At 60.9% G+C, this 113,075-nt stretch carries 108 protein-coding genes and 1 pseudogene (1 of these 109 running past the window's edge); 58 read left to right on the top strand and 51 right to left on the bottom strand.

The genetic code is table 11. From position 1 onward, the window contains the following. A protein-coding gene (locus HU742_RS24220; RefSeq protein WP_186635405.1) for an imelysin family protein crosses the window boundary here: on the top strand, window positions 1–1,004 show its 3' portion. 340 nt of this gene lie to the left of the window's left edge; 1,004 of the gene's 1,344 nt are visible here — the last part of the coding sequence; the start codon falls outside the window, past its left edge; it ends in the stop codon at window positions 1,002–1,004. Between the two features lie 90 nt (window positions 1,005–1,094). On the opposite strand, the gene HU742_RS24215 is transcribed toward HU742_RS24220, so the two are convergent. The 3 genes from HU742_RS24215 to HU742_RS24205 form a co-directional block, all read right to left on the bottom strand. Further along, window positions 1,095–2,330, bottom strand: coding sequence for an RNA polymerase sigma factor (locus tag HU742_RS24215; RefSeq protein ID WP_186644806.1), 1,236 nt, complete (start codon window positions 2,328–2,330; stop codon window positions 1,095–1,097). Window positions 2,331–2,434: 104 nt separating this feature from the next. Then, on the bottom strand, window positions 2,435–2,779 hold the full coding sequence (locus tag HU742_RS24210) for a YciI family protein (protein ID WP_186635399.1): 345 nt from the start codon (window positions 2,777–2,779) through the stop codon (window positions 2,435–2,437). 56 nt (window positions 2,780–2,835) lie between these two features. After that, a complete protein-coding gene (locus tag HU742_RS24205) occupies window positions 2,836–3,270 on the bottom strand; it encodes a YybH family protein (protein ID WP_186635396.1) in 435 nt (144 codons plus the stop codon). A gap of 141 nt (window positions 3,271–3,411) precedes the next feature. Between HU742_RS24205 and HU742_RS24200 the strand changes: the two genes are divergently transcribed. After that, complete coding sequence (locus tag HU742_RS24200; RefSeq protein WP_186635393.1) at window positions 3,412–3,927, top strand: GNAT family N-acetyltransferase; 516 nt, start codon at window positions 3,412–3,414, stop codon at window positions 3,925–3,927. Here the strand turns inward: HU742_RS24200 and HU742_RS24195 are convergent. Together HU742_RS24195 and HU742_RS24190 are read right to left on the bottom strand one after the other, a co-directional pair. Then, entirely contained in the window at window positions 3,914–4,402 is a 489-nt protein-coding gene (locus HU742_RS24195; protein WP_186644805.1) for a GyrI-like domain-containing protein, read from the bottom strand. The genes HU742_RS24200 and HU742_RS24195 overlap by 14 nt on opposite strands. 79 nt (window positions 4,403–4,481) lie before the next feature. Then, complete coding sequence (locus HU742_RS24190) at window positions 4,482–5,144, bottom strand: LysE family translocator (protein WP_186635387.1); 663 nt, start codon at window positions 5,142–5,144, stop codon at window positions 4,482–4,484. Window positions 5,145–5,351: 207 nt separating this feature from the next. Between HU742_RS24190 and alaC the strand changes: the two genes are divergently transcribed. Beyond that, window positions 5,352–6,566, top strand: a complete 1,215-nt coding sequence (gene alaC, locus HU742_RS24185) for an alanine transaminase (protein ID WP_186635384.1) — start codon at window positions 5,352–5,354, stop codon at window positions 6,564–6,566. 66 nt (window positions 6,567–6,632) lie between these two features. On the opposite strand, the gene HU742_RS24180 is transcribed toward alaC, so the two are convergent. Continuing rightward, a complete protein-coding gene (locus HU742_RS24180; RefSeq protein ID WP_186635381.1) occupies window positions 6,633–7,985 on the bottom strand; it encodes a GntP family permease in 1,353 nt (450 codons plus the stop codon). Between the two features lie 92 nt (window positions 7,986–8,077). Further along, window positions 8,078–8,611: a gluconokinase gene (locus HU742_RS24175; protein WP_186635378.1), complete on the bottom strand. Its 534-nt coding sequence runs from the start codon at window positions 8,609–8,611 to the stop codon at window positions 8,078–8,080. 215 nt (window positions 8,612–8,826) lie between these two features. Here HU742_RS24175 and gntR point away from each other — a divergent pair, with 215 nt between their 5' ends. Both gntR and HU742_RS24165 read left to right on the top strand, forming a co-directional pair. Next, entirely contained in the window at window positions 8,827–9,858 is a 1,032-nt protein-coding gene (gntR, locus tag HU742_RS24170) for an HTH-type transcriptional regulator GntR (RefSeq protein ID WP_186635375.1), read from the top strand. Between the two features lie 315 nt (window positions 9,859–10,173). Next, window positions 10,174–10,593 (top strand): GNAT family N-acetyltransferase, encoded by a 420-nt coding sequence (locus tag HU742_RS24165; protein WP_186635374.1) that lies wholly within the window; start codon window positions 10,174–10,176, stop codon window positions 10,591–10,593. A 3-nt stretch (window positions 10,594–10,596) separates the two neighbouring features. Here HU742_RS24165 and def read toward each other — a convergent pair whose 3' ends face one another. The 3 genes from def to HU742_RS24150 form a co-directional block, all read right to left on the bottom strand. Further along, window positions 10,597–11,136 carry a peptide deformylase gene (gene def, locus HU742_RS24160; RefSeq protein WP_186613547.1) on the bottom strand — a complete coding sequence of 180 codons (540 nt, stop codon included), beginning with the start codon at window positions 11,134–11,136 and terminating at the stop codon, window positions 10,597–10,599. Continuing rightward, window positions 11,133–12,086, bottom strand: coding sequence for a YihY/virulence factor BrkB family protein (locus tag HU742_RS24155; protein ID WP_186635371.1), 954 nt, complete (start codon window positions 12,084–12,086; stop codon window positions 11,133–11,135). Before HU742_RS24155 ends, def begins: the two co-directional genes overlap by 4 nt. A gap of 175 nt (window positions 12,087–12,261) precedes the next feature. Beyond that, window positions 12,262–12,453: a CsbD family protein gene (locus tag HU742_RS24150; RefSeq protein WP_186635368.1), complete on the bottom strand. Its 192-nt coding sequence runs from the start codon at window positions 12,451–12,453 to the stop codon at window positions 12,262–12,264. Between the two features lie 194 nt (window positions 12,454–12,647). Here HU742_RS24150 and HU742_RS24145 point away from each other — a divergent pair, with 194 nt between their 5' ends. Further along, window positions 12,648–13,025: a hypothetical protein gene (locus HU742_RS24145; RefSeq protein WP_186613553.1), complete on the top strand. Its 378-nt coding sequence runs from the start codon at window positions 12,648–12,650 to the stop codon at window positions 13,023–13,025. A gap of 84 nt (window positions 13,026–13,109) precedes the next feature. On the opposite strand, the gene fadD1 is transcribed toward HU742_RS24145, so the two are convergent. Both fadD1 and fadD2 read right to left on the bottom strand, forming a co-directional pair. Continuing rightward, window positions 13,110–14,801 (bottom strand): long-chain-fatty-acid--CoA ligase FadD1, encoded by a 1,692-nt coding sequence (gene fadD1, locus HU742_RS24140; protein ID WP_186635365.1) that lies wholly within the window; start codon window positions 14,799–14,801, stop codon window positions 13,110–13,112. Between the two features lie 303 nt (window positions 14,802–15,104). Next, window positions 15,105–16,793: a long-chain-fatty-acid--CoA ligase FadD2 gene (gene fadD2 / locus HU742_RS24135; RefSeq protein ID WP_186635362.1), complete on the bottom strand. Its 1,689-nt coding sequence runs from the start codon at window positions 16,791–16,793 to the stop codon at window positions 15,105–15,107. Between the two features lie 224 nt (window positions 16,794–17,017). Between fadD2 and HU742_RS24130 the strand changes: the two genes are divergently transcribed. Beyond that, complete coding sequence (locus HU742_RS24130) at window positions 17,018–17,962, top strand: alpha/beta hydrolase (RefSeq protein WP_186635359.1); 945 nt, start codon at window positions 17,018–17,020, stop codon at window positions 17,960–17,962. Window positions 17,963–18,000: 38 nt separating this feature from the next. Next, complete coding sequence (locus HU742_RS24125) at window positions 18,001–18,471, top strand: MaoC family dehydratase (RefSeq protein WP_186635354.1); 471 nt, start codon at window positions 18,001–18,003, stop codon at window positions 18,469–18,471. Window positions 18,472–18,655: 184 nt separating this feature from the next. Here HU742_RS24125 and HU742_RS24120 read toward each other — a convergent pair whose 3' ends face one another. The 4 genes from HU742_RS24120 to HU742_RS24105 all read right to left on the bottom strand — a co-directional run bounded on the left by HU742_RS24120 (window position 18,656) and on the right by HU742_RS24105 (window position 22,387). After that, a complete protein-coding gene (locus HU742_RS24120; protein WP_186644804.1) occupies window positions 18,656–19,519 on the bottom strand; it encodes an efflux RND transporter periplasmic adaptor subunit in 864 nt (287 codons plus the stop codon). Window positions 19,520–19,529: 10 nt separating this feature from the next. Then, window positions 19,530–19,736 (bottom strand): DUF1656 domain-containing protein, encoded by a 207-nt coding sequence (locus HU742_RS24115; RefSeq protein ID WP_024781186.1) that lies wholly within the window; start codon window positions 19,734–19,736, stop codon window positions 19,530–19,532. Next, window positions 19,723–21,723, bottom strand: coding sequence for an FUSC family protein (locus HU742_RS24110; RefSeq protein WP_186635345.1), 2,001 nt, complete (start codon window positions 21,721–21,723; stop codon window positions 19,723–19,725). The genes HU742_RS24115 and HU742_RS24110 overlap by 14 nt, the downstream gene beginning before the upstream one ends. A 196-nt stretch (window positions 21,724–21,919) precedes the next feature. After that, window positions 21,920–22,387 carry a PA2169 family four-helix-bundle protein gene (locus tag HU742_RS24105; RefSeq protein WP_186644803.1) on the bottom strand — a complete coding sequence of 156 codons (468 nt, stop codon included), beginning with the start codon at window positions 22,385–22,387 and terminating at the stop codon, window positions 21,920–21,922. Window positions 22,388–22,592: 205 nt separating this feature from the next. On the opposite strand from HU742_RS24105, the gene HU742_RS24100 reads away from it, so the two are divergent. Together HU742_RS24100 and HU742_RS24095 are read left to right on the top strand one after the other, a co-directional pair. Beyond that, window positions 22,593–22,829, top strand: coding sequence for a DUF3820 family protein (locus HU742_RS24100; protein WP_053119117.1), 237 nt, complete (start codon window positions 22,593–22,595; stop codon window positions 22,827–22,829). A 28-nt stretch (window positions 22,830–22,857) separates the two neighbouring features. Beyond that, window positions 22,858–24,045 (top strand): aminotransferase class V-fold PLP-dependent enzyme, encoded by a 1,188-nt coding sequence (locus HU742_RS24095; protein WP_186644802.1) that lies wholly within the window; start codon window positions 22,858–22,860, stop codon window positions 24,043–24,045. An 88-nt stretch (window positions 24,046–24,133) separates the two neighbouring features. Here HU742_RS24095 and HU742_RS24090 read toward each other — a convergent pair whose 3' ends face one another. Genes HU742_RS24090 through zwf form a run of 3 tightly spaced genes read right to left on the bottom strand, consistent with a single transcriptional unit; the run spans window position 24,134 to window position 26,989 of the window. Continuing rightward, complete coding sequence (locus HU742_RS24090; RefSeq protein WP_186635338.1) at window positions 24,134–24,799, bottom strand: bifunctional 4-hydroxy-2-oxoglutarate aldolase/2-dehydro-3-deoxy-phosphogluconate aldolase; 666 nt, start codon at window positions 24,797–24,799, stop codon at window positions 24,134–24,136. A 17-nt stretch (window positions 24,800–24,816) separates the two neighbouring features. Beyond that, complete coding sequence (gene pgl, locus HU742_RS24085) at window positions 24,817–25,530, bottom strand: 6-phosphogluconolactonase (protein ID WP_186644800.1); 714 nt, start codon at window positions 25,528–25,530, stop codon at window positions 24,817–24,819. After that, window positions 25,517–26,989 carry a glucose-6-phosphate dehydrogenase gene (zwf, locus tag HU742_RS24080; protein WP_186613573.1) on the bottom strand — a complete coding sequence of 491 codons (1,473 nt, stop codon included), beginning with the start codon at window positions 26,987–26,989 and terminating at the stop codon, window positions 25,517–25,519. The genes pgl and zwf overlap by 14 nt, the downstream gene beginning before the upstream one ends. A 196-nt stretch (window positions 26,990–27,185) precedes the next feature. On the opposite strand from zwf, the gene HU742_RS24075 reads away from it, so the two are divergent. After that, complete coding sequence (locus tag HU742_RS24075) at window positions 27,186–28,046, top strand: MurR/RpiR family transcriptional regulator (protein ID WP_171061416.1); 861 nt, start codon at window positions 27,186–27,188, stop codon at window positions 28,044–28,046. A 46-nt stretch (window positions 28,047–28,092) separates the two neighbouring features. Here HU742_RS24075 and HU742_RS24070 read toward each other — a convergent pair whose 3' ends face one another. The 11 genes from HU742_RS24070 to edd form a co-directional block, all read right to left on the bottom strand. Continuing rightward, window positions 28,093–28,947 carry a D-hexose-6-phosphate mutarotase gene (locus tag HU742_RS24070; protein ID WP_186635332.1) on the bottom strand — a complete coding sequence of 285 codons (855 nt, stop codon included), beginning with the start codon at window positions 28,945–28,947 and terminating at the stop codon, window positions 28,093–28,095. 282 nt (window positions 28,948–29,229) lie between these two features. Continuing rightward, complete coding sequence (locus tag HU742_RS24065) at window positions 29,230–30,576, bottom strand: carbohydrate porin (protein ID WP_186635330.1); 1,347 nt, start codon at window positions 30,574–30,576, stop codon at window positions 29,230–29,232. A 130-nt stretch (window positions 30,577–30,706) separates the two neighbouring features. After that, window positions 30,707–31,867 (bottom strand): ABC transporter ATP-binding protein, encoded by a 1,161-nt coding sequence (locus HU742_RS24060; RefSeq protein WP_186644799.1) that lies wholly within the window; start codon window positions 31,865–31,867, stop codon window positions 30,707–30,709. A 2-nt stretch (window positions 31,868–31,869) separates the two neighbouring features. Next, a complete protein-coding gene (locus HU742_RS24055; protein ID WP_186635327.1) occupies window positions 31,870–32,715 on the bottom strand; it encodes a carbohydrate ABC transporter permease in 846 nt (281 codons plus the stop codon). Then, window positions 32,708–33,616: a carbohydrate ABC transporter permease gene (locus tag HU742_RS24050; protein ID WP_186644798.1), complete on the bottom strand. Its 909-nt coding sequence runs from the start codon at window positions 33,614–33,616 to the stop codon at window positions 32,708–32,710. Before HU742_RS24050 ends, HU742_RS24055 begins: the two co-directional genes overlap by 8 nt. Before the next feature lie 93 nt (window positions 33,617–33,709). Next, window positions 33,710–35,011 carry an ABC transporter substrate-binding protein gene (locus tag HU742_RS24045; RefSeq protein ID WP_186635324.1) on the bottom strand — a complete coding sequence of 434 codons (1,302 nt, stop codon included), beginning with the start codon at window positions 35,009–35,011 and terminating at the stop codon, window positions 33,710–33,712. Window positions 35,012–35,127: 116 nt separating this feature from the next. Further along, on the bottom strand, window positions 35,128–36,387 hold the full coding sequence (locus HU742_RS24040; RefSeq protein WP_186644797.1) for a D-mannose isomerase: 1,260 nt from the start codon (window positions 36,385–36,387) through the stop codon (window positions 35,128–35,130). 153 nt (window positions 36,388–36,540) lie between these two features. Further along, window positions 36,541–38,010, bottom strand: coding sequence for an ATP-binding protein (locus HU742_RS24035; RefSeq protein WP_186613585.1), 1,470 nt, complete (start codon window positions 38,008–38,010; stop codon window positions 36,541–36,543). Then, entirely contained in the window at window positions 38,000–38,731 is a 732-nt protein-coding gene (locus HU742_RS24030; RefSeq protein ID WP_186635317.1) for a response regulator, read from the bottom strand. Before HU742_RS24030 ends, HU742_RS24035 begins: the two co-directional genes overlap by 11 nt. Window positions 38,732–38,840: 109 nt before the next feature. Beyond that, window positions 38,841–39,806, bottom strand: coding sequence for a glucokinase (locus tag HU742_RS24025; RefSeq protein WP_186635314.1), 966 nt, complete (start codon window positions 39,804–39,806; stop codon window positions 38,841–38,843). Beyond that, window positions 39,803–41,629, bottom strand: coding sequence for a phosphogluconate dehydratase (gene edd / locus HU742_RS24020; RefSeq protein WP_186635312.1), 1,827 nt, complete (start codon window positions 41,627–41,629; stop codon window positions 39,803–39,805). Before edd ends, HU742_RS24025 begins: the two co-directional genes overlap by 4 nt. A gap of 230 nt (window positions 41,630–41,859) precedes the next feature. Between edd and gap the strand changes: the two genes are divergently transcribed. From gap to HU742_RS23960, 12 genes and pseudogenes are all read left to right on the top strand, one after another. After that, on the top strand, window positions 41,860–42,861 hold the full coding sequence (gene gap, locus HU742_RS24015; protein WP_186635309.1) for a type I glyceraldehyde-3-phosphate dehydrogenase: 1,002 nt from the start codon (window positions 41,860–41,862) through the stop codon (window positions 42,859–42,861). A 132-nt stretch (window positions 42,862–42,993) separates the two neighbouring features. Then, window positions 42,994–43,512 carry an RNA polymerase sigma factor gene (locus tag HU742_RS24010; protein WP_186644796.1) on the top strand — a complete coding sequence of 173 codons (519 nt, stop codon included), beginning with the start codon at window positions 42,994–42,996 and terminating at the stop codon, window positions 43,510–43,512. Window positions 43,513–43,627: 115 nt separating this feature from the next. Beyond that, a complete protein-coding gene (locus HU742_RS24005; protein ID WP_186644795.1) occupies window positions 43,628–44,590 on the top strand; it encodes a FecR family protein in 963 nt (320 codons plus the stop codon). A 119-nt stretch (window positions 44,591–44,709) separates the two neighbouring features. Further along, window positions 44,710–47,301, top strand: coding sequence for a TonB-dependent receptor (locus HU742_RS24000; protein WP_186644794.1), 2,592 nt, complete (start codon window positions 44,710–44,712; stop codon window positions 47,299–47,301). A gap of 172 nt (window positions 47,302–47,473) precedes the next feature. Further along, complete coding sequence (locus tag HU742_RS23995; protein ID WP_186635298.1) at window positions 47,474–48,064, top strand: biliverdin-producing heme oxygenase; 591 nt, start codon at window positions 47,474–47,476, stop codon at window positions 48,062–48,064. A 102-nt stretch (window positions 48,065–48,166) separates the two neighbouring features. Beyond that, window positions 48,167–49,513: a CoA transferase gene (locus tag HU742_RS23990; protein WP_186644793.1), complete on the top strand. Its 1,347-nt coding sequence runs from the start codon at window positions 48,167–48,169 to the stop codon at window positions 49,511–49,513. Between the two features lie 118 nt (window positions 49,514–49,631). Further along, a pseudogene (arcD, locus tag HU742_RS23985) lies at window positions 49,632–51,060 on the top strand (arginine-ornithine antiporter). 24 nt (window positions 51,061–51,084) lie between these two features. Then, entirely contained in the window at window positions 51,085–52,341 is a 1,257-nt protein-coding gene (arcA, locus tag HU742_RS23980) for an arginine deiminase (protein ID WP_186635290.1), read from the top strand. A 69-nt stretch (window positions 52,342–52,410) separates the two neighbouring features. Then, on the top strand, window positions 52,411–53,421 hold the full coding sequence (locus HU742_RS23975) for an ornithine carbamoyltransferase (RefSeq protein ID WP_186635287.1): 1,011 nt from the start codon (window positions 52,411–52,413) through the stop codon (window positions 53,419–53,421). A gap of 36 nt (window positions 53,422–53,457) precedes the next feature. Continuing rightward, window positions 53,458–54,387 (top strand): carbamate kinase, encoded by a 930-nt coding sequence (gene arcC / locus HU742_RS23970; RefSeq protein WP_186644791.1) that lies wholly within the window; start codon window positions 53,458–53,460, stop codon window positions 54,385–54,387. Window positions 54,388–54,451: 64 nt separating this feature from the next. Beyond that, window positions 54,452–54,811 (top strand): DUF5064 family protein, encoded by a 360-nt coding sequence (locus HU742_RS23965; RefSeq protein ID WP_186635282.1) that lies wholly within the window; start codon window positions 54,452–54,454, stop codon window positions 54,809–54,811. Between the two features lie 200 nt (window positions 54,812–55,011). Then, complete coding sequence (locus tag HU742_RS23960; RefSeq protein ID WP_186613605.1) at window positions 55,012–55,188, top strand: hypothetical protein; 177 nt, start codon at window positions 55,012–55,014, stop codon at window positions 55,186–55,188. 7 nt (window positions 55,189–55,195) lie between these two features. On the opposite strand, the gene HU742_RS23955 is transcribed toward HU742_RS23960, so the two are convergent. Then, on the bottom strand, window positions 55,196–56,089 hold the full coding sequence (locus tag HU742_RS23955) for a helix-turn-helix domain-containing protein (RefSeq protein WP_186635279.1): 894 nt from the start codon (window positions 56,087–56,089) through the stop codon (window positions 55,196–55,198). A 172-nt stretch (window positions 56,090–56,261) separates the two neighbouring features. Between HU742_RS23955 and pobA the strand changes: the two genes are divergently transcribed. After that, window positions 56,262–57,452 (top strand): 4-hydroxybenzoate 3-monooxygenase, encoded by a 1,191-nt coding sequence (gene pobA, locus HU742_RS23950; RefSeq protein ID WP_186635276.1) that lies wholly within the window; start codon window positions 56,262–56,264, stop codon window positions 57,450–57,452. A 69-nt stretch (window positions 57,453–57,521) separates the two neighbouring features. Then, a complete protein-coding gene (locus HU742_RS23945) occupies window positions 57,522–59,039 on the top strand; it encodes an MDR family MFS transporter (protein ID WP_186644789.1) in 1,518 nt (505 codons plus the stop codon). Window positions 59,040–59,191: 152 nt separating this feature from the next. Here the strand turns inward: HU742_RS23945 and HU742_RS23940 are convergent, their stop codons facing one another. Beyond that, entirely contained in the window at window positions 59,192–60,541 is a 1,350-nt protein-coding gene (locus HU742_RS23940; RefSeq protein ID WP_186635270.1) for a spinster family MFS transporter, read from the bottom strand. Window positions 60,542–60,900: 359 nt separating this feature from the next. Between HU742_RS23940 and HU742_RS23935 the strand changes: the two genes are divergently transcribed. Continuing rightward, window positions 60,901–63,075, top strand: coding sequence for a hypothetical protein (locus tag HU742_RS23935; RefSeq protein WP_186635267.1), 2,175 nt, complete (start codon window positions 60,901–60,903; stop codon window positions 63,073–63,075). 163 nt (window positions 63,076–63,238) lie between these two features. Here HU742_RS23935 and HU742_RS23930 read toward each other — a convergent pair whose 3' ends face one another. Beyond that, the gene (locus HU742_RS23930; RefSeq protein WP_186644787.1) at window positions 63,239–63,544 is read right to left on the bottom strand and encodes a DUF2288 domain-containing protein; all 306 of its coding nucleotides are present in this window, start codon (window positions 63,542–63,544) and stop codon (window positions 63,239–63,241) included. Window positions 63,545–63,576: 32 nt separating this feature from the next. Between HU742_RS23930 and HU742_RS23925 the strand changes: the two genes are divergently transcribed. The 6 genes from HU742_RS23925 (at window position 63,577) to HU742_RS23900 (ending at window position 68,886) form a co-directional block, all read left to right on the top strand. Further along, window positions 63,577–63,825 (top strand): hypothetical protein, encoded by a 249-nt coding sequence (locus tag HU742_RS23925; protein WP_186644785.1) that lies wholly within the window; start codon window positions 63,577–63,579, stop codon window positions 63,823–63,825. A 60-nt stretch (window positions 63,826–63,885) separates the two neighbouring features. Next, a complete protein-coding gene (locus HU742_RS23920; protein WP_186635258.1) occupies window positions 63,886–65,013 on the top strand; it encodes a branched-chain amino acid ABC transporter substrate-binding protein in 1,128 nt (375 codons plus the stop codon). Between the two features lie 230 nt (window positions 65,014–65,243). Beyond that, the gene (gene livH, locus HU742_RS23915; protein ID WP_186613624.1) at window positions 65,244–66,167 is read left to right on the top strand and encodes a high-affinity branched-chain amino acid ABC transporter permease LivH; all 924 of its coding nucleotides are present in this window, start codon (window positions 65,244–65,246) and stop codon (window positions 66,165–66,167) included. Further along, on the top strand, window positions 66,164–67,420 hold the full coding sequence (locus tag HU742_RS23910; RefSeq protein WP_186613626.1) for a high-affinity branched-chain amino acid ABC transporter permease LivM: 1,257 nt from the start codon (window positions 66,164–66,166) through the stop codon (window positions 67,418–67,420). Before livH ends, HU742_RS23910 begins: the two co-directional genes overlap by 4 nt. Further along, window positions 67,417–68,184, top strand: coding sequence for a high-affinity branched-chain amino acid ABC transporter ATP-binding protein LivG (gene livG / locus HU742_RS23905; RefSeq protein WP_060738896.1), 768 nt, complete (start codon window positions 67,417–67,419; stop codon window positions 68,182–68,184). Before HU742_RS23910 ends, livG begins: the two co-directional genes overlap by 4 nt. After that, window positions 68,185–68,886 carry an ABC transporter ATP-binding protein gene (locus HU742_RS23900; protein WP_186613630.1) on the top strand — a complete coding sequence of 234 codons (702 nt, stop codon included), beginning with the start codon at window positions 68,185–68,187 and terminating at the stop codon, window positions 68,884–68,886. 175 nt (window positions 68,887–69,061) lie between these two features. Here HU742_RS23900 and HU742_RS23895 read toward each other — a convergent pair whose 3' ends face one another. Then, window positions 69,062–69,970, bottom strand: coding sequence for a LysR family transcriptional regulator (locus HU742_RS23895; RefSeq protein ID WP_186635255.1), 909 nt, complete (start codon window positions 69,968–69,970; stop codon window positions 69,062–69,064). A 104-nt stretch (window positions 69,971–70,074) separates the two neighbouring features. Here HU742_RS23895 and HU742_RS23890 point away from each other — a divergent pair, with 104 nt between their 5' ends. Further along, on the top strand, window positions 70,075–70,674 hold the full coding sequence (locus HU742_RS23890; protein ID WP_186644783.1) for a short chain dehydrogenase: 600 nt from the start codon (window positions 70,075–70,077) through the stop codon (window positions 70,672–70,674). Between the two features lie 32 nt (window positions 70,675–70,706). Here HU742_RS23890 and HU742_RS23885 read toward each other — a convergent pair whose 3' ends face one another. Next, window positions 70,707–71,075: a hypothetical protein gene (locus HU742_RS23885; protein WP_186644781.1), complete on the bottom strand. Its 369-nt coding sequence runs from the start codon at window positions 71,073–71,075 to the stop codon at window positions 70,707–70,709. Between the two features lie 174 nt (window positions 71,076–71,249). On the opposite strand from HU742_RS23885, the gene HU742_RS23880 reads away from it, so the two are divergent. Beyond that, window positions 71,250–71,924: a COG3650 family protein gene (locus HU742_RS23880; RefSeq protein WP_186644825.1), complete on the top strand. Its 675-nt coding sequence runs from the start codon at window positions 71,250–71,252 to the stop codon at window positions 71,922–71,924. A gap of 73 nt (window positions 71,925–71,997) precedes the next feature. Further along, complete coding sequence (locus HU742_RS23875) at window positions 71,998–73,611, top strand: NAD(P)/FAD-dependent oxidoreductase (protein ID WP_186644779.1); 1,614 nt, start codon at window positions 71,998–72,000, stop codon at window positions 73,609–73,611. Between the two features lie 58 nt (window positions 73,612–73,669). Here HU742_RS23875 and HU742_RS23870 read toward each other — a convergent pair whose 3' ends face one another. Continuing rightward, window positions 73,670–74,764: a PLP-dependent cysteine synthase family protein gene (locus HU742_RS23870; RefSeq protein WP_186635244.1), complete on the bottom strand. Its 1,095-nt coding sequence runs from the start codon at window positions 74,762–74,764 to the stop codon at window positions 73,670–73,672. Between the two features lie 267 nt (window positions 74,765–75,031). On the opposite strand from HU742_RS23870, the gene nhaA reads away from it, so the two are divergent. Further along, window positions 75,032–76,219 carry a Na+/H+ antiporter NhaA gene (nhaA, locus tag HU742_RS23865; protein ID WP_186635241.1) on the top strand — a complete coding sequence of 396 codons (1,188 nt, stop codon included), beginning with the start codon at window positions 75,032–75,034 and terminating at the stop codon, window positions 76,217–76,219. A gap of 285 nt (window positions 76,220–76,504) precedes the next feature. Here the strand turns inward: nhaA and HU742_RS23860 are convergent, their stop codons facing one another. Continuing rightward, entirely contained in the window at window positions 76,505–76,969 is a 465-nt protein-coding gene (locus tag HU742_RS23860; RefSeq protein WP_186615330.1) for an outer membrane lipoprotein, read from the bottom strand. A 170-nt stretch (window positions 76,970–77,139) separates the two neighbouring features. On the opposite strand from HU742_RS23860, the gene HU742_RS23855 reads away from it, so the two are divergent. Further along, window positions 77,140–77,424 (top strand): hypothetical protein, encoded by a 285-nt coding sequence (locus HU742_RS23855; RefSeq protein WP_186635238.1) that lies wholly within the window; start codon window positions 77,140–77,142, stop codon window positions 77,422–77,424. Here HU742_RS23855 and pdxH read toward each other — a convergent pair. The 4 genes from pdxH to dinG all read right to left on the bottom strand — a co-directional run bounded on the left by pdxH (window position 77,372) and on the right by dinG (window position 82,675). Beyond that, a complete protein-coding gene (gene pdxH, locus HU742_RS23850) occupies window positions 77,372–78,019 on the bottom strand; it encodes a pyridoxamine 5'-phosphate oxidase (RefSeq protein WP_186635235.1) in 648 nt (215 codons plus the stop codon). The genes HU742_RS23855 and pdxH overlap by 53 nt on opposite strands. 24 nt (window positions 78,020–78,043) lie before the next feature. After that, entirely contained in the window at window positions 78,044–79,171 is a 1,128-nt protein-coding gene (locus tag HU742_RS23845) for an OmpA family protein (RefSeq protein ID WP_186644777.1), read from the bottom strand. A 118-nt stretch (window positions 79,172–79,289) separates the two neighbouring features. Further along, entirely contained in the window at window positions 79,290–80,435 is a 1,146-nt protein-coding gene (locus HU742_RS23840) for a serine hydrolase domain-containing protein (RefSeq protein ID WP_186644776.1), read from the bottom strand. 95 nt (window positions 80,436–80,530) lie between these two features. Further along, a complete protein-coding gene (gene dinG, locus HU742_RS23835) occupies window positions 80,531–82,675 on the bottom strand; it encodes an ATP-dependent DNA helicase DinG (protein WP_186635226.1) in 2,145 nt (714 codons plus the stop codon). A gap of 99 nt (window positions 82,676–82,774) precedes the next feature. Between dinG and HU742_RS23830 the strand changes: the two genes are divergently transcribed. Further along, on the top strand, window positions 82,775–83,239 hold the full coding sequence (locus tag HU742_RS23830; RefSeq protein WP_186644774.1) for a CopD family protein: 465 nt from the start codon (window positions 82,775–82,777) through the stop codon (window positions 83,237–83,239). A 52-nt stretch (window positions 83,240–83,291) separates the two neighbouring features. Here HU742_RS23830 and HU742_RS23825 read toward each other — a convergent pair whose 3' ends face one another. From HU742_RS23825 to HU742_RS23810, 4 genes are all read right to left on the bottom strand, one after another. After that, window positions 83,292–84,050 carry a collagen-like protein gene (locus HU742_RS23825; RefSeq protein ID WP_186635220.1) on the bottom strand — a complete coding sequence of 253 codons (759 nt, stop codon included), beginning with the start codon at window positions 84,048–84,050 and terminating at the stop codon, window positions 83,292–83,294. Further along, complete coding sequence (locus HU742_RS23820; RefSeq protein ID WP_186635217.1) at window positions 84,043–84,315, bottom strand: DUF1145 domain-containing protein; 273 nt, start codon at window positions 84,313–84,315, stop codon at window positions 84,043–84,045. The genes HU742_RS23825 and HU742_RS23820 overlap by 8 nt, the downstream gene beginning before the upstream one ends. A gap of 144 nt (window positions 84,316–84,459) precedes the next feature. Then, complete coding sequence (locus HU742_RS23815) at window positions 84,460–85,185, bottom strand: PA1041 family peptidoglycan-binding anchor lipoprotein (RefSeq protein ID WP_186644772.1); 726 nt, start codon at window positions 85,183–85,185, stop codon at window positions 84,460–84,462. A 90-nt stretch (window positions 85,186–85,275) separates the two neighbouring features. Beyond that, entirely contained in the window at window positions 85,276–85,971 is a 696-nt protein-coding gene (locus tag HU742_RS23810; protein WP_186635211.1) for a PA1041 family peptidoglycan-binding anchor lipoprotein, read from the bottom strand. A gap of 191 nt (window positions 85,972–86,162) precedes the next feature. Between HU742_RS23810 and HU742_RS23805 the strand changes: the two genes are divergently transcribed. The 4 genes from HU742_RS23805 (at window position 86,163) to HU742_RS23790 (ending at window position 87,920) form a co-directional block, all read left to right on the top strand. Continuing rightward, complete coding sequence (locus tag HU742_RS23805) at window positions 86,163–86,660, top strand: DUF6231 family protein (protein WP_186635210.1); 498 nt, start codon at window positions 86,163–86,165, stop codon at window positions 86,658–86,660. A 14-nt stretch (window positions 86,661–86,674) separates the two neighbouring features. Next, window positions 86,675–87,151: a YchJ family protein gene (locus HU742_RS23800; RefSeq protein WP_186635207.1), complete on the top strand. Its 477-nt coding sequence runs from the start codon at window positions 86,675–86,677 to the stop codon at window positions 87,149–87,151. A gap of 68 nt (window positions 87,152–87,219) precedes the next feature. Then, entirely contained in the window at window positions 87,220–87,705 is a 486-nt protein-coding gene (locus HU742_RS23795) for an LEA/WHy family protein (protein ID WP_186635204.1), read from the top strand. Window positions 87,706–87,710: 5 nt separating this feature from the next. Beyond that, on the top strand, window positions 87,711–87,920 hold the full coding sequence (locus tag HU742_RS23790) for an SEC-C metal-binding domain-containing protein (RefSeq protein WP_186644770.1): 210 nt from the start codon (window positions 87,711–87,713) through the stop codon (window positions 87,918–87,920). Window positions 87,921–88,006: 86 nt separating this feature from the next. Here HU742_RS23790 and HU742_RS23785 read toward each other — a convergent pair whose 3' ends face one another. Next, entirely contained in the window at window positions 88,007–88,564 is a 558-nt protein-coding gene (locus HU742_RS23785; RefSeq protein WP_186644824.1) for a cysteine hydrolase family protein, read from the bottom strand. A 204-nt stretch (window positions 88,565–88,768) separates the two neighbouring features. Between HU742_RS23785 and HU742_RS23780 the strand changes: the two genes are divergently transcribed. The 9 genes from HU742_RS23780 to HU742_RS23740 all read left to right on the top strand — a co-directional run bounded on the left by HU742_RS23780 (window position 88,769) and on the right by HU742_RS23740 (window position 100,148). Beyond that, on the top strand, window positions 88,769–91,219 hold the full coding sequence (locus HU742_RS23780; protein WP_186644768.1) for a penicillin acylase family protein: 2,451 nt from the start codon (window positions 88,769–88,771) through the stop codon (window positions 91,217–91,219). A 143-nt stretch (window positions 91,220–91,362) separates the two neighbouring features. After that, complete coding sequence (locus HU742_RS23775; RefSeq protein WP_186644766.1) at window positions 91,363–92,394, top strand: ligase-associated DNA damage response exonuclease; 1,032 nt, start codon at window positions 91,363–91,365, stop codon at window positions 92,392–92,394. Beyond that, the gene (locus HU742_RS23770; RefSeq protein WP_186644764.1) at window positions 92,391–94,079 is read left to right on the top strand and encodes an ATP-dependent DNA ligase; all 1,689 of its coding nucleotides are present in this window, start codon (window positions 92,391–92,393) and stop codon (window positions 94,077–94,079) included. Before HU742_RS23775 ends, HU742_RS23770 begins: the two co-directional genes overlap by 4 nt. A 462-nt stretch (window positions 94,080–94,541) precedes the next feature. Continuing rightward, window positions 94,542–95,699, top strand: a complete 1,158-nt coding sequence (locus HU742_RS23765) for an acyltransferase family protein (RefSeq protein ID WP_186644762.1) — start codon at window positions 94,542–94,544, stop codon at window positions 95,697–95,699. 248 nt (window positions 95,700–95,947) lie between these two features. Beyond that, window positions 95,948–96,730, top strand: coding sequence for a transporter substrate-binding domain-containing protein (locus HU742_RS23760; RefSeq protein ID WP_186615295.1), 783 nt, complete (start codon window positions 95,948–95,950; stop codon window positions 96,728–96,730). 57 nt (window positions 96,731–96,787) lie between these two features. Next, window positions 96,788–97,516, top strand: coding sequence for an ABC transporter permease (locus HU742_RS23755; RefSeq protein ID WP_186635190.1), 729 nt, complete (start codon window positions 96,788–96,790; stop codon window positions 97,514–97,516). Beyond that, window positions 97,513–98,223, top strand: a complete 711-nt coding sequence (locus HU742_RS23750; RefSeq protein WP_186635187.1) for an ABC transporter permease — start codon at window positions 97,513–97,515, stop codon at window positions 98,221–98,223. Before HU742_RS23755 ends, HU742_RS23750 begins: the two co-directional genes overlap by 4 nt. Window positions 98,224–98,251: 28 nt before the next feature. After that, window positions 98,252–99,370 (top strand): succinylglutamate desuccinylase/aspartoacylase family protein, encoded by a 1,119-nt coding sequence (locus HU742_RS23745; RefSeq protein ID WP_186644760.1) that lies wholly within the window; start codon window positions 98,252–98,254, stop codon window positions 99,368–99,370. Between the two features lie 13 nt (window positions 99,371–99,383). Further along, entirely contained in the window at window positions 99,384–100,148 is a 765-nt protein-coding gene (locus HU742_RS23740) for an ABC transporter ATP-binding protein (RefSeq protein ID WP_186615287.1), read from the top strand. A 70-nt stretch (window positions 100,149–100,218) separates the two neighbouring features. Here the strand turns inward: HU742_RS23740 and HU742_RS23735 are convergent, their stop codons facing one another. After that, on the bottom strand, window positions 100,219–100,590 hold the full coding sequence (locus HU742_RS23735; RefSeq protein WP_186635181.1) for a hypothetical protein: 372 nt from the start codon (window positions 100,588–100,590) through the stop codon (window positions 100,219–100,221). Between the two features lie 333 nt (window positions 100,591–100,923). Here HU742_RS23735 and HU742_RS23730 point away from each other — a divergent pair, with 333 nt between their 5' ends. Together HU742_RS23730 and pdeM are read left to right on the top strand one after the other, a co-directional pair. Further along, complete coding sequence (locus tag HU742_RS23730) at window positions 100,924–103,410, top strand: ligase-associated DNA damage response DEXH box helicase (RefSeq protein ID WP_186644758.1); 2,487 nt, start codon at window positions 100,924–100,926, stop codon at window positions 103,408–103,410. Then, complete coding sequence (gene pdeM / locus HU742_RS23725; RefSeq protein ID WP_186644757.1) at window positions 103,410–104,066, top strand: ligase-associated DNA damage response endonuclease PdeM; 657 nt, start codon at window positions 103,410–103,412, stop codon at window positions 104,064–104,066. The genes HU742_RS23730 and pdeM overlap by 1 nt, the downstream gene beginning before the upstream one ends. 98 nt (window positions 104,067–104,164) lie before the next feature. Here pdeM and HU742_RS23720 read toward each other — a convergent pair whose 3' ends face one another. Next, window positions 104,165–104,371, bottom strand: coding sequence for a hypothetical protein (locus tag HU742_RS23720; protein WP_186615279.1), 207 nt, complete (start codon window positions 104,369–104,371; stop codon window positions 104,165–104,167). A 103-nt stretch (window positions 104,372–104,474) separates the two neighbouring features. Then, window positions 104,475–105,041 (bottom strand): dCTP deaminase, encoded by a 567-nt coding sequence (dcd, locus tag HU742_RS23715; protein ID WP_186615277.1) that lies wholly within the window; start codon window positions 105,039–105,041, stop codon window positions 104,475–104,477. A 351-nt stretch (window positions 105,042–105,392) separates the two neighbouring features. On the opposite strand from dcd, the gene HU742_RS23710 reads away from it, so the two are divergent. Continuing rightward, complete coding sequence (locus tag HU742_RS23710) at window positions 105,393–105,602, top strand: cold-shock protein (RefSeq protein WP_002554837.1); 210 nt, start codon at window positions 105,393–105,395, stop codon at window positions 105,600–105,602. A gap of 124 nt (window positions 105,603–105,726) precedes the next feature. Here HU742_RS23710 and HU742_RS23705 read toward each other — a convergent pair whose 3' ends face one another. Beyond that, window positions 105,727–106,734 carry a DUF481 domain-containing protein gene (locus HU742_RS23705; RefSeq protein ID WP_186635169.1) on the bottom strand — a complete coding sequence of 336 codons (1,008 nt, stop codon included), beginning with the start codon at window positions 106,732–106,734 and terminating at the stop codon, window positions 105,727–105,729. Between the two features lie 156 nt (window positions 106,735–106,890). Between HU742_RS23705 and HU742_RS23700 the strand changes: the two genes are divergently transcribed. The 4 genes from HU742_RS23700 to HU742_RS23685 all read left to right on the top strand — a co-directional run bounded on the left by HU742_RS23700 (window position 106,891) and on the right by HU742_RS23685 (window position 111,665). Continuing rightward, entirely contained in the window at window positions 106,891–107,244 is a 354-nt protein-coding gene (locus HU742_RS23700) for an MGMT family protein (RefSeq protein ID WP_186615273.1), read from the top strand. 44 nt (window positions 107,245–107,288) lie between these two features. After that, window positions 107,289–108,848, top strand: coding sequence for an AmpG family muropeptide MFS transporter (locus HU742_RS23695; protein ID WP_186635166.1), 1,560 nt, complete (start codon window positions 107,289–107,291; stop codon window positions 108,846–108,848). A gap of 130 nt (window positions 108,849–108,978) precedes the next feature. Then, a complete protein-coding gene (locus tag HU742_RS23690; RefSeq protein WP_186635163.1) occupies window positions 108,979–110,694 on the top strand; it encodes a proline--tRNA ligase in 1,716 nt (571 codons plus the stop codon). Between the two features lie 17 nt (window positions 110,695–110,711). Then, window positions 110,712–111,665, top strand: a complete 954-nt coding sequence (locus HU742_RS23685) for a YceB family lipoprotein (protein ID WP_186635161.1) — start codon at window positions 110,712–110,714, stop codon at window positions 111,663–111,665. 49 nt (window positions 111,666–111,714) lie between these two features. Here the strand turns inward: HU742_RS23685 and dinB are convergent, their stop codons facing one another. Further along, on the bottom strand, window positions 111,715–112,776 hold the full coding sequence (gene dinB, locus HU742_RS23680) for a DNA polymerase IV (protein ID WP_186635158.1): 1,062 nt from the start codon (window positions 112,774–112,776) through the stop codon (window positions 111,715–111,717). Window positions 112,777–113,075: the final 299 nt, after the last annotated feature.

Genomic DNA, 113,075 nt, shown 5'->3' with positions numbered 1-113,075 from the left:
AGAGCGAAGTGTTCCGCTTCGGCAACACCATCATCGACGACTGGGAAGGCCAAGTGAACGCATGGCCCCTGGACGAGGGCCTGATCGACTATGTCGACAAGTCCTACGAGCATGCCCTGGGTAACCCGGGCGCCACCGCCAACATCATCGCCAATACCGAAGTTCAGGTCGGCGAAGACAAGGTCGATGTCAAGGACATTACCCCGGAAAAACTCGCCAGCCTGAACGAGCTGGGCGGTTCCGAGGCGAACGTCGCAACGGGCTACCACGCCATCGAATTCCTCCTGTGGGGCCAGGACCTCAACGGCACCGGCCCTGGTGCTGGCAATCGCCCAGCTTCGGATTACCTGGAAGGCGCAGGCGCCACCGGTGGCCACAACGACCGTCGACGTGCCTATCTGAAGTCCGTGACCCAGCTGCTGGTCAACGACCTGCAGGAAATGGTCGGTAACTGGAAGCCGAACGTGGCCGACAACTACCGCGCCACCCTGGAAGCCGAGCCGGCCGAAACCGGCCTGCGCAAAATGCTGTTCGGCATGGGCAGCCTGTCCCTGGGCGAACTGGCGGGCGAGCGCATGAAGGTGTCCCTGGAAGCCAACTCGCCAGAAGACGAGCAGGACTGCTTCAGCGACAACACCCACTACTCGCATTTCTACGATGCCAAGGGTGTCCGTAACGTTTACCTGGGCGAATACTCCCGCGTAGACGGCACCAAGATGACCGGCGCCAGCCTGTCGTCGCTGGTAGCCAAGGCCGATCCGGCCGCTGACACCGCGCTCAAGGCCGACCTCGCCGACACCGAAGCCAAGATCCAGGTCATGGTCGATCACGCCAACAAGGGTGAGCACTACGATCAGTTGATCGCCGCCGGCAACACCGCGGGCAACCAGATCGTGCGCGACGCCATCGCCGCCCTGGTCAAGCAGACCGGTTCGATCGAACAAGCCGCAGGCAAGCTGGGCATCAGCGACCTGAACCCGGACAGCGCTGATCACGAGTTCTGATCAACGTTGGGCGAATGAGAAAGGCGACCTTCGGGTCGCCTTTTTTGTTGAAGTCGGCCGGAAATGGAATGCCAGCGAGCCTTTGGACTATTAATCCAACCCGGCCAACCTGGCTTCGATAAACCGTCGCTCCGGCAATTGCTGCGTCAGTTCAAGCGCCCGTCCATAAGCCGCCCTCGCCTCCTCCACCCGCCCCAACTGCCGACAGAATTCCGCCCGCGCCGAATGGGCCAGGTGATAGTCGAGCAACTCACCCCTTGCGAGTATCCCCTCGACCAGACTTAACCCTGCCTGCGGCCCATCGCGCTTGGCCAGGGCAGCCGCGCGGTTGAGCTCGATGACTGGCGATGGCATCGCGCGCAACAACACATCGTAGAGGCCAACGATCTGCGGCCAGTCGGTTTCTTGCGCGGTGGGCGCTTCAGCGTGCACGGCGGCAATCGCTGCTTGCAGACAATAGGGTCCGAACCGCCGGGTGTTGAGCGCGGCCTCCACCATGGCACAGCCTTCGGCGATCATCCCTTGATCCCACAGGGATCGGTCCTGCTCGTCCAGCAGAATCAGTTCACCCGTCACCGAGCTTCGTGCCCGGCGTCGCGATTCGTGCAACAGCATCAGCGCCAACAACCCCATGACTTCAGCTTCCGGCAACAACTCCATCAGCAAACGCGCGAGGCGTATGGCTTCGCGGGTGAGATCTTCACGGGTCAATTCGGCGCCCATCGAGGCCGAATACCCCTCGTTGAACACCAGGTAAATCACCCGTAACACACTGTCGAGTCGTTCCGGGAGTTCGGTGCGCGATGGCACTTGATAGGGAATCTTCGCGTCGCGAATCTTCGCCTTGGCCCGAACGATGCGCTGGGCGATGGCCGCCGGCGCGGCGAGAAAGGCACGGGCAATTTCTTCGGTGGTCAAGTCGCACACTTCACGCAGCGTCAACGGCACCTGGGCATCAGCCGCCAGGGCCGGATGGCAACAGGTAAAAATCAGCCGAAGGCGATCGTCTTCCACGTCCTCACCACTCCAATCGGCCTGCTCCAGCTCTTCGAGCTGTGCAACCAGCATCGGCTGGGACGCCGCGAAGCGCGCCCGACGGCGCAGGCTGTCAATCGCCTTGAAACGTCCGGCGGACACGAGCCACGCCCGCGGATTGTCCGGCACACCGTCGCGCTCCCAGCGCTCGACCGCAATGAAGAACGCTTCGTGCAGGGCTTCTTCGGCAAGATCAAAGTCGCCCAGCAAGCGAATCAGCGTTGCCAGGATCCGCCGCGAGTCCTGCCGATAAACCTGCTCGACCCGCGCCTTGACCGCCTCGCCCGGCATCAGTCGGGCATGCCTTGGGCTATCAGCATTTCGAGCCGGCCGACGGCCCACTCCAAAGATGCGGGTTTGAGACTCATGGACACAGTCCTGTTCGTGGTTGCTGTTCAGGGATTGAGTTGACGGACCGGCCGGACTTCAACGCAGCCGACCCGGGCCGCCGGTATGTTGCCGGCGACCTGGATGGCCTCGTTGAGGTCCTTGGCATCGATCAGGTAGAAGCCCGCCAGTTGCTCCTTGGTTTCGGCGAACGGGCCGTCGGTGATCGACAGCTTGCCGCCGCGCATGCGCACCGTGGTGGCGGTCTGCACCGACTCCAGGGCTTCGGCGGCAACCATCCGGCCGCTGCCCTGGATCGACTCGGCATAAGCCATGCACTCTGCGTCCTCAGGGCTGTCGGGCGAGTTGTGCAGGGCCTGTTCGTTGCTATACACCAGGCATAAATACTTCATGGAAAGCTCCGTGATCGAACCGATCGACAAAGGTGGCAGGAGGAAACCGTAGCCGATCAGGGCTGCGAGTCGAATATCGCCGTACCCGCCATCGGGTCGAATGGCGCCGACCAATGTTCATGGACGATCTTCCACGCGCCGGCCGTACGCTTGTAGCAAGCTGTCACGCGCATCCAGCATGCCTGCTCTTCGCCTTTGTCGTTGGTGCCGCCGCAATAGGCCAGCCAATGGGCGAACGCGATGTTCTCGGCCGGCGTGATCTGGACCTGATGGAAATCGAACTTGTGCGGGCCGGGGCACATTTCCATGCACGCCTCCCAATGGGCCCGGTAGGCGACCTTGCCCTTGAATTGCAGGGCCTGGATGGCGTCGAACGAGACGATGTTGTCGTCATAGAGTGCCATGACCTTTTCCACGTCCTTGGCCATGACCGCCTGGCGATAGGTGTCGATCAGCGTCTGGATTTCGCTTTCGGTAGCTTGGGTATTCATGATGATTCTCCGCAGGTTTTTGTTAGAGACATCCTTAGTCGTCTGGAGAAACGGTGAATCGACAGCCAAACAAAAATAAACCAAAGAAAAATTTTCGCTAGAATCCGAGACCCATTCTCTCGGCAAACAACGGACGTTTTCGTGACCGCTCAGCTCGTACCCTATGAAGACCTGACCCCGACGCAACAGCAACAGGTCGAAGCCATCGAAATCCACCCTGACCAGATCAAGTTTTCCGGCGATATCCACGGTGCACTGCATACGCTGCTGTCCAGGCCCGGGCCGGGTGTAAAGGGTTTCGCATTGCTGGCTGGCGATGTGCCCGTCGCGTTCTTGCTGCTCAAGCGCCCGCCCGTGCTGCCCGCGTGGGCCGATGAACACAGCGCCACCCTGCATGCCTTGCAGGTCGACTTCCGAGCCCAGGGCAAGGGATACGGCAAGGCCTGCTTGCAGGCATTGCCGACGGTGGCGCGCTCGGCGTGGCCGGAAATAAATGGACTGGAGCTGTCAGTCGACGCCGACAATGAAGCAGCGATTGGCCTGTACACGCGACTGGGCTGGGTCGACAGCGGCGAGGCCTATAAAGGCCGTATCGGTTATGAACGGCGGATGCGGCTGGTGTTTGACCAGACGGATCCATCGCTCAGCTCGGTTTGAGGGGTATCCAGATTTCCAGGGTGCCTTCACCGGTCCTGGGATTGAAATCCTCGCTGTAGCGCTCGAACTCAGGCTCATCCGCCGCTTGGTGGCCGGACGTTGGCAGCCATTCTTTCCAAATGTATTGGAAGGTGTCCGGAAGGCTTTTCAGCGGCCCTTTGTGCTGGAACACAGCATAGGGCCCGGGCTGGATTTCGATCCAGCGGTATTGCTCCGGCAGGTCGTCGAGCCGACTGATTTCCACGCCGGCGATGTATTCGAAGCCACCCTGGCCGTCCGGGTTGCAACACACTCCATAGGTCACTTCGTCTTTCTGACCTGGCACCTTACCGAGCCAAGGCAGGAATTTTTCCCAGAGCAGCGGGATGTCCTGGGCGGTGTCCTGGGTAAAACGCGCGCCGAAACCGGCGATGAGCTGAAAGCGTCCCTGTTCAAAGCGCGGCTCGATTGCGTTAACGCGTTTTTGTGTTTCCATTGTTTCAACACTCCGGAAAACTTGAAGTCGGGCTTGGCAGTATAGAAGCCAAACCGTGATTACCAGACCGTTTCGCTTGTCAAAGTCCAGGCAGGACGACTGCGGCGGTTTTTCCTACAAACTCGTTGTAACCAGAAACGATCACATAGACCGCGAAATAGCAGAAGATCGCCGCGGATGCCCAATAGGAGTAGCGCAGCAACTTGTCGCCCAACAATTTGCCACCTTGGGTCGCCGCCAGGCACAAGCCCGCGCTCCACAGCAGCCCGGCGCAGAGAAATCCGCCCAGGAACAGCGCCGAACTGAGCATCGTTCCACCCCCGGAGCGGGCGATGAGCGTCCCGCCCACCGCGGCAAACCAGAGGATGGCGCTGGGGGATGACATGGCCAGGAAGATCCCGCGGAAAAACTCCTGGCGTGGCGAGTTGCCCCGGACCTCGCCGGCCTCGGCCAGCAACGCGTTGTGATAGATCGCCGAATGCACCATTTTCGCGGCGAAATACAACAGCAGCACCGAGCCGCCGATCCACAGGACCCAGCGCACCGTTTCGTATTGCAGCAGCACGGTCATGCCCGCCAATGCCAGGACCGCGTAGACCAGATCCCCCACGCAGGTGCCCAGGCCCAGGGCAAACCCCTGGAAATAGCCGCGCTGCATCGCCAGGGTGATCATCGCGATATTGGCGACGCCGATGTCCAGGCACAGCGAAAGACTCAGCAGGAAGCCGCTGGAAAATTCCATGATTCGTTCCATCAGGATTGGGTATGACGTGTTCAACGGCCGACGGGACGCCTCGATGGCGCCACAGCAGCGCCACAGTGTCGTCGAAAATAGTTCGGCGCCGCTACTGGACAATCTGACACTGGCCCTATTATCTTGCGCCGCAGGCCACCGCAGTGGCCGACGTCGCTCGGACGGTTCCGGGCGCTCACGTATTTCGAGGCAACAATGGCCGAACAAGGTTCGCCGCGCCGCTTTGCGCGCATCGATCGACTCCCCCCGTATGTATTCAATATCACTGCCGAGCTGAAGATGGCTGCGCGTCGGCGCGGCGAAGACATCATCGACTTGAGCATGGGTAACCCCGACGGCGCCACGCCCCCGCACATCGTGGAAAAACTGGTCACGGTCGCCCAGCGTGAAGACACCCACGGCTACTCCACCTCCAAAGGCATCCCGCGCCTGCGCCGCGCCATTTCGCGCTGGTACAAGGACCGCTACGAGGTGGACATCGACCCGGAAACCGAAGCCATCGTCACCATCGGTTCCAAGGAAGGCTTGGCGCACTTGATGCTGGCGACCCTGGACCAGGGCGACACGGTGCTGGTGCCCAACCCCAGTTATCCGATCCACATCTACGGCGCAGTGATCGCCGGCGCCCAGGTGCGTTCGGTGCCGCTGGTGCCTGGCGTGGATTTCTTCGACGAACTGGAGCGGGCCATTCGCGGCTCGATTCCCAAGCCGAAGATGATGATCCTGGGCTTCCCATCCAACCCGACCGCGCAGTGCGTGGAGCTGGATTTCTTCGAGCGGGTCATCGCCCTGGCCAAGCAATACGACGTGCTGGTGATCCACGACCTGGCCTACGCCGACATCGTCTATGACGGCTGGAAAGCCCCTTCGATCATGCAGGTGCCGGGTGCGAAAGACATTGCGGTGGAGTTCTTCACCCTGTCCAAGAGCTACAACATGGCCGGCTGGCGCATCGGCTTCATGGTCGGCAACCCGGAACTGGTCAACGCCCTGGCTCGGATCAAGAGTTACCACGACTACGGCACCTTCACCCCGCTTCAAGTTGCCGCCATCGCCGCCCTTGAAGGTGATCAGCAATGCGTGCGCGACATCGCCGAGCAGTACCGCCAGCGCCGTAATGTGCTGGTCAAGGGCCTGCATGAGCTGGGCTGGATGGTGGAAATCCCCAAGGCGTCGATGTACGTCTGGGCCAAGATCCCCGAGGCCTATGCCCACCTCGGCTCGCTGGAATTCGCCAAGAAGCTGTTGGCCGAGGCCAAGGTTTGCGTCTCGCCGGGGGTGGGGTTCGGGGAATATGGGGATGATCACGTGCGCTTTGCGCTGATCGAAAACCAGGACCGGATTCGCCAGGCGGTGCGCGGGATCCGTGGGATGTTCCGGGCGGATGGCTTGGCTGGCAAACAAGCCTGACAGCCAATCACAACCGCTGATGTGGCGAGGGAGCAAGCTCCCTCGCCACAGATTGTCAGTCGCTGCTTAGATCACCAGCGACAACAGCAGGATAAAGATCAGCGCCACCACGGACAGGATGGTTTCCATCGCGGTCCAGGTCTTGAAGGTTTCGGCCACGGTCATATTGAAGTACTGCTTGACGAGCCAGAAGCCTGCGTCGTTGACGTGAGACAGGATCAACGAGCCGGCACCGGTCGCCAGCACCAGCAGCTCACGGTTCACACCCGGCATCATCCCCACCACCGGCACGACGATCCCGGCACCGGTAATGGTTGCCACCGTCGCCGAACCCGTCGCAATTCGAATCACCGCCGCCACCAGCCAGGCCAGCAGGATCGGCGAGATCTGCGCGCTGACCGCCATATGGCCGATCACATCGCCCACGCCGCTGGTCACGAGCATCTGCTTGAAGCCGCCACCGGCACCGATGATCAGGATGATCGCGGCCGTCGGAGCCAGGCTTGCGTCCAGCCATTTGAGCATCTGGCTGGAGCCGATGCCCTGCTTGTAGCCGAAGGTGTACAACGACAGCAGCAACGCCAGCAGCAACGCCGAGATCGGGTGGCCAATCATGTCCATCCAGACGCGGAACAGGTTGCCGTCCGGCAGCGCCACGTCAGCGAAGGTCTTGAGCAACATCAGGAACACCGGCGACAACACGGTGATCAAGGTGATGCTGAAGCTTGGCAGCTCGGCGGCGTTCGTCTCGCGCGCCAGTTGATCCACCAGTTCCTGGTTCGGATGACCGGGGATGTGCTTGGCAATGAAGGTACCGAAGATCGGCCCGGCAATGATGGCGGTCGGCAGCGCGACGATCAGGCCATAGAGAATGGTCTTGCCGATGTCAGCGCCAAAGATGCCGATCGCCAGCAGCGGGCCCGGGTGCGGTGGCACCAGGCCGTGGACGGCGGAAAGGCCGGCCAGCAGCGGGATACCGATCTTGATGATCGACACGCCGGTGCGGCGCGCCACGATGAACACCAGCGGGATCAGCAACACGAAGCCGATCTCGAAGAACAGCGGGATGCCCACCAGGAACGCAGCGAACATCATGGCCCACTGCACCTTGTCCTTGCCGAAGGCGCGGATCAGGGTCTGGGCGATCTGATCGGCCCCGCCCGACTCGGCCATCATCTTGCCGAGCATCGTGCCCAGCGCGAGGATGATGCCGACAAAACCAAGCACGCCACCGAAGCCGTCCTGGAACGCCTTGATGATGGTGCCGGTCGGCATGCCCGACGTCAGGCCGAGGAACGCGGCGGCGATGGTCAGTGCGATGAACGGGTGGAATTTGAACTTGGTGATAAGGACGATGAGTCCGATCACCGTGACCACTGCATCAAGCAGTAGGAACGTCTCGTGGGACATGCCGAACATGGGAGGTGTCTCCTGATTTGTTGTTGTTATTGAAGCAGTTATTTTCAAGCCGTCGGGACAGCGCTATCTTTCTGACGCAAATTTTCTGAAGCTCAGCCGGCAAGCTTCAAACCGTGGGCCAACCACCAGACGTAAGCCTGGCGGGCCAGTTCATCAACGCTGTGGCTGGACGCATCCAGAGCCAGGGTCAGGGGCTCGCCGACAGGGGATTCAAGAGTGGCGAACTGGCTGTCAATCAGGGTCGACGGCATGAAATGGCCGGGACGATGGGAAACCCGATCAGCGGCCACTTCTGGAGTCAATTCAAGGAATACGAAGCCCAGGCCTGGCAAGGCGCTGCGCAGACGCTCGCGATAACTGTGCTTGAGGGCCGAGCAGGTCAGCACTGGGCGCTCGCCCGTGGCGTCGACACGGCGCAACTCGTCGCACAGGCTGTCGAGCCAGCCGGCACGGTCGTCATCGTTCAAGGGAATACCGGCGCTCATCTTCTGGATGTTGGCCGCAGGGTGGAACGTGTCGCCTTCAATGGCGGTGGCGTCGCTCAGTTGGCACAGGGCCTGGCTGACGCAAGTTTTGCCGCAACCGGCAACGCCCATGATGACCAGGGCGGTGATTGGATTATTCATGTAACACCTCAGCGCGCAGACAGCGCTACCTTTGCCAGTTATGACACCGCAGCAAAAGCAGAAGTTGCCGACGCCTTCTTGTCATTTTTGTGGTTGCAGCATGTACGTCCACGACACTTGCGCACAGGGATCAGGCAAACCCTGCTCGCGCATTTGCAGCCGCGCCGAGACAGCGCTACCTTAGTGCCTTGATTTTTGTTTGGCAAGCCACCCTGATGACCGCCCCTAAAAACGATAAGAATACTCGCACCACCGGTCGCCCCACGCTCAACGAAGTCGCACGCCTGGCCGGTGTCAGTCCGATCACCGCCTCCCGTGCCCTGCGTGGCGTCAGCACCGTGGCCGCCGAATTGGTGGACAAGGTCCGCCAGGCCGCCCTGGAACTCAACTACGTCGTCAACCCCGCCGCCCGCGCACTGGCCTCGGCCCAGAGCCATTCGGTGGTGGTGCTGGTGCCGTCGTTGTCCAACCTCCTGTTCATTGACACCCTGGAAGCCATTCATCGCGTGCTGCGGCCCAAAGGCTTCGAAGTGGTGATTGGCAACTACCACTATTCCCGGGATGAAGAAGAAGACCTGCTGCGCAATTACATGGCGTACCAGCCTCGAGGCTTGCTGCTGACCGGATTCGACCGTACCGAAAGCGCCCGGCGCATGATCGAGGCCAGCAATATTCCTTGCGTGTACATGATGGAATTGGACCCAGGCGCCGGCCTGAACTGCGTCGGTTTTTCCCAGCTCAAGGCCGGCGAGACCGCCGCCGAGCATCTGATTTCCCGAGGTCGCAAGCGCCTGGCCTATATCGGCGCCCAGCTGGACCAACGCACGCTGCTGCGCGGCGAGGGTTTCCGCCGTGCGCTGCAGAAAGCCGAACTCTACGACCCGGACCTGGAAATACTGACGCCGCGTCCGTCGTCGGTGGGCTTGGGCGCAGAACTGTTCCTGCAATTGCTCGCCAGCCACCCGGACGTCGATGCGATTTTCTTCGGTAACGACGATCTGGCCCACGGCGCCCTGCTCGAGGCGTTGCGCTGTGGCATCAAGGTCCCCGAACAGGTATCGATCCTGGGCTTCAACGATCTGCCCGCCTCGGCCCATATGGTGCCGCGCTTGAGCAGCATCAGCACTCCAAGGGAAGCGATTGGCCGCCGCGCCGCTGAACAGATGCTCACCTTGATGGCTGGCAATCGTATTACCCAGCCGGTGGTTGACCTGGGATTCGAACTCAAGGTTCGCGAAAGTACCTGAGCGGTTCCGACATGAAGCGGTCGATCCATGCCGACGAACCGCGAGTGTGAAGCTGGGGCTACAGCCCCAGCTCCTCCCGAGGCAAAGCCAGGCGTTGCCGGTTCAATGGCCGAACAGGTTGACCTTCTTGGTTTTTTTGTCGGCGCGCTTTTCATCGGCGGTCTTCGCCGGTTTTTTCTTTGCCGCTTTTTTTGAATCCATGCCTTTGGCCATGATACGTACTCCAGTCATACGGGATGTAAGCCAGGTATACACCTATCGCTGCACCGGCGTTCTTTTATAATCGCCCTCCTCTCATCGCCAACGTCCCCTGCCATGCCACAAATCCATTACACACAGCTCGAAGAACCGCTGTGGCCGCTGATGAACAAGTTCTATCGTGCCCACCAATCTTCGATGAAAGCCGTGCGTGACGCGCAGCTCTGGGTGGCGCGCCGCGATGAGATCATCGCGGCGTTGTGCCTGCGACCGGTGTCTGGTGGGCATTGGCTGACGGGGTTGTTCGTTGACCCGGCGTACCGCGCGCAGGGCATCGCGGCGCGGTTGATCAGAGAGGCGGTGAACGGCATGGACGAGCCAGTGTGGTTATTCTGCCATCCGGATCTGCGCGGCTTTTATGAGCGGCGCGGGTTCCGCTTCAACCCCGAACTGCCTTACGCAATGGCTGAGCGTTTGAGCCGATACGCGCGCAGCAAGCCGATGATTGCAATGGGGTTGGAACCTGCAAAACCCTGACGATCAATCGTCGGCCGCTGGGTCAAGGTCCGGGAACATCACTTCAGTAAATCCGAACTTGCTGAAATCGGTGATGCGCGATGGGTACAAGCGACCTATCAGGTGATCGCATTCGTGCTGGACCACCCGGGCGTGGAAACCTGAAGCCGTGCGCACGATGGCTTCGCCCTTGGGGTCGAAACCTTCGTAGCGGATGTGCTGGTAGCGATCCACCGCACCGCGCAGGCCCGGTACCGACAGGCAGCCTTCGTAACCCTCTTCCATCAGCGGACTCAGCGGCGTGATCAGCGGGTTGATCAAGATAGTCTGCGGCACGGCCTCGGCGTCGGGATAACGCTCGCTGTGCTCGAAGCCGAAGATCACCAATTGCAGGTCGACACCGATTTGCGGCGCCGCCAGGCCTACGCCCCCAACGCTCTCCATGGTCTGGAACATGTCATCGATCAGTTGCCACAACTCGGGCGTGTCGAACATCTCCTCCGGCACCGGCGGCGCGATGCGCAGCAGGCGTTCATCGCCCATCTTCAGGATTTCGCGGATCATGGTCGGGCTTCGTCAGTATGAGTGAGAGGGATGGAATGGTCGCGACCAAGACCGGACACATGCTGTTTTTCGCTATGCTCGTCTGGGTGTTTTTCGCCTTTGTCCTTGCCCTCGGCGGACATGTGCTCGATCACTGCATTCATCTCCGCACCGAGTAACAGCACCGCTGAAGAAATATAGAAATACAGCAACAAGACGATGATCGCGCCGATACTGCCATACATGGCGTTGTAGTCGGCGAAGGTCTTGACGTAGAACGCGAAGCCCAGGGAAGCGATGATCCAGACCACCACGGCCAACACCGAGCCTGGCGTGATGAAGCGAAACTCCTGCTTGACGTCGGGCATCACGTAATAGATCAGCGCCACGGCCACCATCAGCAGAAAGACGATGATCGGCCAGCGCACGAGGGTCCAGACGGTGACGATAAACTCCTCCAGCCCGACCTGGGCGGCAATCCAGCCCATCACCTGCGGCCCCAGCACCATCAGTGCCGCGGCGGCCAGCAACATGCCCGCGATGCCGATGGTGTAGAAAATCGACAGCGGGAAGCGCTTCCAGGCCGGACGCCCCTCGACCACATCGTAGGCTGCGTTCATCGCGCTCATCATCAGCCGCACACCGGCCGAGGCAGTCCACAACGCGATCACGATACCGATCGAAAGCAATCCGCCCTTGGATTGCTGGAGCTGGTCGATCACCGGATTGACCTGTTCCAGGGCCTGGGGCGGAAGCACCAGCTCCGATTGCAGGCGCAACCAGGAGAAGAAGTCCGGCAGGTGCAGGAAACCGATCAGCGCGATCAGAAACAGAATGAAGGGGAACAGCGAAAACAGCATCTGGTAAGCCAGAGCGGAGGCGTACGTCGACATCTCGTCGTCGAGAAATTCATTCACCGTGCGTATCATCACGCGGTGCAGGGGTAAGCCTTTCAAGGCCGAGAACATCATGTGCGTCTCCTTTCGCCGCAAAAAAGGAAGGTCGCCTGGCGACTCACGGAGTTGCTATCCAAGACAAAAGTAACCTGTTTGGCGACTTTGGAACAATTTTCCCCGGTGCAAGTTCGAGCCGACATGATAACGGCCACCCGCGGATGGCCGTTCCAATCGTTTTTTAACAGGCCGGTTACGCCTCGTTAACGCCTTTCTTGACCGCATCCTTGGCCTTGCCCACGGTTTGCTGGGCCTCACCTTTTTTCTCCTGGACCACGCCCTCGGCGCGCATACGGTCATTGTCTGTGGCCTTGCCGACGCCTTGCTTGATGTTGCCGACGGCTTCGTTGGCAACGCCCTTCACTTTATCGCTCGTGCTACCCATGATTCTCTCCTGTGAATAACTGTACGAAAAGTCATTACATATGGGTTGACCGGGGCCGTTTGCAGGGAGTTTCATTTTTTCAGCGGCGCATTTCATCGTCAGATGCAGGTTGCGCTTTATGTTTGTCGATCCACCCCCGAGAATGCTCCACGTATTCAGGCTGCGGCCCGAAGCTCCAATCCCGTAGGAACGTTATGAAACTCGATAAAAAGCAGGCCATCGCCCGCAGGAATCAAGAACTGGGCGGCGCCGTCCTAGGCGTCAATAACTGCCATTTCAGCGAACTGAACCGCAACCGCAACATCTTCTGGTTCGACATTCCAGTGGCCCGGCTGGCCATTGGGCAATACGAATGGATTCACCTGCTGCTGCACACGCCGGCCACCGACGAGTTGTTGCATCTGAAGGTACCGACCGTGTTCCTTCGCGAAAAAATGGAAAACCTCGAAGTGCGCAACCAAGGCAAACGCAAGGCAGCCCTGAGCCTGGAACTCAGTGCCGACAAGGATTCCTACCTCCAAGACATGCGCCCGGGTGGCACCAACCTGGATTTTGCGCAATTTCGGTTGTAACCCAAGGCCAGGGGCGCCTGGCTGTAGAAATTTTCCCGCAATAAAAAGCCCCGCACTTGGCGGGGCGTTTTGTTGGCGGCGGTCTTACTTCTTCAACCCCAACTTCCTCAACTCTTCATCCCGCAATTCGCGACGCAGGATCTTGCCCACGTTGGTGGTAGGCAACGCATCGCGGAATTCCACGGTCTTGGGCACTTTGTAACCCGTGACGTTGGCGCGCATGTGCTCCATCACCTGCTCCTTGGTCAGGGTGACACCCGGGCGCGCGACGATGAATATCTTGATCGCCTCGCCGGATTTCTCATCCGGCACCCCGATGGCCGCGCATTGCAGCACACCCGGCAGGGTCGCCAACACATCTTCCAATTCGTTGGGGTACACGTTGAAGCCGGAGATCAGGATCATGTCTTTCTTGCGATCGACAATGCGCATGTAGCCGTCCGGCTGGATCACCGCGATGTCGCCGGTCTTGAGCCAGCCATCGCTGTCGAGCATCTCGTCGGTGGCGTCCTGGCGCTGCCAATAGCCCTTCATGACCTGTGGACCTTTCACACACAACTCGCCGATTTCACCCAATGGCAGCTCGACGCCCGCGTCATTGATGACCTTGCACAGCGTCGACGGCACCGGAATACCGATCGTGCCAACCTGGATGTGCTGGATCGGGTTGACTGTGGCGACCGGGCTCGTCTCGGTCATGCCGTAGCCTTCGCAGATCGGGCAACCGGTGACCGCTTTCCAACGCTCCGCCGCGGCCAATTGCAAGGCCATGCCGCCAGACAAAGTCACCTTCAGCGCCGAGAAGTCCAGCTTGCGGAAAGCTTCGTTGTTGCACAGCGCCACGAACAACGTGTTGAGGCCAACGAAACCGCTGAACTTCCACTTCGACAGTTCCTTGACCATCGCCGACAGGTCGCGCGGGTTGCTGATCAGGATGTTGTGGTTGCCGATCAGCATCATCGCCATGCAATGGAAGGTGAATGCGTAGATGTGATAAAGCGGCAGCGGCGTGATTAGCACTTCGCAGCCTTCATTGAGGTTGGAGCCCATCAGCGCCTTGCACTGCAGCATGTTCGCCACCAGGTTGCGGTGGGTAAGCATCGCGCCCTTCGCCACGCCAGTGGTGCCGCCGGTGTATTGCAGCACGGCCACTTCATCGCTGGCAGGGTTGGCTTCGGTCACGGGCTGGCCATGGCCCTTGCTCAGCACATCGTTGAACTTGATGGCCTTGGGCAAGTGATAAGCCGGGACCATCTTCTTGACGTACTTGATGACGCTGTTGATCAGCATACGCTTGAGCGGCGGCAGAAGATCGGCGACTTCGGTCACGATGACGTGCTTGACGCCCGTCTTGGGCACCACGTGCTCGGCCAGGTGCGCCATGTTTGCCAGGCACACCAGCGCCTTGGCACCGGAATCATTGAATTGATGTTCCATTTCCCGCGCGGTGTAGAGCGGGTTGGTATTGACCACGATCAGCCCGGCACGAATCGCACCGAACACGGCCACTGGGTATTGGAGGACGTTGGGAAGTTGCACGGCGATTCGATCGCCCGGCTGCAAATCGGTATGCTGTTGCAAGTAAGCGGCAAAGGCACCGGACAACTCGTACAGCTCACCGTAGGTGATCGTCTTGCCAAGGTTGCTGAATGCCGGCTTGTCGGCGAAGCGTTGGCAGGATTGCTTCAACACCGCCTGAATATTCGGATACTCATCTGGATTGATGTCGGCAGCAATCCCAGCTGGGTATTTATCCTTCCAAAAGTCTTCGATCATGGAAGCCCCACTCCTCAGCAACGCGAATTCTCACCGCATTTGATGCGATTATTATTGGTGTGTGTCTGTTGGTGAATCTGGCTGGATAAAGGCCGAGAAGTCACAAAAGCGCGCCGAGAGTAGCAGCTTTGCCAAGGGTCGCCTAGAGCCAAAAACGGCCCCTACGGTCACGAATCTGACTCAAGAATATGCAATAGTCATTTTTAGAGTAAAAATTCTAAGCCCTGTGTAATTACCTCAAATACATAAAGCACTGTGGGAGCACGCGTGCTCCCACAGGGTTTTTACTGGACCTCTCTGGCTTCAGGCGATGTCGCGCAGCTCCCGTCGCAAGATCTTGCCCACCGGCGTCATTGGCAGCGACTCTCGTAGCACGATGTGCTTGGGTATCTTGTACCCCGTGAAGTTCTCCTTGCAGTACGCCTTGAGCTCTTCAAGGCTGACGCCCGACTCACGCGCCACCACGAACAGTTTCACCGCCTCCCCCGAACGTTCGTCCGGCACGCCGATGACGGCGCAGCTGGCGACTTTCGGGTGCGCCATCACCACGTCCTCGATCTCGTTGGGGTACACGTTGAAACCCGAGACGATGATCATGTCCTTCTTGCGGTCGACGATACGCACAAATCCATCGGGGTCGATCACCGCGATATCGCCGGACTTGAACCAGCCTTCGCTGTCCAGCACCTCAGCGGTAGCTTCAGGCTTGTTCCAGTAGCCCTTCATGATCTGCGGGCCCTTGATGCACAGTTCTCCGCGCTCACCAAGAGGCAGCTCGATACCGTCATCGCTGATGACTTTCATCAGCGTCCCCGGCACCGGCAAACCCACCGTACCCAGGCGCGACTTGCCGCCGTAAGGGTTGGCACTGGCCACTGGCGAGGTTTCGGTCAGCCCGTACCCTTCGGTAATACTGCAACCGGTGAGCTGTTTCCAACGCTCGGCGGTGGCCTTGACCAACGCGGTACCGCCTGAGTTGGTGACCTTGAGATTGGAGAAATCCAGCGTCTTGAAATCCGGGTGATCCATCAGCGCCACGAACAACGTGTTGAGCCCCAACAACAGGGAAAACCGCCAGTTCTTCAGCTCCTTGATGAAGCCGCCGATGTCTCGTGGATTGGTGATCAACACGTTGTGGTTGCCCGTGACCATCATGCACATGCAGTTCGCCGTGAATGCATAGATGTGGTACAGCGGCAGCGGCGCGATCATGACTTCCTGGCCTTCGCGCAACAACGGCTGGCCGTCGTCGCCGATCTGCCCCAGGCAGGCCCGGGCCTGTTGCATGTTGGCGACCAGGTTGCCGTGGGTCAGCATCGCGCCTTTCGCCAGCCCGGTAGTGCCGCCGGTGTATTGCAACACGGCGATGTCGGCGAGGCTCACGTTCAACGGCTTGATGCCTTGGCCACGCCCCAGGCGCAGGGCGGTCTTGAAAGAAACGGCTTGGGGCAGCGAATAGTCCGGGACCATTTTCTTGACCTTGCTCACCACCGTATTCACCAACCAGCCCTTGGCGGTGGGCATCAGGTCGCCCATCTTCGCCTCGATCAGGTATTGCAGGTCGGTGTCAGGCAGCACTTCCTGGACTTTCTGGCCGAACATATTCAGGTACACCAACGCCCGGGCGCCGGAGTCCTTGAACTGGTGGCGCATTTCCCGCGGGGTATACAACGGGTTGGTGTTGACCACCACCAGTCCGGCGCGCAGCGCACCGAAAACGGCGATCGGGTATTGCAGGACGTTGGGCATCTGTACCGCGATGCGATCGCCCGGTGCCAGGTCGGTATGGGCCTGCAGGTAACCGGCAAAGGCCGCGCTGTAGCGCTCGAGCTCGGCGTAAGTGAGCGTCACCCCCATGTTGCTGAACGCCGGACGGTCGGCAAATTTCTTGCAGGAACGCTCGAACACCTCAACGACCGACTTGTAGACACCGTGTTCGATGTCCGAAGGCACGCCGGCCGGGCGTTTGTCATTCCAGAAATCAGGCTGCATTGTTTTTATCCTCTTTACCTGAACGTATCCGGGACCGCTTGCGTATCGCTTTCACAGGCGGAGCTCATGGGACACTAGCAGCTATGGCCAATCAGGCAAATATGGCAACTTGCGTCATAGATTATGTGAATCTTCCTGCCTCGCCGAGAGCTGATCAGGCGAGACGCAGCGGATGCGCTATACAATGCAGCAACGCTGCGTCTGATTTGTGCAAAGGAACCGCCATGATCCACCAAACGTTCTGGCTGACCGCGACCGACCACAACCGCCTGTTCGTCAATCAGTGGTTGCCCGAAACCGCCCCATCGGCGGTCATCATGCTGGCCCACGGCATGGCCGAACACAGCGCCCGCTATGGGCGCCTGGCGCAAGCGCTGTGCGCCGAAGGTTATGGCGTCTATGCGCTGGACCTGCGTGGCCACGGCAAGACGGGTGAAGAAGCCATCCTCGGTCATTTCGCGAACGAGGACGGCTGGGCCAAGGTCGTCGGCGACCTGGCGAGCCTTAACCACCACATCGGCCAGCAGCATCCGGATATCCCCATACTGCTGCTGGGCCACAGCATGGGCAGCTACATCGCCCAAGCTTACCTGCTGCACCACAGCGCCAGCCTGCACGGGGCGATTCTCAGCGGTTCGAACTTCCAACCCGTGGCGCTTTACCGTGCGGCGCGCCTGATCGCCCGCTTCGAGCGTCGACGTCAGGGAGCAACGGGGCGTAGCGCGCTGATCGAGTGGTTGTCATTCGGCAGCTTCAACAAAAAATTCAAACCCGTGCGTACGCCTTTCGACTGGCTCAGCCGCGACCCGGCCGAGGTGGACAAATACGTCCGAGACCCGCTATGCGGCTTTCGTTGCACCAATCAGCTGTGGGTCGACCTGCTGGGTGGGTTGCAGCAGATCAGCAAAGCGTCCAATCTCGCGCAGATCGATCCAGGCCTGCCGCTGCTGGTAATTGGCGGCGAATGTGATCCGGTGAGCGAGGGCAAGCGTCTGAAGGATCTGGCCGACGCCTTGCGCGACGCCGGCAACCAACATATGCAATTGACGATTTACCCGCAGGCCCGGCACGAACTGTTCAATGAAACCAACCGCGATGAAGTGACCGCCGATGTGCTGGCCTGGATTGCCCAGGCCTTGAGTCACAAGCGGCCGCCACGCAGCGAGTAGCTTTGCCGCGTTTTCCTTTACCCGTCCAGGATCCAGACATGACCCAGGTTACCAACATCCCTTACGAAGCCCTCGAAGTCGGTCAGACTGCCAGCTACAGCAAGACCGTCGAAGAGCGCGACATCCAGTTGTTCGCCGCGATGTCGGGCGATCACAACCCGGTGCACCTGGACGCCGAATTTGCCGCAGCCAGCATGTTCAAGGAGCGCATCGCCCATGGCATGTTCAGCGGTGCACTGATCAGCGCGGCGGTCGCGTGCGAGTTGCCTGGGCCGGGCACCATTTATATTGGCCAGCAGATGAGTTTCCAGAAACCGGTAAAGATCGGCGACACCTTGACCGTGCGCCTGGAGATCCTGGAGAAGCTGCCAAAATTTCGCGTGCGCATCGCCACCCGCGTGTTCAACCAGCGTGATGAACTGGTGGTGGACGGCGAGGCCGAGATTCTCGCCCCGCGTAAACAGCAGACCGTGACATTGCCGACGTTGCCGCCGATTACTGTTGGCTGACTACCGCGATCTATGGGAATGAAATGTGGCGAGGGGATTTATCCCCGCTGGGGCGCGAAGCGCCCCCAATACCTCAAGACCACTGCGGTGTGCCAGCCTGGGCACAGGGGGCTGCTGCGCAGCCCAGCGGGGCGGTGCGACGTTTCGCTAAATCCCCTCGCCACAAATGACTGCAGTGTTGCGGCTATTGCTGGGCTTCCCGCACCTGCACACTCGCCGTCATCCCCGCGCTCAGGCTCGCCCCTTCCGGCACCTTGTCCAGCTTGATCCGTACCGGAATCCGCTGGGCCAGGCGCACCCAGTTGAATGTCGGCTCGACCTCGGCCAGCAGTTGCGCATCGGGGTTGGTATTGCGGTCGGTGATGCCTCGGCTGATGCTTTCCACATGACCTTCGAGCGCATGACCGGCGCTCATCAACCAGATTTTGACCGGATCGCCGACGCGGATCCTCGGCAGTTTGGTTTCTTCGAAATAGGCCTGCACGTAGAACGTTGAGTCATCCACCAGCGCCATGACCGGCTGCCCGGCGTTCACATAGTTGCCTTCGGCCAGGCGCAGGTTGGTGATGTGACCGCTACGTGGGGCCAGGACCTGGCTGCGCGCCAGGTTCAGCTCGGCAACCTTGGCCTCGGCCTGGGCCTCGCGCAGTTCACCACGGGCAATCCCTGCGTTGATCTGGGCGTTTTCGCGCAACTCGGCGCTGATGGCCTGTGGACCCAATGCGGCGCGGCGACTGGCTTCGTGTTCGCGCAGGCTCAGTTGCTGCTGGCGAGTCTGGACCACCGCCCTGGCTTTCTCCACTGCGGCCTCGAAACGCTCGCGATCGATATTGAGCAATACGTCGCCGGCCTTGACCTGCTGGTTATCCACGGCCTTGAGCTCGCGCACCCAACCCGATACGTCGGGAGCGATCACCACCACGTCGGCACGGATCCGCGCATCCCGGGTCCAGGGCGTGAGCATGTAGTACTGCCACAAATGAAACCCGGCGAAGATCGCCACGGCCACCACACTCAGCGTGACGGCAACACGTACGGAAGTACGCATGTTCAACTCCTTATAACGGTCCGAGGACCAGGGTAATGACAGTCAGGACACAGACATACAGGGCGCAGTCGAACAACGCCTCATGCCAGATCCAGCGCCCGGCCGGCACCAGGCTGAGCAACAGGCGCAGCGCCCCCGTCACCAGCAAGGCCAGCACCACATAAATCAGGAACGGGCTGAGCAAGACCCCGCCGATCGACCACTCACGCAAGCCCATGGCTATGCTCCCCACGCTGAGATTCGTGCTGACGGCACCAGGCGCGCCAGCTGTTCTGCAACTGCACGACCGCGCCTTGCGCCAACTTCAGCGCATCGCTGGAGGGCTGCTGCGACAGCACCTGCAGATACTCGTCGCTCGCCTGGGCCAATGCCTCGGCCTGGCCGCCGGACGGACCGCGTTCCAGCGCCTGCTCCAGGGTTTCGAAATAGCGGCGCTGGGCCGGGGCCTCGGGCACTTGGGCGACGGCCAGGCTCAAGCGCAGGTGCAGCAACTCATCGCCAATGTCCAGGCCCAACAAACCGTCATCCCAACGACTGCGCGCCGGCACCGGCAGTTCGGGATAATGCCGCGCCAGTTGCAACAAACGGTCGGCCATGCGTCCGCCGAACCAGCTCTCGGCCCCGCGCAGGTTGCGATGGGTCAGGCGCACCAGATCGTCCAGCGTCGCGGCCAGCAGCCGACGGCTGTGCCAGGCCGGGTTGCGCAGAATCAACAGCTTGAACGCCAACACCGCCGCACCTACGCCAATCATTATGGCCTGGGCGTTATTGAAGAAAGTCGAGACGTCATATTTCATGGCGTTGAGCGGCGACACCAACACCACAAAGTGCAGGCAGAACGAAGTGGCCGTGGCGTAGAGCGGCGGCTTGGCCATGCCCAGCGCCCCGAAGAACAACGGCACGCCCATGGCCATGCAAAGCATCGCGAAACTGCTCCATTGCGGCAGGAGGATTTCACCGATCACAAACGCTGTCGGCACCGCCAACAGAATGCCGCGCAAAAAGCTCATGCCGATCTGCGCGCCATTTTCGCGACTGGCGAACAGGCTGCAGACCACGCAGGTGAGCAGCAGTGCACCCGACGCGGCGGGCCAGGCCGTCGCCAACCAGAAACACGACACCGTCAGGAACGCCAAGGCGCTACGGGCGCCGAATACCATGGCCAAGGACACATCCCGGTGCGGCGCCAGGGTTCGCGGCGGGTCCGCCGCCTCCCTGCCCTCCTGCACTGCCGACAGCGCAGCGCAAGCGGCCAGGGCAGTGTCGAGCAACAAGGCCAAACGAGCCAGGCAGTAACTTTGCGCCGAGCTGATGCGTGGATCGTGAGACGCGTCCAGAACCCGGGGGCGCAACGCCTGTAGCGTCGCGCTGTCCGCGTCCAAGGCCTGCTGCACCTCCGTCATCCAGGGCTGGAGCACTTCAGCTTCCGCTGGCTCAAGCTGTTTCCACTGCCGACGCACCGAACGGGCTATACGCAGCAGCATCAACAACTTCTGGCTCAAACCGCTGATGGCCCGGGCGCGCTGGCGACCCAGGCTGCCTTCGAACCAAGCGTGTTCACGCTGGGCGTCCACCGCGACGATCTTGCCAAGAATCTCCAGCAAACCTTTGCGGGCCTGGGCATCGCCGGCCAATGTCGCACGGGCCGCCTGCATGCCGCTCTGCCAGGCAGCGCGAGCCTGATCCGCCAGTTGCCGTTCGACCCGCAACGGCCAGAGCAACGCACTGGCGGCCGTGGCGCAGGTGATGCCCAGGCTGATCTCGGTGCAACGGGCCACGGCCTGATCGAACACGCCAAGCGGATGGGAAATGGCCGGCAAGGCGATGATCGCCACCGTGTAGCCGGCCAGCACGAAAGAATACGACCAGGCGCTGCGCAACAGCGTCGAACAGGCTGTGCACACGCCGAGCCACAACGCCAGCGCCAGCAAAAACAACCACGGTGCCTGGGCAAATAGCCCCATGAACACGACCGACATGATCGTTCCCACCAAAGTCCCGACCAACCGCGCCAAGCCCTTTTGCACTACCATTCCGGACAGCGGCTGGGCGACGATGAACGCCGTCATCAAAGCCCAGGACGGCTGCTCCAAACCCCAGCGCAACGCCAGCCACAGCGCCAGGCCACCACCGAGGACGGTTTTGATGGCGAACTGCACAGCGAGGCGGTCGGGAGCGAACAGGGCCTGGAAGGTGATGGGCACGCGGAAAACTCTTTTTCTGAGGACGTTGTAACAATAGATTGCGTTAGAAGTGATGCAATTATTAGCTAGCTATCTAACTGAGTCCAGAGTTGTTTGTTGACGAATTCGACAAACAATATTGCGCGTATTTCCGCTGATCGCCTCCCATAAAAAAACGCCAGGCAGGCTGGCGTTCTTATCGGCGTTGACAGCGTGTTTAGCTCTGGGCACGCGCCTGGTTACGCAGGGCCTTGACTTGGTCATGGTTGCGTTGCACGCCGTGGTACTGGCGTTCCACCAGATCACGAATGCCCACCAGGTTGTGCTTGTTGATCTTCTCGATGGCTTCCTTGTAGGCCGTCAGTGCGTGATCCTCGCCGCGTTCGGCTTCGTTGAGCACCGCTTCTTCGTCCTTGCCAGTGAACATGGCTTTCACGTCCACCCAGCGACGATGCAGATCACCGGCAACGCTGGTAGACGTTTCCGGATCACCACCCAGGGAACGAACAGCGGCTTGCAGCTCGGCCGCTGCGGTCGCGCAATCGGCAGCGCGCTTGACGAACAGCGCCTTGAGTTCTGGATGCTTGATGTCTTCAGCGCAGGTCTTGAATCCTTCCTGGCCATCCTTGCTGGTCTCGATCAGGTCGTTCAAGACAGAGATGGATTCTTTATTGATGTCAGTCATTTTTCAGTTCCTTTGCTTGGTGAATAAAAACCTGCAAGGAATATTGCATCGGTCGTGCCAGCCTTTGCTTGTAGAAAAATACATTTAAATTCAATGAGTTATATACGAACAAAGAATCTGTATCCGCGTTATTTGCATGATCTGTCATTTGGCCTGCATGCAGAATGCCTGTATTTTGCCGATGGTCCTGAACAAGACAATTGCCATGAATCCGGAAAAACTCGAACTGCTGGTAACGCGCCAAATGCCCTTCGGTAAATACAAGGGTCGAATCCTTGCCGACCTGCCGGGCCAGTACTTGAACTGGTTCGCCCGGGAGGGTTTCCCCAAGGGGGAACTGGGCGGTTTGCTGGCACTGATGCAGGAGATCGACCACAACGGTTTGTCAGACCTGCTGGACCCACTGCGGGCTAAACATGGCTTGCCTAAACCTCGCCACTGACCGCTGCCATTGATTGATTGAGCCCGCCATGCCCGAAAATACGCTACGCGCCCACGATGAACGCTTCTGGGAAACCTTTGTCGATCGGTACGATGTCGATGCCGGCGGGCCGCTCAATCTTGAAAATGGCTACTTCGGGCGGATGTCGCGCACCGTGGTCGAGGAGTACCAACGCAACATCGAATTCGTCAACCGCGGCAACTCGTTGTACGTGCGCCAGCATTTTGATCGGGAACATGGCGAGGCGATTCGTCTACAAGTGGCGAAACTGATCCATGTCCCCCCGTCTACCGTGGCGCTGGCCACCAGCGCCGTGGACGCCTTGCAAACGCTGATTCGTAATTACAACGGTCTCAAGCCTGGCGACCAGGTCTTGATAAGCGATGTCGAATACGAGTCGGTCAAGAGTGCGATGCGCTGGCTGGCCCGCCAACGCGGGGCAGAGGTCGTTGAGCTGGTCCACCCGCACCCCGCCAGTTTCGACAGCCTGGTCGGCACGTATCGAGAAACCTTCATTCGTTATCCCCGCCTCAAGTTGATGCCACTGACCTATGTCAACCACCTGACCGGCTTGGTGATGCCGGTCCAGGCCATTGCCGCGGCGGCTCGGGAATTCGATGTCGACATCATTCTTGATGGCGCCCACGCCTTGGGTCAGATCGAATTCGACTTGAAGAAACTCGGTATTCAATTCGCCGGGTTCAACTTGCAAAAGTGGATTGGCGGCCCCTTGGCCCTGGGCTTTCTCTATATCGCGCCGCAGCGGCTGGCCGACATCGACCCGGACATGGACGAAGCCACCTATCCCGCCACCGACATACGCTCACGCACGCCACACAGCACGCCCAACATCCCGGCCCTGCTGACGCTGCCACTGGTGTTTGAAGAACACCGTGCGTTGGGTGGCGCATCAGCCAAAGGTGCACGGCTGTGCTACTTGCGGGATATGTGGGTGAGCGCGGTGCGCAATGTGCCTGGCATCGAAGTCATGACGCCGGACGACCGTCGTCTTTATTGCGGCATCACCTCGATGCGGTTTACCGCCCAAAATGACCAGCAGGCCATGGCCGATCGACTGCTCGACGACTATGGGATTTTTACCGTGGTGCGCAAGACCAGCGTTGGGCCGTGCATTCGCATTACGCCGGGGTTGATTACCTTGGGCCGTGATATCGAGCGTTTGACCCGAGCGCTGACCGACCTGAGCCGAATCTAGTTGTGGCGAAAATACAGGCAAAAAAAAACGGCGCGCCGACCAAGCGCACCGTAAAGCCGTAGAACACCCAACGAAGTTCGGTAAACAATCAGTCCAGCAACGCCAGCGCCTCGGCGGTGCATTCCTGGATACGGCCCCAGTCGCCGTTCTTGATCCACTCCGGATCGAGCATCCAACTGCCGCCCACGCACATCACGTTTTTCAACGCCATGTAGCTTTTGATGTTGGCCGGGCTCACGCCGCCGGTCGGGCAGAATTTCACTTCGCCAAACGGTCCGCCCAAGGCCTTGATAGCGGCAACGCCGCCGCTGACTTCGGCCGGGAACAACTTGAAGCGGCGATAGCCCAAGCCGTAGCCTTCCATGATGCCCGAGGCGTTACTGATCCCCGGCAACAATGGGATCGGGCTCTGGACGCTCGCTTCCAGCAAATCCCGGGTGATGCCCGGGGTCACGATGAATTGCGAACCGGCCGCCTCAGCGGCAGCAAGCATATGGCGGTCGAGCACCGTGCCAGCGCCAGTCACCAACTCCGGGCGCTGCTCGCGCAACACCTGGATGGCCTTGAGGCCGTACTGCGAACGCAAGGTCACTTCCAGTGCCGTCAGGCCACCGGCGGCCAAGGCATCGGCCAATGGCAGGATGTCTTGTTCACGGGCGATGGTTATCACCGGCAGGATCCGCGCCTTGGCGCAGAGGCTGTCGATCAGCGTCACTTTGTCCGCCATGGAAACGGTAGGAGATGGGTTTTTCATAGCGGCTGATCCTTGGTTCATGGGCACCAGTAAATCTCTAACGTAGGTTGCAGAAACGCGCGGATCGGCATTGCGGCGACGTCGTCACCGGCCACCGCGGCGCTCAGGGTGGTCAATTTCGATTGACCGGAAATCGCCAGCACCTTGTGTTTCGCCGAAGCCAGCAAGGCGCGACTCATGGTCAGGCGCTGGTGCGGCACGGTCGGTGCGAGCATCGGCCAGCAACGGCGAGGTCCTTGTTCGTCCAGGGCCTTGGCCAGGTTCGGGCTGTCGGGGAACAACGAGGCGGTGTGCCCGTCATCGCCCATGCCCAACACCAGCACGTCGATAGGCGGCAACTCGGCCAGCAGGCGATCGGCCTGTTCGGCCGCCGCTTCCAGGTTCGCGCTGGCGTTGTACAGGCTCAGGAATTGCGCCTTGGCCGCCGCGCCCTGGAGCAGATACCGCTTGAGCAGGCCGGCATTGCTGTCGGCATGTTCAACCGGCACCCAGCGCTCGTCCGCCAGGCTCACCACCACTTTCGACCAATCCAGCGCTTGCTTGGACAGGTGCTGGAAAAACGCCACCGGGCTGCGACCGCCCGAGACCACCAGGGTCGCCGTGCCATTGCCGTCGATCGCGGCACGCAGTTGCTCGGCAACGTTCAGCGCCAGGCTTTCAGCCAACAGCACCGGGCTCTTGAACGCCAGGGCAGTGACGCCCTGGGGCAGTTTCAATTCAGATATCGCCATACCATGACCTCCCATCCCGCGTGATCAGTGCAATGGAGCTCATCGGCCCCCATGACCCAGCGGCATACGGCTTGGGCGCATCGCCAGACTTCTTCCATCCGGCGATCAACTGGTCACACCACGTCCACGCGGCTTCAATTTCATCTTTACGGACAAACAGGTTCTGATTGCCGTTCATGACTTCCAGCAACAACCGCTCGTAGGCATCGGGAATCCGTGCGCTGCGATAGGTGTCGGAGAAGTTGAGTTGCAATGGACCGCTGCGCAATTGCATGCCCTTGTCCAGGCCTTGCTCCTTGGTCATCACCCGCAAGGAAATCCCCTCGTCCGGTTGCAGGCGGATGATCAGCTTGTTGCTGATCTGCAGGCGCTGCTCGGGGGCGAAGATGTAGTGGGACGGTTCCTTGAAGTGGATGACAATCTGCGACAGCTTCTGCGGCATGCGCTTGCCGGTGCGCAGGTAAAACGGCACCCCAGCCCAACGCCAATTACGGATGTCGGCGCGCAGGGCGACGAACGTCTCGGTGTCGCTCTGGGTATTGGAATTGGGTTCTTCCAGGTAACCCGGGACCGCCTTGCCCTCGCTGTGGCCGGCAATGTACTGGCCGCGCACCACTTGGGTGGTCAAGCCTTCCGGACTGATCGGCGCCAGTGCCTTGAGCACCTTGACCTTCTCGTCACGGATGCTGTCAGCGGACAGGTCGGCCGGCGGGTCCATGGCGATCAGGCACAGCAACTGGAGCAGGTGATTCTGGATCATGTCGCGCAGCTGGCCGGCCTTGTCGAAATAACCCCAACGGCCTTCGATACCGACCTTCTCGGCCACCGTGATTTCCACGTGGGAAATGTAATTCTGGTTCCACTGGGTTTCGAACAGGCTGTTGGCGAACCGCAGCGCGATCAGGTTCTGGACCGTCTCTTTGCCCAGGTAATGGTCGATACGATAGGTGCGGTTTTCCGGGAAGAATTGCGCCACGGCGTCGTTGACCTTGCGCGACGATTCCAGGTCCGAGCCGATGGGTTTTTCCAGCACGACGCGGGTGTTTTCGCTCAAGCCGACTTTCGCCAGGTTTTCGCAGATAGCACCGTAGACCGCCGCCGGGGTGGCGAAATAGGCGATGACCTGTTGTGGGGTCTGGCCGACCTGCTCAGCGAGCGCGACGTAGTCGTCGGCCTTGAGAAAATCCACATGCAGGTAAGTCAACCGCCCCAGGAAGCGTTCGATCACGGCTTCGTCGAGGTCTTTATCGCCAACATAACGGCGCAGCTCCGTGGTGATGAATGCCAAGTGCTGCTGCTCGCTGCCGGGTTCACGGGCCAGCGCGAAGATTCGCGTGTCCTCGTGCAGCAGGCCGGCGCCATCGAGCTGATAAAGGGCAGGAAACAGCTTGCGCAACGCCAGGTCGCCCAGCGCGCCGAACAAGGCAAAAGTGCACGGTTCAACCGTAATCGAATGCATGATGTTTGTTCTTTTATCAAGTTAAGCTACAAATACCTTTTTTTAAGGTATCACTCAAGGAAAAATGTAGTAATAACCACAACATTTTCCAAAAATACCGATTCCGAGTGGTGGTCCGTCGGAGCCATCAGTAGGATAGGCCACCGCAAAGGGTCGTATCAAAGACCCGTCTCTTTAGGAATCTTGTATGGACCGCGTGCGAAATCTACTGGAGCAAATCCAGAGTCGCCTGGAAGACCTGAACAAGGCCGAACGCAAGGTGGCCGAAGTAATCCTGCTCAACCCACAGCAGGCTACCCGCTTCAGCATCGCCGCCCTCGCCCAGGCGGCTTCGGTCAGCGAGCCGACCGTCAACCGCTTCTGCCGCTCGTTCGGTGTCAGCGGCTACCCGGAACTCAAACTGCAACTGGCCCAGAGCCTGGCCAGCGGCGCGGCGTACGTCAGCCGCGCCGTCGAAGCCGATGACAACCCCGAAGCCTACACCCGGAAAATCTTCGGCAGTGCCATTGCCTCATTGGACAGCGCCTGCCAGGCCCTTGATCCCAATTTGATCAGCCGCGCGGTGGATCTGCTGATCCAGGCCCGCCAGATCCACTTCTTCGGCCTCGGCGCCTCGGCCCCCGTGGCGCTGGATGCCCAGCACAAATTTTTTCGCTTCAACCTGGCGGTGACCGCCCACGCCGATGTGCTGATGCAGCGCATGATCGCGTCGGTGGCGCATACCGGTGAGCTGTTCGTGATCATCTCCTACACCGGGCGTACCCGCGAGTTGGTGGAAGTAGCACGCATCGCCCGAGAGAACGGCGCTTCGGTGCTCGGCCTGACCGCCGAGGGCTCGCCGTTGGCCAAGGCGAGCACCTTGAGCCTGAACATTCCGCTGCCGGAAGACACCGATATCTACATGCCTATGACTTCGCGCATCATCCAACTCACCGTACTGGACGTGCTGGCCACCGGCATGACCTTGCGCCGAGGCGTGGATTTCCAGCCGCACCTGCGCAAGATCAAGGAAAGCCTGAACGCCAGCCGGTATCCGGTGGGGGATGAGTTCAATTGACCATCCTGACCTTTCTCAGGCAGAGCGTGGGAAAGGTCATCCAGAGCTAAACTCCCGCCCGCGCCTGCAAACTCAAATGCGCCTGCTCCCCGGGTGCCAGGCATAGGCTCTCGGTGCCGCCACTGGCCGCTTCGACGCAAACGAACTCACTGACTTCATCCCAGCTCACCCCCAGCAATGGCCTGGCACCGGGGTGCCACACCACCGTGTCGGCGCTATCACCGGTATCGATGCACAACTCGCGCTGCCAGGCGTGATCCTTGAGTTGCAATTCTCCCTCATGCTGGAACACCCGCTGACAGCCACCGTCGACCCGCAACTCGCCTTCCTGTTGGCAAACCGCACGGTTCAACTGGTCGTAACCGTGCGCGCCTTCGAGCCCAGACAGCGCTACCTCGCCGACGTCACCAATACGCCAATAGGCATGCAAGGCTTGGCTCAACTGGCAAGGCAGGCTGTCGTGATGCTCGGTGCTCAAGCGCAGCTCCATGCCCTCGCCCAAGTCGGCATACAGATCGACTTGCCAGTCGCACAGCTGCAACTGCCAGTGCAAGTGCACGCCATCGTGATCGCTGCTGCTCTCCAGCAGCTTCCAGTCGATCAGACGCGCCCAACCATGGGACGGCCAGGCATTTTCGCTCGGGTGACGGCCATACCAAGGCCAGCACACCGGGACGCCACCCCGTATGGCGCCGACTTGTGGCCACTTGGCCGCGCACCACAGCCAGGGTTTCTGGCCGCGCGGCTGAAAGTGCAACAACTGCGCACCCTGGCGACTGAACACCGCCTGGCACAACGGGTGATCGATCACCAATACATCGCGCTGCTGATAGCGCTCCCAGGCAAATACCGGACGCTCGCGCAAGGATCTGAAAAAGCGTTGTAGCGGATGCTCATGCATGGGCCGCAGTCCTGGAAATCATTCGATACTCAACTGTGTACGACTCTTCTTTTGTGGCGAGGGAGCTTGCTCCCGCTCGGCTGCGAAGCAGTCGTAAACCGGACAAATGCGGTCTGGCTGAAGCACCGCAGTGAATGGCTTTCGGGTCGCTTCGCAACCCAGCGGGAGCAAGCTCCCTCGCCACAGGTTCTGCGCGCAACCAAACGCACTCCGCAAAAAAAAGCGGACAGCCTTGGCTGTCCGCAAATATGCGCACATAGAGAGGAGCTTATCGCAACAGCGTTAGAACACCGACTGAATTTTCAGACCGGCCACCAGCGCGTCATCGACTTCGTTGACACCGCCTGGGTGAGTCACGTATTGCAAGTTAGGACGCACGGTCAGCCAGTTGGTGACATGGAAGCCGTAGTTGATTTCATAGTTGTATTCAGTGCTGCGCAACGGCGAGAACAGCGGATTGTCGTAGTCGCTTACACCATTGGCAACGTTGGTCAGCTCGGCGTTTTTCTTCACGTCTTCGTTGACATGGATGCGCGAGAAACCGATCCCGACGTCATCTTTAGGACGCGCATCGAACGGCCCCTTGTACACAAACATCAGCGACTGGTAATTGTCGACGACGTTGGTTTCCTTGTCATGGAAGGTGGCGTTGGCCGCGATGTTCAGGCCGCGCGTAGCGTCACCATTGTGCGCGGTGAGCTGCTGCTGCAGGACGAACCAGTAGCCGTCCTTGCTGCTGTGGCTACGGTAAGCGTTGCCGGTGGTCGCAGCGTCATTGCCATTGTCGTCTTCGCGGACGTCATCAGCCTTGGCGGTGCTTTTGTAGTAACCCACACGGTACTCGCCCGGCAAGTTGTTGATCTTCGGCGACCAGACCAATTCGACCGGAATCAAGGTGCCCTGGGTGCCGCTGCCGCTGAGCTTGTAGCGGTTGTTGTTTTCCAACTGCGAAGGGTTCTGGTTGTAGGCGCCGATTTGCGCATACAGCTCAGGCGTAATGTTGTATTTGAACCGGATCGCTGCCTGCATGATTGGCCAGTTGTACCAGATGCCGGTGGCCCAGTTGCCTGCCTGGGAACCGCAGAAGGCCAGGTTCTGGAACTCGCAAGGGAAGGTGTTGAAGTCTTCGCCCACGCCGTAGTAACCGGCTTTGACATCCAGCTTGCTGTCGAAGTATTTCTGCTTGATCCACAACTGGGTCAGACGGGTAGTCTGCCCGCGACCCCAGACTTCCTGGGAGGAGCTGAGGGTGCCGGCACGCGGGTCACCGATACGGTCGTTGGAGATGTTGCGACCATCACGGCGAGTGAATTGGATCTTGGCTTCCGTTTCATTCCAGCCCAGCAGTTTTTCCAGGTCGAGGGCTACGCCCAAGCCAAACTGTTGGGACCAACGCGCGGTCTTGTCATCGTTGTAGCCGCCGTCGAGGTTGGCACCCATCTCACCGACGAAGTCAGCCTTGATGTCGATACCCTGCTCGATCAGCTTGGTCCGTTCACCGCCCCAGTCGCCCGTCATCCACTTCGAGTCGGCGCTGAACGCGTCGGCCGCATGGGCGCTACCGGCCAGCATCATCGCCGCAACGGCTGACAACTGGCAGATAAGCTGGGCATTGTTCTTCTTCTTCATCCCTACATCCTCGTCTTTATTGTTATTAACTGTTTTTATCTAACGCGGTTTACAACGATTGCGACGGGAGGTCCCCCACTCGCCGCAGACTCCTGTCGAGAGCGAGCAAGCCCGCTCCGTCTTCTATTACTCATCGGCCTTTGAACTGCGCGACATTGTCGGTTCGGGCTTCTGCTTGCGGCTGGCCGGCCACGCCCAGGCGCTCGCCAGACTTGGCGTCGAACAGCAGCACTTTCGATGGGTCGAATTGCAGCGTCAGGGTTTCGCCCGGCGCTGGCGCAACGTCCGGTGCGAGGCGGCAGCAGACCTTGGTGTCGTTGAGGTTGACGAACACCAGGGTGTCCGGACCGGTGGGCTCGGTGACCTGGACTTCTGCCCGAATGGTCGGCAAACCGTTCGGCTCGTTTCCGGCCAGCACGATCTGCTCCGGGCGCAGGCCCAGGATCACTTCGCGATCTTCGAGGCCGGCGTCTTGCATGCCCATCGGCAACTCGCAACGGGCCTGACCGCTGTCGAGCAAAGCCAGCAGGCGACCGTCCTTGCGTTGCAGGCGCAGGGGAATGAAGTTCATCGGTGGAGAACCGATGAAACTCGCCACGAACAGGTTGGCCGGGTTGTTGTAGATGTCTTTTGGCGTGCCGAACTGCTGGATGATGCCGTCCTTCATTACCGCCACCTTATCGCCCAGGGTCATGGCTTCGATCTGGTCGTGTGTCACGTAGACCGTGGTGGTTTTCAGGCGCTGGTGCATCAGTTTCATTTCGGTGCGCATCTCGACCCGCAGCTTGGCGTCGAGGTTGGACAGCGGTTCGTCGAACAGATAGATCTTCGGCCGCCGCGCCAGGGCCCGGCCCATGGCAACGCGCTGCTGCTGGCCGCCGGAGAGCTGGCCGGGCTTGCGGTTCAGCAGGTGTTCGATCTGCAACAGCTTGGCAACACGCGCGACTTCTTCGTTGATGTCCGCCTGTTTCATCTTGCGAATCTTCAGGCCGAACTCGATGTTCTCGCGCACGCTCATGGTCGGATACAGCGCGTAGGACTGGAACACCATGGCGATGTCACGATCCTTGGGGCTCATGCCGCTGACATCCTGGTCGCCGATCATGATCGCGCCGCCGGTGATAGTCTCGAGGCCGGCGATGCAGTTCATCAGTGTGGATTTGCCGCAGCCCGAAGGGCCGACCAGGATCAGGAACTCACCTTCCTTGATCGACAACTGGATGTCTTTCAAGGTGTCGGGCAGGCCCGCGCCATAGGTCTTGTTTACATTGCGAAGTTCAAGCGTAGCCATGATTACCCCTTGACCGCGCCGGCCGTGAGGCCGCGCACGAAATACTTGCCTGCGATCACATAGACCAGCAGGGTCGGCAACCCGGCGATCATCGCCGCCGCCATATCCACGTTATATTCCTTGGCCCCGGTGCTGGTGTTGACCAGGTTGTTCAGCGCCACCGTAATGGGCTGGGAGTCGCCGCTGGAGAACACCACGCCAAACAGGAAGTCATTCCATATCTGGGTGAACTGCCAGATCAGGCAGACCATGATGATTGGCGTCGACATCGGCAGGATGATCCGGCGGAAGATCGTGAAGAAGCCCGCACCATCCAGGCGTGCGGCCTTCACCAGCGCGTCCGGGATGCTCACGTAGTAGTTACGGAAAAACAGCGTGGTAAACGCCAGCCCGTAGACCACGTGGACAAACACCAGGCCAGTAGTGGTGCTGGCCAGGCCCATCTTGCCGAGGGTGAACGAGGCCGGCAGCAGCACGGTCTGGAACGGCAGGAAGCAACCGAACAGCAACAGGCCGAAGAACAGCTGCGAGCCACGGAAACGCCACATCGACAACACATAGCCATTCAGCGCGCCGATGGCGGTGGAGATCAACACGGCCGGAACGGTGATCTTGATCGAGTTCCAGAAATAGCCATTGACCGTGGCCCAGGCCTTGACCCAGCCAATACCACTGACCACGGTCGGCCAGCTCAACAGGTTGCCGGTGCTGATGTCTTCCGGAGTCTTGAAGCTGGTCAACAGCATGACCACCAGCGGCACCAGGTAAAGCAATACCGCGACGATCAGCACCGCGTAGATCGCGATGCGGCTCAGGCTGATGGAGGGTTTGGCAGCGAGACTAGTCATGACGCTTGGCCCTCAGCTCGGAATACAGATAAGGCACGATGATGGCGAGAATCGCACCGAGCATCAGGATGGCACTGGCCGAGCCCATGCCCATCTGGCCGCGACTGAATGTGAAGGAATACATGAACATGGCTGGCAGGTCCGAGGAGTAACCCGGTCCACCGGCTGTCATGGCCGCTACCAGGTCGAAGCTCTTGATCGCGATGTGCGCCAGGATCATTACGGCGCTGAAGAACACCGGACGCAGGCTTGGCAGCACCACTTTCCAGTAGATGCGCGGCATGCTTGCGCCGTCGATCTGCGCGGCGCGGATGATCGATTGATCGACGCCCCGCAGGCCGGCCAGGAACATCGCCATGATGAAGCCCGAGGCCTGCCAGACCGCTGCGATCACCAGGCAGTACACCACACGATCAGGGTCGATCAGCCAGTCCAGGCGGAAGCCTTCCCAACCCCAGTCGCGCAACAATTTGTCCAGGCCCATGCCCGGGTTGAGCAACCACTTCCAAGCGGTACCGGTGACGATCATCGAGAGCGCCATCGGGTACAGGTAAATGGTGCGGATAAAGCCTTCGCGACGGATACGCTGGTCAAGAAGCACCGCCAGCAGCACGCCAATCACCAGGGTGATCCCGATGAACATGCCGCCGAAGACCGCGAGGTTCTTGCTCGCTACCCACCAGCGGTCGTTGTCCCACAGCCGCGCGTATTGCGCCAGGCCCGCCCACTTGTAAGTCGGCAGGAAAGTCGACGTGGTGAACGACAGGACGAACGTCCACAAGATGTAGCCATAGAAGCCCACCAGCACGATGAACATGCTCGGCGCCAGCACCAGTTTTGGTAGCCAGCGCTGCAATGCATCGAACGGCGAGGCCTTGCTGAATACAGCAACAGAACTCATGGGGAAATCCAAAACAGAGAATAAGGACTAAGGGCAGCTGCAAGCTGCAAGCCCAGCAAAGTGCCTGCTTGCAGCTCGTCGCTTGTAGCCGCTTTACTTGGCCGACTGAACCGCTGCGCCAAGCTTCTTGGCGGCATCGGCAGGGTCGGCTTTCGGGTCGTTGATGTAGTTCGTCACCACGTCAAAGAACGCGCCCTGTACCGCCAGCGTGGTCGCCATGTTGTGCGCCATGCTTGGTTGCAGGCCGCCGGACTTGGCGTCCGCCAGGAAGTCCTTGGCAGCGGTCTGGGCGCAGGAGTCGAAACCGTACTTGGCCATGTCGCCCAGCATGTCGTTGCGCACCGGGATCGAGCCTTTGTTGATGCTGAAGACTTTCTGGAAGTTTTCACCCAGCACGACCTTGGCAATATCTTTCTGGCCGGCGGCGGTGCCTTGGTCTTTCTGCTTGAACACCGCCAGGGAGTCGATGTTGTAGGTGAAGGCCTTGTCGGTACCCGGGAAGGCTACGCATTCGTAGTCCTTGCCGGCGACTTTCTTCGCGGCGGTCCATTCACTCTTGGCCCAGTCACCCATGATCTGCATGCCGGCCTTGCCATTGATGACCTTGGCCGCTTCCAGGTTCCAGTCCTGGCCCTTGCCATCAGGGTCCATGTAGGTCGCGACTTTCTTCAGCTCGGTCAGCGCCTTGACCATTTCAGGACCGGTCAGTGCCTTGTTGTCCAGGTCGACCAGTGCCTTCTTGTAGCCATCGGCACCCATGACCGAAAGCACCACGGCTTCGAACACGGTGCTGTCCTGCCAAGGTTGGCCACCGTGGGCCAGGGGAATGAAGCCCGCGGCCTTGAGCTTGTCACCGGCTGCGTAGAATTCTTCAAGGGTGGTCGGGTTCTTGGTGATGCCGGCTTTCTTGAAGACTTCCGGGTTGATCCACAGCCAGTTGACGCGGTGGATGTTCACCGGCACGGCCACGTAGTCACCTTCGTACTTCACGGTGTCCGAGACTTTCTTGTCGAGCAGGCTGTCCCACTTTTCTTCCTTGGCGACATCTTTCAGGACGTCGGTGTCGAGCAGGCCGGTAGTCGCCCATTCCTGGATGTCAGGACCCTTGATCTGGGCTACGCCCGGAGGGTTGCCGGCCACGGCGCGGCTCTTGAGCACGGTCATGGCAGTGGAGCCGCCACCGCCGGCGACAGCGCCGTCCTTCCAGGTAAAGCCGTCTTTTTCTACTTGGGCCTTGAGCACATCGACCGCGGCTTTCTCACCACCCGATGTCCACCAATGGACGACTTCCACGGAACCTTTCGATTCGGCGGCAAGGGCGCTGACAGGGAATGCTGCGACGGGAAGCAAGGAAGCAAGAGAAATGACAGTAGCGAGGCGAGAAATCGCATTCATCTAGAAGTACCTTTCTTGTTGTTATGCATGCAAGTCTGGTGCTTGCGCTGCATGGATTCTAATCAGGGGATATCCCTTCGCAGGTAACGAAGGGACGCGTGTATGTCACGACATGGTTACACAGGCTCAGGCTCGGATAACCGTGCCAGGGCCGACGCCATGCTGGGCGCCAGCGGGAGGCGAGGTATCAGCACCGCCTGCCAGGCGTGATAAAGATCCGGTTTGCCCGGCCAGATGTCGGCACTGGGGCGGTTTTGCGGGTCGAGCTCGTGGTGCCAGCTGCCGTTGCAGCGGTCGATGAAATGTTTGTCACAAAATTCCCAAAAGCGCCGGTACCAGGTCTCGTATTGGACCTCGTCGGTGCGCTTGAGCAAGGCACTGGCCGCCGCTGCCGCTTCGGCATGCACCCAGTGCAAGCGATGGCGGACCACGGCACGGTTGTCCCAGTCCAAGGTGTAGACAATGCCCGGCGCACCATCGATCTGCCAACCATGGCGGCAGTTTTGCTCGAAGAGTTTTTGCGCATCCTGGACCAGCCAGCCCGGCGTCAGCATGCCGATCCGAACCCGCGCGGCTTCAAGGTGCAGCAGCAGCCGCGCCCATTCGAAACCATGGCCCGGCGTGGTGCCATATGGGCGGAAACCGTCGGCTGGGTTGTCGTGGTTGTACTCACGCAACGGTTGCCAGTCGCGGTCGAAATGTTCCACGACCATGTGGTCGTTGGCGGCGGCATGGACATGGATCACCCGTTCGACGATGTGCAGCGCACGGGCCAGCCAGCGCGGGTCGTCGGTGGCATCGGCCAAGGCGAGAAAGGCTTCGGTGGCGTGCATGTTGCTGTTGGCGCCGCGATAGGCTTCTTCCTCGCTCCAGTCGCGGTTGAAGGATTCGCGCAGGGCGCCCTCTTCTTCGCTCCAGAAATGCTCGTCGATGACCCGTATCGCCTCCTTGAGCAATGCCTCGGCACCGGGACGCTGGGCCACCACCGCGGAGCTGGCGGCCAAGGCAACGAATGCATGCAGGTAAGCGGCTTTGCCGGTGCCGTCCTCATCGGGATGGGTCGTGGCAAACCAGCCGCCATATTCCGCATCACGTAGCGGCCCCATAAGCGCCTGGACGCCATGATCCACCAGCTCGGCGAACCCTGGCAGGCCCTGGATGTGGGCCATGGCGAAGCTGTGGGTCATGCGCGCGGTGTTCATGGTCTCGGCCCGCGCATTGGCCGGCAGGCGACCCAGCTCATCCAGATTGCCGAAACCGTCGGGCAGTTTCGAGGCCTTGGCGAACGCCAACAGGCGCAAGCCTTCGGCGGCGAGCCATTGCTGGTGGGCAGGTGCATTCAGCCAACTGCTGAACGCCGGTTGGAAGGTATCCATCGAGGTCCCTTTTTTGTTGTTCTGACCCGGGGAGTCTAAACAAGGGAAGGCAAGCGACAGGTAACGAAAGGGACGAGTTATGTCACCGATCCGTGACATTGATAATGAACGTTCCCACGCTCTGCGCAGGAACGATCAGTCGACACAGCCCGGCTAATCCTGGCTGCGCGGCAATTGCAACGTCACCCGCAACCCACCCTCGCGCAGGTTTTGCAGGCTCACTTCGCCGCCATGGCTGTGGGCAATATTGCGTGCGATGCCCAGCCCCAGGCCATATCCCTGCTGTTGCCCGGCCAAGCGAAAGTGCGGCTCGAAGACTTGCTCCAGGCGCTGCTCCGGCACGCCCGGGCCTTCATCGTCAACGTGCAGGACGAACGCCGTTTCGTCGTCGTCGATGTGCAGATGGGCCTTCTGCCCGTATTTCAAGGCGTTGTCGATCAGGTTGCCGATACAACGCTTGAGGGCCAGCGGCTTGCCGGGATACGGGGCCAGCGCCCGACCATCCTGTGTAACCCGGCCGTTGCCGTTGGGCGCGAGATAAGGCTCCACCAGGCAATCGAGCACATGGTTGAGGTCCACTGGCTCGATGTTTTCATGGATATCGGTGTCCTTGACGCATTGCAGCGCGCCCTTGACCAGCAGCTCCAACTCGTCCAGGTCACGGCCGAACTTGGCTTGCAGGTTTTCGTCCTCCAGCAGCTCCACCCGCAGTCGCAGCCGGGTGATCGGTGTGCGCAAGTCGTGGGAAATCGCGCTGAACAACTGGCTGCGCTCGGTCAGGTAGCGGCTGATGCGCTCGCGCATGGCGTTGAAGGCGCGCCCCACTTCCACCACTTCACTGCCGCCGCCCTCGGCCACGGGCTCCACTTCGGCGCCCAGGGACATGTCCCGCGCCGCCCGCGCCAAGCGCTTGAGCGGCCGGCTCTGCCAATGCACCAGCAAGCCGATGAACAGCAACAACAAGCTACTGGTGAGCACGATGAAACCGACCTGTTGCTTGGGCAGGTCCTGTTCTTCGAGGCTGGTATAGGGTTCGGGCAGCAGCGAGGCGATGTACAGCCATTCGCCCGGTGCCATCTGGATCTGCGTGACCAGCACCGGCGGGTTTACCGGTTCAAGGGTCAAGGCGTAATGGGCCCAAGAGCGGGGCAACTCATCGAGCTTGAGTCCGCCGTTGAAAATCCGCAGGTCCTCGGGGCTGACGAACTTGACGGAAATGTCGGCGTTGTTGCCCAGGGAACGACGCAGCACTTCGTCCACGGCCTTGAGCACTGCCAGCTTGCGCGGCGTGACCGGCAGCACGTCCATGCCCAGGGGTTTGTCGTTGAGCGTGACGACGAATCGCGTACCGCCCATGCTGCGCAACTGGTCCAGCACCAAGGGACGATACGCCACCGGCAGCGAGCGCAGGTAGCTGACGGTGGCGGTCATCGAGTGAGCCAGGCTGCGCGCGCTGGTGACCAGGCCTTCGAGCTGGGTCGCGCGCAGTTGCGAAACCCAGATCAGGCTGGACAACGTCTGGGCGAACAGCACCACCAACAAGGTCAGCAGCAGCATGCGCCCCAACAGCGAGCGCGGCACGGGCACTCGCCTTGCCAGTTTTTTGATCCCGTCAATGACCATTGCTGGCAACCACAGTGGCCGCCAGTTGATAACCGCTGCCGCGCACCGTACGGATCAATCGCGGCGGCTTATCAGTGTCGCGCAAGCGCTGGCGCAGGCGACTCACCGCCATGTCGACAATCCGGTCCAGCGGCATGAGTTCACGTCCCCGGGTGGCGTTGCCGATGGTGTCGCGGTCGAGGATTTCCTGGGGATGGTCGAGAAACAGTTTGAGCAGGGCAAAGTCGGCGCCAGACAGAATCACTTCTTCGCCATCGGCGTGGAACAGCCGGTGGCTGACCATGTCCAGGCGCCACTCGTCAAAAGCCAGCACCTCGCCGCCGGTGCGTTCCTGGCCGAACTGCGCCCTGCGCAGCAGCGCCTTGATGCGCGCCTGCAATTCACGGGGGCTGAAAGGTTTACCCAGGTAATCATCGGCACCCAACTCCAACCCAATGACCCGGTCGGCCTCGTCGGAACTGGCGGTGAGCATGATGATCGGCACGTGCGCCTGGCGCGGGTGCTGGCGAACCCAGCGGCAGAGGCTGAAGCCGTCTTCATCCGGCAGCATCACGTCGAGGATCACCAGGTCGCTCGGTGCCTCGTTCAAGGCCTGGCGAAACCCGGCGCCATCAGGCGTGGTGCGCACCTGGAACCCCGCACGGCTGAGGTAAGTGTCCAGCAGCTCGCGAATCTCTTGGTCGTCGTCGACCAACAAAATCGATTTGTTCACTGAACTCACGGGGCATCGTCCTTGCTGTTTAGGTTGGGGCGGATTATGCCTGATGGACGGAACCTGCAAACACCACAACCTGCGAGGCGAGCGAGCCCGCTCCCACAGGTAGCCTATTTCAGACGAAGGCCGACGCCGATTGCTCCAACGCCACGCCCGCGCCCATCAGCCCAGAGTACGGCGCGGTCACCAGCCAGACCGGAATACCGTTGAAATAATCGCTCATACAACCTTTGTCGGCGAAGCATTTGGCGAAGCCGCTTTCGAGGAAGAAATCGGCGAACCGAGGGACTACCCCGCCAACAATGTAAACGCCGCCACGCCCACCGACCGTCAACACGTTGTTGCCCGCCACGCGCCCCAGCCAGCGGCAGAATTGCTCCAGGACTTCCAGCGCGATGGGGTCGCCGGCGAGGCCAGCTGCGGTGATCGACTCGGGGGTATCGAGCACCGGCACATGGCCGTCCACCGCGCAGATCGCCCGATAGACGCGAGGCAGGCCACTGCCGCTCAGGGCCGTTTCGGCGCTGACGTGGCCGATCTCGTTGTAGATGTGTTGCCAGAGTTGAGTCTCGCGCGGACTGCTCATTGGCAGGTCGACATGACCGCCCTCTCCCGGCAACGCCGCGAAACGGCCCTCGCCCAGGTCCAGCAGCGTACCGACGCCCAGCCCGGTGCCCGGACCAATCACCACCGCCGGGCGCATCGGCTCGGGCGTGCCCTGGCAGACGACCCGATATTCATCGGGACGCAAACAGGTCATGCCCAGGGCCATGGCGGAGAAGTCGTTGACCAGCATAAGCATGTCCACCTGCAAGGTCTTGCAGAAGGCCAGGTTGCTCAGTCGCCAATGATTGTTGGTGAAGCGAAACTCATCGCCGCTCACTGGGCCGGCCACCGACAGGCACACCGAGCCAATCGCCCCCGGCGCCATGCCCATGCCGCTCAAATACACCTTGATGGCATCTTCCGGGCAGGCGTAATCCGCCGTCGCCAGCACCTGGATGTTTTCCAGGTTGTGGTTCTTCCACAACGCGAAACGTGCGTTGGTCCCACCGATGTCACCGACCAAAGCCAGTTTCAATTAAGCGTCTCCAGGGCAGAAGTGAACGCGCTGGCGCCCTGCTCCGCCGAGCTGAAGGCCATGCGCATGAAACCGAACAGCTCGCGACCGGTGCCGATGTTGTTGCCCAACAGGCCTTTGGCCGGCTCGCGCGCGGCGAACTCATCGGCGTCCACCTTCAATTCCAAGGTGCCTTTGACGCCATCGACGCGGATGATATCGCCCTCCCGCACCCGAGCCAACGCACCACCGACATACGCTTCGGGGCTGACATGGATCGCCGCCGGGATTTTCCCCGACGCGCCGGACATGCGCCCGTCGGTCACCAGTGCCACTTTGAAGCCGCGATCCTGCAGCACGCCGAGGAACGGCGTCATCTTGTGCAGTTCCGGCATGCCATTGGAGCGCGGGCCCTGGAAGCGCATCACCGCGACAAAATCCTTCTCCAGCAAACCGGCCTTGAACGCATCGGCCAGGTCCTGTTGATCCTGGAAGACCATGGCCGGGGCTTCGACGACCTGATTTTCCAGGGCCACGGCCGAAACCTTCATCACGCCACGGCCCAGGTTGCCTTCCATCACCCGCAACCCGCCTTCCGGCGAGAAAGCACGGGCCACCGGGCGCAGGATGTTTTCGTCGAGACTTTCGGTCGGGCCGTCGCGCCACACCAGCTCGCCGTCTTCCAGGAACGGTTCCTGGGTGTAGCGACTCAAGCCATGACCGAGCACGGTGTTGACGTTCTCATGAAGCAGACCGGCTTCCAGCAGTTCGCGGATCAGGAACGACATGCCGCCCGCCGCCTGGAAGTGGTTGATGTCAGCCTTGCCGTTCGGGTAGACGTGGCTCAGGGTCGGCACCACCTCGGAGAGATCGGCCATGTCCTGCCAGGTCAACTGGATGCCCGCCGCCATGGCGATGGCCGGCATGTGCAAGGTGTGGTTGGTGGAACCGCCGGTGGCGTGGAGCGCGACGATGGAGTTGACCAGCGAACGCTCGTCGACGATTTCGCCGATGGGCATGAAATTACCGCTCTGCTTGGTCAGGCGCGTCACCTGGAACGCCGCTTCGCGGGTCAGGGCATCGCGCAGCGGCGTGTTCGGGTTGACGAACGAAGCGCCCGGCAGGTGCAGGCCCATGACTTCCATCAGCAACTGGTTGGTGTTGGCGGTGCCGTAGAAGGTGCAAGTGCCGGGGCTGTGGTAGGACTTCATCTCCGATTCCAGCAGCTCTTCGCGGGTGGCCTTGCCTTCGGCGTAGCGCTGGCGTACGTCGGCTTTTTCCTTGTTGGAAATGCCCGACACCATCGGCCCGCCTGGCACGAAGATCGTCGGCAAGTGACCGAAGCGCAGCGCGCCCATCATCAGGCCCGGGACGATCTTGTCGCAGATACCGAGCATCAGCGCGCCATCGAACATGTTGTGAGACAACGCCACCGCCGTGGACAGCGCGATCACTTCACGGCTCGGCAGGCTCAGTTCCATCCCCGCCTCGCCCTGGGTCACGCCGTCGCACATGGCGGGCGTGCCGCCGGCGAACTGGCCGACCGAGCCGATCTCGCGCAGGGCTTTCTTGATTTGTTCAGGGAAGGTTTCGTAGGGCTGGTGCGCCGAAAGCATGTCGTTATAGGACGACACAATGGCGATGTTGGCGGCGTTCATCATCCGCAAGTGATGCTTGTCTTCGGTGCCGCAACCGGCCACGCCGTGGGCGAAGTTGGCGCACTGCAACTTGCCGCGCATCGGACCGTCGCTGGCTGCACCGCGAATCAGTTCAAGGTAAGCCTCGCGTGTAGCGCGACTGCGGGCGATGAGCCGTTCGGTGACCTCAAGTACGCGGGGATGCATGTGTAGAACTCCAGGCTAACGGGTATGGCGACCTGATTGTCTATGCTGGTTCAAAGCCCCTTGCGCACCGCAGGAAAGACCGGGCGACAAACGGTTTCTGACCAATCGGACCAGTTGATTCAGGTCACTCGTTGTAGATAAAACAAAATATTGCCACTAAAAAGGCTTGTTTTCTATTTTTATGCGAATAATCTTGTAATTCCAACAACAAATCGACGGCGGCGCAGTTAATGACTCTTCGAATTGCAATCAATGGTTTTGGCCGCATCGGCCGCAACGTCCTCCGTGCACTGTATACCCAAGGCTACCGTCGCGACTTGCAGATCGTCGCCATCAACGACCTGGGCGACAGTGCAATCAATGCTCACCTGCTCAAGTTCGACACCGTCCATGGCACCTTCGATGCTGACGTACAGCACGACCATGAGAGCCTGACGGTCAATGGCGACCGCATCTCGGTCAGCGCCATCCGCAACCCGGCCGAACTGCCTTGGGCCGCCGAGAAAATCGACGTGGTGTTCGAGTGCACCGGGCTGTTCACCGACCGTGCCAAGGCCGCCGCGCATATCAACGCCGGCGCGCGCAAGGTAATCATCTCGGCCCCGGCCAAGGGCGCCGATGCCACCGTGGTGTATGGCGTTAACCACGATATCCTGCGCCAGTCCCACCAGATCATTTCCAACGCTTCGTGCACCACCAACTGCCTGGCCCCGGTGGCCCAAGTGCTGCACCGCGAGCTGGGCATCGAAAGCGGCCTGATGACCACGATCCATGCCTACACCAACGACCAGAACCTGACCGACGTCTATCACAGCGATCCGTACCGCGCCCGCTCGGCCACCCAGAACATGATCCCGAGCAAGACCGGCGCCGCCGAAGCGGTGGGCCTGGTGCTGCCGGAACTGGCTGGCAAACTGACCGGCATGGCCGTGCGTGTACCGGTGATCAATGTGTCCCTGGTGGACCTGACCGTACAGCTCAAGCGCGAAGCGTCGGCCGAAGAAGTCAACGAACTGCTGCGCCATGCCAGCCAGCATTCGAAAATCCTCGGCTACAACACCCTGCCGTTGGTCTCCAGCGATTTCAACCACAACCCGCTGTCGTCGATCTTCGACGCCAACCACACCAAGGCCAGCGGCAAGCTGCTCAAGGTATTGGCCTGGTATGACAACGAATGGGGTTTCTCCAACCGCATGCTCGATAACTGCCTGGCGTTGTGTAACGCCGAGTAACTCAGCGCGACGTCAAGGCGAGCCAATCGTGGGAGCGCGCTCCCACAACGGCTCTGCCGCAGGAAATCAGGGCTTGACCATTCGCGCAGATGATAAGCATTATCATCTACTCAAATCGGATCGGGCCCTACCGTGAGTCAATCGCGCTTTCACCACGTCTTTCTTGCCCAGCGCACACCGTTGCTGCGCACCCTCGAGCGCATGGTCAACAACCCGAGCACCGCCGAAGACCTGCTGCAGGAAACCTACCTGCGCGTCACCCGCGCGTTGGCCGAACGCACGGTCGATCATCTTGAGCCCTTTGTCTTCCAGACCGCCCGCAACTTGGCGTTGGACCATTTGCGCGCGCGGCGGATCCAGTCGCGAACCGTGCTCGACGACGTTCCGTTGGACGTAGTGAATAGTGTCGTCGCGCCCCAAAGCAGCGCCGAAGACGCCGCCCACGCCAAGCAAATGCTTGAGCGACTGAATGTGCGCTTGCAATCGCTGAGCTCGCGCCAGCAGCAGATTTTTATCCTCAGCCGCCTGCACGGCCACAGCTACCAGGACATCGCCGAGCGCTTGGGCGTGTCGTTGAGTACCGTGCAAAAGGAACTGAAATTGATCATGGCGATCTGCATGGGCGTGGCCGAACGCCTGGACACCGAGTGAGCCTGCAGAGACATTCGCAGCCAGCACCTTCGTCCAATTGTGTTGGCTGGCGAGCCTGCTAGTCTTGGTCGCCAGAAACGAAACAGCCGTGCATAGACACTGCAGAGGAAACACCGTGACGGACAACCATCGCCCCCCTGAAACCGCCGAGGCACGGCACACCGCCCATGCCATGGACCAGGCGCTGGACTGGCTGATCCTGCTCGATAACCCCAGCGAGGAACAGCGCCGACAGTTCCAGGCCTGGCTGGCGGCCGACCCGCGCCACGGCGAAGCGTTCGCCCGGGCCCAGGCGATCTGGAACGGCCCGCAAATCATCGAAAGCGCCCGGCAGCTGCAGGACCGCCCCAAGGTCAGCGCACTGTCGCGCCTGCGCAGCCATTGGAAACCATTAGCCACGGCAGCCGTGCTGTTATTGGGATTGTTCAATTTCAGCGACCTGCCGCTGCAATTCCAGGCCGATCACCTGACCGTGGTTGGCGAACGCCAACGCGTGCAACTGGAAGACGGTTCCAAGGTCCTGCTCAACACCAATTCGGCTTTTTCCAGTTCCTTCGACGAACACCGGCACGTGGCCCGGCTGTACAAGGGCGAGGCGTTTTTCGAAGTGCCAGCCAGCCGCACCCTGCCGCTGGAGCTGGACGCCGGCCCGGTCACCGCCAGCGTCAGCGATACCACATTCGCAGTGCGTTACCTGGATGGCGTCGCGCAGGTCCAGGTGCAACGCGGCGATATCGACCTGAGGGCAACCCGTTATGACACCCATGTCCGGCTCTCGGCCGGCGAGAGCATCCGCATCGGCCCCAACGGTTTCGACCGCCCGGCACGGCTCGACGTCGGCACCGACCTGGCCTGGGTCCAAGGACGACTGGTGTTCGAGAATCGGCCGCTGAGCCAGGTCCTTGCCGAATTGCGGCGCTACTACCCCGGTTGGATCATCAGCAGCAACGACCGGCTGGCCAACGTCGCGGTCACCGGCAACTACCGCCTCGATCAACCCCTCGATGTGGTGCGCTCCCTGGCCCACATAACCTCCGCGCGCCTGAGGGAATTTCCGGCGCTGGTGATCTTGAACTAAATGAGAATTATTTTTACTCGATAGGCTTCGCTGGTTCGTCTCGTTATAGCCAATGCAATTGATTCGCATCTCGCGATGCCGATCTGCACCTATAACAGATGCGACACGGAGCACTATCGATGTCCTCTCGCTTTACTTGCCGATTCCTTGCCCCTAGCACGCTGTCACTGCTGACCGCCGCCATCTTGATGGCCGGCATAGCACCGGCCGCCCTCGCCGCCAACGCCGAGCAACCGCCGGCCCGCAACATGGGCGACTACACGTTTTCGATTGCCCGGCAGCCGCTGGTCTCGGCCTTGAATGCCTTTACCGCCGTCACGGGCTGGCAGGTTGGGCTGCCCGCCGAATTGGCCGAAGGGGTCGCGTCGCCAGGCGTCAATGGCTCGCTGCCACCGGAAAAAGCCCTGGAGCGCCTGTTGGTGGGGACCAACCTGAGCTACCGCAAGCTGGGCAATAACAACATCGTTCTGGAAAAGCGCAGCGCCGGCAACGTGTTGGACCTGCAGCAGGTGACCATCAGCGCCACCCGCCAGGAACAGGACATCACCAGCGTGCCGAGCACCGTTTCGATTCATGATCGCCAGGAGCTGGACCGCAACAACGCCAACACCATCAAGGACCTGGTACGCTACGAGCCCGGCGTGTCAGTGGGCGGCGCGGGCCAGCGTGGCGGCATCAGCGGCTACAACATCCGTGGCATCGACGGTAATCGCATCCTGACCCAGATCGATGGCGTGGAAGTCCCCGGCGGTTTTTTCAACGGTCCCTACGCCAAGACCCAGCGCAATTATGTCGACCCGGAAATCATCAAGCGCGTGGAGATCCTGCGCGGGCCGGCCTCGGTGCTGTACGGCAGCAATGCCATTGGCGGCGTCGTCAGTTATTACACGCTCGACCCGGACGACATCATCAAGCCCGGCAAGGACGTCGGCGCCCGGCTCAAGACCGGCTACAGCTCCGTCGATGAAAGCTGGCTTAAATCCGGCACCGTCGCCGGTCGCAGCGGACCGTTTGATGGGCTGTTCCACTACAGCCAGCGCGACGGTCACGAAACCGAATCCTACGGCAGTAACAGCGGCACCGGCCTGGACCGCACCGCGGCCAACCCGGAAGACGTGCGCGCCCATAACGTGCTGGCCAAACTCGGCTGGAACTACAGCGATGATGCGCGCCTGTCCCTGGTCTATGAGAAGTACAAGGATGATCGCGATACCGACCTGAAGAGCGCCTACGGCGGCCCCTACGCCAACGGCCAACCGGCCATTCCCGGGTCGATCCTGCCCGGCGGCATGTACCAATGGCGCACCGGCAACGACACCATTACCCGCGAGCGTTTCGGCCTGGAACACAGCTTCGCCTTGGATAGCCTGTTCGCCGATAGCATCAAGTGGAGCCTGAACCATCAGGTCGCCAAGACCGACCAGAGCACCGCCGAGTTCTATTTCCCGATCACCCGCCAGGTACTGCGCACCCGGGAAACACTCTATGAAGAAAAGCAGTGGGTCTTCGACGCGCAGTTGGACAAGGCTTTCAGAATTGCCGACACCGATCACGCGCTGACCTACGGCACTACCCTCAAGCAACAAAAGGTCACCGGTTCGCGCAGCGGCAACGGCGTGTGCCTGGCGGTCGGCGTGGGTTGTCCCGCCGTTGGCGCAATCAGCACACGAGACGTATTGGCAAAAGCCAGTGACTTCCCGGACCCGACGATCAACACCTACAGCCTGTTCGCCCAGGACCAGATCAGCTGGGACAAATGGACCTTCACGCCAGCGCTGCGCTACGACTACACCCGGCTCAAGCCGCACCTGACCGATGAGTTCCTCCGCACCGTGGCCCCTACCGCTGGCGGCACGGTCAGCGACGACAACAAGACCTGGCATCGCGTCTCGCCCAAATTCGGCCTGACCTATGCCCTCACCGATCAATACACCTGGTACGGCCAGTATGCCGAGGGGTTCCGCACCCCGACCGCCAAGGCCTTGTACGGTCGTTTCGACAACGCTGGGGTGGGCTACAGCGTGAAGCCCAATCCCGATCTGGAACCGGAAAAAAGCCAAGGCTATGAGACCGGCCTGCGCGGTCGTTTCGATTCGGGCTCGTTCGACGTGGCGGTGTTCTACAACAAGTACCGCGACTTCATCAACGAAGACGCCATTACCCCTGGCGCCGACCAGTTGACTTTCCAGAGCAACAACATCAAGCACGCCACCATCAAGGGTGTCGAGGCCAAGGGACGCCTGGACCTGGACGTGTTCGGCGCACCACAGGGCCTCTACACCCAAGGTTCGGTCAGCTATCTCCATGGCCGCAACAACGACACCGGCGAACCGCTCAACAGCATCAACCCGCTCACCGGCGTGTTCGGCCTTGGCTACGACCAGGAGCAGTTCGGCACTTTGCTCAGCTGGACCTTGGTGAAGAAGAAAAACCGCGTCGACGACAGCAATTTCAATTCGCCCGACGGCGTTACCAGCCAGTTCAAGACGCCCGGCTTCGGCATCCTCGACTTGAGCGGCTACTACAAGGTTGCGGAGGACGTCACGGTCAGCGGCGGCCTCTACAACCTCACCGACAAAAAGTACTGGTTGTGGGATGACGTGCGCGGCTACGACAGCGTTGGCGAAGCAGCGGTGCTGAGCCCGGCCAACCTCGATCGCCTGACCGCGCCCGGGCGCAACTTCGCGGTCAACCTGATCTGGGATATCTGACCAAGGTTTTGTCGGCAAGCCAAATGTCCTGTGGCGAGGGGATTTATCCCCGCTGGGGTGCGTAGCGCCCCCAAAGCCTGCTTCTTTCGGTTCCATTTTTGTTAGGGCTGCTACGCAGCCCAGCGGGGATAAATCCCCTCGCCACAATACTTCTGTTCGAAGGAATTTTTTCATGACCACTCAACGTTCCACTCTTCGCTCCCAACGTCTGAACCAGATCACCCACGAGCCCCACGGCAAGCTCGATGCCCTGGTCAAGGCCCACGCGCCCTTCGAAACCCAGGCCAGCTACGCCCGCTTCGTCGTCGCCCAGTACCTGTTCCAATCGGAACTGGTGGCGCTGTACAACGACGCGCAACTGACCGCCCTGATCCCTGATCTGCCGGCCCGCTGCCGCGCCGAAGCGGCCAAGGCGGATCTCGCCGACCTGGACACCGAAGTACCCGCGCCCGTGGCTGGCGCGGTAAAAAAACCGACCCAGGCCGAAGCCCTCGGTTGGCTGTTCGTTTCCGAAGGATCCAAGCTCGGCGCTGCGTTTCTGATCAAGCGCGCCGTGGCCCTTGGCATGAACGAAACCTTTGGCGCTCGCCACCTGGCGGAGCCGGCGGGCGGGCGCGCCGAGGGATGGAAATCCTTCACCCGCACCCTCGACGGCCTGGCCCTTACCGCACAGCAGGAAGCCGAGGCGGACAAAGGCGCGCTGGATGCCTTCAACCGGTTTACGGTGCTGCTGGAACAAGCGTATGCGACAGAATTGGCCTGACGGTCATCCAACAGACGCAGGGCGCTTGCTCTCGCGGGGCTGCGCAGCGGCCTCCCACTGATTTTTGATCTATGCTCGCTCTCTCGTTCTGGAGGGCTTGTGATGTCAGATCTGCTTACGCCGATGCAAACCGCCCTCGGTTTGCCTACGGCCCCGATCCCCTTCACTGGCGACGGCGCCCTGCCCTCGGCCTTCGCCGTCACCGAGTTGGCGTGCGCCAGCATCGCCACGGCCGGTCAAGCGGTCGCCGAACTCATCCGCCAGCACACCGGCCGCTTGCCGACGCTTGAGGTCGACCGACGCCTGGCCTCGTTCTGGTTCTCGACCTCCCTGCGCCCGATCGGCTGGAGCGTACCGCCCATGTGGGATCCCGTGGCTGGCGACTACGCCACCGCCGACGGCTGGATTCGCCTGCACACCAATGCACCGCACCATCGCCTTGCCGCGGAAAAAGTCCTCGGCACCTGCACCGACCGCGCCGACATGGCGCGCAAAGTTGCCCGTTGGCACAAGGCGGATCTGGAACAGGCCGTGGTCGAGGCCGGTGGTTGCGCCGCGCAGATGCGATCCTGGCAAGCATGGCAGGCTCATCCACAGGGCATGGCCGTGAACGCCGAGCCCCTCGTCCACCGGCGCGACGATGGGCAAGGTCCGCTCAGGCCCTGGCTTGGCTCCGTCGCCCAGCCATTGGCCGGCCTCAAGGTACTGGACCTGACCCGCGTACTGGCCGGCCCGATTGCCAGTCGCTTCCTCGCCGGCCTGGGCGCCGATGTACTGCGCATCGACCCGCCGAGCTGGAACGAACCCGGCGTGGTGCCGGAAGTCACCCTCGGTAAACGGTGTGCCCGCCTCGACTTGCATCAATCCGCTGACCGCGCGGTGTTCGAGGCGTTGCTCAAAGACGCCGATGTCTTGCTGCACGGCTATCGCGCCGACGCACTGGAGCGCCTGGGCTACAGCGTCGAGCAACGCCGGCAAGTGGCGCCTGGGCTGATCGATGTCAGCCTCAACGCCTACGGCTGGAGCGGGCCATGGCAGCATCGCCGTGGCTTCGACAGCCTGGTGCAGATGAGCAGCGGCATCGCCGAGGCCGGCATGGTGTGGAAACAGGCCGACAAACCGACGCCGCTCCCCGTCCAGGCACTGGACCATGGCACGGGCTACCTGATGGCGGCCAGTGCGATTGTATTGTTCTCCCGCCGCTTGGCCGATGGCCGTGGCGGTTGCGCACGTTTGTCGCTGGCCCGCACGGCGAAGCTGTTGATCGAGCGAGGCGCCGCAAACGCGGCGGCACTGCGCGCCGAAGACAACGACGATCAGGGCCTGTTGGTGGAACAGACGCCGTGGGGCCCGGCACATCGACTGCACGTACCGCTGAAAATCTCCGGTACGCCGTTGCAGTGGGCGTTGCCAGCCGCCGAACTGGGGGCCCATCGCGCGCGGTGGTGAACATTCTTCGCCATCGCGCGATCCCCTACTTCCCGCTGGTTATCTGACCCAGATCAGCTGTTGTACTTTCGAATCGACCTAGGCTGTTGACTCTCTTCTCCGGCAATGGAGTCACGCAATGTCAAACACCCCTGGCAAACTTCGACTGGGTGCGTTGGTCGCGCTGGTAGTGGGCTCAATGATCGGCGGCGGGATTTTCTCGCTGCCGCAGAACATGGCCGCCAGCGCTGACGTCGGTGCAGTGTTGATCGGCTGGGCCATCACCGCCGTGGGCATGCTGACCCTGGCTTTCGTGTTCCAGACCCTGGCCAACCGCAAGCCCGATCTGGATGGCGGCGTATACGCCTATGCCAAGGCCGGATTCGGCGACTACATGGGCTTTTCCTCGGCCTGGGGTTACTGGATCAGCGCCTGGCTGGGCAACGTCGGTTACTTCGTGCTGCTGTTCAGCACGCTGGGCTATTTCTTTCCGATCTTTGGCGAGGGCAACACCGTCGCGGCGGTGATCGGCGCTTCGCTGCTGCTCTGGGCCGTGCACTTCCTGGTCCTGCGGGGCATCAAGGAAGCCGCCTTCATCAACCTGGTGACCACCGTCGCCAAAATCGTGCCGTTGCTGCTGTTCGTACTGATCGCCGTGTTCGCCTTCAAGCTCGAGATCTTCACCGCCGACATCTGGGGCCTGAAGAACCCGGACCTGGGCAGCGTGATGGATCAGGTGCGGCACATGATGCTGGTCACCGTATGGGTGTTCATCGGCATTGAAGGGGCGAGTATTTTCTCGGCCCGCGCCGAAAAACGCAGCGACGTCGGCAAGGCCACGGTCATCGGTTTCATCACCGTGCTGTTGTTTCTGGTGCTGGTGAACGTGCTGTCCGCTGGGGATCATGACCCAACCTGAACTGGCGAAGCTGCAGAACCCATCCATGGCTGCCGTGCTGGAGCATGTCGTCGGCCACTGGGGCGCGGTGCTGATCAGCGTCGGCCTGATCATCTCGCTGCTCGGCGCCCTGCTGTCCTGGGTGTTGCTGTGCGCCGAGATCATGTTCGCCGCCGCCAAAGACCACACCATGCCCGCGTTCCTGCGCCGGGAAAACGCCAACCACGTACCGGCCAACGCCCTGTGGCTGACGAACGCGATGGTGCAGGTGTTCCTGATCGTCACGCTGTTTTCCTCCAGCACTTACCTGTCGCTGATCTACCTCGCCACTTCGATGATCCTGGTGCCGTACCTGTGGTCCGCCGCCTACGCGTTGCTGCTGGCGGTGCGCGGTGAAACCTATGAGAAGGCGCTGGCCGAACGCCGCAAGGACCTGATCATCGGTGCCATCGCACTGGTCTACGCGATGTGGCTGCTGTACGCCGGCGGGATCAAATACCTGCTGCTTTCCGCCCTGCTCTACGCCCCCGGCGCGATTCTGTTCGCCAAGGCCAAGCGCGAGTTGGGCAAACCTGTTTTCACCTCGATCGAGAAGCTGATTTTCGCCGCAGTGGTCGCAGGCGCCCTGGTGGCTGCCTATGGCCTCTACGATGGCTTCCTGACGTTGTAATGGTCTTATCTGGAGGATCGTGTAATGACCACGGAAAAAGTGAAATACGGCGTCCATTCCGAGGCCGGCAAGCTGCGCAAAGTCATGGTCTGCTCCCCAGGCCTGGCTCATCAGCGGTTGACCCCGAGCAACTGCGACGAGTTGCTGTTCGATGACGTGCTGTGGGTCAATCAGGCCAAGCGCGACCATTTCGATTTCGTCACCAAAATGCGCGAACGCAACGTTGATGTCCTGGAAATGCATAATCTGCTGACTGACATCGTCGCCATTCCCGAAGCGCTCGACTGGATCCTGCATCGCAAGGTCACCGCGAACTCGGTGGGCCTGGGCCTGGTGAATGAAGTCGGTGCGTGGCTGCGCAGCCTGGAGCCGCGCCATATCGCCGAATACCTGATCGGCGGTGTCTCGGCCGATGACCTGCCGGACAGCTTTGGCGGCAAGACCATCCAGATGTTCCGCGACTTTCTCGGGCACTCCAGCTTCATCCTGCCGCCGCTGCCCAACACCCAGTTCACCCGCGATACCACCTGCTGGATTTACGGCGGTGTGACCCTGAACCCGATGCACTGGCCGGCGCGCCGCCAGGAGACCTTGCTCACCACGGCCATTTACAAATTCCACCCCGAGTTCACCCAGGCCGACTTCCAGATCTGGTACGGCGACCCGGACCACGACCACGGCAGCGCCACGCTTGAAGGCGGCGACGTGATGCCCATCGGCAATGGCGTGGTGTTGATCGGCATGGGCGAACGCTCGTCCCGCCAGGCTATCGGTCAACTGGCCCTGAACCTGTTCAAGCACAACGCCGTGGAACGCGTCATCGTCGCAGGCCTGCCGAAATCCCGCGCGGCCATGCACCTGGACACGGTGTTCAGTTTCTGTGACCGCGACCTGGTGACGGTTTTCCCGGAAGTCGTCAGTCAGATCGTGGCGTTTTCCCTGCGCCCGGACGAGAGCAAACCCGGTGGCATCGATGTACGCCGTGAAGAGGGCAGTTTCCTCGACACCGTGGCCGCCGCCCTCAAGCTGCCGGCGTTGCGGATCGTGGAAACCGGCGGCAACAGCTTCGCCGCCGAGCGCGAGCAATGGGACGACGGCAACAACGTGGTCGCCCTGGAACCCGGCGTGGTGATCGGCTACGACCGCAACACCTACACCAACACCCTGCTGCGCAAGGCCGGTGTGGAAGTCATCACCATCAGCGCCGGCGAACTCGGCCGAGGCCGTGGCGGCGGCCATTGCATGACCTGCCCGATCATTCGCGACCCTATTGACTACTAACCTCCGAGCCTGGGCCAGTCATTACCCAAGACTGGCCCAGGGGATAACCGACACCCAAGGAGATCCATCATGGCTTTCAATATGCGCAACCGCAGCCTGCTCTCGCTGATGCACCACACGACCCGCGAGCTGCACTTTTTGCTGGACCTGTCCCGCGACCTCAAGCGCGCCAAATACACTGGCACCGAGCAGCCGCACCTCAAGGGCAAGAACATCGCACTGATTTTCGAGAAAACCTCGACCCGCACCCGCTGCGCCTTCGAAGTCGCCGCCCATGACCAGGGCGCCCACGTCACCTACATCGACCCGGTGTCGTCGCAGATCGGCCACAAGGAAAGCATGAAAGACACTGCCCGAGTCCTGGGGCGGATGTTCGACGCCATCGAATACCGGGGCTTCGAACAGGAAATCGTCGAGGAACTGGCGAAGTTTGCCGGCGTCCCGGTGTTCAACGGCCTGACAGCCGAATTCCACCCTACCCAAATGATCGCTGACACCCTGACCATGCGCGAACACAGCGACAAACCGCTGCATGACATCAGCTACGCCTACTTGGGCGACGCCCGCTACAACATGGGCAATTCGCTGCTGATGATCGGCGCCAAGCTGGGCATGGACGTGCGCATCGGCGCGCCGAAAGCGCTATGGCCGCATCAGGATTTCATCGACCAGTGCCAGGCTTTCGCCGCCCAAAGCGGTGCCCGTATTACCATCACCGAAGACCCGAAAGAAGCGGTCCAGGGCGTGGATTTCATCCACACCGATATCTGGGTCTCGATGGGCGAACCGGTGGAAGCCTGGGACGAGCGCATCAAGCAACTGCTGCCCTACCAGGTCAACGCGCAGATGATGCAAGCCTCGGGCAATCCCCGGGTGAAATTCATGCACTGCCTGCCAGCCTTCCACAACAGCGAAACCAAGGTCGGCAAGGACATCGCTGCGCGCTATCCGAACCTGGCCAACGGTGTTGAAGTCACCGAGGACGTGTTCGAGTCCCCAGCCAACATCGCCTTCGAGCAAGCGGAGAATCGCATGCACACCATCAAGGCGATCCTGGTGGCGGCGTTGGCGGATATCTAGGCACCCGACCCATTCCTCTGTCAGAAGGACAGCACCATGCGCATCGTCGTTGCTCTGGGCGGAAACGCCCTCCTGCGTCGGGGTGAACCCATGACCGCCGACAACCAACGCAGCAACATCCGCACCGCGACTGAGCAGATCGCGAAAATCCACCCTGGCAACCAACTGGTCATCGCCCACGGCAACGGCCCGCAGGTCGGCCTGCTGTCGCTGCAAGCGGCGGCCTACACCTCGGTCGCGCCCTACCCACTGGACGTGCTGGGCGCCGAGACCGAGGGCATGATCGGCTACATCATCGAACAGGAACTGGGCAATCTGCTGGACTTCGAGGTGCCCTTCGCGACGCTCCTGACCCAGGTCGAAGTGGACGCCAACGACCCGGCTTTTGAAAACCCGACCAAGCCCATCGGCCCGGTCTACAGCCACGAAGAAGCGCAGAAATTAGCCGCTGAAAAAGGTTGGACTATCGCCCCGGACGGCGATAAGTACCGCCGAGTGGTCGCCAGCCCGCGCCCCAAGCGCATCTTTGAAATCCGCCCGATCAAGTGGTTGCTGGAGAAGGGCAGCATCGTGATCTGCGCCGGGGGTGGCGGCATCCCGACGATGTACGACGCCAACGGCAACCTGCAAGGCGTGGAAGCGGTGATCGACAAGGACCTATGCTCGGCGCTCTTGGCCGAACAGTTGGAGAGCGATCTGCTGGTGATCGCCACGGACGTCAACGCCGCTTTTGTCGACTTCGGCACGCCGGCTCAGAAAGCCATCGCCCAGGCCCACCCCGACGCCCTGGAAAAACTCGGTTTCGCCGCCGGCTCCATGGGGCCAAAGGTACAGGCCGCCTGTGAATTTGCCCGCAACACCGGCAAGGTCGCCGTGATCGGGTCGCTATCGGACATCGATGCTATCGTCCAGGGCACCGCCGGCACCCGCGTCAGCACGGCAACGCCGGGCATGGTTTATCGGTAACGGCAAAACTTATGCAGCAGGCGCGGTGTCTGCCGTTCTCCACGCCTTCGAAAGAGAGACGCTTATGGCCATGTTCGAACCCGGTCACCTGCACATGGAGCGCCATGCGCTGAACAAGGACGACTACAGCTACAACCTGTGCATTGATTACGAAGTCGCGCAGGACCCCAAGGAAGGAACGGGCATGTCATTCCGACTGCACGGCACGGTGGAAGACAAGAGCGTGGACGAGACGTTTTTCCTGGCCAAGGACCAGGCCTTCGACTTCGCCCGCCACGCCACGCGCATCGCCCAGCAGTACGGCATGCCCAAGAGCGCCAGCATCGGTTCGATGCACAAGTATTATGACGAGATGTTCGAAGACGTTCGCCAGCAGTTGGACGTCAAGCCGGGGGATCCGATGAAGCCAGAACACCTGGAATAATCGCCCGGCTTCCCGGCCTGAAGTAAACCCGTGGCGAGGGAGCTTGCTCCCTCGCCACTATCACTGCTGGGGATCCTCCCTCAGGGCGTATCAGTGCCCTGAATATCGGGCTACACACAACACCTTCCTCACTGGCAACCCGCCACGGCTGACCTATGCTGAAAACAGTACCCCCGGGTATTCGTTCAGAGGTCATCGCCATGAACATCAAGACAAGAAGACGCCTCGCCATTTTTGTCACCTGCACTGCCACGCTTGCGCTGTATGGCACCGCGGCTTATCGAGTCGAGCAGGCCAGGCAATTGCCCCGTGATTACGCCAGTTGCAACTTCGAGCGCTGCATACCGCACAACGCCACCTTGAACGCGCTGCGCTGAGGCGGTTTCAGTCGTCCTGCGGGTCGGTCTTGAGCCGGTCGCGGAAGGCCTTGGGCGAGATGCCGACGCGCCGGCGGAACAGTCGGGTGAAGTTGGTCGGATCAGAGAAGCCGAGCACCTCGGAAATCTCGTAGATCGTCATGCCGGTATAAGTCAGCAGCCGCTTGGCTTCCAGCAACTGACGCTCATGCATGATCTGCAACGCCGGCTGCCCTGCCAGCTCGCGACAGGTGCCGTTGAGGTGTGACACCGAGATGCCCAGGCGATGGGCCAGGTCCTCTACCTTGACGTGCTGGCGATAAGTTTCTTCCACCAACTGAATGAACCCGTTGAGGTATTCCCGAGCCCGTTGCGGACGCTGGCTGGAGGTGCGCCGGTGCATCACTTGCCGACTGACCCAGACCATGATCACGCTGACCAGCGCATGCATCAGCATTTCCCGGGCCGGTTGGTGGCCGACGTACTCCGCCTGCAAGGCGCTGAACAGGCTGTTGAGATAATCGGCATTTTCACCGGCTGGGTAGGCTTCAGCCTGGGCCAGGACATTCACCGAATGGCCGAGCTGCGCCTGCAGGTGCGTCACCAGCGGCGCCGCCAGGGTCACCACATAGCCTTGCACATCTTCGGAAAAACGAAAGCCATGCACCGACAGCGGCGGCAGGATCTGCACGGCGGGCTCCTCGAGCCGGGTGCGCTGGCCTTCGATTTCCAGTTCTGCCTGGCCTTTGAAGACAAACAGCAACTGGCACAGGTCGGCATGCCGATGGGGCTTGATTTCCCATTGGTGCTCGCTGCTGCGCGAGGAAATGGTTTCGCAGTGCAGCAGGTCCGGCGTCGGCCAATCCTGGCTCTCGCCATAAAGCTTGAACACCGGAATCGAAGGCAGCTCAGTTTTCTTCATAACGAGGTTCGGCCTCGGGTTACGGGCGATAATCGCACCGATTGGCAGAAAGTACAGGTATCAGCGCAGTTTTCCCCTTCAATTGACAGGTTCGCAAGCGAAAAATGCAGGCCAGGATTACTAATAATAAACACCGACCCTGGTCGCGTGCTCCTTGCGAGTCATAACAACAATGAAAACACTCAAGACCCAAGTCGCCATTATCGGCGCCGGCCCCTCTGGACTGCTGCTCGGCCAGCTGCTGCACAACGCCGGCATCGACACCCTGATCCTTGAACGCCAGACGCCCGACTACGTCCTCGGTCGCATCCGCGCCGGCGTACTCGAGCAAGGCATGGTCGATCTGCTGCGCCAGGCCGGCGTTGGCCAGCGCATGGACGCCGAGGGCCTGCCCCATGACGGTTTCGAACTGGTGCTCAGCGGCCGGCGCGTGCACATCGATCTCAAGGGACTGACCGGCGGCCAGAACGTCATGGTCTACGGCCAGACTGAAGTCACCCGCGATCTGATGGCCGCTCGCCAGGCATCCGGCGCCCAAACGCTGTATCAAGTCGATAACGCCCAGCCCCACGACTTGCAAACCGAACGCCCCTTCGTGACCTTCGAACACGTCGGGGAAACCTGGCGCCTGGACTGCGACTACGTGGCCGGCTGTGACGGTTTCCACGGTGTCGCGCGGCAGTCGATCCCGACGGAAAAACTCAAGGTTTTCGAGCGTGTCTACCCGTTCGGCTGGCTCGGCATTCTCGCCGACACCCCGCCTGTCCACGAGGAACTGGTGTACGCCCGCCACGAGCGCGGCTTCGCCCTGTGCAGCATGCGCTCGCGGACCCGCACGCGTTACTACCTGCAGGTGCCTGCCGAAGAGCAAGTGGCCGATTGGTCGGACGAGCGTTTCTGGACCGAGCTGAAGAACCGCCTGCCCGCCGACCTGGCCGAAACGCTGGTGACCGGTCCTTCCATCGAGAAAAGCATCGCGCCGCTGCGCAGTTTCGTCGTCGAACCGATGCAGTACGGGCGGATGTTCCTGGTGGGCGACGCCGCTCACATCGTTCCGCCCACCGGCGCAAAAGGCTTGAACCTGGCCGCCAGTGATGTCAGCACGTTGTACAACATTCTGCTGAAGGTCTACCGCGACGGCCGCGTGGATCTGTTGGAACGTTATTCGGCGATCTGCCTGCGACGCGTGTGGAAAGCCGAGCGATTCTCCTGGTGGATGACGTCGATGCTGCACCGCTTCGAGGACGATGCGTTCAACCAGCGCATCAGCGAAGCGGAGCTGGAATATTTCGTGGACTCCGAGGCGGGCCGAAAAACCATCGCGGAAAATTATGTGGGGCTTCCTTACGAGGCTATCGAATAGCCGACTATCGATTTAAACTGCGGGCTCCCGTCCATTCGCCGCCCCGGCGCGATGCCCGCAGGTCTCACCTTGACTCAGCTCGACACGTCCCAAGCCCGGCAACCCGTAATCCGCAGCGTGCTGGTTGCGTTGATGATGGCGATTTTTCTCGGGGCGCTGGACCAGACCATCGTCGCGGTCTCGATGTCGGCCATTTCCGCGCAATTCAAGGACGTCAGCCTGTTGGCCTGGGTGATCTCGGGCTACATGGTCGCCATGACCGTTGCGGTGCCGATCTACGGCAAGCTGGGCGACCTGTACGGTCGCCGACCGCTGATGCTGTTCGGCATGGGCCTGTTCACCGTGGCCTCGCTGTTTTGTGGCCTGGCGCAGGACATGGAGCAACTGGTACTGGCGCGGATCGTCCAGGGCATCGGCGCTGGCGGGATGATTTCCGTGAGCCAGGCGATCATCGGCGACATCATCCCACCCCGGGAGCGGGGTCGTTACCAGGGTTATTTCAGCAGCATGTATGCGGTGGCCAGCGTCGCCGGGCCGGTGTTGGGCGGCTACATGACCGAGTACCTGTCGTGGCGCTGGGTGTTCTGGATCAACCTGCCGCTGGGCCTGGGCGCGTGGTGGGTGGCCCGTCGCAGCCTGGTGGGGCTGCCCGTGCCGCAACGCACACCGATCATCGACTACCTGGGCACCGTTTTGCTGATCATCGGCCTGACCGCGCTGCTGCTGGGCATTACCCAGATCGGCCAGGGCCACGCCTGGCACAGCCGCGAGGTACTCGGGTTGCTGGCTTGTGCGGTGATCGTGCTGGCAAGTTTCGTCTGGCACGAACGCCGTGCCCGGGAGCCGTTGCTGCCCATGCACCTGTTCGTCAACCGCAGCGCGGTGTTGTGCTGGTGCACGGTGTTCTTTACCAGTTTCCAGGCGATCTCGTTGACGGTGCTGGTGCCATTGCGCTTCCAGAGCGTGACCGGCGCCGGTGCCGACAGCGCCGCGTTGCATCTGCTGCCGCTGGCGATGGGCTTGCCGATAGGCGCCTATTTCGCCGGGCGCCGTACTTCGATTACCGGACGCTACAAACCGATGATTCTCAGTGGCGCCCTGCTCTTCCCGTTTGCCATCCTCGGCATGGCATTCACCCCGCCGGATGCGTTCTGGCTCAGCGGCCTGTTCATGCTGCTCAGCGGCATTGCGTCCGGCATGCAATTTCCCACGTCGCTGGTGGGCTCGCAAAATTCAGTGGAACAACGGGATATCGGCGTGGCCACCAGCACCACCAACCTGTTCCGCTCCCTCGGCGGGGCAGTGGGCGTGGCACTGATGTCGGCCTTGCTGCTGGCCCTGCTGCAGGGGTCGGGCCTGGCCCAGCTCGCCGGTTCGGCGCTGATAGGCGAAAGGCACTCCGGCAACGTCCTGCTGGACGGCCTCAACGCCGCACCGGGCCAGACCTTGGACGCCTTGCATGAGCAATTGCGGGCAACGTTCCGGCACTTGTTGATGATCAGCGCGGCGGTGTCGTTGCTGGGCTTGGCCGCGGCGCTGGCGATGCCGAATCACCTGTTGCGAGGGCGAGAGGAAAAAGCCCGGTAGTGTCGATAGCACTTCCCCGTGGAGAGGGAGCTTGCTCCCGCTGGGTCGCGAAGCGGCCCCAATAATCCTTGGCTTAATCAATACCTTGGGCCTGCTGCGCAGTCCAGCGGGAGCAAGCTCCCTCGCCACGAAAGCGCTTTTGCCCACCGATCTCAGGCCGTCGCCGCGACACCTTCCGGCATCACATCCGCGCTCATCCCGTCCTTCATCCGCTTGGCATCACGCACGAAGCAGCGAGACGCCAGGAACAAGAACACCATGGTCAACAACAGCGCTACCGGGATCAGGTACATCGCGTCATGCAAGCCGATGGCCTTGAACGCTTCGGTCATCTGGTCGACGCCTGCGGCGGCCATGGCGGTATGGGCGAAGTAGTCGGACAAGCCGCCGACCACCACCGGCCCCAGGCCGCCGCCGAGCAGATACAGCCCGGCAAAATACAAGGCCATCGCGGTGGCGCGCAGGCGCGGTTCGACGACGTCCTGGATCGCGGTGTAGACGCAGGTGTAGAAGTTGTAGGCAAACAGCCAACCCACGCTGAACACCGCCACGAACACACCGATTTCGATGCGCCCGGCATGCAACGCCCACGCGGTGGTGACCGTCGAAATAGCCAGGCTGAACGCCGCGAACAGCAAGCGGCCGTTGGGCACGCGCTGGTGAATCTTGTCGGCCACCCAGCCCCCGAGCGTCAACCCGAACAACCCGGTCACGCCGACCATGATCCCGGTCGCCACGGCGGCCTCGTGCAGCGGCATCAGGAAATAACGCTGCAACATCGGCACCAGGAATGAGTTGCAGGCATAAGTGGCGAAGTTGAAACACAGCCCCGCCATCACCAGCCACAGGAATGTAGGGACCGCCAACACCCGGCGAACCGGCCGATCGACCTTTTCCTGGGACACCTGCACGGCTTCCGCCGCGCCGCGCTTGGGCTCCTTGATGAAAAACATGAAGACCGCCAGCACCAATCCCGGCACCGCCGCGATAAAGAACGGCGCACGCCAGCTGTCGAACGCCTTGACCATCGCGCCAATGGTGAAGAACGCCAACAGCAGGCCCAGCGGCAGGCCGAGCATGAAGATGCCCATCGCCCGAGCCCGGCGGTGGGCCGGGAACAGATCGCCAATCAACGAGTTGGCCGCCGGTGCATAACTGGCTTCACCGATGCCCACCCCCATGCGCACCACCAGGAACGCCCAGAAACTGCCCACCAGGCCGTTGACCGCCGTCAGCCCGCTCCAGGCCGCGAGGCCCCAGCCCATCAGCTTGCTGCGCGAACCGGTATCGGCCATGCGCCCCAACGGCAAGCCGGCAATGGCGTAGACAATGGTGAAGGCGGTACCGATGATGCCGATCTGGAAGTCGCTGAGGCTCCATTCCATGCGGATCGGCTCGATGATGATCGCCGGGATGGTGCGGTCGAAGAAATTGAACAGGTTGGCCAGGAACAACAGGAACAGAATGCGCCAGGCATTCGCCGCTTGGGTCGAGTTCTGCATGGGTCCGTCTCTTTTTTATTGTTGGGCGAGGCATCCGAGCCCGGAGCCTGCAATCTAGACAGCCGCGCGCGCGCTGTCTTCAATCATTCGCAGGGCTGATACCCGACCATGGCGCGTGGCGTTATTCATGACCTCGGTCAATTACCGGTAACAATAGCCATCATTTTGCCTGTTAACCGTTAAAGAACGCCGCGCGATGGCCGATCCAAGATGATCAGGACAAGATTCCCCCGAGCGCTGGTCAGGCTGCAGCCCTGAACGCTTGGGCCGACATTCGCGACCGTCAGGACGCGAGTTCCCATCCGCGATGGTTCGATGACAGAGGTCGTCGGACCGACCAGTCAGGCATACGGCGCACAATGACCTCCAAAAAAACAGCCACTGCGGTATCCGATCTGACCTTGAGCCCGGCCGCCAACGGTCCAGAAGTCTCGAAGCCGTCGATTCCCCCGCGCCCACTGGCGACCCAGCAATACCTGTATTTCACCGAGACCAACACCGACCGCATCCTCGATAACCTCGATGGCCTGCGCGATGCCGTGTTCCCCCGTCCGCCCCACCTGGTGGACGACGAGAGCGAGCGTGGCCAGCAGGAATTCCCGTCGGTGTGCCTGATCGGGCTGGGGCGCTGCGGCTCCAACATCGCCCTGGACGTCGCGGAGCTGGTCTATAACGCCCGCAAGTTCTACCTCAACGAATTCAACGCCGAAGACAAGAGCTACGGCGACAAGGGCTATCGCCCGGCCCAGTGGATGCGCAACCTGCGCCTGGGCCATGGCAAGGCCAGCAAACCGGTATTTTTGGTAGAACCGCTGGTCATGCTCGGCGATTTGGACAAGGACATCGCCGGGCGCATCCGCTTCTCGCGCAAGGGCGAGAAAAGCGGTTTCCTGCGCGACTACAGCAAAATGAAAATCATGGACCTGTCGGAAGTCCATGCCGGCGGCGCCGGTAACGCGCCGATCCTCGGCCAGTACCTGGCGAAGATCATCCTGAACAAGGACACCCAGCGTTTCTCCAGCCCCGACTGGAAAATGATCCACTCGTACCTGATCGACAGCTGCGGCATCAAGGCCAACCAGTCGCGCCTGTATTTCTCGATCTTCAGCGCCGGCGGCGGTACCGGCTCGGGCATGGCCTCGGAGTTCGGCCTGGCCCAGCAGTATTCGTACATGAACAAGACGTTCGACACCAAGCCAATGGACGAGCACGACAGCAAGAGCGGCCACTCCTTCGTCTTCGAGCCGATCTTCACCAGCGGCATCTGCGTGCTGCCGAACATTTCCGATCACCGCAGTGAAATGTCCGAGGCGCTGCACATCAACGCCGGACGCCTGCTGTGCAAATACCTCTCGGAAGAATGGGACTTCTCCTACAACTTCGCCAATGAAGACAGCAGCGAAGCCAGCGTCATGGGCCGTATCCGTCCATGGAACGCGATGATGCTGATCTCCAACGACATCATGCGTTACGCCGAGGAAAGCGATGACGGCAACATCCAGAACATTGATGTCAATGCGATGGAGAAGCACGCCAACCAGTACATTTCCCAGCAGATCTTCAATATTCTGACGGCCCAGGCCGTCACCACCGACTACGACCAGAACTATTTCCGGCGCGCCGGCATCGACATCGGCGAGACCATCCGCCTCGACGCAAACGACCTGTTCATGAGCCTGGCCGGCCCGGTGGCGATTGCCTACGCCGAATCCGTGGTCCCGGAAACCCCCGCGCCGAGCGGCGACAAGTTCAAGGTGTTCGAGAAAGAACCGCCGCGCTTGAACATCGACGACCTGTTCTTCCGCTCCATCGACCTGCCGCACTTCAACAAAGTCACCCAGGCCATCGAAGGCATCAGCCTGCTGCCCATCGAATCCAAGCGCTACCGGGCCTCGCTGGAGCAATACAAGAATTCCGGCTACGACGCCGCCGCCCTGCACGACCTGCACTTTTTCAAGAACTGCTCGTCGGTGGTGTCGATCGTCTCGCTGCCTAAAGACTACAAGCTGTCCTACATGGACCTGAACCGGCTCAAGACCCACCTCAACAGCTTGTTCCCCAACACCACGCTCAAGCGTTACGCCTTGGTGATCGGCGCCTCGGCCAACCTGTCGCTGACCACCTTGATCGCCAAGAGCCCGTGCCTGTCGGACGACTTCCTGACGCTGATCGTGGCCTTCATCAAGCGCTGCTTCGCCCGCAACCCGTACCGCTTCGACGACACCCTGGACAACTCGATCCTGGACTTCATCATCAATGAAGAGTTCGATGAAGGACGCATTGATGAGCTGCTCAACGAATTCGAGAACCCGGCGAAGATCCTCGATACCAACTGGTACGCGATCAAGCCGATGTACGAGAAGAAATACCGCGAGCTGATCAGTGACAAGGACAAGTTTGTCTCGATCAACGACATCCGCCTGTCCCGCGACTGCGTAAAGAAGTCGATCAAGTACCTGCGCGAGATCTACCGTCACCGGATCGGCAAGACCAAGGTTATTTCTCTTAATAACCATACCGGCAAGAGTTACTGAGGCATTCAGAAACAATTGAGCAGCCCAAAGGCTGCTCAATAAACTGTTCCCGTTACGTATACGTCACCCTCCCTTGTGGCGTTTCGCCACGGCAGGCTGCCATCACGCTACTCACGTACACACTTTCTCAAGCAAAAAAACACGAGCCAACTTGGTGCATCGATCAATTCGATGCCCTTTCCTGGATCAAAATCCACGGCGAAACCACCACGGCCCAAAGCTGCGGATCTCGCTCGAAGAGATCCAGCGCCCGCGTCTCAGACAGCTTGGCAAGCTGCCCGGCGTCCAGCCAGGTGGCGACTTTAGTCCCTTCGTCCTGGGCAACGGCCTCGGCCGCGGCGATCAGATCCAGTGCGGGATCGACCCACAATAGGGCACCCTTGGCAAAGAACGGCTCCAGCTCCTTCCAGGTGATGGATGCCGTTTCACCGAGCAATTTGGCATAGAGGGTGCTAGGTTCTTGATTCATGGGGGAGCTGTCCGGAAAAGAAATCGGCGCGAATGATAACGTCGGTGGTCTGGCAGAAAAACCCGGTTGCAATTGCAGTACCGATTGAAAAGCGCAGCAAAGCCAAGGATTGCCGATTTGACCGGTCCAACCCCGCCGCCAATCTGTCTTTTTCTTTCAATAAAGCGACACCCTCGGGTTTTGCCCCCAAGCGCCAGCTTCCCTTGCCAACAATCGGCGCTCTACACTGTACCGGTACAGTTGCCGGGGGCATTTTCCGCGAGGATATCCAAGATATCTGACCCGGTTCTGCTGCTACGGCGCCAGGACTATAAAAACTACAACAGCATGAGTGGAGCACTATGACTAAGGCTACTAAGCAGATTTCCAAACTGTTTGCCGCTATGGTTCTGGCCGGGGTTGCCAGCCATTCGTTGGCCGCCGACACCATCAAGATCGGCATCGCCGGCCCGAAAACCGGCCCCGTAGCCCAATACGGTGACATGCAGTTCAGTGGCTCGAAAATGGCCATCGAGCAGATCAACGCCAAGGGTGGCGTCAACGGCAAGCAACTGGTCGCCGTTGAATACGATGACGCCTGCGATCCGAAACAAGCGGTCGCGGTTGCGAACAAAGTGGTCAACGACGGCGTCAAGTTCGTGGTCGGCCACCTGTGCTCCAGCTCCACCCAGCCAGCGTCGGACATCTACGAAGACGAAGGCGTGATCATGATCACCCCGGCCGCCACCAGCCCGGACATCACCGCTCGCGGCTACAAGATGATCTTCCGCACCATCGGCCTGGACAGCGCCCAAGGCCCAGCGGCCGGCAACTACATCGCCGACCACGTCAAGCCGAAAGTCGTTGCGGTCCTGCACGACAAGCAGCAGTACGGTGAAGGCATCGCCAGCGCCGTAAAAGCCACCCTCGAGAAGAAAGGCACCAAGGTTGCCGTGTTCGAAGGCGTGAACGCCGGCGACAAGGACTTCTCCTCGATGATCGCCAAGCTCAAGCAAGCCAACGTCGACTTCGTCTACTACGGCGGCTACCACCCGGAGCTGGGCCTGATCCTGCGTCAAGCCCAGGAAAAAGGCCTGAAGGCCAAGTTCATGGGTCCGGAAGGCGTGGGTAACGACTCGATCTCGCAGATCGCCAAGGAAGCTTCCGAAGGCCTGCTGGTAACCCTGCCGAAATCCTTCGACCAGGACCCTGCCAACATCGCCCTGGCTGACGCCTTCAAGGCCAAGAAAGAAGACCCGAGCGGTCCGTTCGTGTTCCCGTCCTACTCGGCTGTGCAAGTGATCGCCCAGGCCATCACTTCCACCAAGAGCGAAGACCCGGAAAAAGTGGCTGAAGCCATCCACGCCGGCACCTTCAAGACCCCAACCGGTGACCTGAGCTTCGACGCGAAGGGCGACCTGAAGGACTTCAAGTTCGTGGTTTACGAGTGGCATTTCGGCAAACCTAAAACCGAAGCTTCGCCTCAGTAAGGCCTGGCCTGACTGACTGCCAATAAAGCCCACGGCGTGCCGTGGGCTTTGTTTTAAATGTATTGGGCCGCGCTGGCGTGATCCGCCAGTCTCCCCACCTGAAAATCTCAAAACCGTCATCAGCGGTTCGCTGGCAAACCTCGTGCTCGAAGTGGATGCAGATCCACGGGGCCCGGGCGGGAAAATGACTCCACCAGTGAAATGCGTATCAGGTTTTTAGGAGCGCTGTAATGCCTGACATCTATCACTTCTTCCAGCAGCTGGTTAACGGCCTGACCGTTGGCAGCACGTATGCCCTGATCGCCATCGGCTATACGATGGTTTACGGCATCATTGGAATGATCAACTTCGCCCACGGCGAGGTGTACATGATCGGCTCCTACGTGGCGTTCATCGCCATCGCCGGGCTGGCCATGATGGGACTCGACAGTGTCCCGCTGTTGATGACCGCGGCGTTCATCGCGAGCATCGTGGTGACCAGTTCCTATGGCTACAGCATCGAACGGATCGCCTACCGCCCGTTGCGCGGCAGCAACCGTCTGATCCCGCTGATTTCCGCCATTGGCATGTCGATTTTCCTGCAGAACACGGTACTGCTTTCGCAAGACTCCAAGGACAAATCCATTCCCAACCTGATCCCAGGCAACTTTGCCATCGGGCCAGGCGGGGCACAGGAAGTGATGATTTCCTACATGCAAATCGTGGTGTTCGTGGTGACCCTGGTCGCCATGCTCGGCCTGACGCTGTTCATCTCCCGTTCCCGCCTGGGCCGCGCCTGCCGCGCCTGTGCCGAGGACATCAAGATGGCCAACCTGCTGGGCATCAACACCAACAACATCATTGCCCTGACCTTCGTCATCGGTGCGGCCCTGGCGGCCATCGCCGCGGTGCTGCTGAGCATGCAATACGGCGTGATCAACCCCAACGCCGGCTTCCTCGTGGGCCTGAAAGCCTTCACCGCCGCGGTACTGGGCGGCATCGGCAGCATCCCCGGCGCAATGCTCGGCGGGCTGGTGCTGGGCGTGGCGGAAGCCTTTGGCGCCGACATCTTCGGCGACCAGTACAAGGACGTCGTGGCGTTCGGCTTGTTGGTTCTGGTTCTGTTATTCCGGCCGACCGGCATCCTGGGCCGTCCGGAGGTTGAGAAAGTATGACTAGGCATCTCAAATCGGCGCTCTTCAGCGCCCTGCTGGTCTGGGCCGTGGCCTATCCGGTACTCGGTCTCAAACTGACCATCGTCGGCATCAACCTGGAAGTGCACGGCACCAGCCCGGCCATCCTGGCGACTATCGCCGTATGTTCCGTCCTGATGTTCCTGCGGGTGTTGTTCAGCACGCAGATCAGCGCAGCCTGGAAGGCATCTCCCGGCGTGCCGGTGATCCCGGCCAAGGCTAGCAACTTCCTGACCCTGCCGTCGACCCAACGCTGGATCGTCCTGGGCCTGGTCGTCGTGGCGTTGGTGTGGCCGTTCTTCGGTTCACGCGGTGCGGTGGACATCGCCACGCTGATCCTGATCTACGTGATGCTCGGCCTGGGCCTGAACATCGTCGTAGGCCTGGCCGGCCTGCTGGACTTGGGCTACGTGGGTTTCTATGCCGTCGGCGCCTACAGCTACGCGCTGCTGTCCCATTACTTCGGCCTGAGCTTCTGGATCTGCCTGCCGATCGCCGGGATGATGGCCGCGACCTTCGGTTTCCTGCTGGGCTTCCCGGTCCTGCGCTTGCGCGGTGACTACCTGGCAATCGTGACTCTGGGTTTCGGCGAGATCATCCGCCTGTTCCTGCGTAACCTGACCGACATCACCGGTGGCCCGAACGGCATCAGCAACATCGAGAAACCGACGTTCTTCGGCCTGACCTTCGAGCGCAAGGCCGCCGAAGGCCTGCAGACCTTCCACGAGTTCTTCGGCCTGCAATACAACTCGATCAACAAGGTGATCTTCCTCTACCTGGTGGCGTTGCTGCTGGCCCTGGCCGCGCTGTTCGTCATCAACCGCCTGCTGCGCATGCCGATTGGCCGTGCGTGGGAAGCGCTGCGCGAAGACGAAATCGCCTGCCGTGCGCTGGGTCTCAACCCGACCGTGATCAAGCTGTCGGCCTTCACCCTCGGCGCTGCGTTCGCCGGTTTTGCCGGCAGCTTCTTCGCTGCCCGCCAAGGCCTGGTGACGCCGGAGTCCTTCACCTTCATCGAGTCAGCGATCATCCTCGCCATCGTGGTGCTGGGCGGGATGGGCTCGCAGCTGGGCGTGATCCTCGCGGCGATCGTGATGATCCTGTTGCCCGAAATGATGCGTGAATTCAGTGAATACCGCATGTTGATGTTCGGCGCCTTGATGGTGCTGATGATGATCTGGCGTCCTCAAGGTCTGCTGCCTATGCAACGCCCGCACATGGAGCTGCGCAAATGAGCCGCGAGATCCTGAAAGTCGAAAACTTGAGCATGCGCTTCGGCGGTTTGCTGGCGGTCAACGGCGTGGCCCTGACCGTGAAAGAGAAACAAGTGGTTGCCTTGATCGGGCCGAACGGCGCGGGCAAGACCACGGTGTTCAACTGCCTGACCGGCTTCTACCAGCCGACTGGCGGCACCATCCTGTTGGACGGCGAGCCAATCCAGGGCCTGCCCGGCCACCACATCGCTCGCAAGGGCGTGGTGCGGACCTTCCAGAACGTGCGGCTGTTCAAGGACATGACGGCGGTCGAGAATTTGTTGATCGCCCAGCATCGTCATTTGAACACCAACTTCTTTGCCGGCCTGTTCAAGACCCCGGCGTTCCGCAAGAGCGAACGCGAGGCCATGGAGTACGCCGAGTACTGGCTGGACAAGGTCAACCTCACCGAGTTCGCCAACCGTACCGCCGGGACCCTGGCCTACGGTCAGCAACGACGCCTGGAAATCGCCCGCTGCATGATGACCCGCCCGCGGATCCTCATGCTCGACGAACCGGCCGCCGGCCTGAACCCGAAGGAAACCGAAGACCTCAAGGCGCTGATCGGCGTGCTGCGTGAAGAGCACAACGTCACCGTCCTGCTGATCGAGCACGATATGAAGCTGGTCATGAGCATTTCCGACCACATCGTCGTGATCAACCAGGGCACTCCCCTGGCCGACGGCACGCCGGAACAGATCCGCGACAATCCTGAAGTGATCAAAGCCTACCTGGGGGAAGCGTAAATGCTGCAGTTCGAAAACGTTTCCACCTTCTATGGCAAGATCCAGGCGCTGCACAGCGTCAACGTCGAAGTCCGCCAGGGCGAAATCGTCACGCTGATCGGTGCCAACGGTGCCGGTAAATCCACCCTGCTGATGACGCTTTGCGGTTCGCCTCAGGCCCACAGCGGCAGCATCCGCTACATGGGCGAGGAATTGGTGGGCCAGGACTCGGCGCAGATCATGCGCAAGAGCATTGCCGTGGTGCCGGAAGGCCGTCGCGTGTTTGCCCGGCTGACCGTGGAAGAGAACCTCGCCATGGGCGGATTTTTCACCGACAAAGGCGACTTCCAGGAACAGATGGACAAAGTACTGCACCTTTTCCCACGCCTGAAAGAGCGCTTTACCCAGCGCGGCGGCACCATGTCCGGCGGCGAACAGCAAATGCTCGCCATCGGCCGTGCGCTGATGAGCAAGCCCAAGCTGCTGTTGCTCGACGAGCCCTCACTGGGCCTGGCGCCGATCATCATCCAGCAGATCTTCGACATCATCGAACAGCTGCGCAAGGATGGCGTGACGGTGTTCCTGGTGGAGCAGAACGCCAACCAGGCGCTGAAAATCGCCGACCGGGCGTACGTGTTGGAGAACGGCCGCGTGGTAATGCAAGGCACCGGCGAAGCCCTGCTGACCGATCCGAAAGTGCGCGAAGCGTATTTGGGCGGTTGAGTCTGCCTCCATGAAAACGGCCTTCGGGCCGTTTTTTTTTCGCCCGGATGTTGGACGAAATCCCTGTGGCGAGGGAGCTTGCTCCCGCTGGGCTGCGTAGCGGCCCCAAGATTTTGCGGTCGCTGCGCAACCGAGCGGGAGCAAGCTCCCTCGCCACAAGGTCAAGTGTTCGTTATCAGAGTCGATCCAACGCCTCCCCGCTGCGCTTGAACCAATCGATCAGATAATCAGCCAGCACCTGCGTACGCTTGGGCAATCCGCCCTGATACGGATGCACCAGGTACATCGGCATGCGGCGGGTCTGAAAATCGCGCAGCAACCAGCGCAGTCGCCCATCGGCCAGTTCCTCGTTGAGCAAATACGACGGCAATCGCGCGATTCCTGCCCCGGCCAGGGCGGCTTTTTTCAACAAACTGTAGTGGTTGCTGGCAAACGGCCCGGACACTCGCACCCGCAGCAGTTCGTGCTGCTGGTGATACAGCCATTCCTCCCGACCGCTGTAATGGCTGTTGAGCAGACACTTATGCTCGGCCAAGGCCTGGGGGGCGTCGGGCTCGCCGTAACGTTCCAGGTAGGCCGGGCTGGCACAGGTCATTTCGTGCCAGGCCAGCAGCGGGCGGGCCACCAGCCGCTCATCGATAGAGGCATCCGAGCGGATTGCCAGGTCGAAGCCATCGCGAGACAGATCACGATAGCCGTTGTAGAGCTCCAACTCGATCTGCACGTCGGGGTACGCATGGGCAAACTCCGTCAGCAGACCTTCAAAGAAGGTTTCCCCCAGCGAGACCGGAACCGTCATACGCACCGGCCCGGAGATTTCGCCTTTCAAGCGGGCCAATGCCTGACGCGCCCTTTCCACCTGGACCAGCAACGCCTGGGCCTGGGGCAGCAGCGCCGCCCCCGCCGCCGTGAGGCTCAAGCGCCGGGTCGTACGCTGGAGCAAGAGCACCGAAAAGCGCTCCTCCAACAGGCTGATGCGCTTGGACAATTGCCCCTTGCTGCACCCCAACTGCTGCGCCGCCAAGGTAAAACTCCCGGCTTCGACGAGTACGGCAAACGCCGCCAGGTCGTCTATCTCGCTCATTGGATTGTTTCCAATTGAAAACCAAAGGTTTCCTATTAGCACGCTTATCTACGAGAAAATCCATCCTAGACTGCAACCTCGTTCACACCACTGAGGAACAGCCCATGAAAATCCTGTTGATCGGCGCCAACGGCACCATCGGTTCAGCCATCGATAACGAACTGTCGCCACGCCATGAAATCGTCCGGATCGGCCGCCACAGCGGCGAATTGCAAGTGGATATCAGCGACAGCGCCTCGATTCGCGCCCTGTTCGAGAAGACCGGCCGCTTCGATGCCTTGGTCTGCGCAGCGGGCAACGTCACCTTCGCGCCCTTGGGCGACATGACCGAAGAAAGCTTCGCCCTCGGTTTGAAGGACAAGCTGATGGGCCAGGTGAATCTTTTGCTGATCGGCCGTGAATTCGCTAACGACGGAGCGTCCTTCACCTTCACCACCGGCGTGCTCAGCCACGATCCGATCAAGAGCGGTGCTTCAGCGGCCCTGGTCAACGGCGCCCTGGACAGTTTTGTGCGCGCCGCGGCAATCGAGTTGCCACGGGGCATGCGAGTCAACTCGGTGAGCCCGAACGTGCTGCTGGAAGCCATGGACAAATACGCACCTTATTTCCGCGGCTTCAAACCCGTTCCCGCAGCGGATGTGGCATTGGCCTACGCCAAGAGCGTCGAAGGCCTGCAAACTGGTCAGACGTTTCACGTGGGCTGACGAACGCGTACTCGGAGGTGCTCTGGATTCAATCAGGGCGCCGAAGGTTCTAACAACGTGGGTATCAGCGACGGGGCGATTTCACGCGGTATGCTCAGCCGCGTGCCAGTCATATCGAGCGCCGATTTCACTGTTGGCCGGCTTATGAATGTTCCATTGATAAATATCCGCACGGGTTGATCCAGCGACTCACGACTCATCCGTGCCACGCGTTTTTGCGCGTCCGGGCTGAGCATGACGTCTAGCAGCACGTATCCCGGATTGGGGTCGTTCTCCTGCTTGAGTGTCAGGATCATTGAAGTAAAATCCGAAGCGGACGAAAAATGGATATCTGCCGCCATGCACTGCAAGGCCGCCAACATCCCCAATCCTGTGAACAGCACCTGTCTTGCCATCGTCATGAGACCACCCTCTAGCTGAAACGGCGCAAGACTAGGCCCTTTCCCAATGCCTTGGCATTTGGAAATGACACGGAATGTTGCTGAACTCCCTGGATCGAGTTGTAAATTCGCCCTGTGGGTTGTGATGAAACAATAGTCTGAGTAACGTGGCGACACTTGTCTGGAGACCCAATGATGCGTGTCGCTCGTTCCCTGTTGTGTATTGCCCTTCTCCCGCTCTTCGCCGGTTGCCAGCTGCTCGACGCCCCGCGTGAGAGTGCGTCCCACGCTGGCCAGATGCGCATGCAGGGGGAGCTGACGGCGGCCGATGGCAAGCTGGTGTTCCAGCCATGCGAGGAGCAACGTCGCTATATCGTCAACGACACAGGCGCAACCAGCGTGCTGCAACAGGCCGCCACCCTGGCGGACGACCAAGGCAAGCTGTTTGCCGATGTCCGTGGCCGTATCGTTTCCAGCGCCGCGGCCGGCGCCGACAGCCAATTGGACCTCGAGCAACTGTATCGCCTGGAACGCTCGGGGAACGCTTGCGCCGATGCGGACTTCAAGCGTCTGACCTTGCGTGCCGCGGGGCACGGCCCCGAATGGGCGCTCAAGGCCAGCGGCAAGGGCCTGGTGCTGGATCGCGAAGGCCAGCCACCACTGGCGGTGCCTTATGTCGAGGAGCAACTGGGCGACGGCCGCTTCAACCTCGGCACCGAAGCCAACGGCCAGAAAGTCGAGCTCTGGGTCACACCTGCGCGTTGTGTCGACAGCGTCAGCGGCAGTGTGCAACACATGAGCGCCGAGTTGCGGGTCAACGGCCAGGTCCAACGCGGCTGCGCCTACTTCGGTGGGGCGCGCGACGACTGATCCAGCGCTTTTGGCTTATAATCGCCGGTTCACGCCCTGGTGCAGTTGTGCATCCCGCGAACCGGACCCCGTTATGTTACGAATCACCGAACTCAAGCTGCCGATCGACCATCCCGAAGAAGACCTGCGCCCTGCCATCGTGCAACGCCTGGGCATCGCCAGCGATGACCTGCTCGACTTCACGTTGTTCAAGCGCAGCTACGACGCACGCAAGAAATCCTCTGAGCTGTGCTTCATCTACACCATCGACCTGGCGGTGCGCGATGAAGCCAGCCTGCTGCGCAAGTTCGCCGATGACCGAAACGTCAACGAAGCGCCGGATGTCAGTTACAAAGTCGTCGGCGAGGCACCGAACGACCTGAGCGAGCGGCCGATCGTGGTCGGCTTCGGCCCGTGCGGGATCTTCGCCGCCCTGTTGCTGGCGCAGATGGGCTTCAAGCCGATCATCCTCGAGCGTGGCCCGGAAGTGCGCCAACGCACCAAGGACACCTGGGGCCTATGGCGCAAAAGCGTGCTCAACCCCGAATCCAATGTGCAATTCGGCGAAGGCGGCGCGGGGACCTTCTCCGACGGCAAGCTCTACAGCCAGATCAAGGATCCGAAGTTCCTCGGACGCAAGGTCCTGCACGAGTTCGTCAAGGCCGGGGCGCCGGAAGAAATCCTCTACGTCAGCAAGCCGCACATCGGTACGTTCCGCCTGACCGGCGTCGTGGAAAACATGCGAGAGCAGATTCGCGCCCTGGGCGGTGAAGTGCGCTTCGGGCAGCGGGTCACTGACGTTTTGATCGAAGACGGTCAACTGGTTGGCGTCGAGCTGGCCAGCGGTGAGCAGATCCATTCGAAACACGTGATCCTGGCCCTCGGCCACAGCGCCCGGGACACGTTCCGCATGCTCCACGGTCGCGGCGTTTACATGGAGGCCAAGCCGTTCTCGGTGGGTTTCCGTATCGAACATCCGCAATCGCTGATCGACAGCGCGCGCCTGGGCAAGTATGCCGGGCACCCGAAACTCGGCGCCGCCGACTACAAACTGGTGCACCACGCCAAGAACGGTCGCTCGGTGTACAGCTTCTGCATGTGTCCAGGTGGCACCGTGGTGGCGGCGACTTCCGAGCCGAACCGCGTCGTGACCAACGGCATGAGCCAATACTCGCGCAACGAACGCAACGCCAACTCCGGCATCGTCGTCGGCATCACCCCGGAAGTGGATTATCCCGGCGGTCCGCTGGCGGGCATCGAATTGCAGGAACGCCTGGAATCCCATGCCTTCGTGCTCGGCGGCAGCAACTACGAAGCCCCCGCGCAGTTGGTGGGTGACTTCATCGCTGGCAAGCCGTCCACCGCACTGGGCAGCGTCGAACCTTCCTACAAGCCGGGGGTGTCCCTGGGTGATCTGGCTTTGGCCCTGCCGGACTTCGCCATCGAAGCCATCCGCGAAGCCCTGCCGGCATTCGAAAAACAGATCCGCGGCTATTCGTTGCACGACGCCGTGCTCACCGGCATCGAGACTCGCACCTCTTCGCCGTTGCGCATCACCCGCGACGAAACGCTGCAGAGCCTGAACGTCAAGGGCCTGTTCCCGGCAGGCGAAGGCGCAGGTTATGCGGGCGGGATCCTGTCGGCGGGCGTGGACGGTATCCGGATTGCCGAAGCGGTGGCGCGGGATGTACTTGGCCTGAAGGCCTGACCATGTTTGCCGGGGGGCGAGCTTGCTCGCTCCCCCGGGAACTCGTCTTATCGAAGATTCAGATATCAGCTCGCAACACACTCTCCGGCAACGCCTCTCCCCGCTCCGCGCATGCCGCCACGGCATCGATCAATCCAGCCAATTCATACCCCTGAGCCTCGAGCCAGGCCGGCTCGTAATACGTCGTGGCATAGCGCTCCCCGCCATCACACAAAATCGCCACGATCGACCCCGATTCGCCGGCGTCTGCCATTCGCTTCGCAGCGATCAACGCGCCGATCAGGTTGGTGCCGCTGGATCCGCCGACCCGTCGTCCCAAGCGCTGGGCCAGGTAATGCATGGCCGCGAGGGACAAGGCGTCCGGCACCTTGACCATCGCATCGATGACCTTGGGCAGGAACGACGCCTCGACCCGTGGCCGGCCGATGCCTTCGATCCGCGAACCGCAATCCAGGCGCAGGTCGGCATCGCCGCTGCGGTAGTAGTCGAAGAACACCGACCGCTCGGCGTCGGCACACAGCACACGGGTACAGTGCTGGCGATAACGGACATAACGCCCGAGGGTCGCCGTCGTACCGCCCGTGCCAGGGCTGGAAACCAGCCAGGCAGGCTCCGGATACCGCTCGAAGCGCATCTGCTGGAAGATCGACTCGGCGATATTGTTGTTGGCGCGCCAATCCGTGGCGCGCTCGGCGTAGGTGAACTGGTCGATGAAATGTCCGTCATGCTCGCGAGCCAGGCGCTCGGACTCGGCGTAGATCTGCGTAGGATCGTCCACCAAATGGCTCTTGCCACCGTAGAAGGCGATCTGTGCGATTTTTTCCCTCGAGGTAGTCGCCGGCATCACCGCAATGAACGGCAGGCCCAGCAAGCGGGCAAAGTAAGCCTCCGAAATCGCCGTCGAGCCGCTGGAGGCCTCGATCACCGGCGCGCCCGGCTTGAGCCAGCCGTTGCACAACGCGTAGAGAAACAGCGAACGGGCCAGCCGATGCTTGAGGCTGCCGGTGGGGTGGCTGGATTCGTCCTTGAAATACAACTCGATGCCCGGCAGTCCCGGCAGTGGCAGTGGAATCAAATGCGTGTCGGCACTGCGCTGGAAATCCGCCTCGATGATGCGGATGGCTTCGCGCGCCCATTGGCGAGGGTCATTCATATTGTGTTCTCACTGGATCGGTTCGACGCGAGCGAACCTGACGGCCCCGCATACACGGCCTGGTTTCGGAAATACGTGACGCAAGCTTAGGAAAAAACCGACATCCCGCACAGGTACAGCTAAGGTCCAATATGCGGCATAACTGCCCGACAGCCTGGCGAGAGCTTGTAACGACATATAACAAAAAAGAATATAACTTTTGTTTTAACAACTAACGGTACGGGTTAGGGTGTGCCATCTTTTTGATTCAAATAATGGAGAGCTACCTTGCCTATCCGTAGCGCTTTGACCCGTTTTCTTCAGTTGGAAGCCGCCGGCGGCTTGCTTTTGATCGCCGCTGCCGCGCTAGCCCTGATACTGAATAACTCGCCACTGTCGTGGCTCTATACAGATTTCCTGGACACGCCCGTGGTGGCTCAGGTCGGGGCGCTGAAGATTGCGAAACCAGCGCTGCTGTGGATCAACGACGGCTTGATGGCGCTGTTCTTCCTGCTCATCGGCCTCGAGGTCAAACGTGAGGTACTGGACGGACAATTGTCGAAGCCTTCACAAATTGTCTTGCCGGGCGCGGCAGCAATTGGCGGCATGCTGATACCGGCTTTAATCTATTGGTTTCTCAACCGTGACAATCCGGCTGCCCTTGCGGGCTGGGCGATTCCGACGGCCACCGACATCGCCTTCGCCCTCGGTGTGCTGGCCTTGCTCGGCAAGCGGGTGCCGGTGTCGCTCAAGCTGTTCCTGATGACCCTGGCAATCATCGACGACCTGGGCGCCATCGTCATCATCGCAATCTTCTACTCTGGTGACCTGTCGACCTTGTCACTGGGACTGGCCGCCGCCTGCATTGCCGGGCTGGTGGCGATGAACCGGATGGGCGTCGTCAAGCTCGGGCCCTATATGGTGGTCGGGCTGATTCTATGGATCTGTGTGCTCAAGAGCGGTGTCCACGCCACATTGGCCGGCGTGACCTTGGCCTTCTGCATTCCACTGCGCACCAGGAACGCCGAAACGTCACCCCTGCTGACGCTGGAACACGCGCTGCATCCCTGGGTGGCCTACGGTATCTTGCCGCTGTTTGCGTTTGCCAACGCCGGCTTGTCCCTGAGCGGCGTCACGGTCGAGAGTTTCACCCATCACGTCCCGATGGGCATCGCGGTCGGCCTGTTGCTGGGCAAGGCTGTCGGCGTGTTCGGCCTGACGTGGCTAGCGGTGAAAATCGGCATTGCCAGCCTGCCCGCCGGGGCCAATTGGGGTCAGATTCTGGGCGTGGCGATTCTCTGTGGCATCGGTTTCACCATGAGCCTGTTCGTCGGCTCCCTGGCATTCGTGCCGGGTGCGAGTGAGTATGCGGGGATGGATCGGATGGGGATTCTGACTGGGTCGATCCTGGCGGCGGTGATTGGTTATGGGGTGACGGCGATGGCCAGTCGTAAGCCTAATGTAGCGGTTTCGTGACGGCCGGTCCTGTGGAGAGGAAGCTTGCTCCCGCCGGGTCGCGCGGCGGCCCCAAAAAACGATGAGCGCTGCGCACTCAAGCGGGAGCAAGCTCCCTCGCCACAAAAGCTCCCCAGCCACCACGCCAGACGCTGTGCGGATTTACTCGCGCGTTGGGGAGTGGGCAACCCGGCACGGATGCCGGGTTAGCCGCGCAGGTAAAGCGGAACCATAAGCGGCCATTACCAAAGAAACGGATATGCCCACCGCTCGAAGGACAGATACAGCCCCGCGAACCAAAATTGCTTAGTGCGAAACGCGACTCGTGCCACCGACAGTGGAAATCCGAACCCGCTCACCCACACGGAACACTTCGTTCTCCTGAACCTGCTGCACATAGGCACGCATGCTGCCGTCATCTTCCCGAACAGTAATCTCGACACCCTGGGTCCGGGTCAGGCCTTCTTCAGTAGCAGATCCGAGCAAGCCGCCAGCCACGGCGCCGATCACAGCGGCAACGATGCTGCCACGGCCACCGCCGATGGCGCTGCCACCCACACCACCCACCACCGCACCGGCCGCACCGCCGATCGGGGTCTTGGTGCCTTCGATCTTGACCGGACGCAGGGATTCGATGGTACCCATGCGAATCGTCTGGACGCGACGCGCTTCGTCACGGGAGTAGGAGTCGCCGGTCAGGCTCGACTGACAGCCAGTGAGCAACATCGCCATCGTGGAAAAGGAAGCAACCAGCAAAACAGACTTACGCATAGCATCAACTCCAAAAGACAGGGATCCATTAAACTCCCCGGCTTGACGCCTGTCACGGCCTCGCCAGGGAAAAATTGTTTTCATTCAGGTGGGATACAGGCGCACCGGAAAAAATTCACCACACAGTAGCGCTCATTTCAAAAGTCCGCGTCACCGACCCAGGGATTTTCATGGATTATTTCATCATAGTCGCTACCACCGTGGCGGGCCTGTACTTCCATTGGTGGCTGTACGTACGCATCAAGCGCTGGATGGACCGCGACTTGGCGTTGTCATTGGCGGGACAGGATGAGCAGAAGAAAGCTCACATGCTGCAACAATTGACCCGTGCCCGCGAACAAGGCATCAAGCGCCGGGACCTGCCGCAATGGCTTCAAGCCGCTGCGGCAGCTTATCCCGAAGTCAAGGCGCCAAACGCTCGCGAACCCAATCCCCGCCCTGCAGACGATAGTTGAGACGATCATGAAGACGGCTCGACCGTCCCTGCCAGAATTCGATGCGCTCAGGCAACAGGCGATAGCCGCCCCAATGCTCGGGGCAATGAGGTTGGCTGTCGCTGAAACGCTGTTCGGTGGCTTTCAGCAGATCTTCCAGCTCCCCACGTCCGGCGATCACCCGGCTCTGGGGTGAGGCCCAGGCACCGAGACGGCTGCCCAGCGGCCGCACCTGATAATAGGCGTCCGACTCCTGCGCCGTGACCTTCAGGACTTTGCCCTCGATACGCACCTGGCGCTCCAGGGTAGGCCAGAAAAAAGTCATGGCCGCGTAAGGATTCGCCGCCAAGTGCTGGCCCTTCGCGCTGTCGTAGTTGGTGAAGAAGGTGAACCCCTGGGCATCCAGTCCCTTGAGGAGCAGGATCCGGCAGTGCGGCCGACCGTCCGCATCCACCGTCGCCAAGGTCATGGCGTTGGCCTCCACCGGAGCCTGTTCGGTTTTCACCGCGTCGGCGAACCACTGGTGGAACAGCGCGAACGGCTCGGCCGGCGCTTGTGCCTCGGTGAGGCCATCGCGGGTGTAGTCACGGCGCATATCAGCCAGCGTTTGGGTCATGGCGCGCTCCTTGTGATCAGCCCATCACTGTTTTTTGGACGTATCGGCGGCAGCGACTTTTTTCCCATCGGCAGCGGCCTTGGCCGGTTCCGGTTTCTTCGCTGGCGTGGTTTTCTTGGCCGGGGTCTTCTTCGCGGGGGCCTTGGCGGGGGCCTTCTTGGCCGCCGCTTTCTTGGCGGCCGGGGCTGCGGCTTTTTTCGTCGCGGGGGCCGCGGCTGGCGCCGCAGGTTTGACGTCCTGGGCTGCCACCAGCGTCACCGGTGCAGGGGCCGGCATGTTGTATTTGCTCAACAGCGCAACCATCGTGTTTGCCGGCGTGACCAGCAACTCCACACGACGGTTCAAGGCCCGGCCTTCAACGCTGTCGTTGGCCGCACGGGGAGCGACCGAGCCCATGCCGCGCAACATCAGGCGATCACGCTGCAAGCCACTGAGCCGGAAGATCGCCGCCACGGATTGGGCACGCTCCTGGCTGAGCTTCTGATTGGCCGGTGCCGCGCCCGACGTATCGGCATGGCCGAGGATCAGCACGGCGGTTTTCGGATCGGCTTCGAGGATCTTGGCAACGCGGGTGAACGGGCCGAGTGTCACCGGCAGCAGCATGGCCGGACGGTCCGGGTTGAACGAGCCGTCAACGGGCGCGGTGACGACCAGCACGTTATCGCGGCGCTCCAGCTCAAGCTTGCTGTCCTTGATGGCGGTACGCAGCTTCGGCTCATAGTCGTCGAGCCAGGCTTGGGTGACTTTCGGGTCGGGCATCGGCACCGCCTTGGCGGTCTCCTGGTCCTTGCCGCCGAATGGCCACCACCATTTGCCGTTACTTTCGGCTTCGGCCTTGGCAACGGTCGCCGGCGCCTTGGCTTCAGGTTTGGCTTCAGGCTTCACCGGATCTTTTTGGGCGACTTTATCAGCGGCGTCGTCGGAGGAGAATGGCCACCACCAGTGCGTGCCACCGGCACTTTCGGCCTTGGCTTGGGGTGCTGCGGCGGCTGGCTTCAAGGGTACCGCTGGAGCCGGTTCTTTAGCTGCAACCTTGTCGGAGGAACCGAACGGCCACCAACCGCTGCCGCCCTCGGCATCATTTTGTGGGTTTTGTGCGCAACCGGTGATAGCGAAGCACAGCGCCAGAGCGAGGGTTTTATTCGATGACATTGGATATCCACAAAATGATCAAAATGAAAAAACAAAGGCCATGTTCCGGCCGCATAAACAGACGCTTTGAAACTGAAAAGGACACGAGGTTCCTGTCCCCACTACCTGCGAGGGCGCTTTATAGACAAGTGGCAAGCACCCTCGCAAGCTTCTGCGCACGCGGGTCCATCAAGACGTAGGGCCCGAGCGTGTTGGTCACGAAACCGAATGCAACGTCATGCTCCGGGTCGGCAAAACCGATGGAGCCGCCCGCACCGGGATGACCAAAGGCGCGCGGCCCCAGGCCGTAAGTCGCGTTAGGCATATCAGGCTGATCGAGCATGCACCCCAGGCCGAAACGGGTCTGGGTCAGCAGCGTCTTGTCTTCGCCGAAGCTGTGCTGGCGCGTCAGCTCGTCGAGCATCTCACTTTCCAGCAGGCTGCCGTCGAGCAGGCCGGCGTAGAACCCGGCGAGGCTGCGCGCGTTGCCGTGGCCGTTGGCGGCCGGCTGCTGCATGCGTCGCCACTCGGGTTTGTTGGTGCTGGTCATGATCGACGGCGGATTGGTGAACGCCCGAGTGGTCATGGCCGTCGGTTCGCGCATCGTCACCTGCAGCAGGCGCTGGGCCGCGGCATCGCCGACATTGCCTTTGCCGCGGGCGATATGCGCCACGCGATAAAATTCGTCGTCGGCCAGGCCGACATGGAAGTCCAGGCCCAGCGGTTTTGCGACCCGGGCAACGATGGACTCACCCGGACCCCGGCCATCGGCCCTTCGCAGCAATTCGCCAACCAACCAGCCGTAGGTGATCGCGGCATAACCGTGCCCCTCGCCGGGCGTCCACCAAGGCGCTTCAGCCGCCAAGGCGTCGACCATGGCTTGCCAGTCGTAAAGTGCTTCAGGAGCCATCAACTCCCTGAGCGCCGGTAACCCGGCCTGATGGCAGAGCAACTGGCGCAGGGTGATGGATTCCTTGCCAGCGGCAGCAAATTCAGGCCAATAGCGAGCGATCGGAGCGTCCAGCTGCAGCTTGCCTTCCGCCACCAGTTGCAGGGCCGTTACGGCCGCGAAGGTCTTGGTGCAGGAAAACAGGTTGGCGATGGTGTCGCTATGCCAGGCTTCACTGCCATCTTTATCAGCCGTGCCTGCCCAGATATCGATGACGGTGCGGCCGCCCACTTGAATGCACAACGCCGCGCCGCGCTCCTGGGCATCATCGAACAGCGCCGCGAACGCTTCACGCACCGCCTCGAACCGAAGCTCGTAATGACCTTGAATTTGCACCCGCAACTCCCTTGAAATAAACACTTTTTTCAGGTGGCTGGCATTGTTTCAGCCATTGAGGGTTTTGGGAACCGCCGTGAGACGGTTGGTTGTGACTAGGAAATCTCCCGCCGAAACGGCGGCAGCGCATTGAGGATGGCTTTACCGTAGCGCTGGGTCACCAATCTGCGGTCGAGCAGCGTGATGGTGCCGCGGTCTTCCTCGGTACGCAGCAAGCGGCCGCAGGCCTGGACCAGTTTCAGCGACGCGTCCGGCACGGAAATCTCCATGAACGGATTGCCGCCCCGGGCTTCGATCCATTCGGCCAGTGCCGCTTCCACCGGATCGTCCGGGACCGAGAACGGGATCTTGGCGATCACCACGTGCTCGCAGTAGGCACCCGGCAAGTCGACACCTTCGGCAAAACTGGCCAGGCCGAACAGCACGCTGGAGTCCCCGCCATCGACCCGTGCCTTGTGCTTGTTCAAGGTTTCCTGCTTCGAAAGGTTGCCCTGGATGAACACTTGCTTGCGCCAGTCACGGTCAAGCCCATCGAACACGTCCTGCATCTGCTTACGCGAAGAAAACAGTACCAGCGTGCCTCTCGAACCCTCCACCAGCTCCGGCAGGTCGCGAATGATCGCGGCGGTGTGGGCAGGAGCGTCCCGTGGGTCGGCCTTGAGATCCGGCACCCGCAGCACGCCAGCATCGGCATGGTGGAAGGGGCTCGGGACCACGGCGGTCACGGCTTTTTTCGGCAGGCCGGCGCGCATGCGGAAACGGTCGAACGTGCCTAGGGCGGTGAGCGTGGCGGAGGTCACCAGCGCACCGTAGGCAACATTCCACAGGTTGCGTCGCAGCATGTCCGCCGCCAGGATCGGGCTGGCATTGACCTCGATATCGAACAGCGAACCGCTTTCTGCCAGGGTCAGCCAACGCGCCATCGGCGGGTTGTCTTCCGGATCTTCGGCCGTAAATGCCGTCCACAGCTCCCAGTTGCCCTGCGAGCGAGACAGCAGGCTGCCGAACAAGGGATACCATTCCTCGGCCTGGTTGCTGGCAATGCCGATATTGACCTCGCCATCCATGCCTTCCTTGAGCAGGTCGGTCAGACGCGTGAACAGGTCGGTCAAGCGCGAGAAACCTTTCTTGAGCTCGATGCCCATTTCACGCATGTGCTCGGGGATGACCCCGCCGACAAAACGATGACGCGGTCGCTCGCGACCTTCGACGTCTTCGCCGGGCTTGAAGTCGGCCACCTGCTCGCACGCGGTGAACATGAACTGCTGGTTCGTCTTGATCTCGCGCGCAAGCTCGGGCACCTGCTCGATGAACTTGCCCAGGTCACCCGGCAGCGGATGCTGGGCCAACAGCTTCGTGAGGTTCTTGGCGGTGGTTTCCAGCCAGTCGGCGGTGGAGCGCAGCCGAGTGTAATGGGCGAAATGGCCGATGGCCTTGTCCGGCAGGTGATGGCCCTCGTCGAATACATAGATCGTGTCGCGCGGGTCTGGCAGCACCGCGCCACCGCCCAGGGCCAGGTCGGCCAAGACCATGTCGTGGTTGGTGACGATGACGTCGACCTTGCCCATGCCTTCGCGGGCCTTGTAGAAGGCGCACTGGCCGAAGTTCGGGCAATGACGGTTGGTGCACTGGCTGTGATCGGTGGTCAGGCGAGACCAATCGGCGTCTTCCAGGGCGGTGGACCAGCTGTCCCGGTCGCCGTCCCACTTATTGCCGGCCAGTTTCTCGATCATGCTGGTGAACAGCTTCTGGCTGGCTTCATCGACCTCGATCTTGAAACCTTCCTCTTCGAACAGCTGCGCCGTGGCGGTCTGCGCATGGCCTTCCTGGAGCAGCATGTCGAGCTTGGACAGGCACATGTAGCGCCCACGGCCCTTGGCCAGGGCGAACGTGAAGTTCAGCCCGCTGTTGCGCATCAGGTCGGGCAGGTCCTTGTAGACGATCTGCTCTTGCAGGGCGACGGTTGCCGTGGCGATCACCAGGCGCTTGCCGGCGGCCTTGGCAGTGGGAATCGCCGCCAGGCTATAAGCCACGGTCTTGCCGGTACCGGTGCCGGCCTCCACCGCCACGACAGCAGGCTCGCCACTGCGCCGGCCTTCGTCGTCGGTGTCGATGTCACCCAGGATTTTTGCCACTTCGGCAATCATCAGGCGCTGGCCATATCGCGGCTTGAGGCTCTTGGCTTCGAGAAAACGCGAGTAGGCGCCCTGGATCGTGGTTTTGAGTTCGGTGCTGATCATGAATGGTCGGGCGCAAAAAACGCTGGATAAATTTTCAGTGGTTCGGATCGGCGGCTATCATACCCCGCTAATCAATCCTGCGCAGAACGGAGTGACCCAATGACACCCTTTGCCCTCGTCTACACCCTGCATTTACTGGCCGCCCTGGTCTGGGTCGGCGGTATGTTTTTCGCCTGGATGATCCTTCGTCCCGCCGCAATGACGGCCCTTGAAGGCCCTGCACGGCTGACGTTGTGGGTAGAAGTGTTTCAGCGTTTTTTTGTCTGGGTCTGGGTCGCCGTGGCGATTCTGCCGATCAGTGGCGTCGGCCTGATCCATCTACGCTTCGCCGGCTTCGAAACCGCGCCGCGTTATGTGCAGGTAATGATGGGGCTGTATGTGGTGATGACGGCGCTGTTCATCCGCATCCAGGCCTTGCAGCTGCCGTCGTTGCGTAGCGCGGTAACGGCGCAGGACTGGCCGACGGGCGCAGCGGCGCTGGGCAAGATCCGTCGATTGGTCGGCATCAACCTGTTGATCGGGCTGCTGGTGGTGGCGGTTGGCGCGGCAAGGCCCATGTTCTGAAAGAGCGGATTGATCAAGTGGGAGCGCCCGCGCTCCCACCCGTCCGACGTCCTCAGAACCGCTGCACCGTCACCGCCCCCGGCGCGCCGGCTGGCCCGGGCTGGCCCTCGGTGCCAGGGCGACCACTCTTGCCTCCGTCGGCGGTATAGACCAGGCACCCCTTGGCCTTGCCGCCTGCACCGGGCTTGCCACCCGCCCCAGGTGTGCCACCGGCGCCGCCATCCACCGCGACCTTGATGCGTTCGTCGGGGTATTCGCGGGGCAACTCCAGGCGCACCAGCGCACCGGCCGCACCGGCCTGGCCATCGCCGCCATTGCTGCCGTCGGCGCCGCGACCGGCCGAACCCCAGGTGCAACCCGGCGCCTGCCCGTTGGCACCGTCGAGCCCCACGTAACCGGGCGCACCGGTTCCGCCACGGGCGTCCACCGACAGCAGCGGCGCGTTCAACGCATTGAAGCGAACGTTGAGATTGCGCCCCGGTCGTGCCGCCTTCGTATAAGTCCCCGGCGCGCCGCGCGCAGTGATCTGGCTGCCTTCGGCCAGTTCAGCCTGGGTGACTTTCATCTCCAGCGCCTGTTGCGCTGGCACGATCGCGATCCGCGCTTCGCGCCCCAAGTGCAACTGACCGATGGACAGTTCGGTAACGTTGGACGGCACCAGCAGCGTGCCGTAGTCGGCGACGTCCAAGCGCTCCAGGGCCAGGGCGCTGGTCGTGTTGGGCAGACGCATCAGCGAATGACTTTCGACCTGGACCACTTGAGCACAAGCCCATGGGCACACAAATGCTGCGAGCAGACACAATTTACGCATGGGAAGCCTCTGGTGCGGTCGGAAGGGTTTGCACGTGAAAGATGCCGAACAGCAGCACTCGGAGGCGGTCACGGCCAGGCGCGGGACGTCCGCGAAACTGCGCCCTGAACAGCAAGAGTTCGAGTAAATGGACCGCCAGCAACAGCGCCCCGGCGAGATTGACCAACAGATGCAGCGGATGGACGAACGGCATCAACAGATTGACCAGCACCACCAGCCAGAACAGCAGGGTCAGCAAGCGCCCCAGCCCCCAAAACACCTTCATACGCCCCCCGTTCGGGAATTATTCTTTGCACGCACAGTAACGGCATGCGCGCTGGATAAGCCAGAGGGCCCGGCAAATTTAATCTGATCCCAGACCCGGGCCAGCGGTTCGCCTTCCGACGACCCGACAGCCCTGGCCCGGCGCTCAACGCTGGATATGCAATTCAACCCGACGGTTCTGCGCACGCCCCTCGTCGGTCTCGTTGTCGGCCACCGGCTCGCTTTCGCCCTTGCCTTCGCTGGTGAGTTTGTCCGGCGCCAGTCCCTGGGTCAGCAAGTATTCCACGACGCTGCCGGCCCGGCGCTCGGACAGCCCCTCGTTATAGGTATCGGTGCCGACACTGTCGGTGTGGCCCACCACACGAATGCTGGCGACGTTGGCATGGCTCAACTTCGCCACCAGCCCATCGAGTTGGCCTCGTGCCGCGGCGGTGAGATCGGATTGATCAAAATCGAACAACACCTTGCCAGCGTCATTAAGGGTGATGACTTCGCTGGTCGGCGTCTCGGGTTCGTCTTGCGGAACGCTGGCGGGGTATTGCGGCAGCGGGCAGCCGTGGTGTTCGACTGGGGTATCGGCGGGCGTATCGGGACAACGGTCACGACGATCGAACACACCGTCGTCGTCTTCGTCACCGTCCTGGGCGTAGCAGATCAAGCCGCCACCGAGCAGGCCCAAGGCGGCTCCACCGGCGGCCCAGCCACTGCTTTCGATGGCGCCCAGCCCACCGCCGATGAGTCCGCCGAGCAGGCTGCAGATTGGCCAGGTACGTTGATTGAGTGGTGCGCTGCCGTCGCTGTGGGTGGCGCAGCCGGACAACAGGCTGCTCGCCAGCAGCACCGGTAAGGCGACTTTGATTAGAACGTTCATGGTGAAAGCTCCTGTGTCACCGGCCCATACCGGTCACACAGGAGTAAAGACCCGCATCCGCGACTGTACAAGCCGCGGACGACAAGGGCTTCAGCGGTTTATCTTGATTTCGGTGCGACGGTTCATTGCGCGACCATCGGCCGTTTTGTTATCGGCCACCGGCTGGCTTTCCCCAGCGCCGGATACCGTGACGAAACTGGCGCGAGGTACGCCGCTTTCGACCAGGTATTGCACGACCGAATTGGCCCGTTTTTCCGACAGTTTCTGATTGTAGGCATCACTGCCGACGCTGTCGGTATGGCCCGTCACGCGCAGCTGTGCGGTGGAGGTTTCCTGCTTGAGGCGGGTTGCGATGGTGCTCAGCACTTCTTTGTCGGTCGGCGTCAACGTGGCTTTGTTGAACTCGAAATGCACATCGCGCACGACGATGGTTTCTTCCGTCACCACGACCGGCTCCTCGACCATGGGGGGCGGAGCGGGCGGTGGGCAGCCATCGGCATCGACCTGCACACCTTTCGGAGTGCCCGGGCACTTGTCGCGGCTGTCCGGCACACCATCGCCATCCTCGTCGCCGTCGCCCTTGACCCAGCAATAAGCTGCCGCCATGCCGCCAACGTACAGCGCGCCGCCGCCAGCCCAGGAGGTACTTTCTATTGCGCCTAATCCCGCGCCGATCGCTCCGCCAACGGCCGCACAGGTCGGCCAGTCGGTTTTCTGCAAACCTGCGCAACCAGTCAACACACTGGTTAGCAGAACCAGGGGTAACGCTGTCCGAACTATGCTCATCGGGTTTCTCCTTGAAGGATCGGCTTGTCGCCGATTCAGGGGAGTAAAGACCCGACTTCGGATCTGCGCCAGCCTGAGCAATCGCGGGTTTTCGCCCCGTTTTTACGCACGTTCTGCACATTCGGGGACAAACCGCTCTAGGCCAGTGTCTCCACGCACGCTATCGTGGCGGTTCTGACTGAGGAACTTCGATGACCGTTGCCATTTCTTCGCGTACGCCCCAGCAAGCCCTGGCCGCCGTGCTTGACCGTTACGCCCCGCAAAGGCTCTTGCTGATCGGCGCCAGCAGTTTTCCTGCGCTAGAGGCGTTCCAGCAAGCGCACCCCGATACCGAGGTTGTCCACGCCGGTCCCGGCGTGCTGCCAGCTGATGTGGCGGCGCGACGTTTTGACCTGGCCCTGGCGCTCGATTGCCTGGAGCATTTGCCCAAGCGCGACGGTCTGAACCTGTTGGGCGGCATTCGCAATCTCAACGCCAGCCGGATCGCCGTGCTGGCGGATCTCGACGCCTGTGGATGGCAAGAGACAGACTTTTTCTCGCTGGCGCTGCAGGCCAGCGAGCGATTCCAGCGCGAAGACCAGGTGCTGACCCTGTTTACCTACGATCTGCTTGAATACAAACAAGTCCCCGACTGGCTCAACTCACGTTTCTGGGCCAACCCGGAAAATTTTGGAAAATATTGGTGGTAGCGGTGAACACTCCCATGCATACACCCATTTGCCCCTGCGGCAGCGGCAATCCGTTGGACGCCTGCTGCGGCCATTATCACGACGGCCACCCGGCGCCTTGCGCAGCAGCCTTGATGCGCTCGCGCTATAGCGCCTACGTGTTGGGCCTGGTGGATTATCTGGTCAGCACCACCCTGCCCGCCCAGCAGGACGGTCTCGATCGTCAGTCCATCGCCGAATGGAGCGCCGGCAGCACCTGGCTGGGACTGGACGTCGAAAGCAGCGAAGTGTTCGGCGGCCAGCCGGAACACGCGTTTGTCACATTCACGGCGCGCTGGCATGACGGCCAAGGCGAACACAGCCACCGGGAACGTTCTTCATTCGTGCAGAACGGCGGTCACTGGTATTTCATCGACCCGACCGTGCCGGTCAAGACCGGTCGCAATGACAGTTGCCCGTGCGGCAGCGGACATAAATTCAAAAAGTGCTGCGCCGGCTACTTCGCTCGTTGACTTCGGAAACGTCCGACGCTCGCCCGCCGGTCAGAAGACTAGACTGGGCATAAACCAGAGGCACGGACATGACACAGCCATCACAGTTTTTACGCATCACGTGCCTGCTGTTGTTCATCGGGCTTGGCGGTTGCGCGTCCTGGGGAGGTGACGAGACGCCCGAGCCGCAGGTGCATCTGGTCAAGGTCGAGGTGGTGCGGGCCCGGTTGCTGGAGCAGAAGTTCATGTTGCACTTTCGGGTCGACAACCCCGGCGAGGGTGATCTCACCGTACGCGGCCTGACCTACCGGATCCACTTGGGCGACCTGCTGCTGACCGAAGGCGAGCATGAACACTGGTTCACCGTCCGTCCCCGACGCAGCGCTTACTTCAAGGTGCCGATCCGCACCAATCTGTGGCCGCAGGTCCGGGAAGTGGTGAAAATGCTCGAGAAACCCCGGCAGCAGATCCCCTATCGTCTGGAAGGTGAGCTGGAAACCGGTTTATTCATCGCTGACTACGTGCACCTGGAACGCAATGGCGTGATAATCGCCGCCGATTTTATTGCGGAGTAACCCCGATGACCCAGCAACCCCATGTCCATGGCCCTGATTGCGACCACGATCATGACCATCACCACGATCACGATCACGATCACGGCCATGTGCACGGCCCGAATTGCGGCCACGCCCATCAGGAACCCGTGCGCAATGCCCTGAAAGACGTCGGTCGCAACGACCCTTGCCCTTGCGGCAACGGCAAGAAATTCAAGAAGTGCCACGGGGCTTGATGGCCCACGCGATAAGCTTTTTCGTCGGCTAGACGTCATTGCGAGCTTGCTCGCGATGACGCCGCCGCAGCCGATCTCCATTTTTATCAGCCCGCCTGCAGAATCCGTTTTACGCCCATCACCGTCGCGTACTCCCCGTGCAGATTCCCCAGGGACATGGCGTGCACCTCGGCCGCCGTACGGGCATTGCCGAAGTAATCGGCCTTGTCGAAGGTGTAACAGGCGTCTTCGGCGACCCAGGTGTCGAACCCCAAGTTGCCAGCTGTGCGAGCGGTGGACTCCACTGAATTGTTCGTGGCCACGCCGACGATCACCAACTGTCCGATCCCGGCGCTGCGCAGTTGCACCTCCAGGTTCGTGCCGCAAAACGCATCCGGCACCTGCTTTTGCACCAGCCCTTCACTGGCCAGCGGCTCGAAACGCTCTTGGACCTCCACGCCCGACTGTCCGGGCCAGAAGACTGACTCGGGAGAGCGGGACAGGTGATGGACGTGGATGACCGGCCGCGCCGAATCCCGCCAGTGGGCAAGCAACTCCAGCATGCGCAGCTCCGCCTCGGGGTTGTTGCGAGGGCCAAGTCTGGGGTGCAGGATGCCTTTTTGTTGATCGATCAGGATCAGTGCTGCGTTTTCCAGTAGCTCCATGCCGGTCTTCTCAAGCTCGTTCATTGATTTTCCACACTTGAGCATCACCTTTTCCTACAAGCAAGTCCTTGCCACCTGTTCCCCTGGATCCGGGCTCTCATCGCCAAATCGACAAATAACCCCAGCCCCCGCTTGCGCGCCCTTCTCCTGCTCACTAACGTAGCGCCTTTATTGGTGCTACCCCCCTCCCGCAGGAGCTTTGCCATGGCCTCGCCAGCCTCTATTTCGTTCTTTCCCAAGCTCGGCGTTGCCGCAGCAGTGGCCAGCGTGCTCGGTCTGAGCGGTTGCCAGGCCTGGAATACCCAGGACACGGTTCCGCCCGCCACCGGTGTACAACCGCTCAAGGGGCTGGCGCAGAATGTCTCGGTCCGGCGCAACGCCATGGGCATGCCGCTGATTGAAAGCAACAGCTTTCATGACGCCCTGTTTGCCCTCGGCTATGTCCATGCCAGCGACCGGATCACGCAGATGACCACCCTGCGCCTGCTTGCCCAGGGCCGATTGGCGGAGATGTCCGGCGCCGAGCGGCTGGATGTCGACCGCTATATGCGCGCGGTGAACCTGAAGAAAAGCGCCGATGAGCTGTACAAGGCGTCTTCGCCACGCCTCAAGCGCTTCTTCGAAGTGTATGCGCGCGGCGTCAACGCCTACCTGTTCCGCTATCGCGACAAACTGCCGTCGGACCTCGCCGCCACCGGCTACAAACCCGAATACTGGAAACCGGAAGACTCGGCGCTGCTGTTCTGTCTGCTGAATTTCAGCCAGTCGGCCAACCTGCCGGAAGAGGTCGCGGCGCTGGTGCTTGCCCAGACCGTTACCAACGACAAATTGGCTTGGCTGAGCCCGTCCTATCCGGATGAGCCACTGCCCTTGGCGGAGGCCGAAAAGCTTCAGGGCGTGCGGCTCAATGGCCAGGTTCCCGGCCTGAATGAAGTCAGCAAGGCGGGCGCTCAACTGGCCGACCTGAACCTGCTGGGCGCAGCCTCTTCGAACAACTGGGCCATCGCCCCGCAGCGCAGCCGCAACGGCAAGAGCCTGCTGGCAAGCGACAGCCAGGGGCCGCTGGGCGTGCCGTCGCTCTGGAGCCCCGTGCAGATCCGCGCGCCCAAATACCAGGCCGCCGGGCTGTCCGTGGCAGGCGTCCCGATGATCCTGGCGGGCTTCAACGGTAACGTGGCCTGGAGCATGACCAGCGTGCTGGGCGACAACCAGGACCTGTTCCTGGAAAAGATCCGACGCCAGGGCAATGGGCTGTCCTACGAAGTCAATGGCAAATGGCAACCAGTGACCGTGCGCAACGAAACCTACTTCATCAAGGGTCAACGGCCGATCCGCGAAGCCGTGTACGAAACCCGCCACGGTCCGTTGCTCAACAGCGCCCAAGGCTTGGCCATGGCTAACGGTTTCGGCCTGGCCCTGCAACTTCCGAGCTTCACTGATGACAAGACCCTGGACGCGTTCTTCGATCTGTCACGCGCGCAGAGTGTCGAGAAGGCTTCCGATGCCAGCCGGGAAATCCGCGCCATGGCGGTGAACATGGTGTTTGCCGATGCGCGCAATATCGGCTGGCAAGTCACTGGCCGCTATCCGAACCGCCGTGAAGGCGAAGGCCTGCTGCCATCGCCAGGCTGGGAAGGTCGCTACGATTGGGACGGTTACGCCGATCCGATGCTGCATCCCTACGACCAGGACCCGGCCCAGGGCTGGCTCGGCACCACCAACCAGCGCGTCATCCCCCATGGCTACGGCATGCAGCTGTCCAATTCCTGGGCGGCGCCGGAGCGTGGCGAGCGCATGGCCGAGCTGGCCGGCGCGGGCAAGCACGACGCCCGCAGCCTGATCGCCATGCAATATGACCAGACCACGACGTTCGCGGCCAAGCTCAAGAAAGTCTTCGAAGCCCCGGGCATGGCCCAGCCGCTCAAACAAGCGATCGAGGCCCTGCCGGTGGCGGACCGGGCCAAGGCGCGTGAGGCTTATACCCGCTTGATGGCGTTCGACGGCCGGCTCAGTCCGGTCTCTGCCGACGCAGCGATCTATGAGCTGTTCCTGCAAGAAAGCATGAAGCAGATTTTCCTCGACGAATTGGGCCCGGAAGGCAGCCCGGCCTGGAAAGCGCTGGTCGCCAATGGCCAGTTGTCCTACTCAGCCCAGGCCGACCATTTGCTGAGCCGCGAGGACAGCCCCTTCTGGGATGACGTGCGTACGCCGCAGAAGGAAGACAAGGCCGTCATCCTGGCCCGCAGCCTGGCAGCGGCCATCAGCGCCGGCGAGAGCCAGTTGAGCGGCGACCGCGCCACCTGGCAATGGGGCAGACTGCATCGCCATGAGTGGAAGAACGGCAGTGGCCAGGTCGTACGCGGCCCGCTGGCAGCCGGCGGCGATGCAACCACGCTCAATACCGCCGCGTTCGCCTGGGGCCAGGACTTCAATACGACCCTGGCGCCGACCACGCGTTTTATCGTTGACTTCAGCCAGCCCGAACCGTTGACGATCCAGAGCGCTGCCGGCCAGTCGGGCAACCCGGCCAGCCCGAATTATCTGAACGGCATCGATCCGTGGATCAAAGGTCAATATCAAAGCCTGCCATTGCAACCCCAGAACTTCGACCGGGCGTACGGCAAGACCCGGTTGACGTTGGTGCCGGGTAAATAGGCTCTTCCACCGTGGCGAGGGGATTTATCCCCTCGCCACATTTGGCCAAGCCATCTGATGATCCTGACCCCATCCCCAAACCCGATCGAACTTCTCCCGCGCCTCCCGCCTCTACCTGACAAGCCCATCGCCCCGGTAAACGCATGGACCTTGTCATTGCCCGCCCCGAAGGCCTGTATTGCCCGCCGGGGGATTTCTACATCGACCCCTGGCGTCCGGTGGAGCGTTCGGTCATCACCCACGCCCACGGCGACCATGCCCGTGGCGGCAACCAGCACTACCTGGCAGCGGCCCCCGGCGAAGGCATCCTGCGTTCGCGACTGGGCCAAGACATCAACCTGCAAACCCTGCCCTACGACGAACGCCTGCAGCATCATGGCGTCACCCTGAGTTTTCATCCCGCCGGCCATGTACTGGGTTCAGCCCAGGTCCGACTGGAATACCAAGGCGAGGTATGGGTGGCGTCCGGCGACTACAAAGTCGAGCCCGACGGCACTTGCGCGCCATTCGAGCCGGTGAAATGTCACACGTTCATCACCGAATCCACCTTCGGCCTGCCGATCTATCGCTGGCAGCCCCAGGCGCAAATCTTCGACGAAATCAACCAGTGGTGGCGCGGGAATATTGCCGCAGGCCGGGCCAGCGTGTTGTTCTGCTATTCCTTCGGCAAGGCGCAGCGAATTCTCCACGGCATCGACGCAAGCCTGGGACCGATCCTCGCCCACGGGGCGGTGGAGCCGCTGAACCGGGTCTATCGCGAGGCCGGTGTGCACTTGCCGCCGACGATTTACGCTGGGGATGTGAAGAAGAACGATCCGATCATGGGCCAGGCACTGGTCATCGCCCCGCCTTCCACCAGCGGCAGCACTTGGGTACGTCGTTTCGGCGACTACAGCGATGCCTTCGCCAGCGGCTGGATGCGCTTGCGCGGCACTCGTCGGCGACGCGGCGTGGATCGGGGCTTCGTGCTCTCCGACCACGCCGACTGGCCTGGCCTGCTTTGGGCCATCGAACAGACCGGCGCCGAACGGGTGATGGTCACCCACGGATCGGTCGGCGTGCTGGTGCGCCATCTGCGCGAACAAGGCCTCGATGCCCAGGGCTTTACCACGGAATACGGCGACGACGAAGAAGACAGCGTCTCGGCGGTCGACACTGGCGAGGAGGCCTCATGAAAGCCTTCGCCGAACTGTACGCCGAGCTGGATGCCACCACTTCCAGCAATGCCAAGCTTGCCGCCATGCAGGATTACTTCAGCAAGGCGCCGCCCGAGGACGCCGCTTGGGCCGTGTACTTCCTCTCCGGTGGCCGGCCACGGCAGTTGGTGCCGGTAAAAATCCTCAGGGAACTGGCGGTCCAGATGTCTGGATTATCACTGTGGCTGTTCGAGGAAAGTTACCAGGCCGTGGGCGATCTTGCGGAAACCATCTCGTTGGTCTTGCCCGAATCCCCTCATAGCTCCGACGAAGGCCTGGCGCCGTGGATCGAGCAGAAGTTGCTGCCGTTGCGCGGCGAACCGCCCGAGGTCCTGGCCGAACGGCTGCCAGCGCTGTGGGCACAGCTCGACCGGCCAAGCCTGATGCTCTGCATCAAGCTCATCACTGGCAGTTTCCGCGTCGGCGTGTCCAAGCTGCTAGTGACTCGGGCGTTGGCCACCATGGCTGGGTTGGACAGCAAACGGGTGGCCCAACGTCTGGTGGGTTACACCGATCTGTCCCACCGCCCCACGGCGGCCAGTTACCTCAAGCTGATCGCTGCCGAGTCGAACGATGAACATGCCCAGCGCGGCGGGCAGCCTTATCCGTTTTTCCTGGCCCACGCCTTGTCGCAACCGGTTGAGCAATTCGACGCCCTGCTGGGGCCGGCCAGCGACTGGCAAGTGGAATGGAAATGGGACGGGATCCGTGCCCAGGTGATCAAGCGCGACGGTCATCTATGGGTCTGGTCCCGAGGCGAGGACCTGGTGACTGAACGGTTTCCAGAATTGCATCCACTGGCGCAGGCGTTGCCCGACGGGACGGTGATCGACGGCGAAATCGTGGTCTGGAAAGCGCCGCAGGCGGTCACCGAAGACGCCTTTGATCCGGATGCCCCGCTGCAACCGGCAGTGCAGCCGTTTGCCCTGCTGCAACAACGCATCGGTCGCAAGACGCTGAGCAAGAAGGTGCTGGAAGACGCTCCCGTGGTGGTAATGGCCTATGACCTGCTGGAATGGCAAGGCGAAGACTGGCGCAGCCGCCCCCAGGCCGAGCGACGCGAGCAACTGGAGTCTCTGGTCGCCCGCTGCCACAGCCCGGTGCTGCTGCCGTCGCCCATCGTGACGGGCGAGGATTGGCTCGACCTCGCCCGCCAGCGCGAGGCATCCCGCAGCCTCGGCGTCGAAGGCATGATGCTCAAGGCTCGCAACGCGCTGTATGGCGTCGGCCGGACCAAGGACATGGGCGTGTGGTGGAAATGGAAGATCGACCCGTTCAGTGTCGACGCGGTGCTGATTTACGCCCAGCGCGGCCATGGCCGACGCGCCAGCCTGTATAGCGACTACACGTTCGCCGTGTGGGACAACCCGCCCGGCAGCCGCGAGCGCACCCTGGTGCCGTTTGCCAAGGCTTACTCGGGGCTGACCGACGCCGAGATGCGCCAGGTCGACAGCATCGTGCGCAAGACCACCGTGGAAAAATTCGGCCCGGTGAGCAGCGTGACGCCAACCCTGGTGTTCGAGCTGGGCTTCGAAGGCATCGCCTTGTCCAAGCGCCACAAGAGCGGGATCGCGGTACGTTTCCCGCGGATGCTGCGCTGGCGCCAGGATAAAACCGCTGAAGAAGCGGACACGCTGGCGACGCTTCAGAATCTGCTGAAGTAAGCTCAGGGGGCATGTTTCCAATGTCTTTGGTCAGTGATCTAGCGCCCTGCATCACTGGCTCTACGCAATAGACGCCATGTAACGCATATAACAAAAACACTGCGAGCCGACGATCAACCGTTTGGAATATATTTATTTCATGCGACGTTGAAAAAACTATCGACACCCCACCTGCCGGCGGTATTTCTGACGCCGTAATTACGGCATCAGAACATGTACCAAGCATTGAAAAACCGACTTGCTCTTTCAAAGAGCAATGCTAATGTGACATTAGATTAGCGTCGCTGTTTTATATTTCCTTCGTCCAGAAAATCCCCAGTCTTTGCGCAACAGTGCAGGAAGACGAATTACTCGGGGAACGGGACGGCATCGCCACCCAGGCAAGGCCAAGCTGGGCCATGCCTTCCGGCGACAGGATGATCGGAATGAATTCCGAGTCATGCCATTCAGAGGAACCCCGAAATGATTGCGGAGAAGCGGTTCCAATCCTTGGATAGTTTCAGGGGGCTGTTGGCCATATCGGTGATGCTCTATCACTTGCGCATCAGTGGCAGTTTTACCGAATGGTTGTTATTTCGCCACGCCGAAATATTTGTCTCGTTCTTTTTCGTATTGAGTGGCTTTGTATTGACCCATGCCTATGGCCGCTCCGCACGTTTTAATTTTCGAAAATTTTTCATCACGCGAACCTTCCGCTTGCTCCCCCTGCACCTCTTCATGTTGAGCGTCTTTATAGCCCTGGAGTGCGGGAGATATATCGCATCCGAAAAAGGCATGAACTTCAATAACGTGCCTTTTACAGAAAAGTTTGCCCCGTCTGAAATTCTGCCCAATGCCCTGTTGTTGCAATCGTGGACGTATTTGACCAACCCCCTTTCGTTCAACTATCCGTCTTGGAGCATCAGTATCGAGTATTACACCTACATGATCTTCGCCCTGATACTGAGCATCGCTTTCGGAGCCAGGACGTGGGTATGGGGAGCCGTGGTATTGGTGGCACTGGCGCAGATGTATATGGGCAATACCTTCTTCACCATCGAATCGTTACGGGGCCTGGCTTATTTTTTCACGGGCTGCCTGGCTTATGCCGTGTACCGGAGAATCCCCCACCCCAGTCAGGCCCAGACTGGAATGCTGACAACACTGGAAGTGATAGCGGTGGCAGCGGCGCTGGCTTTGGTGGTCAACGACTTTGAAGCCAAGCAGTTGCTGGCCAGCCTGTTGTTCGGTGTCATCGTTGTGATATTTGCCTTTGACGGCGGTGCGGTATCGCGATTGTTGGCGGGACGTGGCTTCGGTTTTCTCGGCAAGTTGTCCTACTCCATCTACCTGACCCACGCGGCGGTTCTCTTCTGCGTAGTGTCGGCGTTCATGGTGGCGAAGAAAGTCTCCGGCGTTGACATCGCCCCGGTGATAGACGGAACTCGCTACCTGGATCTCGGCAGCGTGACGCTCAATAACCTTGTCGCTTTGCTGGTGGTGGGATCGGTGGTCGTGGTGTCCATGTTCACCTACCGATATGTCGAGATGACCGGGCAATCTTTCGGTCGAGCGCTCAGCAACAAAACCGCCCTTAGCCCTCTATCAAGTCCCGATGCCAACCTGAAAAAAGCGCCATGACAACAACGCCAGGCGCCCACTCGCTACAGTAACGCCAGAAATGGGCGTCGCTCCATCCTGGTGCATATTTTGGTGTACGCTCCTCCCCGCGCACCATCGCGTTCCGTCCACCGCCGCCCCTGCTTTTAAAACACTTGTTCGGCACTATGGTTCGGAAATTGCTACCTTTATGCCGTCATACCGTTCAGACCTTCATCGGTAACAACTTATGCGCCACAAGCGCTCAAATTGGTTTTAGGGACTCAATAATGAAAAAAGCACTGCTGACCCTTTCTGCACTGGCGTTGTGCATGGCTGCTGGCGTCGCCACGGCCAAGGAATACAAGGAACTGCGTTTTGGTGTCGACCCGTCCTATGCCCCGTTCGAATCCAAGGCCGCCGATGGCAGCCTGGTAGGTTTCGACATCGACTTGGGCAATGCCATCTGCGAAGAGCTGAAGGTCAAATGCAAATGGGTCGAAAGCGATTTCGACGGCATGATCCCAGGCCTCAAGGCCAATAAATTCGACGGTGTGATCTCGTCCATGACCGTGACCCCGGCCCGCGAAAAAGTCATCGACTTTTCCAGCGAGCTGTTCTCCGGCCCAACAGCCTATGTATTCAAGAAGGGCTCGGGCCTGAGCGAAGACGTTGCCTCGCTCAAAGGCAAGACCGTGGGCTACGAGCAGGGCACCATCCAGGAAACCTATGCCAAGACCGTGCTGGACAAGGCCGGCGTCAAGACCCAGGCCTATCAGAACCAGGATCAGGTTTACGCTGACCTGACCTCCGGCCGCCTCGACGCCGCGATCCAGGACATGCTCCAGGCCGAGCTGGGCTTCCTGAAGTCGCCAAAGGGCGGCGACTATGAAGTCAGCAAGCCGGTCGACAGCGAACTGCTGCCTTCCAAGACCGCCATCGGTATCAAGAAAGGTAACAAAGAGCTGAAAGCGCTTTTGGATAAAGGTATCAAAGCGTTACACGACGACGGCAAATACGCCGAAATCCAGAAAAAACACTTTGGCGATCTGAATCTGTACAGCGGCAAATAATGCGCAGTGCCCACCCGGCCTCGGGTGGGCACTTTTTTTCTGCCAAAGGCACCTTCCATGTTCGAACAACTCCTACAAAATCTGGGGCTCTCGGCCTTCAGCCTGCAGGGCTTTGGCCCGCTGCTGATGCAAGGCACCTGGATGACGATCAAACTGGCGGTACTGTCGCTGTTGCTGAGCGTCTTGCTCGGCCTGCTGGGCGCCAGTGCCAAACTGTCCAGCGTCAAACTGCTGCGTATCCCAGCCCAGCTCTACACCACGCTGATTCGTGGCGTACCGGACCTGGTGCTGATGCTGTTGATTTTCTACAGCCTGCAAACCTGGCTGACCTCGTTTACTGATTTCATGGAATGGGAATACATCGAGATCAACCCATTCGGCGCCGGGGTGATCACCCTGGGCTTCATTTATGGCGCGTACTTCACCGAGACGTTTCGCGGCGCGATCCTCGCGGTCCCTCGCGGGCAAGTCGAAGCCGCCACGGCCTATGGCCTCAAGCGTGGCCAGCGCTTTCGCTTCGTGGTGTTCCCGCAGATGATGCGATTTGCCCTGCCGGGCATCGGCAACAACTGGATGGTCATGCTCAAGGCGACCGCCCTGGTGTCGATCATTGGCCTGGCCGACCTGGTCAAGGCCGCCCAGGATGCGGGCAAGAGCACCTATCAGCTGTTTTACTTCCTGGTGCTGGCGGCGCTGATCTACCTGTTGATCACCAGCGCATCCAACTTCGTCCTGCGTTGGCTTGAACGTCGCTACGCTGCCGGGGCTCGGGAGGCGGTGCGATGATCGAACTCTTGCAAGAATACTGGCGTCCGTTCCTCTACAGCGACGGCAATAACATCACCGGCCTGGCCATGACCCTGTGGCTACTCAGCGCCGCGTTGCTGATCGGCTTCGTGGTGTCGATCCCGCTGTCCATCGCGCGGGTTTCGCCCAAGGTCTACGTGCGTTGGCCGGTGCAGTTCTACACCTATCTGTTTCGTGGGACACCGCTCTACATCCAGTTGCTGATCTGCTACACCGGCATCTACAGCATCGCGGCCGTGCGCGAGCAGCCGCTGCTCGACAGCTTCTTTCGGGACGCGATGAACTGCACGATCCTGGCGTTCGCCTTGAACACCTGCGCCTACACCACGGAGATTTTCGCCGGGGCGATTCGCAGCATGAACCATGGTGAAGTCGAAGCGGCCAAGGCTTACGGGTTGACCGGCTGGAAGCTCTACACCTACGTGATCATGCCTTCGGCGCTGCGTCGCTCGCTGCCGTATTACAGCAACGAAGTGATTCTGATGCTGCACTCGACGACCGTGGCGTTCACCGCTACCGTTCCAGACGTGCTGAAAGTCGCCCGGGATGCCAACTCGGCGACGTTCATGACGTTCCAGTCGTTCGGGATTGCCGCGTTGATCTACCTGACCGTCACGTTTGCACTGGTCGGCCTCTTCCGCCTCGCCGAGCGTCGCTGGCTGGCTTTTCTAGGGCCGACTCACTAAAGCTTCCGCTCCCAGGACACACACGTAAATGCGCCACCAGATTCATGACCTGTTGGCCCCGCTGCCGGGGACCGCACGCAAGATCCACAGTTTTCACTTCGGCCCGGAAAAAGCCGTCGGCAAAATCTACATCCAGGCCTCCCTGCACGCCGACGAATTGCCGGGCATGCTGGTGGCTTGGCACCTCAAGCAGCGCCTGGCCGAACTCGAGGCTTCGGGTCACTTGCGGCACGAAATCGTACTGGTGCCGGTCGCCAATCCTATCGGCCTTGAACAAGTGCTGATGGACGTGCCCCTGGGCCGCTACGAGTTGGAAAGCGGACAGAACTTCAACCGCCGGTTCGTCGACTTGAGTGAAGAAATCGGCAACGAAATCGAAGGCCTGCTCACCGACGAACCGCAGCACAACCTATTGCTGATCCGCACCAGCCTGCGCGACGCCCTGAACCGGCAGACCGCCAGCACGCAACTGCAATCCCAGCGCCTGGTCCTGCAGCGACTGGCCTGCGACGCCGACATGGTGCTGGACCTGCATTGCGATTTCGAAGCCGTCGCGCACCTTTACACCACGCCGCAAGCCTGGCCCCAGGTCGAGCCGCTGGCCCGCTACATCGGCGCCGAGGCCAGCCTGTTGGCCACCGACTCGGGCGGACAGTCGTTCGACGAGAGCTTCACGCTGCTCTGGTGGCAACTCAAGGAACGTTTCGGCGAGCAATTTGAGATTCCCCTGGGCAGTTTTTCGGTTACCGTCGAATTACGCGGCCAGGGCGACGTCAACCATGGCTTGGCGAGTCTCGACTGCCAGGCCCTGATCGAATACCTGATTCACTTCGGTGCCATCGACGGCGAACCAGTGCTGCTGCCCGAGCTGCCCTACCCGCCCACGCCGTTGGCCGGTGTCGAACCGGTGACGACGCCGGTCGGCGGTTTGCTGGTCTATAGCGCCCTGCCCGGTGAGTATCTGGAGGCCGGACAGCTGATCGCGGAAATCATCGACCCGATCAACGACACCGTGACACCTGTTCATTGCCGCAATGCCGGGCTGCTGTACGCCCGTTCGCTGCGCCGCATGGCCACTGCCGGCATGGTAATCGCCCATGTCGCCGGGACCGAAGCCTACCGCAGCGGCTACCTACTTTCGCCTTGAGGATGCCTGTTCCATGTACAAACTGACCATCGAAGGCCTGCATAAAAGCTACGGCGAACACGAGGTGCTCAAAGGAGTTTCGCTCAAGGCCAGGACCGGCGACGTCATCAGCCTGATCGGCGCCAGCGGCTCGGGCAAAAGCACCTTCCTGCGCTGCATCAACTTTCTGGAACAGCCCAACGACGGCGCCATGAGCCTGGATGGCCAATCGATCCAGATGATCAAGGATCACCACGGCATGCGCGTGGCCGACGCCGACGAACTGCAACGCATCCGCACGCGCCTGGCCATGGTGTTCCAGCACTTCAACCTGTGGAGCCACATGACCGTGTTGGAAAACATCACCATGGCGCCGCGCCGGGTGTTGGGTGTCAGCAAGGAGGAGGCCGACGATCGCGCCCGTCGCTATCTCGACAAGGTGGGTTTGCCGGCACGCGTCGCCGAGCAATATCCGGCGTTTCTTTCCGGCGGCCAGCAGCAGCGCGTGGCCATCGCTCGCGCCTTGGCCATGGAGCCGGAGGTCATGCTGTTCGACGAGCCGACCTCGGCGCTGGACCCGGAACTGGTGGGTGAAGTCTTGAAGGTTATCCAGGGTTTGGCGGAAGAAGGGCGGACCATGATCATGGTGACCCACGAGATGAGCTTTGCCCGCAAGGTGTCCAATCAGGTGCTGTTCCTGCACCAAGGCCTGGTGGAAGAAGAAGGCGCGCCGGAAGACGTGCTGGGTAATCCGAAGAGCGAACGCTTGAAACAATTCCTAAGCGGTAACTTGAAGTAAGCCGCTACGCATCATTGCGCCGGCTTCGTCATCTTGAATATGACGGAGCCGGCATTGATCATATGCCCTGTTAATATTTTTCCAGACGGAAACTTCCACCACTGAAGGTCCGCCCGCGTTCATCCACACCGCCAAAAGTGCCCGCGCATTGAACGTCGCCCCCCACCGTCACACTCAATACGCCAGAACGGAGCGGTGAAAGACTCCGGCGCAGCATAAAGTGAACCTCGGGATATCCGGGCTCGCCCAAGTCATATTCCTGTTGCCCCTCCGGCATGCTTCGAGGAAGCCAAATGGAGAGACCTCGACCGTTTTCGTCATGCGCTGACAGAAGGTAGCAGCTGCCTGCGTCACGATATTCCAACTCACCATCAACTCGGAATTCATAGGTGGAGCCGTCAAGCTCCATGTTCGCGTGAAGGTGCCCGTTAAAAAAACTCATTGGAATTCCTTTCCATTATTTATGCTGATTTCTGGCTTGCGGTCCCTGACCAAGAGGCCGCATTAAACACAGTTTCCCCGCACCTGTTAATCCTGCATCGGCGCTATAGTTTCACCTAATGTAAATTACAGCGTTCGCGTATTAAGTTTGCATTTGAATAGGCCACCAACCCAGCAAGGCAAATCCACACCGGGTGGACACCAGAATAAAGGGCGTCATTGAAGTTGACCGCTCACAATTTGTCCGCTGAACGTTTAATCGCAAGGCGCCATAAAACCTTTTCCTTGCGCCCGAGGTCATTGAAAGAGAACTCTCAAGGCGCATGCAGCGGGTATGGCGACATCCAACAACTTCGCGAAACAGTGGTTCGACGCCCGCGGCTGGAAGCCGTTCGCTTTTCAAAAGCAGGTGTGGGCTGCGGTCAAGCGTGGCGAGTCGGGGTTGCTGCATGCCAGCACCGGTGCTGGCAAGACCTACGCCGTATGGTTCGCCGCCCTCAACCGTTTCGCCCGCTCAGCGCCGCCGCCAGAAAAACCGCGCAAACGAAAATCGCCAGCCGAACCGTTGACGGTCTTGTGGATCACGCCAATGCGTGCATTGGCCGCCGACACCGGCAAGGCCCTCGAAGCGCCTCTTGCCCCCTTGCAAATCCCCTGGAGCGTTGGCCTGCGCACCGGTGACACCAGTGCCAGCGAACGCGCCCGCCAAGGCCGCCGCTTGCCCACGGCACTGATCACCACGCCGGAAAGCCTGACCCTGATGCTAGCCCGCGCCGACGCGCAAACAGCGGTTTCGACGCTGCGCATGGTCGTGGTGGATGAATGGCACGAATTGCTCGGCAACAAGCGCGGCGTCCAGTTGCAACTGGCCTTGGCACGATTGCGGCGCTGGAATCGCGAACTGATCGTCTGGGGTGTATCCGCAACCCTGGGTAACCAAGCTCACGCCGAGCAGGTACTCATCCCAAAAGGCGATGGAATCAGCGTGCAAGGCGCCAACGCCAAAGCGCTACAGGTCGATACGTTGTTGCCGCCCACCCTCGAACGCTTTCCCTGGGCCGGGCACATCGGCTTGAAAATGCTGCCCCAGGTGGTCGCTGAAATCGACGCCAGCAGCAGTTGCCTGGTGTTTACCAACACCCGCGCGCAATCGGAAATCTGGTACCAGGCGATTCTCGAGGCACGTCCGGATTGGGCCGGGCTTATCGCCCTGCACCACAGCTCGTTGTCCCGCGACACCCGCGATTGGGTGGAACGGGCGTTGAAGGACGGCCAACTCAAGGCGGTCGTGTGTACGTCCAGTCTGGACCTCGGTGTTGATTTCCTGCCGGTGGAACGGGTGTTGCAGATTGGCTCCGCCAAGGGTGTCGCGCGGTTGATGCAGCGTGCCGGACGCTCCGGACATTCGCCTGGGCGGACTTCGCGGATAACGCTGGTGCCGACCCACAGCCTGGAACTGATCGAGGCGGCCGCCGCCCAGGACGCCGTGGCGCAGCGGCGGATCGAGCCCCGAGAGTCGCCCCACAAGCCTTTGGACGTGCTGGTCCAGCATTTGGTCAGCATGGCCTTGGGCGGCGGTTTCGTTCCCGATGAGCTGCTTGAGGAGGTGCGCGGCGCCTGGGCCTACCGGGACCTGAATCTGGCCGAGTGGGCGTGGGCCCTGGCATTCGTGCGCCACGGCGGCCTGTCGTTGACCGCCTACCCTGACTACCGACGGGTCGAGCCGGACGAACACGGCATCTGGCGCGTGCCCGATGCACGTCTGGCCCGGCGTCATCGCATGAGCATCGGCACCATCGTCAGCGATGCCAGCCTGCAACTGAAATTCTGGAGCAAGGGCGGTGGCGGCAAGACCCTGGGCAGCGTCGAAGAGGGTTTCATCGCCCGCCTTCGGCCTGGCGATGGCTTCCTGTTTGCCGGACGCTTACTGGAACTGGTCAGGGTCGAAGACATGACCGCCTACGTGCGCCGTAGCCAGGCAAAAAAAGCCGCCGTGCCACGCTGGAACGGTGGGCGGATGCCGCTCTCAAGCGAGTTGGCGGCCGCCGTCGTGGCGCGCCTGAGCGAAGCCGCCGCTGGCCACTTCGACGGCCCGGAAATGCAAGCCGTGCAGCCTTTGTTATCGACCCAGCTACGCTGGTCCGGCTTACCCACGCAAAATACCTTGTTGGCTGAAGCGCTTAAATCGCGGGAAGGCTGGCATCTGTTTATCTATCCGTTTGCCGGGCGCCAAGTCCATCTGGGACTGGCGAGCCTGTTGGCCTGGCGCGTCAGCCAGCAACAGCCGGTGACCTTTTCCATCGCCGTCAACGACTACGGCCTGGAACTGCTCAGCGCTACGGTGGTGGATTGGTCGAAACATCTGAACCCGACACTTCTAAGCGTTGAAAACCTCTTGGACGATGTGCTCGCCAGCCTGAATGCCGGGGAGCTGGCCTTGCGCCGCTTTCGCGAAATCGCTCGCATCGCCGGCCTGGTCTTCGCCGGCTACCCCGGCGCGCCGAAAAGTACCCGGCAAGTCCAAGCCTCGAGCGGGTTGTTTTTTCAAGTGTTCAAACAATACGACGCCGATAACCTGCTGCTGGCCCAAGCCGGGGAAGAAGTCTTGCGCGAAGAACTGGATATACGTCGACTGGAGCAGACCTTGCAACGCCTCGGTACATTGACGCTGGACCTGCACCTCATCAAGCGCCCCACGCCCTTGGGCTTCCCGCTGCTGGTGGAGCGTTTTCGCGAAAGCATGAGCTCGGAGAAGCTTGCCGATCGCATTCGCCGGATGGTCAGCGAACTGGAAAAAACCGCCGATCGAGGGGGCGCCTGATGCCCGCCCCGTATCCGGTCAACCTCGCGGGAGAAGAACTCTGGCTGCTGCCGCAAAAGGCCGTGTATTGGCCGGCCCAGGAAACCTTGCTGGTGGCCGACGTACATTTCGGCAAGGCCGCGGCTTACCGCAGTCTCGGTCAACCGGTGCCCCACGGCACCACCGCGAGCAACATCGCGGCACTCGATGCACTGCTGGCCGACCTGCCGTGTCGACAGTTGATCTTTCTCGGGGATTTTCTCCATGGGCCCGGTTCTCACGCACCCGGCACCTTGAAGGCACTTTCCGATTGGCGTGAGCGACATCCGCACCTGGCCATGACGCTGATTCGCGGCAACCACGACAAACGCGCCGGCGACCCGCCATCGACGCTGAACATTCGCGTGGTACCGGAGCCTTTGCTGCTGGGACCCTTCGCCGTGCAACACGAGCCCAATCCACACCCCAGCCGTCATGTGCTGGCCGGGCACGTGCACCCGGTCTATCACCTGACCGGCAAGGGCCGGCAGCGCCTGCGCCTGGCCTGCTTTCGATTGGGCAGCGACATCAGCCTGCTGCCGGCCTTCGGTGCGTTCACCGGAGGCTATCGGGTCGAACGGGACAAGGACTGCAAGATCTTCGTGGTCGGCGACAATGAAATATGGCCGATCGGCTGAAAGCTTCAAGCTTCAAGCTTCAAGCTTCAAGCTTCAAGCTTCAAAACAAGGCTAGGCGTGCCCACTTGCAGCTTGTCGCTTGTAGCTTGAAGCTGACGTCATGCTACAGGCGCGGGAGGCGGCTCGTCCGGAAGTGTCGGCTCGCCGGGTTCGGTGGGTTCCGTAGGATTGGGATCAGGATCGGGATCACCAGGAATACCGCCTGCCGCCTCAGCGGGATGGGCCAGCAGTGACCAGGCCAGGACGCCGATCTGATTGGGCTCAAGCCTTGCCAGTTCGGCACTGATTCGCGGATCGATCTTCATAGAGCAACTCCTGAGCGAAGGCCCGCTGCGTTAACGCAAAAAAAACGGGCAGTACACTTCATAGAGTGCCTGCCCGCTCAGGAATTCCAACAGCTCGTCAGAATCAGGTACGCGGCAATGTCACGCCGCGCTGGCCCTGGTATTTTCCGCCCCGATCCTTGTAGGAAACTTCACATTCCTCGTCGGACTCCAGGAACAACATCTGCGCCACGCCCTCGTTGGCGTAGATCTTCGCCGGCAGGGTCGTGGTGTTGGAAAACTCCAGGGTCACGTGGCCTTCCCACTCCGGCTCCAGCGGCGTGACGTTGACGATAATGCCGCAACGGGCGTAGGTGCTCTTGCCCAGGCAAATGGTCAGCACGTTGCGCGGGATGCGGAAGTATTCCACGGTGCGGGCCAGGGCGAAGGAGTTCGGCGGAATGATGCAGACGTCGCTCTTGACGTCGACGAAGCTCTTCTCGTCGAAATTCTTCGGGTCGACGGTGGCCGAGTTGATGTTGGTGAACACCTTGAACTCATCGGCGCAGCGTACGTCGTAGCCGTAGCTCGAGACACCGAAGGAAATCAGCCGGTTGGCGCCTTCGCCACGCATCTGGCGTTCTACGAAGGGCTCGATCATGCCGTGCTCTTGCGCCATGCGGCGAATCCACTTGTCCGATTTGATGCTCATGGAGGTGTCCTGAATAGCGAGGTGGAAAAAACTGTCCGGCATCTTACCGGGGCGCGGGGCGGGTTCAAAGTGCGGGAAGCAAATCTCGGCGATCCACCCTGATTTCCGGGCCCTGACGGCCATCGTGCGCGCCGTCAGTCATTAAAACCGAGAAACCTTCGCAAAGACCATTGGCACGTTCCGGAAAAAGGGGTAAGGTGGCGTCACTGTGCTGCTTGTGTCACTGAGAATCTCTACACGATATGTTGAATTTCGATCCAACCATCTACAAGAATTTTTCCTGCTCTTTGCACTCAGTCTCGGCCAGGGTTCTTCCTGTGTCGCAGTTATCTTTGTTCAAGGAGTTACACCATGTCTAATCGCCAAACCGGTACCGTTAAGTGGTTCAACGATGAAAAAGGCTTCGGCTTCATCACCCCACAATCCGGTGACGATCTGTTCGTTCACTTCAAAGCTATCCAATCCGACGGCTTCAAAAGCCTGAAAGAAGGCCAACAGGTTTCTTTCATCGCTACCCGCGGTCAGAAAGGCATGCAAGCTGAAGAAGTTCAAGTTATCTAACTTGTCCTTGCTTTAGTAAAAGGCCCCGCCCTCAAAAGCGGGGCTTTTTTGTGCCTGCCAGTTTTATCCAGCGCAAAAAAGATGTGGGAGCAAGCCCCCACATTATTCCGCCTTGACCGGTTACTTACCAGGTCACGCCAAACCCGGCCGTATAACGCGTCTTGCTCAGGTCGCTATCCTCGGTACCTTCGATGACATCCTTCTCAGCCTTGAGGTTGAGCGACGCCCAGTCGGTCACCTTGTAGCGCAGCCCCATCTCCGCGTCGTAGGCATATTCGGCAACACCCGAAAGCGGCTTGCCCACTTCACCGTTGGTGAAGAACTCGACGCGCTTGCCAATCAGGTAGCGGTTGTAGTCCCACTTCATGGCCACGGAATAGAAGTTGTCCTTGCCGCCATCACGGTATTCATAGTCGGTGCGGTTGAACAATGAACCCAGCGAGAACGCGCCCAGCTCGTCATCCCAGAACTGATAGCCCGGACCGGTACCCACCACGCGCTGGCGAGCCAGGTCTTCGACCTTGTCGCGCTTGTAGTTGAGGCGACCTTGCCAGAACCACTTGTCCGTGAGGAAGCGGTCGAGGGAATACTCCAATCGCCAGTTGTCAGTCGACACCACGTCGTCCTGGAATTCACGGTTGTACTCGCCCTCGGCGATATGCCGCCATCTGCCGTGGCGTGCCGAGGTCTTGAAGTCGACGTCGTAATCGTCGGTATCGTTTTCCGCCCGCTGGTAATCCAGCGCGGCATCGATATTGCCCTTCCATACCAGATCCTCGACCACCGGCTTGGGCTTGAGGATCTGTTGGATACTCGCCAGATCGACGGTCTTGGGCGCATCACCGTTGGCCAGGGTTACCTTGCCATCCTCGGCCGCCTGCAACGCCTTGGCCTTCTCGCCGGTATAGGCGTCCTGCTTGACCAGCAATTGCTGGTCGCTTTCAAGCGTCTTGACCTGTTTCCAGTCAATTGGGATTGCACCGGCGTAATCGGTCTGGATCAGCAGTTTGCCGCCATCGAAAACGGTGATCTTGCCGCTGAGCTTGTCGCCGTTCTTCAACCAGACGGTATCGGCAAGCAGGGGCATGGAGGCGCTCGTAACAGCTAGGCACAGCAGGGTTCTGGACAACATAAGCGATAATGGGCTCAAGTTTGCGTTGAAAAGGCGGCATTATCCCCCAGGATGACACCTCAGCAACGACTGACCCGCGTATGGGGGATGAGTTCATTTATCAACGCGCCCTGTAGGAATTAATCTACAGACGGACACCTTCAGGAAACCTTACTCGTGACTGACGCCCCAGCGGCCACCGAGAATGCCGCCCAAATTCGCCGTACCACGCTTTATCTGACCTTGGCCCAAGTGCCGGCCGGCAAGGTTGTCACCTATGGCCAGCTCGCCGAGATGGCTGGCCTGGGCCGCGCCGCACGCTGGGTCGGCCGAACGCTCAGCCAGTTGCCGAACGACACGAAGCTGCCGTGGCACCGGGTCCTGGCGGCCGGGGGCCGGATCAGCCTGCCGGCGGGCAGCGCCTCGGGGGATGAACAACGTGCGCGCTTGCGCATGGAAGGGATCAGTGTCCTGAACAATCGTGTTGATATTCAGCGCCATGGCTGGCGTCCGGTAGAGCACAGCGGTTAGAGTGCGCGCTTTGTTTTCGCAATTTTTGAGGCAGACTCCAGCCCATGCCCCGTAAAACCTGGCGCGCCGCCCTCGCCGCCTATGCCAGTCCTTCGACGCTCGTGCTGTTGCTGCTTGGCTTCGCCGCCGGCTTGCCCTACATGCTGGTCTTCTCCACGCTGTCGGTCTGGTTGCGTGAAGCCGGCGTGGCCCGCGAAACCATCGGTTACGCGAGCCTGATCGGCCTGGCCTACGCCTTCAAGTGGGTCTGGTCGCCACTGCTCGACCAATGGCGCCTGCCATTGCTGGGCAAGCTGGGGCGTCGCCGCTCCTGGCTGGTGCTCTCTCAAGGCTTGGTGATCCTGGGCCTGATCGGCATGGGTTTCTGCGATCCGCAAAAACATCTGTCCTGGCTGATCGCGATTGCCGTGATAGTGGCCTTCGCCTCGGCCACCCAAGACATCGCCGTCGATGCCTATCGATTGGAAATCGTCGACGACACGCGCCAGGCCGCCCTCGCCGCCAGCTACATGTCCGGCTATCGCATCGCCGCCCTGCTGGCCACCGCCGGTGCCCTGTTCTTCGCCGAAGGTTTTGGTTCCACCGGGTTTAGCTACAAGCACTCAGCCTGGGCCGGTACGTACCTGCTGTTTGGCGTATTGATGGTGCCAGCGTTGCTGACCTCGTTGATCATGCGCGAACCGCCCGTGCCACTGCGCACCCAGTTGCAGGCCGGGCGCTATACGTTCGTCCATCAACTGGCGTCGGTTTTCGTACTGATCGTGCTGCTGGTGTCTGTGCCGGCGATGTTCACCCAGCTCTATAACACCGACTTCGCCAGCGTGCTGTTCGAAGGGGTCAGCCTGCTCGACCTGCTGCTCGAAGACCGCGCCTTCCTGCGTGCCATCCTCTATACCATCCTGACCGCCATCTGCCTGTCATCCCTAGGTCGCCGAGGCCTGGCGCCAGTACTGACGCCCATCAACGACTTCATCCTCCGTTACCGCTGGCAGGCGCTCTTGCTGCTGGGGCTGATCGCAACCTACCGGATGTCCGATACGGTCATGGGCGTCATGGCCAACGTTTTCTACATTGACCAGGGATTTACCAAGGACCAGATTGCCAGCGTCAGCAAGATCTTCGGGCTGATCATGACGCTGGTGGGCGCCGGCATGGGCGGCCTGTTGATCGTGCGTTTCGGCATCCTGCCGATCCTGTTCATTGGGGGCGTGTCCTCGGCCGCGACCAACATCCTGTTCCTGATGCTCGCCGACATGGGCCCCGACTTGCAGATGCTGATTGTCACGATTTCCCTGGACAATTTCAGCTCCGGCCTGGCCACCTCAGCCTTCGTCGCGTATCTGTCGAGCCTGACCAACCTGAAGTTCTCCGCCACTCAATATGCCCTGCTCAGCTCGATCATGCTGTTGCTGCCACGCTTGATCGGCGGCTATTCGGGGGTCATGGTGGAAAAATTCGGTTATCACGATTTTTTCCTGATCACCGCCCTGCTCGGCGTTCCGACCCTGCTGCTGATCGCCTTGCACTGGTACCAGGAAAACCGCCGCGAAGGCTTGAACTCCGATCCGGAATCGCCGCCGACCCGGCCCGCCGAAGAGTCGTAGGAAATTTCAGCAGGGCGCCGGAGAAAGCGGCGCCTGGATCCGGCGGCAGGCCACGCGCCTGTACGCCAGGGCATCTCGCCCGTACAATGCTGCGTCACTTCTCGTCATCAGCAACCGACAACGGCCAACCATGCGCACCAGTCAATTTTTGCTCGCCACACAGAAAGAAACGCCTTCCGACGCCGTCGTGATCAGCCATCAGCTGATGCTGCGTGCTGGCATGATCCGCAAGCTCGCTTCCGGCCTGTACACCTGGCTGCCGATGGGCTTGCGAGTGATGCGCAAGGTCGAAGCCATCGTCCGCGAAGAAATGGACGCCGCCGGTTCCCTGGAAGTGTTGATGCCGAGCACCCAGCCGGCCGAGCTGTGGCAGGAATCTGGCCGCTGGGAAGAATACGGCCCTGAGCTGCTGCGCATCAAAGACCGTCACGGTCGTGACTTCTGTGCGGGCCCGACCCACGAAGAAGTGATCACCGATCTGATGCGCAACGAGTTGAGCAGCTACAAACAGCTGCCTATCAACCTGTACCAGATCCAGACCAAATTCCGCGATGAGATCCGTCCACGCTTCGGCCTGATGCGCGGCCGTGAGTTCATCATGAAGGATTCGTACTCGTTCCACGCCGACCTGGCCTCGCTGCAAGTCACTTATGACCGCATGCACCAGGCGTACTGCAACGTGTTCACCCGCCTGGGCCTGAAATTCCGTCCGGTTGAAGCCGACAACGGTTCCATCGGCGGTGCCGGCTCCCATGAATTCCACGTATTGGCCGAGTCCGGCGAAGACGACATCGTCTTCAGCAACGGCTCCGACTACGCCGCGAACATCGAGAAGGCCGAAGCCGTGCCACGGGAAACCTCCCGCGCCGCGCCGACCGAAGAATTGCGCCTGGTAGACACGCCGAACACCAAGACCATTGCCCAATTGGTGGAAGGCTACAACCTGCCGATCGAGCGCACTATCAAGACCCTGATCGTGCGCGCGGAAGAAGAAGGCAAGCTGATTGCCCTGATCGTCCGCGGCGACCATGAGCTGAACGAAATCAAGGCCGCCAACCAGCCAGGCGTCGCCAGCCCATTGGTCATGGCCACCGACGCCGAACTGCGTGATGCCATCGGTGCCGGTGCAGGTTCCCTCGGCCCATTGAACCTGTCGTTGCCGATCATCATCGACCGTTCGGTGGCATTGATGAGCGACTTCGCCATCGGCGCCAACATCGATGACAAGCACTATTTCGGCGTGAACTGGGAGCGCGACCTGCCGGTTCCAACCATCGCGGACCTGCGCAACGTTGTTGCCGGCGACCCGAGCCCGGACGGCAAGGGCACCCTGGAAATCAAGCGCGGCATCGAAGTCGGGCACATCTTCCAGCTGGGCGACAAATACAGCAAAGCCATGAAGTGCGAAGTACTGGGCGAGAACGGCAAGCCGGTCACCCTGCAAATGGGTTGCTACGGCATTGGCGTGTCCCGCGTAGTGGCGGCAGCGATCGAACAGAACAACGACGAAAACGGGATCATCTGGAGCGACACACTGGCGCCATTCCAGATTGCCCTGGTGCCGTTGCGCTATGAAACCGAACAGGTTCGCGAAGCGACCGACAAGCTCTACGCCCAATTGACGGCCGCCGGCTTCGAGGTGCTGCTGGACGACCGCGACAAGAAAACCAGCCCAGGCATCAAGTTCGCGGACATGGAACTGATCGGCATCCCGCACCGGATCGTGGTCAGTGACCGCGGACTGGCCGATGGCAACCTGGAATACAAGAGCCGCACCGAGGCCGAGCCACAAGCGCTGCCGGTCGCCGACGTGCTGTCCTTCCTCCAGGCCCGTATCCGCCGCTGAGACCAGATAGAGACGTCATGTTCAAGCGAAACACCTTAGCGCTGGGGGGCGCCGCACTGTGCGGCGCCCTGCTGGTCAGCGGATGCGCCAACCAGATGTCGCAACGCACCGAGCACGAAGAACGGATCGAGCGCAAACTGCTTGACCATAGCCTGCAGATCGATGTGGGCGAACCCAAGGTGCTCGACTTGCCGCAGCGTCGCGTGCGCATCAACGAACAAAAGACTTTTGAAGTGACCGAGTTCGAGGTCACCCGCCATTACGACCGCTATACGCCCTACCAGCCTTGGCGGGAGGTCTATGAGATCCCGCTGGGTGCGGTGGCGGTAGTGGCCGGTGTCGGCGCGAACGTCGTCAATGTGTTCGCCTTGGGCACCCTGCCCGACACGGCGACCCGCGACTGGATCAGCTACGGTTTCGCCGGGCTCAACCCGTTCATGAACGTTCCGTCCAACGGCCGGGCGCAACAGAATCTGGCGGGTATCGACGAAGTCCAACGGGACAAGCGCACCGAATATTCGAGCCTGCCCTGGAGCGAGCGCCCGGTCCAGGTGAAAGCCGCTCGCCAGACGTTCGAGCTGAGCACCGACCGCAACGGCGTGTTGCGCTTGAACCTGCTGGAAAGCCCGTTCGCCGAGCATGACCTGAGCCAGTTCGGCAAATTGCAGATCAGCGTCACCGATGCCCAGGACGAGGTGCATACCGACTCGTCCCTGAGCATCAGCAGCACGTTGCGCAGCAAATTGGTGGAAGCCCATGCGTTGATCTATGACGACCTGGAAGATGACGAGGTGAGCCAGTGGGTTCACCGAGTCAAGCGGCTGTCGGAGCTGGGCCTTGAAGAAGAAGCCAGCGAGCTGGAGCAGAGCCTGATCGAACTGACCCGCAATGATCCGGAACTGCAGGCCGAATTCCTGAAAGCCCTGACCAAGGACGGCGGGCGGCTGGTGGCGGACCCGGGCGCTAGCTGAGTGGATGCTCCCCTGTGGCGGGGGAGCTTGCTCCCGCTGGGCTGCGGCTTTACCGCTCAAACAACTCCAACTGCTCAAACCCACCCCGTAAATCCTCCAGCCGCACCCCTATTCCCAGCAACCGTACCGGCTTGCCGCCGCGGTTGAAGGCCTGGGTCAACAGCAACTGATAACTGCCCAGGTCCCGCCCTGCCCCGGCCTGTTCCAGGGTGGTCTGGGTGAAGTCATGAAATTTGACTTTGACGAACGGCTTGCCCGGACGGTAGCTGCTGTCAATCCGCGCGATGCGGCCGCTCAGGGTTTCCATCAGTTCGGGCAGCTTGTCGAGACAGCTCTGCAGGTCGGGCAAATCGACGTCGTAGGTGTTTTCAACGCTGATGGACTGACGCCGACTGTCGTTATGCACCAGGCGGTCGTCAATGCCACGGGCGAGGCTCCAGAGTCGCTCGCCAAAACTGCCGAATTCGCGCACCAGCGCGAGCTTGTCCCACTCGCGCAGATGCCGGCAATCGACAATACCGAGCCTGTTCAACTTGTCGGCGGTGACCTTGCCGACACCGTGGAGCTTGTTCACTGGCAAGGCCGATACGAAATCTTCTACTTGGTCGGGGGTGATGACGAACAAGCCGTTGGGCTTTTTCCAGTCACTGGCAATCTTGGCGAGGAATTTGTTCGGCGCGACGCCGGCAGACACAGTGATGTGCAACTGATTGGAAACCCGTCGGCGAATGTCCTGGGCGATACGCGTGGCGCTGCCTCCGAAATGCGCGCTGGCGGAGACATCCAGATAGGCCTCGTCCAGGGACAACGGTTCGATAAGGTCGGTGTAATCACTGAAAATCGTATGGATTTCCTTCGACGCTTCCCGATAGGCATCCATCCGCGGCTTGACGATGGTCAGGTCCGGACAGAGTTTCAAGGCGTGACCGGAGGACATGGCCGAGCGCACGCCATAGGCCCGCGCCTCGTAATTGCAGGTTGCGATCACGCCACGCCGGTCCGCCGAGCCGCCGACCGCCAGGGGTTTGCCGGCCAGTTGCGGATCATCGCGCATTTCGATCGCGGCATAGAAGCAGTCGCAGTCGACGTGGATGATTTTGCGTTGCGTCATATAAAGAAGCGGTACGTGGGATGGATCGGAGCGCCAGTATCTCACTCGAACCTGTACATAGCACCAGTAGTTTGAAAGATCCTTCAGCGGACGCGGAAAAAGCCTACATGAATGTATTTCTTCAATCGCAGTGGACCGCTCGATAGAGCGCTAGCCCTTCCCAGGCCTGCGTCACAGCACTGCAACATTCGCTTTTCCCGAGGCTAACCACTTGAAGCGGAACAGGTTTTTCAAGTAAAGGGGTTGACAGAGCGTCGATCCTCTGTAGAATGCCGACACACAGACGCGGGATGGAGCAG

Origin of the sequence: Pseudomonas marvdashtae (genome assembly GCF_014268655.2) — a bacterium.
Taxonomy (GTDB): Bacteria; Pseudomonadota; Gammaproteobacteria; order Pseudomonadales; family Pseudomonadaceae; genus Aquipseudomonas; species Aquipseudomonas marvdashtae.
The sequence above is the reverse complement of the archived record's forward strand: the minus strand, read 5'-3'. Positions and strand labels throughout refer to the sequence as shown.

Excerpts from the sequence above, each read along its gene's own strand:
- HU742_RS23815 (WP_186644772.1), bottom strand. The coding sequence starts at position 85,185 with ATGAACGTTCTAATCAAAGTCGCCTTACCGGTGCTGCTGGCGAGCAGC.
- HU742_RS23895 (WP_186635255.1), bottom strand. The coding sequence starts at position 69,970 with ATGAGCGAGATAGACGACCTGGCGGCGTTTGCCGTACTCGTCGAAGCC.
- HU742_RS23955 (WP_186635279.1), bottom strand. The coding sequence starts at position 56,089 with ATGAAGAAAACTGAGCTGCCTTCGATTCCGGTGTTCAAGCTTTATGGC.
- pobA (WP_186635276.1), top strand. The coding sequence starts at position 56,262 with ATGAAAACACTCAAGACCCAAGTCGCCATTATCGGCGCCGGCCCCTCT.
- HU742_RS23845 (WP_186644777.1), bottom strand. The coding sequence starts at position 79,171 with ATGTCATCGAATAAAACCCTCGCTCTGGCGCTGTGCTTCGCTATCACC.
- HU742_RS23735 (WP_186635181.1), bottom strand. The coding sequence starts at position 100,590 with ATGAGTTTTTTTAACGGGCACCTTCACGCGAACATGGAGCTTGACGGC.
- arcA (WP_186635290.1), top strand. The coding sequence starts at position 51,085 with ATGACCACGGAAAAAGTGAAATACGGCGTCCATTCCGAGGCCGGCAAG.
- HU742_RS24210 (WP_186635399.1), bottom strand. The coding sequence starts at position 2,779 with ATGAAGTATTTATGCCTGGTGTATAGCAACGAACAGGCCCTGCACAAC.
- HU742_RS24100 (WP_053119117.1), top strand. The coding sequence starts at position 22,593 with ATGAATCCGGAAAAACTCGAACTGCTGGTAACGCGCCAAATGCCCTTC.
- HU742_RS23705 (WP_186635169.1), bottom strand. The coding sequence starts at position 106,734 with ATGTTGTCCAGAACCCTGCTGTGCCTAGCTGTTACGAGCGCCTCCATG.
- HU742_RS24090 (WP_186635338.1), bottom strand. The coding sequence starts at position 24,799 with ATGAAAAACCCATCTCCTACCGTTTCCATGGCGGACAAAGTGACGCTG.
- HU742_RS24045 (WP_186635324.1), bottom strand. The coding sequence starts at position 35,011 with ATGAATGCGATTTCTCGCCTCGCTACTGTCATTTCTCTTGCTTCCTTG.
- HU742_RS23810 (WP_186635211.1), bottom strand. The coding sequence starts at position 85,971 with ATGAGCATAGTTCGGACAGCGTTACCCCTGGTTCTGCTAACCAGTGTG.
- HU742_RS23930 (WP_186644787.1), bottom strand. The coding sequence starts at position 63,544 with ATGAATCAAGAACCTAGCACCCTCTATGCCAAATTGCTCGGTGAAACG.
- pdxH (WP_186635235.1), bottom strand. The coding sequence starts at position 78,019 with ATGACCCAAACGCTGGCTGATATGCGCCGTGACTACACCCGCGATGGC.
- gap (WP_186635309.1), top strand. The coding sequence starts at position 41,860 with ATGACTCTTCGAATTGCAATCAATGGTTTTGGCCGCATCGGCCGCAAC.
- livH (WP_186613624.1), top strand. The coding sequence starts at position 65,244 with ATGCCTGACATCTATCACTTCTTCCAGCAGCTGGTTAACGGCCTGACC.
- HU742_RS24060 (WP_186644799.1), bottom strand. The coding sequence starts at position 31,867 with ATGGCTACGCTTGAACTTCGCAATGTAAACAAGACCTATGGCGCGGGC.
- dinG (WP_186635226.1), bottom strand. The coding sequence starts at position 82,675 with ATGATCAGCACCGAACTCAAAACCACGATCCAGGGCGCCTACTCGCGT.
- HU742_RS23740 (WP_186615287.1), top strand. The coding sequence starts at position 99,384 with ATGTACAAACTGACCATCGAAGGCCTGCATAAAAGCTACGGCGAACAC.
- HU742_RS23695 (WP_186635166.1), top strand. The coding sequence starts at position 107,289 with ATGCCCCGTAAAACCTGGCGCGCCGCCCTCGCCGCCTATGCCAGTCCT.
- HU742_RS23935 (WP_186635267.1), top strand. The coding sequence starts at position 60,901 with ATGACCTCCAAAAAAACAGCCACTGCGGTATCCGATCTGACCTTGAGC.
- HU742_RS23760 (WP_186615295.1), top strand. The coding sequence starts at position 95,948 with ATGAAAAAAGCACTGCTGACCCTTTCTGCACTGGCGTTGTGCATGGCT.
- fadD2 (WP_186635362.1), bottom strand. The coding sequence starts at position 16,793 with ATGCAGCCTGATTTCTGGAATGACAAACGCCCGGCCGGCGTGCCTTCG.
- HU742_RS23775 (WP_186644766.1), top strand. The coding sequence starts at position 91,363 with ATGGACCTTGTCATTGCCCGCCCCGAAGGCCTGTATTGCCCGCCGGGG.
- HU742_RS24115 (WP_024781186.1), bottom strand. The coding sequence starts at position 19,736 with ATGGGCTTGCGTGAGTGGTCGATCGGCGGGGTCTTGCTCAGCCCGTTC.
- HU742_RS23995 (WP_186635298.1), top strand. The coding sequence starts at position 47,474 with ATGACCACTCAACGTTCCACTCTTCGCTCCCAACGTCTGAACCAGATC.
- HU742_RS23900 (WP_186613630.1), top strand. The coding sequence starts at position 68,185 with ATGCTGCAGTTCGAAAACGTTTCCACCTTCTATGGCAAGATCCAGGCG.
- HU742_RS23975 (WP_186635287.1), top strand. The coding sequence starts at position 52,411 with ATGGCTTTCAATATGCGCAACCGCAGCCTGCTCTCGCTGATGCACCAC.
- HU742_RS24130 (WP_186635359.1), top strand. The coding sequence starts at position 17,018 with ATGATCCACCAAACGTTCTGGCTGACCGCGACCGACCACAACCGCCTG.
- HU742_RS23960 (WP_186613605.1), top strand. The coding sequence starts at position 55,012 with ATGAACATCAAGACAAGAAGACGCCTCGCCATTTTTGTCACCTGCACT.
- HU742_RS24035 (WP_186613585.1), bottom strand. The coding sequence starts at position 38,010 with ATGGTCATTGACGGGATCAAAAAACTGGCAAGGCGAGTGCCCGTGCCG.
- HU742_RS24040 (WP_186644797.1), bottom strand. The coding sequence starts at position 36,387 with ATGGATACCTTCCAACCGGCGTTCAGCAGTTGGCTGAATGCACCTGCC.
- HU742_RS23780 (WP_186644768.1), top strand. The coding sequence starts at position 88,769 with ATGGCCTCGCCAGCCTCTATTTCGTTCTTTCCCAAGCTCGGCGTTGCC.
- HU742_RS23885 (WP_186644781.1), bottom strand. The coding sequence starts at position 71,075 with ATGACGATGGCAAGACAGGTGCTGTTCACAGGATTGGGGATGTTGGCG.
- dinB (WP_186635158.1), bottom strand. The coding sequence starts at position 112,776 with ATGACGCAACGCAAAATCATCCACGTCGACTGCGACTGCTTCTATGCC.
- HU742_RS23940 (WP_186635270.1), bottom strand. The coding sequence starts at position 60,541 with ATGCAGAACTCGACCCAAGCGGCGAATGCCTGGCGCATTCTGTTCCTG.
- HU742_RS24155 (WP_186635371.1), bottom strand. The coding sequence starts at position 12,086 with ATGATGTTCTCGGCCTTGAAAGGCTTACCCCTGCACCGCGTGATGATA.
- HU742_RS24180 (WP_186635381.1), bottom strand. The coding sequence starts at position 7,985 with ATGTTCGGCATGTCCCACGAGACGTTCCTACTGCTTGATGCAGTGGTC.
- HU742_RS24195 (WP_186644805.1), bottom strand. The coding sequence starts at position 4,402 with ATGGAAACACAAAAACGCGTTAACGCAATCGAGCCGCGCTTTGAACAG.
- HU742_RS24150 (WP_186635368.1), bottom strand. The coding sequence starts at position 12,453 with ATGGGTAGCACGAGCGATAAAGTGAAGGGCGTTGCCAACGAAGCCGTC.
- HU742_RS24215 (WP_186644806.1), bottom strand. The coding sequence starts at position 2,330 with ATGCCGGGCGAGGCGGTCAAGGCGCGGGTCGAGCAGGTTTATCGGCAG.
- HU742_RS23965 (WP_186635282.1), top strand. The coding sequence starts at position 54,452 with ATGGCCATGTTCGAACCCGGTCACCTGCACATGGAGCGCCATGCGCTG.
- HU742_RS23770 (WP_186644764.1), top strand. The coding sequence starts at position 92,391 with ATGAAAGCCTTCGCCGAACTGTACGCCGAGCTGGATGCCACCACTTCC.
- HU742_RS23720 (WP_186615279.1), bottom strand. The coding sequence starts at position 104,371 with ATGAAGATCGATCCGCGAATCAGTGCCGAACTGGCAAGGCTTGAGCCC.
- HU742_RS23825 (WP_186635220.1), bottom strand. The coding sequence starts at position 84,050 with ATGCGTAAATTGTGTCTGCTCGCAGCATTTGTGTGCCCATGGGCTTGT.
- HU742_RS23910 (WP_186613626.1), top strand. The coding sequence starts at position 66,164 with ATGACTAGGCATCTCAAATCGGCGCTCTTCAGCGCCCTGCTGGTCTGG.
- HU742_RS24120 (WP_186644804.1), bottom strand. The coding sequence starts at position 19,519 with ATGCGTACTTCCGTACGTGTTGCCGTCACGCTGAGTGTGGTGGCCGTG.
- dcd (WP_186615277.1), bottom strand. The coding sequence starts at position 105,041 with ATGAGCATCAAATCGGACAAGTGGATTCGCCGCATGGCGCAAGAGCAC.
- fadD1 (WP_186635365.1), bottom strand. The coding sequence starts at position 14,801 with ATGATCGAAGACTTTTGGAAGGATAAATACCCAGCTGGGATTGCTGCC.
- HU742_RS23755 (WP_186635190.1), top strand. The coding sequence starts at position 96,788 with ATGTTCGAACAACTCCTACAAAATCTGGGGCTCTCGGCCTTCAGCCTG.
- pgl (WP_186644800.1), bottom strand. The coding sequence starts at position 25,530 with ATGGCGATATCTGAATTGAAACTGCCCCAGGGCGTCACTGCCCTGGCG.
- arcC (WP_186644791.1), top strand. The coding sequence starts at position 53,458 with ATGCGCATCGTCGTTGCTCTGGGCGGAAACGCCCTCCTGCGTCGGGGT.
- edd (WP_186635312.1), bottom strand. The coding sequence starts at position 41,629 with ATGCATCCCCGCGTACTTGAGGTCACCGAACGGCTCATCGCCCGCAGT.
- HU742_RS24065 (WP_186635330.1), bottom strand. The coding sequence starts at position 30,576 with ATGAAGAAGAAGAACAATGCCCAGCTTATCTGCCAGTTGTCAGCCGTT.
- HU742_RS24205 (WP_186635396.1), bottom strand. The coding sequence starts at position 3,270 with ATGAATACCCAAGCTACCGAAAGCGAAATCCAGACGCTGATCGACACC.
- HU742_RS24000 (WP_186644794.1), top strand. The coding sequence starts at position 44,710 with ATGTCCTCTCGCTTTACTTGCCGATTCCTTGCCCCTAGCACGCTGTCA.
- HU742_RS23820 (WP_186635217.1), bottom strand. The coding sequence starts at position 84,315 with ATGAAGGTGTTTTGGGGGCTGGGGCGCTTGCTGACCCTGCTGTTCTGG.
- HU742_RS23800 (WP_186635207.1), top strand. The coding sequence starts at position 86,675 with ATGCATACACCCATTTGCCCCTGCGGCAGCGGCAATCCGTTGGACGCC.
- pdeM (WP_186644757.1), top strand. The coding sequence starts at position 103,410 with ATGCCCGCCCCGTATCCGGTCAACCTCGCGGGAGAAGAACTCTGGCTG.
- HU742_RS23860 (WP_186615330.1), bottom strand. The coding sequence starts at position 76,969 with ATGCGTAAGTCTGTTTTGCTGGTTGCTTCCTTTTCCACGATGGCGATG.
- livG (WP_060738896.1), top strand. The coding sequence starts at position 67,417 with ATGAGCCGCGAGATCCTGAAAGTCGAAAACTTGAGCATGCGCTTCGGC.
- HU742_RS23795 (WP_186635204.1), top strand. The coding sequence starts at position 87,220 with ATGACACAGCCATCACAGTTTTTACGCATCACGTGCCTGCTGTTGTTC.
- HU742_RS23750 (WP_186635187.1), top strand. The coding sequence starts at position 97,513 with ATGATCGAACTCTTGCAAGAATACTGGCGTCCGTTCCTCTACAGCGAC.
- HU742_RS23745 (WP_186644760.1), top strand. The coding sequence starts at position 98,252 with ATGCGCCACCAGATTCATGACCTGTTGGCCCCGCTGCCGGGGACCGCA.
- HU742_RS23875 (WP_186644779.1), top strand. The coding sequence starts at position 71,998 with ATGTTACGAATCACCGAACTCAAGCTGCCGATCGACCATCCCGAAGAA.
- HU742_RS23925 (WP_186644785.1), top strand. The coding sequence starts at position 63,577 with ATGATAACGTCGGTGGTCTGGCAGAAAAACCCGGTTGCAATTGCAGTA.
- gntR (WP_186635375.1), top strand. The coding sequence starts at position 8,827 with ATGACCGCCCCTAAAAACGATAAGAATACTCGCACCACCGGTCGCCCC.
- HU742_RS23830 (WP_186644774.1), top strand. The coding sequence starts at position 82,775 with ATGACACCCTTTGCCCTCGTCTACACCCTGCATTTACTGGCCGCCCTG.
- HU742_RS23730 (WP_186644758.1), top strand. The coding sequence starts at position 100,924 with ATGGCGACATCCAACAACTTCGCGAAACAGTGGTTCGACGCCCGCGGC.
- HU742_RS24095 (WP_186644802.1), top strand. The coding sequence starts at position 22,858 with ATGCCCGAAAATACGCTACGCGCCCACGATGAACGCTTCTGGGAAACC.
- HU742_RS23990 (WP_186644793.1), top strand. The coding sequence starts at position 48,167 with ATGTCAGATCTGCTTACGCCGATGCAAACCGCCCTCGGTTTGCCTACG.
- HU742_RS24070 (WP_186635332.1), bottom strand. The coding sequence starts at position 28,947 with ATGCATGAGCATCCGCTACAACGCTTTTTCAGATCCTTGCGCGAGCGT.
- HU742_RS24055 (WP_186635327.1), bottom strand. The coding sequence starts at position 32,715 with ATGACTAGTCTCGCTGCCAAACCCTCCATCAGCCTGAGCCGCATCGCG.
- HU742_RS24050 (WP_186644798.1), bottom strand. The coding sequence starts at position 33,616 with ATGAGTTCTGTTGCTGTATTCAGCAAGGCCTCGCCGTTCGATGCATTG.
- HU742_RS24125 (WP_186635354.1), top strand. The coding sequence starts at position 18,001 with ATGACCCAGGTTACCAACATCCCTTACGAAGCCCTCGAAGTCGGTCAG.
- HU742_RS23880 (WP_186644825.1), top strand. The coding sequence starts at position 71,250 with ATGCGTGTCGCTCGTTCCCTGTTGTGTATTGCCCTTCTCCCGCTCTTC.
- HU742_RS24175 (WP_186635378.1), bottom strand. The coding sequence starts at position 8,611 with ATGAATAATCCAATCACCGCCCTGGTCATCATGGGCGTTGCCGGTTGC.
- HU742_RS23870 (WP_186635244.1), bottom strand. The coding sequence starts at position 74,764 with ATGAATGACCCTCGCCAATGGGCGCGCGAAGCCATCCGCATCATCGAG.
- HU742_RS23805 (WP_186635210.1), top strand. The coding sequence starts at position 86,163 with ATGACCGTTGCCATTTCTTCGCGTACGCCCCAGCAAGCCCTGGCCGCC.
- HU742_RS23855 (WP_186635238.1), top strand. The coding sequence starts at position 77,140 with ATGGATTATTTCATCATAGTCGCTACCACCGTGGCGGGCCTGTACTTC.
- HU742_RS23785 (WP_186644824.1), bottom strand. The coding sequence starts at position 88,564 with ATGGAGCTACTGGAAAACGCAGCACTGATCCTGATCGATCAACAAAAA.
- HU742_RS23890 (WP_186644783.1), top strand. The coding sequence starts at position 70,075 with ATGAAAATCCTGTTGATCGGCGCCAACGGCACCATCGGTTCAGCCATC.
- HU742_RS23920 (WP_186635258.1), top strand. The coding sequence starts at position 63,886 with ATGACTAAGGCTACTAAGCAGATTTCCAAACTGTTTGCCGCTATGGTT.
- HU742_RS23710 (WP_002554837.1), top strand. The coding sequence starts at position 105,393 with ATGTCTAATCGCCAAACCGGTACCGTTAAGTGGTTCAACGATGAAAAA.
- HU742_RS24165 (WP_186635374.1), top strand. The coding sequence starts at position 10,174 with ATGCCACAAATCCATTACACACAGCTCGAAGAACCGCTGTGGCCGCTG.
- HU742_RS24145 (WP_186613553.1), top strand. The coding sequence starts at position 12,648 with ATGAAACTCGATAAAAAGCAGGCCATCGCCCGCAGGAATCAAGAACTG.
- HU742_RS23765 (WP_186644762.1), top strand. The coding sequence starts at position 94,542 with ATGATTGCGGAGAAGCGGTTCCAATCCTTGGATAGTTTCAGGGGGCTG.
- HU742_RS23685 (WP_186635161.1), top strand. The coding sequence starts at position 110,712 with ATGTTCAAGCGAAACACCTTAGCGCTGGGGGGCGCCGCACTGTGCGGC.
- def (WP_186613547.1), bottom strand. The coding sequence starts at position 11,136 with ATGATCCGCGAAATCCTGAAGATGGGCGATGAACGCCTGCTGCGCATC.
- HU742_RS23790 (WP_186644770.1), top strand. The coding sequence starts at position 87,711 with ATGACCCAGCAACCCCATGTCCATGGCCCTGATTGCGACCACGATCAT.
- HU742_RS24190 (WP_186635387.1), bottom strand. The coding sequence starts at position 5,144 with ATGGAATTTTCCAGCGGCTTCCTGCTGAGTCTTTCGCTGTGCCTGGAC.
- HU742_RS23690 (WP_186635163.1), top strand. The coding sequence starts at position 108,979 with ATGCGCACCAGTCAATTTTTGCTCGCCACACAGAAAGAAACGCCTTCC.
- alaC (WP_186635384.1), top strand. The coding sequence starts at position 5,352 with ATGGCCGAACAAGGTTCGCCGCGCCGCTTTGCGCGCATCGATCGACTC.
- zwf (WP_186613573.1), bottom strand. The coding sequence starts at position 26,989 with ATGCATTCGATTACGGTTGAACCGTGCACTTTTGCCTTGTTCGGCGCG.
- HU742_RS24105 (WP_186644803.1), bottom strand. The coding sequence starts at position 22,387 with ATGACTGACATCAATAAAGAATCCATCTCTGTCTTGAACGACCTGATC.